The organism is Novipirellula caenicola, from assembly GCF_039545035.1.
GTDB lineage: Bacteria > Planctomycetota > Planctomycetia > Pirellulales > Pirellulaceae > Novipirellula > Novipirellula caenicola.
Map to the genome: position 1 here is coordinate 173,015 of NZ_BAABRO010000008.1, position 115,343 is coordinate 288,357.

A 115,343-nucleotide genomic window follows, 5' to 3' on the forward strand; every position below is an offset into this window, starting at 1 on the left:
CTGCCGGTGACAATCACGCATGGTCGTTCGCTAGACATGTTTATTCTCTGAAATGAAGGTCAATCAATTCCTTGTTAAGACAACTCCTTTGACAAGTCGACGCAACTCTCATGCCAACGATTTGGGGGCATGCGTGGTGAGTCGATGACGGTAAGTGAACTACATTGTGTAGAAGACCGCCAATCCAGCGGCGTACGTTGCCAACACCGCAAACGAATCGACTCCCATTCCCAACACCGTCTTGTCGCGTCGCTCAAGGATTCCCCATAGATACAGGCTGGTGACGACGATTCCCAATGCCGCCAAAAAGGCTGCGGACGGCTGCAACGCGTCAAACAGGTTGCCTTCGCGATAAGCCAATTCCGCGGGCAGAAACAACGCGATCTCGAGGCTGTTGGTCCCCAGGATGTTTGCCGCCGCCATGCTGTACGCTCCAAAACGGACCGCAGAATAGGTCGTACTCAGCTCGGGCAAACTCGTTACCAGTGCGACCAACGTGGCACCGACAAAGCTTTGCCCGATCCCTGTCTGCTCAGCGATCATTTCGCCCGATACGGCGACAAAGTAGCCGCCGATCAAGACAACGGCCGAGGCGATGGCAAAGTAGCCGACCAAGCCGCGGGTGGAGACGTCTTGGTATTGGTGTTGATGTGCATCCTTGATGTCGCGAGCCGATTCGGGCGGCTGGGCAATCTCGCCGCGAGGTTCCCAGCGTGGTTTTCCCTCGTAACGGTAGATCACCCACAATGAGGAAACGTAGGCTGCAAACAATAAGATCGGCCACACTCCGACGCCAGCAATTGAGTACAGCTCGCCACTCGTGACGGCGGCCGATGCGAGCGCAATCAATGCGATTAGCATCACGCCGACCATGATCAATGACGATTGCGGTGAAAAGAGAGTGAGTGGGCGACCACGCAGCACAAACGCGTCAATCAACGCCAATACGGCAACCTGCATCACCACGCCTCCAAGCAGGTTGTTGCCTGCTAACTCGGCCGCTCCCGAGTAGGATGCCGTCAACGTCGTTGCCAACTCAGGCAAGCTGGTGGCACCGCCAAGCAGCAAAGCCCCCGCAAACGCTTTTCCTAGTCCCGTGCGGTCCGCAAATAGGTCCACGTACTTGCTGAGCTTGGTGCCCGCCAACCACACAAATAACGCTGCGACCGCAAAAATACCAAAATTGATCGTCAGCGATTGGGACTGCAAATCAAGCATCGAATTCAGCTCAGTTGTGAGTGCAAATAAGTGAATTTTGTTGCGGCAACCGCTTGCTGGCTTTCAGCTTTCGTAACGATCAAGACGTTGTGGCCCGAGCCGACCGCTGCCGCACCACGCGCCAAACCCACCAAGCAAACATCCCTGCGATCACTGCCATGCTGACCCAGCTCAGCGGGGCAGCGAGATCCTTGTAATGATCGCCGAGCCACCATCCGATGCCGGCAAGCAGTGCCGTCCACAGCACGGTGCCGATCGCCGTGAATAACGAAAATCGGCCAATCGGCATCGCTGCAAACCCGGCCGGAACGCTGATCAAGGTGCGAATCCCAGGAATCATCCGACAGACCAATACCGCGACACTTCCCCATTGATCAAACCAATCATCGACCTGATCCAAGTCTCGCCGGGTGATCGTTAACCAAGCACCGTGGCCGTCGATCCAACGGGCCAATCGCTCCTTGCCGATCCAACGGGCGAGCAGATACCAAGCCAACGCCCCCAGGAACGATCCGATGCTGCCGGCCGTGACGACGGCGATAAAAGACACATTTCCTTGGCTTACCGAGTACCCCGCCCACGGCATGACGATTTCCGATGGTATGGGCGGAAAGATATTTTCAGCCAACATCAGGAGCCCTACTCCTGCAGCGCCAAACTGTTCCAAAAATTCAGTGATCCATTTTTCCATACCCAATCTTCACGGCAACCCGCGTGCCAGTGGCACATCATCTGCATCGCGATCGCGAAATGATCACATGGCTAAAAGAATTGGATCCTGTCTACCAAGCGCTTGCCGCGGGCCTATTTACATGGGGGCTCACTGCGTTGGGGGCCGCATTGGTGTTTGGCTTGTTAAAAGTCAATCGCAAACTGCTCGACGCAATGCTTGGGTTTGCAGGCGGCGTGATGCTGGCGGCAAGCTATTGGAGTCTGCTTGCGCCATCGATCGCAGTCGCCGAAGAACAGGGGTGGCCGAGCTGGTTGCCAGCCGCGATCGGTTTTCTGGCGGGGGGCGCCTTCTTATGGGGACTCGACCAACTGCTTCCCCATCTGCATCGTGGGCTGCCGATCGAATCCGCCGAAGGTCCGCGTACCGCGTGGCAGCGCAGCGTGCTGCTGATCATCGCCATCACGCTGCATAACATCCCCGAGGGATTGGCGGTCGGCGTAGCGCTGGGCAGTGCCGCTAGCGGATTGAAAACGGCCAGCCTGGGCAGTGCCGCCGCATTGGCGATCGGTATCGGCTTGCAAAACGTGCCCGAAGGGGTTGCCGTCGCCGTGCCGCTACGGGGCGAAGGGCTAAGCCGAATGAAGGCTTGGATGATCGGTCAAGCCTCGGCTCTGGTTGAACCGGTGGCCGCCGTCATCGGAGCCGCGGTGGTGGTGTTCGCTGCTCCGGTACTGCCGTTTGCGCTCAGCTTCGCCGCCGGTGCGATGGTGTATGTCGTGGTCGAAGAGCTAGTTCCCGAAACACAGCAGCAGGGCAACGACGATTTGGCGACGCTTTGTCTGATGCTTGGGTTCGCGGTGATGATGATCTTGGACGTTGCGCTTGGATAGTCGCTGGAAACGAGACAATCGCTCGAAACACCTCGCTGCGATGTCATCGAAGGCCGGCCTGTTTTTGAAAAACTGAAATTTTCCAAAAAAAAATTGCCTCACGCGAATTGAAAAAACATTTTCTGGAAATGTTAACTATCGGACGCTTCTTGTAATCGGTCGGTCGGACCGTGCGTCTCGATGAGCGGATGGATGCGATATCAATACCAAAAAGAGAGAACAAGATTTCTGTTCTCCGAAACTCAGTGCGGTGCTGAAAGTCGCATAGAGTCCCGTGTTATTTGACGATCGCCGCAGTTGTTCTTAGCATTCGCCTATGACGAGTGCGGATTGGACTCTCCGCATCCTTCATTGTTTTCACTCTTTTCTTGCCTGTTGCCAAATTGTTGTTTTGGGGGTTTTAGGTCACGTTGTTTCGCCAGGATGGCGGCTGCGAATCACGTCCACGTTGGGTTCGAATCATCTCTGGTCGGCAAAACGCGACGCAATCAAGGTCTCTCTTTGTCTTTTTCTCAAAGGTATTTTTATGAAAACGAATCGCCCTCTATCCCCACGTCTCGGTTTCACCTTGGTGGAGTTGCTGGTTGTCATCGCCATCATCGGGGTGCTCGTCGGTTTGTTGCTACCTGCGGTTCAAGCCGCTCGTGAAGCCGCTCGCCGCATGAGCTGCAGCAACAACTTCAAACAACTTGGTTTGGGGATGCATAACTACCACAGCGCCTACAATGCGTTGCCGATTCAGGGGAGTGGGACCGAAGATGCGACCCTCAGCAATTCGTATTGGTGGTCCAACACCAAGAACGCAAGTCAAAATCAGTTGTCTGCTTTGGTGGGGCTGACCCCGTTCATCGAGCAGCAAGCCATCTGGGAAGTGATCAGCAATCCGAACGACTTTAATAAAGATGGCGCGGTTGATTTCCCGGCGATGGGGCCAAGCCCGCAAAACTGGTTGGATTACGTGCCTTACAGCACTGAAATGCCAACGCTTCGTTGTCCCAGCGATCCGGGGACTGGATTGCCCGCGGCGGGACGTACGAACTATGCCATGTGTGGTGGCGATTCGGGACGCTGGATCAACTTTGGAAATCGCAGCGACAATCCTTGGAAACCACTCAACGCGACTCAAGCCGATGAGCAGCGTGCTGCCGATCGCGGTGTCTTTGCATGTTACAAGCAGATGAAGTTTCGTGACATCCTCGATGGTTTGTCCAACACGATTGCAATGGGAGAAATCGCGACCGACCTAGGTGATAAAGACAAGCGAACGATCTCTTACGATCGTCCAAGCTGGAGTTACCCTGGACCTCGTGACAATCCATCCGAGTGTGGTACAGGTGGTTTGGTCGATCCACAGCGTCCTCAGTTCTGGGCTTCCTCGACGCCAACCGATAGTTCCTCTAGCGGTCGCGGTTATCAGTGGTTCAGCCGATTGCCGCTGTACACGATGGTGACCACAATTTTGCCGCCCAACAAAGAGGTTTGTGGTTATGACCGTGGCGTCGACTTGATTGTCTTGCCGCCGTCAAGTCGTCATCAAGGTGGCGTGCATGTGCTGATGGCCGACGGGGCGGTGAAGTTCATCACCGACTCGATCGAAGCAGGTGATTCGACCGCTCCGATGGTTCACCGCTGGGGTAACGCCGCGAACAAGAACCAGCCCGGTGCGCAAAGTCCCTATGGTTTGTGGGGATCGCTGGGCAGTCGTGCCGCGAAAGAAACGATTTCCGCCGAATTCTAAACGGCAACGAATTGGATTCGCATCGGACCTTCCTAGCAGGAGGTTCGATTCGGAGCAGTCCGAACGAACAGGCTTCGTGTGCCGAGTACGCAAATACCGAATGCGCGAAGCCTTTCATTTTCATGATCGATCATTCCACACCGTTATCTCGAAGACACTGTTACTTCAGGATTCTGTAACCACGAAAGCTAACCATGAAACGACTTGCATGCCTTGCCCTGTTGTCCTGTACGTTCTGCTTGAATCTTGGGTGTGGCGAACCCAAGGCCGCCAGCGTTCTAGACGGTGCCAACGAAGCGGAAATCGCCAAGGTCCGCGCCGCGATTGAAGAAGAACAACGCAAGATGGAGAAAGGATTTGCGCAAGGGAATTACGACCAAAGTAAGCCTTTGCCCAAAGAATAATACGTCTTGCTAGATTCTCAGACTGTCGGGATTCATCTCGTTGCGATGCGACGTTGCAGTCCGCTAGTGCTGCTGGTTCTGTGTTCGGTATTGGGTGGTTGCACAGACGCACCACTAGCGGACGCAGACAAATTTGCCGTCGACCCCGTTGCAACTGCGTCGGCGTACAGCCGTTTTTCGCAAGCGGTATCCGAAGCCAAGTGGGCCGACGCGTCACAGTGGTCCAGCGCCGCTTTGATCGAACGACCTGATGATCCCGACGTCTTATTCATGGCAGCTAAGGTCGCCTACCACAATGGCGATCTGCCGTTGTCGACCGAGCTCATGCTGACCGCTTGCGACGTCACGTCCTATGGCGACGATAACCAGGTCCAGCAGACGGTGGTGGCACTGCTTTCGATGGGGCGGCTTTATGCCGCAATCGAACTACTGGAAAACACCACCGGACGGCGTCCCGAACATCACGTCTTTCGCCGTCAACTCGTCGATTTCTATGCGATGGCTGAGCGGCCTGAATTAGCGGATCCCCATCGACGTGTCCTGATCCAACAACGCAAATTTGATCTCAAGTTGTTGCTGGATCTCGCAGCGAAAGGACCGCGAACGCTCGAAGAAGATTCGGTGCAGTTGTTGGTCGAGCGGAATCCCGACGATTTGCGTCCACTGCTGGCGAAAGCGAAACGCCACTTTGATCAACGTCGTGATGAAGACGCCGCTTCGCTGCTCGGTCGCATCATTGCCCGTCACCCCGACTTCGTTCCCGCTCATTTGCTGGCGATTTCGATCGCCGCGCGATCGGGCGACTTTGATGCGGTGATGCGATTGGCAACCCAAATGCCCGAGGACGTTGACTCCGATGTCCGCTACTGGATCGCACTGGGAGACTGGGCCCGTGATCAAAGTCTCGATGAAGTGGCTGTGCGGTGCTACTGGGAGGGAACACGCCGAGATGCAGACGACAGCGAGTGTTGGTTGAAATTGCAAACGAGTTTGCAACGAGTCGATGAGCAACGATCCACGCCTGAGTTGATTGCGGCAAGTAGCGATGTCCAAACACGGGCCCGATTACTGAATCGTCTCGACCAACAACGACGCGAGTTTTTATCCGCACAAGCCGATTCACAGCGTTTGGCAATCGGGATCGCCCAAACGCTTCAACAGCTTGGCCGTCTCTGGGAATGTGAAGCGTGGGCCGCAATAGCATTGACACTGACGCGAGACCCGATCGAATCGGCAGCCGAATATCGCAATTCCGTCGTTGCCACGCTTCGCCGCGACATGCCATGGCAAGTAGTGCAAGGGCATCCCGAGCTGAAGCTTGATTTCAGTCATATGCCTCTGCCGGCGATCGAGCGAAACGCGAATCCGCAAGACCACGCCCTCCTGGTCACAAGTGCCATCAAGCAGAGCGGGCATGCCGATTCAATTTCGTCGTTAAAACTCGTCAATCAGGCGGCCGAGCGTGGAGTGAAGTTCTTTGGCTACACCCAGGAACACCTCGATCGTCCCGGATTCATGTTGCACCATACGCTCGGCTGTGGTGGCGGTACGTTGGACTACGATCTGGATGGCTGGAGCGATGTTTACTTTGCGGCCGCGGGGGGAACGCCGCGGATCGACGATTCTAACAGCAACGCTCTGTTTCGGAATCTCGGTGGTGACTTCCGCGAAACCACCTCGTTGGCTGGCACCGGGGATACCGGGTTTGGCCAAGGGGTTGCCGTGGGGGATGTCAATGAAGATGGTTTTCCTGACATTCTTGTTCTCAACTTTGGTCGCAACGTGCTGTATCTAAACCAAGGCGATGGAACCTTCGAAGACGGAACGGATCACTGGCTTGGAACAAACACTGAAACCGCGTGGTCCACAAGCGGCGCGATCGTCGATTTTAATACGGATGGGTTGGCGGATTTGGTGTATCTGAATTATTGCAAGGGCGAGCAATTGACGACTCATCGCTGCTTTGCGAAGCAATTGGATGCAGCACCCTCCTGTTCGCCAATGGCATTTCCGGCGGACGCTGACGTGTTTCGGATTGGTGACGCCGCTGGGCATTTTCAACCGCAATCTGAAAACATCGCAGCGGAACCCGACATCATCGGGCGTGGTTTGGGGATCGTTGCCGGTGCGCTGGACGATAACGCAGGCATCGATCTGTTTGTTGCGAATGACATGACGAACAACCACTACTGGTCGACGTCATTCGCTGCCGACACCGACGATCGGCTACGTGATTTTGCGTTGACGCGTGGCTTGGCCGGCGATGCTCGAGGTGCGGCGCAGGGATCCATGGGGATTGCCGTAGGCGACGTCGATCGCGATGGGCGATTCGATCTGTTTGTCACCAATTTCACAGACGAGTCCAACGTGCTGCATCGTGGCACGGGCCATCACGCGTGGGTCGACGATACCCATCGTTTCGGACTCGCATCAAGCTCGTTTCCGTTGGTGGCATTCGGAACGCAGATGGTCGATTTGGACAACGATAGCCGTCATGAAATTGTCGTAACCAACGGACACGTTCAAATCTTGTCTCCGAGTGGTGTTCGCGCCGACTATGAACAACCCTTCCAACTTTACGAGCAGAACGTCAAAGGCCGTTACGAATTGGTTTCTCCGAGGATGCAAGGAGATTATGTGAATTCATTGCATGTGGGACGAGCGTTGTGGACCATCGACGCGGATCGAGACGGGATGACCGATCTATTCGTAACACATCAAACCGAGCCGGTTGCATTGCTGATGAATCATTCTGCAGCAGGCCGGTCGTGGATCGAATTTCAATTGGTGGGGACATCGAGTTCACGGGACGCGATTGGAGCCGTCGTCGAGCTTCAATGTGGCGACGACGTGTGGACACAACCGCTCACCTCGGGCGATGGCTATCTTTGCAGCAACGAACGTCGGTTGCGTTTCGGTTTGAAGGATTCGAAACCATCCGGCTGCTCGGTGACGATCCGTTGGCCAAGCGGCAACGTGGATTCCTACGACGATTTGACTCCCAATCGGCGTTGGTTGATCGCGGAATCGCAAGGGATCACCCAGCTCGACCATTGAGTCGCATCCGAGCGAATCGGCCTACCCATCACTCTTCGCCTGCTACACACCTTCTGGACGTTCGTTTCTTTTCCAGCAAACCACGTTTTCCAATCGTTTTCGCTGGCTTTGGCGGTTTGGTGGTCTGATACGCCATTGCAACGCTACTCGCGGAATGGTTCTCTATAAAGAGTTGTGGACGGGTAGGTTGTATGCACGATCCAATGGTTGAGGTGATTGAGGATGTCGGTTTTGACCGCATTTTTGTAAGGATCTTTGTTAGTGTCCGTCTACGGTTTATCGAGATCCTTCCTGTAAATCCGCCCGTTTACAAATCCAGCCGCTCAATCGTGGTCTCCACCTAAAGTTCAAACCATGGCTGACCAAATCGAACAAAACGAAAACGCTACGAAACCAGCGATGGTCAAGAAAGCGGGGCTGTTTTTGCTCGTCGTCGCAGCGGCGATCATCGGCTACCTCCAGTTTGGGCATTTGCTGAATCTTGATTCGCTCGCTCAACGAGAATCTCAGCTACGGACGTTCCAGGCCGATCATCCCGTATTGGTCTACGGGGTCGCGTTTGGGATTTATGTGCTCGCCACCGGGTTGTCGATTCCCGGGGCGGCGGTGTTGACGCTGGTTTACGGTTGGTACTTTGGTTTTGTTCGCGGATTGGTTTTGATCAGCTTCGCTTCGACCGCCGGCGCCACCGTGGCGTTTCTGCTGAGCCGCTTCTTATTTCGCGATGCAATCCAAAATCGATTTGGTGAGCGATTGAAAAGTTTCAACGAATCGCTCGAAAAGGAAGGTCCGTTCTTTTTATTCACGTTGCGGCTGATCCCTGCGGTCCCGTTTTTTATGATCAATGCGGTGATGGGGCTGACGCCAATTCGCACTCGCACGTTTTGGTGGGTTAGCCAGCTTGGGATGTTGGCGGGGACCGCCGTTTACGTCTACGCGGGCTCAAGTGTTCCCGACCTGCAAACGCTGGCAGATAAAGGCATTGCTGCGGTATTTACATCAAGTCAACTGTGGCAGATTGGCAGCGCGTTTGTGCTGCTCGGGCTCTTTCCGCTGATCGTTCGTTTCACGATGAAGTTCATTCAGCGAAAGCGGCTACAACCCACATGAATTCAGTTTGATATGTTGAGGACAGCCGCACACGCCGACACGGTGGTTTCGGTTGCAGCAAATTAACGTCGTTTTTTTGCGATTAGTTTGTTTTGGGTTGTTCCTCCTTTCAACTAGAGAATCATGATGACCGACTTCTTTACGCGAAGTTTGATTGTTCACGAGCAACTGCGTGGCAAGATCGGGATGCATTCGCGGATGCCGGTCAAGACAGCCGACGATTTGTCGATCGCGTACACGCCTGGGGTGGCACGACCCTGTGAGGTGATCGCGAAAGATCCTGCACGAGCATGGGATTTAACCATCAAAAATAACTCCGTCGCGATCGTTAGTGACGGTTCCGCGGTGCTTGGGCTGGGGAACATTGGTGCCCACGCGGCCATCCCGGTGATGGAGGGCAAAGCACTGCTATTTCGCGAGTTTGCGGGGATCGATGCATGGCCCATTTGCGTGGATACCCAAGACACTCAAGAGATCATCGATACGGTTCGCCGGATTGCTCCGGTTTTTGGTGGCATCAATCTCGAAGACATCGCAGCGCCAAAATGCTTCGAGGTCGAAAACCAATTGCAAGACTTGGGCATTCCCGTTTTCCACGATGACCAACATGGCACGGCCATCGTGCTGTTAGCCGCGTTGATCAATGCCGCGAAAGTGATCGATCGCAAACTGACCGACATGCGAGTGGTGATCAATGGGGCTGGTGCCGCAGGAACGGCAATCGCCCGACTGCTGCGCTGCGTAGGACACGATCCTAACGTCTGCCAACCGGTTCTTGATGTCATCGTCTGTGATTCACGCGGCGCGATTCATCAGGACCGCGAGGGATTGTCACCCGAGAAAACAGAGTTGTTGGCTTATACGAATCGCGAAAATCGACAGGGCAACCTCGCAGATGTGATGGTCGATGCCGACGTCTTTATTGGAGTCAGCAAAGGCAACCTGTTGAAACCAAGCCACATCCAATCGATGTCCGCGAAGCCGATTATCCTCGCGATGGCCAATCCCATTCCCGAGATCATGCCCGCCGATGCGATCGCCGCCGGGGCCGCGATCGTGGGTACCGGCCGTAGCGATTTTCCGAATCAAGTGAATAACGTGCTGGCCTTTCCCGGCATCTTTCGCGGCGCCTTGGATAGCCGCAGCAAGCGAATTAGCGAAGAAATGAAGATCGCTGCCGCTCATGCGTTGGCCGCCTGTGTGCACGAACCGACAGCCGAGATGATTCTGCCCAACCCGCTCGATCAAACCGTCGCTCCCAGTGTGGCGGCGGCAATCCATTCGCTGGCAACCCAGACCGATGCCCCTTGATGTCTATGGCATTGGTTTGGATTCGAACCAGCCCCAATCAATTGACCCGCAAAGAAAAAACGCCTGGCAGGACCAAGGGGCTCACCAGGCGTGTTGTCACTGCGGAAACCGATTTTTGCGTTCGCCGATTACGGTGATTCAACGGTGATCGCCATCACCACAGGTGCCGATCGATCCGGACCTTTGACCAGTTCAATCGTCGAGATCGGCTCGGCCTGTTTGGGGTAAACCGCGAGGTAACGAATCTGGCGTCCGAACAAATCAAAGGCAAATTCGGACTCCGGCACATCCACACGTCGAATGTAATCGGCAAAATGAACTTCGTTTAACAGTTCGTGGTCTTCGGATGTCCCGTCGGCATAATGAATACGCACAATCATGCTGACCGTTTTTGCATTGCTAAAGGGGAAACCCCAGCCGGAAACACCGCCGAGCAGATGAATCGCTTTGGCCGGTCCATTCAGAGGCAATGTGACGGACTTGGGCATTTTCGAAACGATCGGACTGTGGTTGCTGTGCAGCACAACCACGTTTGGCACGCTGCCATCGCGAGGATCGATCAGCTGAAACGGGACGCCTTTGAAGGTCTTGGGGGACCAATCACCAAAGACAAGCCGTTCGACTTCGCCATTGGGATCGATAAACATCCCACGATCACTGGCGGCCGAGGCAACCTTGCTGAGATCCATCGCAACATGTTTGCCGCGTTTGGTCAGGAACTCGAGCAGATCGGTAAGCTCTTCGGGTTTAATCGACTTTTCGAATCCCTCGGGCATGATTGATTTTTGCGACGCGAGAAGTTCTTCGACATCTTCCCGCAACACCGCGTGCTTTTTGCCTTCGGCGTCAAACAATTCGATCGCAGTTTTCGACTCGGACGCCAACATTCCGTTCAGCACTAAACCATCAAGTGTCAGCACCGTGTACACGCGAAAGTTACCTTCGACGTTTCGGCTTGGATCCAAGATATGCGTCAGCAGTTCCTCTTTCGGATGAACCGCCATGCCGGTCAAGTCGGGGCCGACGGCCGAGCCTTCGCCGCTGTGAACATGGCATTTTCCGCAGTGGACTTTGAAAACCTCTTTGCCTTTGACCGCATCGCCCTTTGTGTGGGCGACGAACGACAGCTCTTCGAGTACCTTTTGCCGGTCGGCGTTGGGCAGCGAGCCACCACTTTCGAGTAGCTTCTTGGCTTCTTCGCGAATCGATTTGTCTGGATGCGACGCCAGCGATTGCTTTTGGTCCAAAGCAAGGTCGTTCAGCGAGGCGTCCCCTTTCTTGGCTGCTTCCAGCAGCGATTTTGTCGAGCCGGGCCGTTTCAGCAGCAGCGTTAAACTTGCCGAACGAATCGATGGCGTCATCGTCGCAAGTCGATCAATCAATTGAGGCCCCAGCGACTCGGAATTGCTCTGTTCGAGTGCATCGATAATGCCGTCGGCAAGAGCGGGAGGCGTTCTCGGGTTCAATTGATCCAATAGCGACGAGACGGTTTCCTCGTCGGCGGGATTAAACTCGACCAATTTTCGAGCCGCTTCGATTCGCTTCGCGTCAGGGGTGTCTTCGTCACTGAGCGTTTCCACAAAACCTGCGGTGATCTCTTTGCTGTACTTCTCGAACTTTTGGCTTCCCCACTGAGTCGCCAAGCGAACCATCACGCCTCGGGTTCCCGGGGAACCCTGGTCCAGTAGCGATTCCAGATCAGATTCTAGTTCAGCGGTCAGTTCGATCTTTTGATCTCGTTGCCATCCATTGCTGATTCCCGCAAACACAGCGTCAATGACTTGACGATTGGCATTTTGCAAACTTGCCACCAGCGTTTCCATTTCGCCCGCGTTTTTAGCTCGCGCGTAGTGCTCGGCAACGCGTTGCGTGATTTCGAGCAGCTTCGTTGCGGGATTGACGGTTTGGGTTTTGGCAACTGCTTGCAAGAAACCGATGCTGTTCTGCGCCGCTGCACTGGTAGCAGCATCGGGAATCCAACGATCCGCCAAATTGGCCGGCTCTGACAGAATTTGGGCAATCGCCTCGCCACTGGCGGTGCTTGCCGGCAAATCGGACAAGGCCAGGATCGCCGCAAGTTTGGTGTTGGCGTTGGGATCACGATGAACGCCGGCGGCTAACAAGGCATCGACCGAAGCGGTCGACGATGGCAACACCTTGACCGCGTTCTGACGAACGCCGGCCGAGGGATGACGCAGCGCGGCAAATGCCGCCGAACTTGCCGCGGTGTCATCGGCGTCTAGTTCACCGAGTCCCTTTAGCGTCCACAACGCATGGATCGCACCGACGTTCAGCCCGATTGTGTCAGTCGATTCGTCTTGAATCAACTTGATCAGTTCTTCCGTGACATCGGTTTTACCTCGTTCCACCAGCAAGCGCTGAGCATGTTTGCGTGTCAACATCGTCGGATGATTCAGGGCGGCCACCCATTCGCTTGGCGTCGCCTTGGACAGATCGGGGCTTGGTTTTGCATCAGATCCGTCGAATACCACGCGATAGATGCGTCCATGTTTCTTGTCACGAAGCTTCGTTTCGTAAGCCGCTCCCTTGCCGGTTTCGAATCCTTGCGGTGTTGGATTGTGTTGGACGATGTAGTTGTACCAATCGATGATCCACACTTGGCCGTCGGGCCCAATTTCGGCCATGATCGGCGCGGTCCATTCGTCGTCACTCGCAAGTAAGTTAAACGGACTGGTCGATGTGAATCCGCTGCCATCGTGCTTTAATACAAACGCTCCGGTCAAGTGTCCCGTCGGTCCGTTCACAAAGGCAACTCGGTTCCAATATTCCTGAGGGTATTCGCGAGCCGTGTACAGCGAGTGACCTGCGGCAGCGGTGTAGCCGCCGTGATGATCGACTTGGCGAACCTTGTCCGTGATCGGATGAAAATCGTTGCTGTCCGCGATCGATGAAAGCGTTAGCGATGGCGTCCAGCCGCGGACTCGCTCGTAATAGCGATTGGCGATTGGCATGAAGACACTGGGGTTGCCGTTGGCGGTCGAGCCAAAGATCAATCCTTCTTCGCTGATGCCGAGTCCCCACGTGTTGTTATTGGTCGAGCGGATGAATTCCACTTCGGACCCATCGGGACGCATGCGAAAGAAGCCCATTCGAAAAGCTTGCTGCGGTTTTCCGTCGGCCACGGGTTTGGATTGGTTGTAGCCCTGCATCGCCCAGATCCAATTGTCCAATCCGTACTGGAAATTGCTGACGCCACCGTGGGTGTCGCCGAGCGTCCAATTGGTGACCAGCGTTTTTCGAACGTCGGCTATGTCATCGCCGTCGGTGTCTTTTAGGTAGAGGGTTTCGGTAGCGTTTTGAACGATCGCTCCGCCGTCGTGAAATGTGATGCTGGTCGGGATGCTCAGCTCTTCCGCAAACACGGTGAACTTGTCCGCTTTCCAATCGCCGTCAGTGTCCTCACAGATGCGGATGCGATCACGTCCCTTGCCGGCCGGTTGCAATTCGTTGGGGTAGTCGTAGGTCTCGGCGACCCACAATCGGCCTCGTTCGTCCCATGCCATGCAGATTGGCTTGCCCTGCAAATCCGGCTCCGATGCAAACAGTTCGACATGGAATCCCTTGGGGACAACCAGATGCTTCATCGACTCGGCGGGTTCGAGTGGTTTTTGCATCATGTTCATCGGTTTGCCCTGCACTCCCCATTTATCCGAGGGCGTGTAGTTGGGGATTTCGCTACCGACGTCTTGGTATTCAAACGGTTTGACGTCTTTGGCGATCTTCGTCATCTCGGGAACCGGAAACGCTCGGTCTTGTAGGAAATCGCCCGCTTGTTGCGGATCCCGTTTGGCTGCCCAGCGGATGCCTCGTTCGACAAGGTTTTGAAAGCCAGGGTTGGTCCACGTCCGCGAATCGTGTCCCCACGCGGTATAGAAAACGCGTCCATCCCCTTCGCTGCGGATCCACGTCCACGGTTCGCGGCCTTCGGCGTCGACACGATACTCGAGCACCGTACGGTTTTTTTCGTTGTGCATGTGATGAACGTACGTTTCGTCCCAACTTTCGAACCCGCCAAATCCTTGCATCACTGGGTGATCGGTGTTGGCGATGTCGGTGCGGAACACGCCGGTTCCATGCCGCTGGAATTGGGCTCCCATCAACGCCACGATCCGGTCGTCATTGCGAAAACAATACGTGGCACAGTGCAGCGGTACAAAACCGCCGCCCTGCTTGACGTATTGCAGCAACGCATCGGCTTGCGATTTTTCAATATGGTCGATGTTCGCGTACAGCACCACTGCATCGTATTGCCCGAGCGATTGGGGATTCAGCATCGCCAAATCTTCGCGATAGGTCATCTCGATTCCACGTGCTTTCAAAACGGGTGCGAGCTCGTCGAAGCGTGGTTTGGGTTGATGATGTCCTTGGTCACCGATGAACAGGACGTTCAGCGGATCGGCTGCCGCTGTCGACCCCGATACGATCGATGTGATCACCAACAACAGCAATGCAAGAAAGGAAAGCGAGCGGTGCATAACGAATAAGTCAAAAGAGGATGGGGAGCGGGCGGGACAACGGATGTTGCCTGCGCCAGTGACACAGGCAACGCATCAAACAGCCGGGGCGTTGTTAGGCCGGGGCGTTGTTAAGTCGGGGCGTTGTTAAGTCGTCAAACAAGTTGACAAGTCACGCGACAACGTGAATTCAGGCAAATGGACCACCTGGCCACCCTTCATCGCCGATTCATGGGCACAGATGCCAACGCAAGTCCAGTTGGCGCTCGTGACTGCATCGGGGACGGGACTTCGGTTTTCGAGCACACTGCTGACAAATTCGTTGACAAGATGAGGATGCGATCCGCCGTGCCCGCCGCCTTGCAAGAATGACAAGTGATCGGCGTCGTGAATTTCCTGGGGCAGCGTGAAGCGGCGGATCGGCTCCGGCAGCAGGTGAGCGAAGTCTGGAACTTCGATTTTCTCGGCGATCTCGTGCTCGGGCTTCTTGGCCGTATGAATCACATGTGGCTCGTTTTCAATCAATGTCCATTCGAAACTTTTTTCGGTACCGTAGACATCAAAGCTCTCTCGGTACTGACGTGCGACGTCGTATAAGAATCGCCAGATGTGCGCCGTTAGATCCGTGTCCTTGATCTTGATGTGGCACGTTTCTACCGCGAATGGATTACCCGACTTTTTCGCAATGTCATCACGGACGGTTCCCGATCCAAAGCAGCTAACGTACTCGGCCAACCCTCCGACGAGTCCCAAGCAGGGGCTAACCACGTGCGTCGCGTAGTGCATCGGAATCATCTTTTCCCAATACGAGGGCCACCCATCCATGTCTTGCGGGTGCGAAGCGGCTAGGTACTGGATCTTGCCAAGTTCGCCACTTTCGTAGAGTTGTTTGATAAACAAATATTCGCGGCTATAAACCACCGTTTCGGCCATCATGTACTGCAGTCCGGTGTCGCGTACTTTCTGGACAATTTGCTCGCACTCTTGGACCGTGGTGGCCATCGGTACCGTGCACATGACATGTTTGCCCGCATCGAGGGCCTTGAGTGACATCCACGCATGATCAGGGATGGGCGAATTGATATGCACTGCATCCACGTTGGGATCGGCAAGCAGGTCCTCGTATGAGGTGTAGCGGCCGCCAATGTCAAATTGGTCCCCACACTTATCGAGCCCAGCTTGGTCGCGTCGGCAGATCGCGGCGACTTCGGCGTTCGGATGAGCCTGGTAAATGGGAATAAACTCGGCTCCGAAACCAAGCCCTACCATCCCTAAACGCAACTTCTTTGAGGTTTCTGACATGATCGGTTCTCTCCGTGAGGGACTTCGAAATGAGAAGGAGGTAGATTAAGAGGGCAGGCAGATTGCAGTAAAACGAACGAGCTTAGCGACGACATGAAGAAACTCATCACGATTTCGTGGTTGCATTGTCGGTCACAGCAGGGACTGCGTCGATGAGATGCTACGCGAAATGTTTGAGAAATTTTACGTCGGTTTGGTGCGGCGTTTTGAGGGCTTCTCTCGTATAATGTTCAGCGCAATTCTGCTCCCTTTGTTCCCATTATAGAGTTTTTGCGATGATTCGACGTCGGTCTGTCGCACTGCTAATCGAAACTTCCAACGCCTACGCGCGAGGCTTGTTGTCAGGGATCGTCGATTACATCCATTCGCATGACGCATGGTCGATCTATCTGCCCGAACAAGAACGTGCCGCACCGCCGCCGGAATGGCTTCGGCGTTGGAAGGGCGACGGAATCATTGCCCGGATTGAAACCAAAGAGATTGCCGAGTCGATCCAGCGGACCGGGATTCCGGTGGTGGACGTCAGTGCCGCGCGTCACTACCCCGGCGTGCCTTGGGTGGAAACGAATGATGAAGAGATTGCATCGCTTGCAGCGGAGCACCTTTTGCAGCGAGGATTCAAGCATCTTGGTTTTTGTGGCGATGCGGAATTCAATTGGTCCACGTGGCGACGAAATTATTTCCGCGATTTGGTCGAAAAGTCTGGCTGCGACTTCCACTGCTACGAAACGGCGATCAATGAAAAGAGTTCGTCCTCGTTCGAAAGTGAGCGTCAGCGGATTGCCCAGTGGTTGAAGGATCTGCCGAAGCCGATCGGCGTATTTGCCTCCTATGACATCAAGGCGCAATTGGTTCTGGACGTTTGCCGTGAGCTGGAAATCGCGGTGCCCGAAGAGATTGCTGTCCTAGGCGTCGACAACGATGAATTACTGTGCAGTCTTGCCGACCCGCCGCTATCCAGCGTTGTTCCCAATTCACGCAAGACCGGGTTTGAAGCGGCGCGGTTGCTTGACGCAATGATGAATGGAGAAGAGGTGTCCGAGGAAGGGCGGTTGATCGAACCGCTAGGAGTTGAAACACGTCAGTCCACCGACATTCTAGCGATCGATGACACCGACGTTGCTGCGGCGCTTCAGTTCATTCGCCAACATGCGTATGCCGGTATCAATGTCAACGATATCGTCCGACATGTGAATATTTCGCGGCGGGTCCTGGAGACACGATTTCGAAACGTCATCGGCCGGACGCCGCACGAAGAAATCCTGCGGCAACGAATCATGCGGGTCAAAAAACTGTTGGCCGAAACCGATATGACGCTTCGCCAAATTGCGACCCGCACCGGATTCGAGCACACCGAATACTTGACCGTTGCATTCAAACGCGAAACCAAGCAAACGCCGACTCAGTTTCGCAAGAAAGTTACCAACAAATGACCGTTGGCGTTTATCGCATCAGTTGCAAGCCTGCTTCGGTGATGGTGTAAGGCACGATCGATTCATCGCACGCACTGCCGCGATGTTTGGCGACATGCAACGCGCGTCCCATCTTGTTTCCGTCTCGCGTCTTGCCCATCAAGATGATCGTGTTCGCATTGGACAGCACATCGCCGCTTTGAATCGGACGGACCAACAAATCATCCAGCATCACTTCGTGGCTGGTATACAGCAGCGTGCACCCGATGTCACGATGGTCGTAAGCGTGTGATTCCACTCGTTCCTGATTCTGGCGGAACGCCACTCGAAACAAATCGCGGGCGACCCAATCGTGCTCTTTACGCAAGATTTGATGATAGATGTATTCGAACATCTCGAATTGGATCGAATCGGCTGCCTTGTCGGTCGGTTCCACTCCATCGATCACACAGCGGCGAACCCCATGAACAAAGTTGCCGTAGAAAAACGCGATGGCTTGATCGAGTTTTTTGGACTGCTCGTATTTCCATTCACGCCAACTGTCCGAATCGAGATCGTTGGCGGTAACGCGGCGTCCCGAGTGCTGGAAAATGTGCATGTAATCGCGTCGCGAGTAATCGGCGTCCCAGACCTTGGCAGCGTCCCATTGGCCGTTTGGCTCAAACTCACTCAAACGCCAATCGTGTAACCGTTCGGCATACGCGGTGTGATTTTGCGAGTCGCCACGCGAAGTCAAATCGAACAGGATGCCCGACTGGCCTTCTTGTTCGATCCCCGCATTGGCAAATCCGACGCCCAATTGGGTTTTGCCGATCCCGGATGCCCCCATCACGACGGTCAGAGTGCCTGGGATCAATCCGCCTCCGAGGAGGTCGTCGAGTTCGGGAATGCCGGTTTTCAGTCGGTGCGACATGGTGGACGAATGGGTTAGGGGAGCAAACGTGTGGAGTTGCGTCATGGCGGTCATCGAGATGACACTTCGCTCTGCGAGGGAGGTTCACGCGGTGCGAATCGAGTAATTTAAAAGGCCAAACGAAAAGGTGCTAGTGAGTGAGTCGATCCCCCCGGGGATCGTGTGTTTTTTTCCAATCGATTGGGTGTGGAAACGCCCTGCTTTTACCGCCTTGTTTCGGGGACGTTTGGGCCTGGGAAATGGCTCCGCCCTGACTTCGGCCCGACTCCACATCGCAAACGCTCGCTTGCGTGCGGTATGCTGTGCAGCAATTAATTGGCGGACTCGCTGCATCAGGATGCCTCGGGCACGCGGGCATCCCTGTCGTTTGCCGAAAACCCGAGCGTTTGCAGAGAAACCGAGAAAGCGAAACCGAGAAAACGTATGCGAAAGAAAATCAACGAATCCGTAGGCTTCCTCCGCAGCACGGCGATTGGGGGTATCTTTTTCTTGTTGCCCTTGGCGGTCATTGCCGGATTGTTAGGCCAGGTCTACGGGGTTGTCTCGGCGGTCGCGGTTCCGCTGCAGCAGTGGATTCCGGGGAATCAGCCGTTTAGTATCGCGATCCTGTTTTCGGCGGCGGTAGCGATTTTGATCATGATGTGTTTTGCTGCGGGCGTGATCGCAAGACGAGCAATCGGCAAAAAGTTCTCGTCCACGGTCGAGAAGCAGTTGATCACCGTGTTTCCCAAATATGCCATCTACAAAGACTTGTTGGCGGGGAATTTGAAGCATGACAGCGACGGGCCGACGTTGTCGCCGGTGTTGGTGGCCTGTCCCGAAGGCTACCGGATCGCAATGGAAGCGGACCGTTTGCCCAGCGGGTTGGTCGTGGTCTATTTCCCTGGTGCTCCCGACACCTGGATTGGTTCGGTCGTGTTGGTGCCCGAGTCACGCGTGTTTGCCACCAAGTTGGACTTTAACGAAACGCTCGGCGTGTTCGAGCGACTCGGTCGCGATTCAAGTCAATTCCTGGCGCCCATCGAAAGCTTGGCCAACACGACGCCCGTTCCGTCCACCGAGCACAACTGAGATCCCGTAGCGAAAGTCGCCAAGACTTTCGGCCATTCCCCCATCGACTCAAGGCGAGATCAGATCCACTAGGCGGTAAGACGCCGAGACTTGCGTTTCGCTAATCGGTTCGGGATTTAGTTTCGCAGGCAACTGTCCCGCCTTGAGGATCTGGACGATAAAGTCGGTTTCGGCGCGAGTGAAATCTCCCGTAATCCGTGCTTCGCTACGGATCGGCTGCAATATCTTTGGAGCCGTCAGCAGCTGGTCATCCAGCACAATGCCAAGTTGCGTTTGCGTGGTGCCGACGTGCGCATTGGCGGTTGTCAAAGCGAGCATCTTGGCGGCGCCGGCATCGGTGAAGTTGATCGCAACGGCGGGATTGCCATTTCGGTCAAAGGTGGCCGCAGCAAACGCCAAGTCCTCACCCCCGACCGCGTGTTCACTTTCAACGACCGCCAGAACATCGATGGATGGGATATTTTGCGAGTTCATCCAGCGAGCGATTTTGACTTCGCTGTCATTCCCAAGCACACTGCTTGGCATCTGCAGGACTTCGCCGGTCTGAGCATCACGCACCGTGAGCGAATTCAATTGCACGGTTAGCGGAGTCACATCGTCGACTGTTGTTGCTGCGGCGTCTCTTCCCACAGTGACCCACCTTCCCACCACGCTTCCGTTCTCGTCAAGCACATCACGACTTGCGGTAGGCGTTTGGGAGGATGCTTTCACCAAATTCAGAAGATTGGCATGATGAGTTTGATTGGCGATCGGTAGGAAACGCAGCACGCCAGCGGTGCGAAGCAAGCGTTTGGCAAGGGCAAGTTCGACCGGATCCCGAGTCGGCACGATGATTTCGACTTGGTTCTCGTCCAAGGCGTGCACGGCAAGTCCAGCAGCAAAAAGGTGGCGAAGTCGTTGCCGAAGTGGCTCGACCATTTCGTCGCTTGTGACTGCGTCTGAGTGAATGTCTGAACGCTGGACCGAATACACCAAACGTGTACCCGGCACCGAGCCCTGATACAACCAAGCAAACGCCACCCCCGTTGCCAACGCCAGCAACAAAACCACCCCCACCGCAATCAAAACGGCCGGAAACTTCTTGGTATTGGTTTCAATTCGGTCCGGCGGATCCGAGAAACCGTTGTCTGAGTGGGGCATCAGGATCGATTTTACCTTTTTAACTACTGGTGAACGGACGTTTCGAAACGGCGTTTCGATTTTGTGCGGTACGGAGTTGCGACAGGCCGAAAGCGGATGAGTTTGAAGCGATCGTGGGTGGAACGCTATGGGGGGCAAACAGGACGTTATTCAAGCATGTAGCAGCAGGTTTGACGCCGTCCCATTTTGATTGGCGATAGGTCTTGAATTGCCGTTTGCGTTCCATTTGCCGTCAGTTATCATTACCTCTCGCGAGGGGCGAGGTGTCGCGGATGACAGTCGTGACCAAGGTCAAATTTCAAAGGAATTTGTAATTGATGTACCCCAGCGAGAATGCAACGCGAATGCAGTTTAATGGAGTTCGATCAAGCTCGCGCCCGTGCGATGTTGCGCAAATGCAGCGGGGTGATTTGCTGAATCGGCGTCTTTCTGGCTTCACGCTCACTCAAGTCGCAGCGTGGGTCTTCGTTCTCGTGCCATGCCTGTGTCGCCAGGCAAACGCCGCAATCGTGGTTACCTTTGAGCTAACCGTAAACAATACCTCCGGTTCATCTGGTGACATTTTGGCGTTCGCGGCGCCGGGCAGCGATTCCCTTGGTTCTTTCCATTCGGTCTTAAAAATTAGTTCGGAAGCTCCCAATCTTGTTTTTACAGACGGTAATGGAGTGGGCGTTAACCAGGGAGGGGACATTATTGATGGCTATTTGCTCTCGTTCGCAACGCCTGAGGTGTTGGATGCTGTTGGTGGTCCCTATCGGTTCACTGGATTCAAAACGTTGACGTTGACGAGCTACCAAACAGTAAATCATGGATTCACCCTTACCGATGCCATTTCGCCAAGCGTTAGTTCAGCGAATATTGGTTCCACAACCACTGCAGGTGATCCATCATTGGTGCATTTTGATTTAGCGAGTGCTCCCTTTACATCGCCGGTGACCCGTTTCAGCTTGATAGGTGATATGGATCGAAAGATTGACTCTGGGTTCCAGGTGCGATCGATTACTGCCGAGTTTGTGCGTGACGCGTCCGCAGTTCCTGAGCCTACATCCGTAGCGGGTTTGGCCGTTTGTGGAGGAGTATTTCTGGTTGATCGTGTTTACCGCCGCAGAAAACGTCGTGGCCAACAAAATGGAAGCACGATGTGAGGTTGTTCGTGGCTAGTCACCAATGCATCATGGAGAGTACGTGATCGTGTCGATCTCTGTAATTTGACCTGCTGTTATTCCGTTGTCGGCAGCTAGCTCTGATTTATTGGCTGCCCCTAAAACCGTCAGGCCTGCATTTTTCTTATTGTCCAGGACGATCGTGCCATTGCCGTCATCGAGCGTATTGCCTTCGATGCGGATCGCCATGTTGCGTCCCGTCAACGCGGAACTGGCAAGAATCTCATCGGTTTGATGCGATGTGATTGAACTGTTTCGAATGGTAGCTTGCGCATCCATTTCAATACGCAGCGCATAGGCATCGATACCCCAAGTGGTTACAGAGCTTCCACGCTCACTCCAAAGCTTGCCATTGTTTTGTGCCCGCACTCCATAGGCCAGTCTACCTTCGGTCAGGATGTCGCAGGCGTTATCAAGAGTCGCCTTGGCGTCATGCAGTAGAAGAATTCCATAGCCTCCCTCGTTGGTCGTATGAATTGTGCTCCCCCCATCGAAATAAATCGTACTTCTTTCAAGAGCTGTCACCGCGTGTGAATTGACGCCATGAGTGCGGATGAGACTCGCGTTGTTGAAGTGGATGCTTGTGTCGCCGAGAGCGTGAAGCCCATAGCCCCCCAAACCGTTCGTCGTAATCGTGCTGGCGTGGTCAAACAGAATCTGGGCATTCTCCGTAGCGTATATACCGGTTCCCAGCCGCCCGTGGGTCGTAATGCTGCTGGCATTGTCAAATTGGATATTCGTTGTGCCTGACGCTGCAATTCCATAGCCATTTCGTCCGCTCGTTGTAATGCGGCTGCCGTTGTCGAAAAGCAGCGATGCAGTATCTTGTGCAACCACGCCGTAGGCCCATCCACCGGTAGTGGTGAGCAGACTTTGGTCCATCGTAACGCTAGATGAATCTGACGCGAAAATACCGTAGGCGTCGTAGCCGCTGGTGGTGATACTGCTGTTGATCATGCGAACGTCCGACGCTCCGCCAAGTGCCAGCCCGTAGAGGTCGTCCGCGTTGGTGGTAATCGAGGTGTTCACGATACGGGCTCCGACGACGTCGATGCCAGAGATGCCCGCGTCTTCAAATGGATCGAGGATCGACAGGTTGTCAAGCATCGTGTTGTTTGCAAGCCGGATTGCAGTGTGTGTCGAATTCATGATCACCGGCCTAGCACCGTCGATGCCGCGAACGTTGGGCAATTCGATCAAACCGAGTTGCAATGTATCAATGTAGTGCGTGTAGTGATCGCCTTCGCCAAGGAGCCGCTGACCCGCTTGTAGTGTGAGTGTCTGTTGGCCGTCAAAGACGCTATCCGAATAGAGATAGACGATGTCGCCTGATTGCGACGAGGAATGGACATCCCCGACGTTATTCAGCGGGTTTTCGAACGTGCCGTCGCCGTTCCTTGCGCGAGTTCCGTCTACATGGACAACGCGTATGTCTGTGCCGTCAGGGTTTTTGAGCCGCTCGCCAACGAAGGTAGGCGGGGCACCGATCGCTCCGCGAGCAATCATCATGGCTGAGCGTCGCTTGACAGGATCGTTCATGCGACTTTCGACAGCGTTCGGTGAACGACGCGAACGTTTGCTTAGAAGGTCCGAGTAAAGCGTCAGTCCCACGGTGGCCTGAGTGCCAAAGTAGTTGTCGGTTTGAACGCCAACATCGACTTCGAAACTATCTTGAAATTTGGCATTCAGCCGAGCTGAAACTCCGCAGATATCATCCAGCTCGGGATTGTCAAATGCATAAATACCGCCGTATCCGCTGACGGCCACCCCTTCGATGAAACCATCCATCAACCTCAGTCGGCTGCCAAGTTCGAGGTCCATTCCACACAGGGACTGTTCGATTTGCGTTTGCTGGTTGTAAATGTATCCGTACTGTAAATAGTTTTGTTCGAACACAAACAACCTCTCGCCTGCTTCGGCAACGCTCGATGGTGCCGTTGACAAAATGCTGCGTCGATCGCCAAACGGAAAGTAGTAATTGTTACGCACTTCGAGCCGGCTGCCTAAGAACTCAAAGCCAAATCCAACCTGATTGTATTTGGCGTAGGGCGTGCCACGTTGGTCCGTGAACAAGTTGATGCCCCAGATTGCATCGGACTCGTCAAGGTAACCTCGCAGTCCGAGGCCGAGATTGAAGCCTACGTCCGACGAGCGGTGGCCGTGAAGCAGACGCCCGTCGATGAAAAACATGCTCTCGCGAGTGCCCCTTGGGATAAAGGCTCGCAGGTCCGAGTAGCCTTCCGCGACACCGTTCTCCAGCGACTGAGTGTGGACACCCAGTCGGCTCGAAAAGCTCTGTGCACACGAAACCGATTTTCCGCACAGCGAAAAGAGCAGAATCGTGAGACACGATGCAAATCGATAATGGGGGCAAGGCGTGAGCAAGAAACACATCCCTCATGATGCCGCTCGACGAGCGAGCGCCGTTTTGGGCCCCACGCTAGGGATCGTGCAAAGACGACCTGAACTGAAGCGACCCGACTTCGGATTGAGCCAAAACCAACAGAGGGGTGTCGTTGTTGATGGTTATGCTTGTATTACTCAGCAGCGGTTCCGGCCAGGATGGTGAACGTTTGCTTTCAGCGGCAAGCCGCATTCGCCGAAGCCCTGTTGGCGTGGAAAAGCCGGTCCGTCGAGTGGAATCAGTGATAACGATCATTCGGTCCGCTTGGCGGAGTGATCTGCTGTTGGTATCCGCGTAAATTTGTTCGGGATTTGACGAATGTCATGTCGTCGATTGGGGCTTTTTGATCGATCATGGCAGTTGCTTTGGCGGGGCGTCGGTACGCTGAGTGTGACGCTGCGCTCGTTTGCCGATGGGATCACGAAGGCGAGTGGGCTGTTTACGCTGCGTTGATGGGCGACGAGATCGTGCAAATCGAGGTTCAGCGGGGGCGATCCCCCGGCGTTTCGCTTGCGGCCCTGGCCCATGGCTGACCATTCGAGGGGGGATGCATTCTGCCGATTCTGAGGGATGGAAGAAGCCATGGTCGTTCGTGCCGTCGCACGGTCGTGCACAGTGGCAAGAGAACGCGGCGGGGGTGATGCGTCGCGTTTAAAAAAATCTTGAATTGACTTCCTCTGGACGATTTCGCTTACGTTCGTTCCACTCTTGGCATGACGCTTATATCGATTGATAACCTGACGATTGGCTTTCGCGGCCCTTCCCTGCTCGACTCGGTTTCCGCCAAGATCGAGATGGGGCAACGTATTGGACTTCTTGGTCGCAACGGCGCGGGAAAAACCACGCTAATGCGTATTTTGACCGGCGACGTTGTGCCTGACAGCGGTTCGGTCACGCTCCGCTCGGGCGCTCGCGTGGCAAGGCTCTCGCAAGAGGTGCCTCGCGATTGGAAAGGGACCATCAAGTCGATCGTGCTGGGTGAAAGCGAAGCTGAAAAGACCGGCGCGGATGCACTGGATTACGAAGAGGCGTGGAAGATCGAGCATGCCGCCGATTCCACACTGTCGCGAATGCAGTTGGATCCTGACGCCGATTTTCAAACGCTGTCCAGTGGACTGAAGCGTCGTGTGTTGTTGGCGCGGGCCATCTCGCGAAGTCCAGATGTGTTGTTGCTCGATGAGCCGACGAACCATTTGGACATCGCTTCGATCCTCTGGCTCGAGGATTTTTTGAGCCGCTGGGAAAAAACGCTGATCTTCGTCACCCACGACCGCTCCTTCCTGCAGAATCTCGCCACGCGAATTTGGGAGATCGATCGTGGCCGGTTGTTCGATTGGTCCTGCGACTACCAGACCTTTCTGCAGCGCAAAGAGCAGGCCTTGGCAGCGGAAGAAAAACAGAACGCGCTGTTCGATAAGAAATTGGCCGAAGAAGAAGCTTGGATCCGCCAAGGCATCAAGGCACGTCGAACGCGAAACGAAGGTCGCGTCCGTGCACTCAAAGCAATGCGTCAAAACCGTAGTGAGCGACGGACCGGAGAAGGCAAGGCGAAGCTGAATCTGCAAGAGGCTCAGCGTAGCGGGGCGCTGGTTGCGCAGCTCAAGGACGTTTCGTTTTCGTACGAAGACAAGCCCATTTTGAACCAGTTTTCGACGACGATCATGCGTGGTGACAAGCTCGGGATCATCGGTCGCAACGGGGCTGGGAAAACGACGCTTCTGAAATTGTTGCTTGGACAACTCGATCCTCAGCAAGGCAACGTCCGGCTTGGTACCAATCTGAAAATTGCCTACTTCGATCAATTGCGAGACACGCTTGATCCGGAAAAGACCGTGCAAGAGTGTGTTGGTGACGGCGGCAATCAGATTCAGGTTGGCGACAAGACCAAGCATATTGTCGGCTACTTGCAGGATTTTCTCTTTACCCCCGAGCGTGCTCGTACCCAAATCAAGTTTTTGTCTGGTGGCGAACGCAATCGTGCCCTGTTGGCTCGATTGATGACCCAGCCGGCCAACGTCATCGTGTTAGACGAACCGACGAATGACCTCGATTCGGAAACGCTCGAAATGCTTGAAGAGCAACTCGTCGAATTCGCGGGAACGGTGTTGATGGTCAGCCACGATCGAACGTTCTTGAATAACGTGGTGACCAGCACGATTGTGTTCGAAGACGATGGCGTCAACGAATACGTCGGTGGTTACGACGATTGGCAAGCGGCTGTGGCGCGGCGCCGCGAGAGCGAGAAACAGATCGTCGATTCCGCGAAAAGCGAGAGTAAGAGCGAGGTCAAAAAAGAGTCGTCCGGATCGAAACCGGCCAAGCCTGCGGCGAAAAAGTTGTCGTTCAAGGACAAACACGAGCTCGAGCAGTTGCCCGGCCGCATCGAAAAGCTTGAAGCCGAAATTGCCGTGTACCACGAGCGGATGGCCGATCCAACGTTCTATCAAAAAGGCGGAGCCGAGATCGCAAAGGTCAGCGGCGAGTTGGCCGAGCTGGAACAACAGCTCGCTACCGCGTTTGAGCGATGGGAAGAACTGGAAGGCTAGTGATCCGAAGTACCAAGGTAGCCCGCAACTCGCTGTGAGCCTGCGATCGATCCAGTCATATCGGGTTTGGCCTTGGCGTTTTATTCGTACGATGGACTTCCTAGTCCGTCGAATGCGGTATTGACGGACTAGAAAGTCCATCATACACCCCTTGCCGCAGGAAACTTCATTGAATCAACAAGCCGTCAAGACTTTCGGCAGCATGGCATAACCCATTGGGAATTCGAAATTCTTCACGAATTCCGCTACCAAGTTTCCGCCTCGGATACGTTCTCAGACAGTGCCTAGCCGGGTGGTTTTCTTAGAGGCGCGGCGTGGGGCCTCACCCGGTCAAAATCGAACGCTTTGCTCGCTGTAACCGGACGGGCCCCGCGCCGCGAACGCTACCCAAAGTAGATGGCATTGAGCTGCCGCCCGGCGGTTGGCCCCGGAACGCGATTGCTAGGACTGCGGCCTCCGCTGTTTTTTGAAGCGTTCGTCATGCGACAGATGGGGATCGATCGTCACGCGGATGGGGATCTGTTTGGCCGTCAAATGGTGCCGACAATGCCGCCGTACGGCCTGGGTTAATTCTTTTGCAGAAGGCTCGTGTCCAACAACCAGTTTGACGCGAGCGCAGACGATCATTCCCATGATCGCATTGTCTTCGCCGTAAACGGTTGCCGTATCGACTTGCGGCATCATTTCGATCACCGCTTCGACTTCGGCGGGATAGACTTTTTCGCCTCCCACGTTAATGATCTCGCCACCTCGCCCGAGCACTTTGAAGTACTCACCATCGACCTGGACCGCATCTCCGGTAATGAACCAACCGTCGTCGCTGAACGGAGATGCCGCATTGAGATAGCCGAGCATCGTGGAATGTGATTTGATTTGCAGGACGTTATCCACCACACGTGTTTCAACTCCATCGCCGCCAAGCTTCATCCACAGCGACGATGAGTCTTTGGATTTGGATCTCAAAATGCCGACTTCGGACAACCCGTAGGTTTGTTTGAATTGCACGTGCGGAAGTTTTTCGTTCAGCACGGCTAGGATGTGTGGCGACATCGGTTCGGTGCCATAGGTAATCATTTGCAGCGAACGGAGGTCGTATTCCTGCCACGCTGAACGCATCAATAGCAGTTTCAGGAATGTGGGTGAGGTGGGAAGCAGCTGAACAGCGAAGTCTTGGATCGCCGATAGCACCGCTTCGGCAGACCGATTGGAAGGGACCACGACGCATCCGCCGCTGCCCAGCGTATGCAGGATCGTATTCAGACCGCCGATGTGATCAAAAAGCAAGAAGGCCAGCGTTCGAAGTGGTCGTCCAGCGATGCGAAATTTATCGAGCAGCCGAGTGAAGTCGTGGACCGCCGCTTTAGGCTCGCCGGTCGACCCCGATGAAAACAAAACCAGCCCCGGATGCGAGACGGACTTCAATTTGGCGTACAGCGGATGCTCGGTCGCCGCCGTGCTGTGGAGCTTATGGATCGAGATTGATTCGTCACGAGTGATCTCGATTGCAACCTCGCAGCGGGCGAGTTGTTCATAGGTGTGGCGTTTGTTTCGCAGCGATTCCGACATCGGGACGATGATGGCACCACGCTGGATCAACGCGAGCAGCGCGGCGACGCCGTGTGGTGAAAAATCGGCGACCAGGGTGGTTGCGGTTCCTGCGTGAACGGCCTGTTCACTGAGTCGAGTGTCCCACTGGCCAATGGCGTCGAGCAACCAAGCATACGAGAACGATTGTCCCTGCCAAACGATGGCGTCATTGTCCGAGACTTGGCGAAAACGTTCTTGTAGAAAGCGTGTCGGCATTGGGGGGGTGGCAGGCTTACACGCCGCCTAGGTAGATGATTTGTCCAGTGATGAAATCGCTTTCCGGGCGAAGGAAAAATTCGACAACGTTGTAAACATCCTCGGCGGTCCCGAGTCGCTTGATGGCTTGGCGGTCGATCAATTGGTCAACTTTTTTCGCAGGCACACCACGTATCAAATCGGTTTCGATTGGCGACGGGCCTACGGCATTGACGGTGATTCCGGAACTGGCAAATTCGCGAGCGAGGACTTCGGTCAGGCTGACCACGGCGGCCTTGGACGCTGCGTAGGCCGATTCGCCCTCGAGCTTCAGCGGTGCTGCCACACTTGCCATGTTGACGATGCGGCCGCTGCGATTGGCAAGCATCAGTTTGGCGGCTTCCTGGCAAAACAAAAAGGTGCCGATCACGTTGGTTTCAAAAACCGATCGCACGGATTCAATCGGCGTTAGCAGGCTGTGGTTCATCGATGCGATCCCCGCATTGTTGATCAGCGCGTCCAGCCGGCCATGTTGCTGTTTGATCTCGTGAAACAGTTGGCGAACCGCCGATTCATCGGACACGTCCACGCGGTGGTGGGTGTAGCGATGAGAGGAGTCGGCGGCAATTCCTTCGGGCATCGCGGCACTGCGGCTGCAGCCAATCACGATGTCACCGCCGGACAAGAATCGCTCGGCCAGATGACGTCCGATGCCTCGGCTTGTCCCGGTGATCAGGACGATGCGTTCATTTTGCGGGGGCGCTGGGTTAGTCATCGGTGGATGTTTCAACGACTTTGGTCGCGAAAGCGACAAGCGTGGCGACGTTCTTGAACGGGCTGCGTGTTTCGGACATCGCTTTTTCGTCGGACAAACGGATCGGCCGGCCGAAGGATTCCGACAGCGAGGTTTCCAGATTCACCAACAGCGTCACCATCTCGATGGAATCGAGTGAGCTTCGCGAACCAACCAGCGGCGTGCCAGGATCAAAATCCAGCTGCTGTTCCTCCGGCCGTTCGTCGTTGAGGTCCTGAAAAACAGCGGCAAAGATTTCGGTAATTTTCTCGCTGGAATTCATGACTCGGTGGATCGGCAACAAAACAAGAAGGGGGGCACCCTTTAGCTAAAGGAACAAACGCGGTGAGGAAGTTCCACGCCGCGCCCCTCAGTCTAGTTGTATCCGCCTCAGCTTGAAATTGGGGGCCGAGTAGGCCGCTCAGTCTTCTCGCCGGCATTCATAAACGCGTCCGGTCCACCGTTTCCGACGGGGGAGTGCTTCCTCGCTGCGAATGCTGTGTTGCAGCTTCGGGGTTTGGGCCCGCGAAGGGGGGCGTCGCAAGGCATCAGGGGAAGAAGTAGCGGATCCAGTTTCTCACGCCTTGCCCTGGTACATAGGCGACCGGTTGGCCCCACAATCCTTGGCCGACTTGGACGAGGTTTCGCTCTTGTCCCAGGGTGAACAGCGATCCGATCGGTGCCGCTGAACCAGGTGTGATCGGAGTCCCGTAGACCGCAGACGGGGCGACCGCCATCGACGGAGCCGGGGCAAAAGTCGGAGCGGGAGCGATTGTCGTCGGTAGGGTCGCCGGAACGGCGCACGGGTCCGCGGCGTAGTAGCTGACGGGCATGTAGGGTGATGCGCAGGCGGCAGTGTAGCTGCTCGGAGCGCTGATGCACGGAGAATTGCTCATCGTTGCGAACTCGGTTTGCAGTTCAGGCTGAGCCAACGGCGTTAAATCACTGCTGCTGTTGGGGGAATAGGGAAGCGTGTTTTGGCCGCTGGAACCGGACGCCAGCGGCGGTGGCGCGGGCGAAAATCCGTTCGAGTTTCCAGGAAACGAAGATGGCGGATTGGTCGAAGCCGGGGGCGACGGCATCGTCGACGGTGGCAGCGATGGTGCCACCGGTTGCGTGGTGGGCGGTGGCGTGAAGCTGCTCGGAGGCGGCGTGTTGCTTGACGGGTTGGGGGGAACCGCAAAGCTGTTGGGCGGCAACCCCATCCCGCCACCGCTCGGCGATGAGTCCGGCGGCAATTGCGGTGCGGTCACCGTTTGTTGCATCATCGCTTGGCGAATTTGCGAGCGTTCGTAATCGGAATTGGCGGCCGCGTTGTGGGAAACTCGCGACGATTGGAATGCGTTGCCACTGGTTTGGTACGCGGTTTCACGAAGCGAGGTGCGGGAATCGCTGGACCGGTAGCGATCGACGGCGCTGGGCGAGCCGATGGGGCGAAGGCGAGTTTGAGGGGTGTCAATCGATGCGGCAGCGCTGTTTGGGAATGAAGCGGTTTGCCCCTGGACACTCGCCGGTAGAGCGGCGGCAATCGCCAGAGGAACGAGCATCCATAATGTGTGTCGAAGCATCCGTGTACCTTGTCCAGAGTTAGCATCATCGTTGACGCTCGATTGTTATTCTTTTTCTCCCATCCAATGCAAGACTGATGCCGGAACAAGAATTTTGCTCAAGTCCAGCAAAAATGACGTTTTAGCGCCGAAAGCCCCACCCGTTTTTACAATTGCGTTTGTAGGACTTTCAAAATCAACGTGGAAAAGGCTTCCGGCTCTGTCATCCCAATTCGGTCAATGGAATGACGTAGCGGGACTTGTCAACGGCTTGTTTATTTAGTCGTACGATGGACTTCCTAGTCCGTCGAATGCGCCATTGACGGACTAGAAAGTTCACCATACACCCCTTGCCGCAGGAGACTTCATTAAATCAACAAGCCGTCAACGACTTGTTGATTTATTGAGCCGTGACGCGTCAGCGGCCGGGTCCCACGCGATACCCGGTGCCTTACGGCCCACGGCTCACCATTGCAATTCGGATTTGGACTAAATCAACAAGCGGTCAAGACTTTCGGCAGCATGGCATAGCCCATTCGAAGTTCGAAATTCTTCACGAATTCCGCTACCAAGTTTCCGCCTCGGATGCTTTTTTAGACAGTGCCTAGCACGGTGAGCGATTGTCAGGCTGCAAATGACAGCGTGTGTGTTTCGTAGTTACGCTCGCCAAAGCGTGGATCGTTAGCGCGGAAATGCGACTCACCACCTTCTGGCAAAGGTCGCTACTGGAAAATCATTCACGGCGTTGGATGCTTGCCAACGAACCGCACGATGACCGCAAGTGCGACGGTCCCCATGATCAGACAAATCCAAGGCGAAACCCCCAGGACTGCGGGAATTGAGCCCATCGCGACACAGACCAACGCGACGGTAATCGCATAAGGCATCTGCGTGCGGACGTGTTGCAGGTGGTCACACCCACAGGCTCGACTAGACAGGACAGTGGTGTCCGAGATCGGAGAGCAGTGGTCGCCGAAGATCGCGCCGGCCAAGACCGACCCGGTCGTTGCCAAACAGATCGCGCCACCGGGGCCGCCGCTCGGGGCGAGGTCCAGCGAAAGCGTGACTGACAGTGGCGTCAGGATGGCCATCGTCCCCCAGCTGGTACCGGTTGAAAAGGCGACAAAGCCAGCGAGTGCGAAAACCACGGTGGGAAGGGCGCGAGGGTCGAGTCGATCCGAGAGTAGACTCGATAGATAGTCGCCCGTTTGAAGTGCGTCTTCCCCCGTCATCCCGCTCAACGCCCAGGCGAGCCAGAGGATGATCATCGCTGGCATCATTTGCCATCCGCCTCGCAGCGTTCCCATGGCAAGCGTCTTGAGATCGCAATTGCCAAAGATCGCGTGGGTCAGCCAAGCGGTCGCCAGCCCCACGGCGCCACCGAGGATTAAGGCAAGGTAAGACTTACCATTACCGAGGATTTCGATCGTATCCTGCAGCACGCCATTGGATGTGGTGCTTGGCTCCGCCGGCCATCCGGTCACCACCAGGGTTGTTCCAAGTGCCGCGACACAAGCCACGATCGACAACACCGCCGCAAGCCACAGACGGGGTGGGTACGTCGTGGTGGTTTCCTTACTTGCCGCGGCCGAGTCGGCAGCAAGCTCGCGAGGTGTTTCTTCGGCTCGTTTCATCGACGCGAAATCGCGACCGGTGATCGAGATCAAAAACACCATCACGATTGCCAGGATCGGATAGAAACGATAGGGAATCGATTGGATGAACAACGTGAAACCCGCTGACGGTGTCGTGATTCCTGCGTCGGCGAGCCCTTCGCTCATGTAGCTGATTTCGATCGCCGCCCAGGTGCTGACGAGTGAAAGTCCTGCGACAGGCGCGGCGGTGCTATCGACAAGGTAGGCGAGTTTGGCTCGAGAAAGTCCGTAGCGATCCGCGGTGGACCGCATTGTTCCACCGATCAGCAGCGTGTTGGCGTAATCGTCAAAAAAAATCGCCAGCCCGCTTAGCGAGATCATCGCTTGGGCACTTCGTCGCGACCGAATCCATCGAGAAAGCTTCGCGATCAACGCCGCGATCCCACCGCCCATCTCCATCACGCCGACCATCGCGCCAAGCAGCAGCGTGAACGCGAGTGTTTGCAGGTGATCAAAATCGCGAAGGCTGCTGTCGATCGCGCCGGCAAAGATGGCAAACGAATCGAGGAGCGATTTTTCTGGATTGGCGCGCGCAAGCAGCACCGCGCCGGCGAAGACGCCCGCTGCAAGAGGGAAGACAACTTGACGCGTTGCAATGGCCAGAAGGATTGCAACCAATGGTGGCACCAGGCTCTCGAATCCGTGCTGAATCGGATCGGCCAAGTCCAGCATGCTTAGTTTTTCGCTCCGGCGGTGCCGAGAACGGGAGGAACTAAGAAGCAGTCATCGTCGCGTGCCGGAGCGTTTTGCAGAGCTTGGTCGTTGGTCAAGCTTGGCTGCAATTCATCGGCGCGCCAGCGATTGTCGACGTCCAGCGCCGTTGTCATCGGTTCGATGTCCTCGGTATCGAGTTCAGACAATTGCTCAACGAACCCCAAGATCTTAGTGATCTGGGGGCCGATCGCATTGACTTCGTCGTCGGAAAGCTCAAGGCGAGCCAGCATCGCTAGTCGCCGAACATCATCCGCAGAGAGGGCCATCGATTTTCCTCGTCATTGGGGTTAACCGCCCGTCGTACGGCGATGACGCCTTATTTCTTGGCGCCACTGACGTCAAACGGCTTGGTCTTTACCGTCTTGCGGACTGCGCCACTGCGGATGCACTGGACGCAAATTCGCATTGTCTTGTTTTGGCCATTAGGCATGGTGACATGCACTTTCTGGAGGTTCGGGACGAATTTCCGGCGTGTACATCCGGTGATCTTCGTACCAACACCACCAAGGTATTTGGCCTTACCACGTGTTTCGATTCGGTTGCCCATTTGGACGCTCTTACCGCACGTTTCACATTGCCGTGCCATCGATCTTCTCCGCCACTTAGCGTGGTAAAAAGCAAAATTTCAAGTTCTGGGAAGCCCGGCACTATAGCGATCGATGGTCCCCACGTGAAGCAGGAAACAGCATTTCTTGACCGGTTCTTCAGCGAATTTTATGACTTTTCGGTTTTTAATGATGTTTTGCCTCCGAAATGTCGATGGGATGGTTTATCTGACCTAACCGGCAAACTTTAACAATCGACCCCCTGCAAGCGAGACATTTCATGTGCCCATCCCCCAAAGGCGGTTGCTGCGTGGGCTTGGACCTACCCTCTTCGGCGAGTTTGCCCTTCGCCCTGGTCCTCAGCATTTTGCTGATTGGGTCGAGCGTGGGATGTTCCGCATTCAATTTGCCGGGATTTAGCCCCGGCGAACCGGGGGCCAACTATGTCGCAGCCGGGATCGCAGGCGGATACCGCGGGCTCGACGAAACGATGGATGCCGACGTGTATCAAAAAGTTCGCCAAGCTCAGGCAGAAAACTCGATCGTCCTGCAAGTTGCGGTCGACAGGGACGAACCCGTTCGCGTGCTGCCATTGCCGCCGGAATCGAGTGGCCGGTCGGTGTTTGTCAGCAACCTGCTGAAACAAACCGGCGTGTTACAGAAATTCGGAGCCGTCAATGCGGTGCTCTATCGAAGCTCGCCGCAAGCGATCGGAGGAATTCGAATGGAAGTTCGCATGAACGAAAGTCACACGGTGGTTCTTCCCGAGTCGGACTACGCACTTAAACCGGGTGACCGTCTCTACGTGACGAAGTCCGAGATTTCGCCGATCCAAACGTTGGTCTCTCAAGCATTGGGGATCTAGGTTTCGTCGTCGTGCATGGTCGCACGGATCTCCAAGCCGTTAACGTGGTTCGTATTGAATAGACGCGGGCGATTTTCACTCTCGTTTGATGTGGCAGCGTCCAGTGTCGCCATGTTCAATGTCGCCACGTTCGATCTCACCCGTTTGCGACACTGTCCGCTGCTTGCACACCGCGTTCTCCGTGACGGTTGCCACTTGAAAAGCTGGCCGATCATGGTTTTGATTGCCGCTTGAAAAGCATCCTCAACACGATCCGCTGCGAATAGGACTTCGTTTATCGTAACTCCGCAGCATGGTTTTGTTGGAAAACTTGCCGGCAAAAAACTGGTAATGGAGTGTGGGTCGCGTTACAACAAGGGTACTTTTGTTCTAGTTTCTCATCACCCTACTCACTCAGCTTGCAACCCCGGGGGCAGCGGATGAGTCTTCTGCGACGTGTCTCACTCTCGCACTTTTCTTTTTTCGCCCAGCCAAAGCGTGGGGCGTCGTTGGCGGTCCTTCGCGTAGGGCTTCTCTTCTTGGCGGTTTCCGGCACGCTCTGTCTTGCAACCGGTTGTGGGGAATCGCGTGACGGCGTGGTCAAAGAAAGTGACGAGTATTCTTACGACGAGATCATGGCTCAGGCGGCTGAAGAAGAATTGGCGTCTGAGGCAGAACGCGAACCGTAAGGAAGCCACCACGACGTTGCGGCTTGTTACAAAACTCCTGTTGGCAGATTGGCTATCTCGGTTCCGGCGCCTTCGCGTGGGTAACAAAGTCGGTCAAGCATCGCGAGGTTAACCGACATCGCGAGGTTGGATTTGAGCGGGATCCTGTGGAAAGATCCGCTATGGCGTCACAACATTCTTCTCGCTTCACACTCGGCTTTACGTTGGTCGAACTGCTGGTCGTCATCTCAATCATTGGCGTATTGGTTGGATTGTTGTTGCCAGCGGTCCAGGCGGCTCGCGAAGCGGCGCGGCGAATGAGTTGCAGCAACAACGTTAAACAAATTGGCTTGGGGCTGCATAATTATCATTCCACCCATCATCAATTGCCGATTCACGGAGTCGGCCCCACCAACGAAAACACCAATAGCACCTCGCTTGCGGATAAGAAAGATGGTTCCGCGTTTACGCGTCTCGAGCTGACCTATTTGGTCGGGCTCTTGCCGTTTATCGAGCAACAGGCATTGTGGGAACAGATGAGCGAACCGATGCAGGAATCCGATGGTGACATTTGGCCTGCGTTTGGACCACGGCCGTGGAATGGAAACTATCCACCATGGGCGACCGAGATTTCGACGTTTCGCTGCCCGAGCGATCCTGGCCGTGGGGTTCCCGCTTTGGGCCGCACCAACTATGCCGCCTGTACCGGCGATGGTTTCTATGACGCCGAACATGGAGTCACGGTGTGGAATGGATCACGTTGGTTGTACAACCGCGACCCGACCGCAAAGAAACGTGCCCGCTGTGGTTTACGAGGTGCATTTGTGCCACGAAAAAGTCTCAAGTTTCGCGACTTCCTGGATGGTTTGTCCAATACGATCGCCGTGGGTGAGATCATGACGGGGTTGGGGGATCGGGATAAACGATCCGTCGGCTTCTCCAACGCCAAGGGTGGTTTCTTCAAGGTGGCGAACAATCCCAAGCGATGTTTCGAGCTCGGTTATATCGACGTCGCTCGGCCTCAATTTTGGACCAGCAGTGCAAAGGTGTACGGCGCCGTTTCGGAGCGAGGCTATCGCTGGGCCGACTTTCACACCCTGCAATCGCAATTCAATACGATCCTTGCGCCCAATTCGGAAATCTGTTTGGTCGGGCACTCGGATACCTATGGGATTGCTCCGGCGAGCAGTCGGCATCAAGGGGGCGTTCATGTTTTGATGGCTGACGGCGCGGTGAAGTTCATCACCGATTCGATCGAAGCAGGGAACTCGAATTCCCCGTGCGTGTATTGCAGAGCACTGAGCAGCGGAACCAATAGCGTGGTTCCCGAAGGATCGAAGAGCCCCTACGGATTGTGGGGAGCCTTGGGGACTCGCGCTTCGCGAGAAAGTGTGTCCACGGATTTTTAATTTCCCGCGTTCGCACGCCTTTTCCCCTGCTCGTTCCACCGCCCTTTCGCTCTGAACCTTTTTGCCGCAAAACACCGTTTTTGGTCGCACGACATCGCGATGCCGGGTGTCAGTGTGCCGCCCACGGCGTGGCTTGGCCATTGGCGTCCTTCGGATACTCGGGGAATCTGTCGACGGTGGAAACGGCGGCAAAACGCAGGAAAAAGGACTCTATGGAGTAGTCGGTGCCCGTAAATTTGGCCGTTTTGGGCAGTCTGGTGGGGGATGAGTGTTGCCTTTGCGGATTAGGCGATTTAGTCTGCCTCGCCAACGAGACGTTGCTTTTCAAATTTTCCATTTCTTTTCGGAGAGATCGCCATGAAACGAATCATGGTTGGGTCCAATCCCATGATGGGTTTGGCAGTTGCATTGGTTGCAATCATGACAGTGGTCTGTCAGGCAAGGAACGCCGCGGCGGAGATGCCGACATTGACAAGGGTGTCCCCGTTTGGGCAGGTGGCAAAGCCTCGCGTGACATGGCACCGAACGCTGCGTTCGGGATGGCAAGAAGCACGTCGACGCAACGTTCCCATGGTGATCTATATCACGACCGATCACTGCGTTTATTGTGATGCGATGAAACGCGATACGTGGTGCGATGAAACGGTCGAGCAGCGTGTTTCGAAAGACTTCGTTGCCATCCTACTGACGCCCCAAGAGAACGAAGCGACGCTGGGACGCATCGATGTCGCGGCCTATCCCACAACGCTGATCGGCGTTCCCGAAGGCAAGATTGTCGGACATCGCACAGGCTATCAACCGGCCGCGGCGCTTCACCAGTTTTTGAACGAAGCCTCGAAGCGATAACGGATCGGGTGCAATGACTTGCTTTACCCTCCCAGCCTGCGTCGGGAGGGTCGAAAACCGAGCTTTCAGCGAGTTTTTCGGGGAGGGTGGTGAATTCTTGCTGCACGGTCCACTTCTAACACCACGAGCCCCACCGGTGAGCCGGCTACCGCCGACTCTGACCTCCCCAAAGGGGAGGTGAAATTCAATCACCCTCCCAGCTTGCGTCGGGAGGGTCGAAAAACGAGCCTTCAGCGAGTTTTGCGGGGAGGGTGGTGAATTCTTGCTGGCACGGTCCACTTCTAACACTCCGAGCCCCACCGGTGAGCCGGCTACCGCCGACTCTGACCTCCCCAAAAGGGAGGTAAAACTCGATCACCCTCCCAGCTTGCGTCGGGAGGGTCGAAAAACGAGCCTTCAGCGAGTTTTGCGGGGAGGGTTGGTGAATTCTTGCAGGCACGGTCCACTTCTAACACCACGAGCCCCACCCAGAGTCGGCTACCGCCGACTCTGACCTCCCCAAAGGGGAGGTAAAACTCGATCACCCTCCCAGCTTGCGTCGGGAGGGTCGAAAAACGAGCCTTTAGCGAGTTTTTCGGGGAGGGTGGTGAATTCTTACTGGCACGGTCCACTTCTAACACTCCGAGCCCCACCCAGAGCCGGCTACCGCCGACTCTGACCTCCCCACAGGGGAGATGAATTTCGATCACCCTCCCAGCTTGCGTCGGGAGGGTCGAAAAACGAGCCTTCAGCGAGTTTTTCGGGGAGGGTGGTGAATTCTTGCTGGCACGGTCCACTTCTAACACCACGAGCCCCACCGGTGAGCCGGCTACCGCCGACTCTGATCTCCCCACAGGGGAGGTGAATTTCGATCACCCTCTCAGCTTGCGCCGGGAGGCTTCAATCACCGACTATTTAAAACCGGCACCCGAGGGGCGTTTGGATAGGGCACCACGGACGCCTAACTCGCGAGGGTCGCGTGCAATTTTGTCACTAAAGATGCGGACGTCATCGAGGATCGGCCGGATGCGTGCCGAGGCCTGTTCGATGTTTTCGATCGTGCGGCGAACTTGCCAATAGATTTCATCGTCTTCGAGGAATCGTTTGAACGATCCGTCGCTGTTGTTGACCGCTCGGCCCAACGTTTCAAGTTCTGCCAGGGCAACGTCGGCGCTGGCCAACGTTCGCAGCACCTGTTCGACCAGTTCACCGCCACGCTGACCGAGAGGTTCGGTGAATTTTTCGACATTCTGCATCGTGCGATCAAAACTTGCCACCGATCGCTGCGCCGTCGCGATGGTTTCTTCCGCGGTGGCGCCCACTCGTTCAAATCGATCGCCAACCCGACGGAAACTCTCGAACGTTTCTCGGGTGCTGTCGAGTGTTTTTTGTGCATTCATCAACAGTTGCGGCAACTGGGCCATCGAACGTTCAATGTTCTCTTGAATTAACGGGTTGCCTACGGTTTTTCGCACATCGCGGATCGCGCCTTGGAATTCTTCGAGTGTTTCGACCGCTTCCTGAGCCAGTCGGTCCATGTTTTGATCGGCCCCTCCTACCGTGTCTTTGACTTCGACGGCAAGTAGGTTCACGTTCTCGCCGGCCAGCGCAATCGAATCGCCCGCCTTGCGGATCGACTCCATCGTTTCCAACATCTGCCCTTCCATGCTGAACAGCACGTTATACGGGTTTTTGGATTTTTGGCCGTAGTCCAGGTAATCTTCGTGGGCAAAGCGAGTGCTCACCAATTCCATTTTGCCGCCCAATGCTTTTTCTAGCTCTTCTTCGGTCGCTCGCACGAACTCAATCGCAGCGTCACCGGTCACTAGCGAGCTATTTCCGATCGTGGGGATGTAGTGGCGGTCAATTGGCTTGGTGCTGTCCATCGCCAATGAAACCAAAACGCCTCCTTCGGGAAGCAGCGAGATCTCGTCCACCCGCCCGATCCGTACTCCGTCGCGAAGCACCGGGGTGTTGGGGCTGACCCCTTCGGCCGATGGAAACTCGACCAACAGCGTATAGTCTTGATTCAGTACGTTGGGGAATGCGCCGAACAAGAACGTCAAAATGATGCCGATGCCGATCGCGGAAACGACGAGCACCCCGACGCCGAACCGTAGTTTATTATCATCCATGATTTTTTCTTAGCCTTCGCTTTGCAGCGACATCTCCTTCAACCGTTCACCCGCTTCACCACGAACAAATTGGCGAACGCGTCGATCATCGGCGTGTTCAAGGTCACTGGGCGATCCATCGAATAACACTTGCGATTCGTGCGGACTCAAGCGTCGTCGCGGGTAAAACATCAACACACGATCGGAGACTTTGCGAGCGGTGTGCATGTCATGCGTGACCACGATGCTGGTCACCGGATAACGTCGCCGTGTCTCGAGGATCAATTCGTTGATCACGTCGCTCATGATCGGATCGAGTCCCGTGGTCGGTTCGTCGTACACGACCAACTCCGGTTCCAAAATTAACGCACGCGCCAAACCGACCCGTTTCCGCATCCCGCCGGATAACTCGGCGGGATACTTTCGTGCGACTTCGCTTGGCAACCCGACTTCCATTAGATGCTGCATCACTCGGTCGCGTACTTCGGACTCTGCGACCACCTCGTTTTGCCGCAGCGGAAACGCGACATTTTCGAAGATTGACATGCTGTCGAACAACGCTGCGTTTTGAAATACAAACCCAAAACGTTTGCGAGTTCGTGTGAGTTCGGTCATGCTCATTTCGTCGAAACGGCGACCGTCAAACGAGATCGACCCTTGCGTCGGTTGGATCAAACCGACCAACGTTTTCATGAAAACGGTTTTGCCACACCCGCTTTCGCCAATCACCGCGATGGTTTGGCCTCGCAAGATCGAAACGTTGATGTCTTGCAGGATCGTTTGCTTTTGAAACACCACGCTCAGATCATCGACCACGATCAGTGATTCCGAGGCGTCGCCTGGTTTGGGTTCAGGATCAAGTTCGTATTCGTAATCGTTATCGGAGCTCATAGGATCGATGCTCCTTCGGGATAAAGTTTGAAGTACAACGCGTCCAAGAAAATGTTTAGCGCCAAGTCGATCGCCAGGATCAAGACAAACGAGTAGACGAACGCCGCGGTGGCAGCTTTGCCAACCCCTTCGGCACCGGCTTGGCAATTGAATCCTCGGTAGCAACTGACAATTGCAATCACACCGCCAAAGAAGAAGCTTTTGAAGATGCCATTGAAAAGGTCAAAACCGCGTACCCCTTCACGCGAATGATTCAGGTAGGCGGCGTGATCGATTCCAAGGATCACCACGCTGTAAAAATAGCCACCGACAATCCCCATGAAATCGGCCATGATCGTCAGTGCCGGGATTAGCAAAATGCAGGCCAAGAATCGGGGCACAACCAAGTAATGGATCGGATCAGCACCCATCGTGGTGAGTGCATCGATTTGTTCGGTCACTCGCATCGTTCCCAAGACCGCCGCCATGGCGCTGCCGACGCGGCCGGCCAACATCGTGGCGGCAAGAACGGGACCCAGCTCGCGGACCAGCGAGGTGTTGATGACGACCCCCAATCGGTTCTCGAGCCCAAAGGCGTGGAATTGGTAGTAGCTGTTCACCGCTAGCACCATCCCGATGAACGTGCCGGTTAACGCGACGACAGGCAAACTGAGCACACCGACCTGATAGAAATTCGGCAGAATCGTGCCGCGACGAGGGAGCCGAGTGAACAACCAAACAAACATCTTCCAAGCGAAGATGGCAATGTCGCCCACGGTGGTCACGCCATCGACGACTGCCGATCCCCATTCCATCACCCAGCGCACGAAGGGGCCTTCGCTTGGCGTGGGATCATTCATTGCCCCGCCTCGATGTGGCGACGGCAGTGCAGCGGTACCCTGCTCAGCCACGTTTGCTTTTCTCCCCATGCCGAAATGACGCGAATTTGCGAATCGTCCGGCGGTGAGTGTGGGGATCTCCGCAATTGTGACCCGTCGCGCTGCTCTGCAGCGCTATCACTCGGGTCGCGCATCCACCATCACCGCATACGTGATTGTATCGGTCAGGTGGACCTTGAGGATTAGCGAAAGAAAACGGATCGTGGTTGCTAGCTATTGTGGATCGAGCGTTGTCCCCAATTCACGGCGTTTCTATTCCGCGACACACGGGTTACTCAAGGTGCCAATGCCATCAATTTCGACTTTGCAGACATCGCCTGGTTTTAAGAAAACGGGCGGCTTTCGGGCGACACCGACCCCGGGGGGAGTGCCAGTGAAAATCAGGTCACCGGGATGGAGTGTCATGATTTTAGTGAGATGCGCAATCAATTCGCCAATGTTAAAAATCAGCTGAGCGGTGGTGCTGTTTTGGACAACTTCGTCATTGAGATGCATTTTTACCCGCACGTCGCTGGGGTCGGTCATTTCGCCAGTGGTCACGACACAGGGGCCGACGGGAGCGAACGTGTCAAAGCTCTTGCCCAGCAACCATTGGCCCGCCGGGCGTCCTTTTTGCCAATCGCGAGCCGAGACATCATGCCCGCAGGTGTATCCGTAGACGCAATCCATCGCGTCGTCGGCCGAGACGTGCTTGGCCGTTTTGCCGATCACGACCACCAATTCGGCTTCGTAATCGACTTGCTCTGAAACTCGCGGCAAGCGAATCGCATCGCCATGCCCGACAATGGCTGTATTGAATTTGCTGAACACGACGGGTTCCGAGGGGATTTCAGAACCGGTTTCGATCGCGTGGTCGCGGTAATTCAGGCCGATGCAAATCACTTTCTCCGGCGTGTCGATCGGAGGCAGCAGCTTGTCAGGAGCCGGTTGCCACTGCGATTCGCTTGGCTTGGGCAGGTCCGCGAGCCACTTCGCACCTCCCGCCAATAGTTCCGCTTGAGTCACCGGAGCATCGGTCAGCGAAGAGAGCGGACAGATCCGCGAGCCCTCGTAAATCGCAAACTGCGGGTTCCCCTCAGCGTCGCTGAATCGGCAAATGGGCATCACTCTATATCCTTTGGGAATCGATCAAGTCGGTTGGTAATTTGCTGGATCACTTTTTCATGATCTACCACAGTGTAGCACTCTTGCTTGACTTTTTATGCCACCCCAAACCGAACCACCGATGCGGTTCGGTTATACTGGGCGACACGCGGCGCCGACAAACGTTCGCTCCCCTGCCCTACCCCGCCCTCCCCTGCCCCCTTGCCTGACAATACAACGAGGTATTCCCTGCCAATGAATTTTGCATCTTCAAGACGAACGGCGTTAAAAACAATTGCTTCGGCCACCGCATTGGCCTCCGTCGGCCCAGTGGCAAGTGCTGCAGAGCAGGCGAATTCTGGCTTGGCGGAATCGTTTCCCCCGGTGCGGCAAATCACTCGGGGGCCCCTGAATCATTGGTTTGGCTACTACGATAAACTTGAATTCGATCCGACCAATCGTTTTGTCCTCTCAGGCGAAGTGCCGTTTGAACATCGCACGCCGCGTGCGGACGACACGATCCGTGTGGGCATGGTCGACACCGCGGATAATGACAAATGGATCCCGCTCGGTAAAAGCAGTGCGTGGGGATGGCAGCAAGGTTGCATGTTACAGTGGCGACCGCAGTCCGATTCCGAAGTGGTTTGGAACGATCGTCAAGGCGACCAACATGTTTGCCGCGTGATGGACGTGAAGACTAAAAAACTTCGCACGTTGCCGCGGCCCATCTATGCACTCAGTGGCGATGGGAAATGGGCGATCACCGCCGATTTTTCGCGGATCCAGCGGATGCGGCCGGGCTACGGGTACGTCGGATTGACCGATCCTTGTTCGCAACTTCGAGCACCTGAGGACTCGGGCGTCTGGAAAATGAACATGGAAACGGGCGAGTCCGAGTTGATCTTTTCGCTCGCCGCAGCGGCTCGGATCGATTACAAAGGCAAATCGTTAGCCGACAAATGGAACTACTTTAATCATCTGTTGGTCAGCCCCGATAGCTCGCGATTCATCGTTTTGCATCGCTGGCGTGAAAGTACGGGCGACGGGCCGGATGCCGAACCGGCAGGACGTTTCACGACGCGAATGTTTACCGTCGGCATGGACGGTCGCGACCCCTACATCCTCGATCCGTCGGGAGAAACATCGCACTTCATTTGGCGAGATCCGTCGCATGTTTGTGCATGGACGAAACCGACGGGCAAGTCGTCAGGTTTTTATTTGTTTCGCGATCAAAGCGACGAAGTTCAAACGGTGGGCGAAGGAGTGATGACGCAAAACGGGCACAACACGTATGTGCCCAATACCGATAACGAGTGGATTCTCAATGACACCTATCCGCAAAAAGGGACTCGCACGCAGAATCCCTATCTGTACCATGTGCCGTCCAATCGAGTGGTTCCGCTCGGTCATTTCTACTCGCCGCCGGAATACACTGGCGAGTGGCGGTGTGACACGCATCCGCGAAATAGTAACGACGGAAAATCGGTCGTGATCGATTCGCCTCACCACGAAGGCCGGCAATTGCATTTGATCGACATCCGCGAAATCGTGGCGTAACACGCACGTCGTAGTCCGCCATTCGCATTTTCCCGTAGCGAAACTCGCCAAGAGTTTCGGTGGTAGATGCTCCGACAGGCTGGAAGCCTATCCCACAGAAGACACTGCTACTCTGACGTGGCGCCTTGAAACTGCAGCGGGCGTGGTCACCACCAGCGTCACGTTGGTCGGTGACCGAGACGAAACACGTGTTTGCGTCTATCGGTAGTGGACGAGACAACGAGTCCTTTGCGGTGGTGGTTGTTTTCGGTGAGGGACTCGTAGCCTCGTCCACTACGAGGATTGCAATGTCATTGAAACTGCAGCGGCGTGGTCACCATTGCGTCACGCTCGTCGGTGACCGAAACGAACCAAGTGTTGGCGTCTTGGGGTGGAGCGGCGATGATCGCCGCATCGGTGATTTTGCCAGGAATGCTTTTCCATGTGCGTTCGGATCGCAGTCCCGTGTCAGTCGTGTAGTGCAGCGTTGCCGATTTGAGCGGCGTCTGGCTTTTATATTGAACGTGCACCTCGTTTTCTTGCACGACCGGAGTTTCAAGCGTCGCCAGCGGCACGCCGCCGCGACAATGGGAATCGATAAAAAGGCCGATCTCTTGCGGTGCCCATCCGGCGGGATGGCCGTGCGGCATGTTGACTTCGATTCGCATCTGCTTTTCACCTGGAACGGCATCAAAGCTCTTTTGATAACTGTCCAGCGGATAATGTTTGTCGTTGGTTCCATTGACAAACAAGATCGGAACGCGGCACTGAGTCAGCACGCTCGAAGGATCGTAGGCTTGGATCCATGCATTGCGACGTTCGCCAAGTTGGTCAATTGATGGTTTTTGAACCGATTCGCCTTCGAATAGAAACCCGCAACCATAGACGGGAACGGCGGCGTTGAAGCGATCGTCAAGCGACGCAGCCAGACACGTTGTGTAGCCACCCCAGCTGATTCCGGTGACCGCGGTTTGTTCGGCATCGACTTCGTCAAACGAGCGGATCAGTGAATGAGCGCGAAGCACGCTGGATGCGGCGTGAAAGGGCCAGTCATCAGAAACATCGGCACCAATCGAATCAAACTTGGTGTCGTGTCCTTGGTCTGGTCCACCGAGCGGCAATCGCGTTCTGGTTTCGCGGCGTGCGGTTTGATTGCGAATTGGCTCTCCCGTCTTTGAATCGTATACCGGATCGATCGGACGTGATCCCGCTAAATCCATCGCGATGGCGGCATATCCGCGTTTGGCCCACAACCAAGCCCACTCGGCAAACGCCGTCCCACCGCCGCCGTGAATCAGTACGACCGCGGGGTACTTTGTTTTGTTGGTCTGGTTTGCAGCCGTCGTGTTTTCACCAAGCGTGCTCGGCGATGCGTAGAACGCGAACACTTCGGTCGGATGCCCTTGAAACGATTCTCCCTCGTAAATCAATTGATGCACTGGTCCTGATCGGTCTTCCCAACGCATCGTTGGAACTTGTTTTGCTGCATCGACCATCGAGTGCAGTGGGCTGGCTGCGGCGGATGTTGCCGGATCTGTCGCGGGCTCTTTTGCGGACAGCGGTGCGGATAGCAGCAGCAAGGCTGTAAACACGAGGTGAGTGGGTTTCATCGGATGGAGGCGAGTTTAGGGGGAATCTTAGGGGGAATTGGATAAGAACGTGTCGATGGTTTCACGGCATTCATTCCACGCCCATGGTGGCGTCGGATCGTTGTGTCCCATCGCATCAATCTCGACGAAATGCTTGGGGGAACAGCCTGACTCGTCATACAAGCGTTTGCCATGCTGGATCGGAATCAACCGGTCGTCATCGCCATGCATCTGCACAAGCGGCCCCGAGTAATTTTGAATTCGTGCGATCGAATCGTAGCGATTTCGCATCAAGAATTTGACGGGGATGAATTGGTATTTGTCGGCAGCCACGTCAACCATCCGATCAAACGTGCGATCCAGTACGAGCAGTTTCGCACCGCCCTGGGCTGCCACCGCGACGGCGCAACCACCGCCCAGCGATTGACCGTACAGAATCAAGTCGGTCGGTTGGATCGAAAACCGTTGACATGCAAAATCGCGACCGGCCACGGCGTCGGCGATCACGCCTGCTTCGTCGGGGGAACCCGGCATGCCGTCAAAACCACGGTATTCGGGGACGAAGACATTGGCTTTGAGTTGATTGCCGAGCCAAGCGGCAGTCGTGCTCTCACGGGCCGCTGTGATGCCATTGCCGTGGAAATAGACAAGCGTGTGTGCGGCGTTTGGATGTTCGTAGAGTTGTCCGGTCAACGTTGTGCCATCGGCTGATTCGTAGTCGACCGAGACGACTCCTGGGGCGGAGTCCGGCGGAATGTTCATGAACGCGCCGGGGTACACCAAGCGAGTTTCCATGGCGACCATGAAGACCAAGATCGTTGCGTACCCGATGACGGTAATCCGCATCGCTGCACCAACAACGCGTTTGAGTCGGCTTTGGTGGGGTTTTATCAAACGTGTTTCAGACATCGGTTTGGTGTGAAGAGAGGCTTGCGTCACTGCGATCAATCGAGAAGTTTTGACTATTGTAATCGCTGCTGCCGCCGAGCCTCACCCGATTCCGTCGACGGAGCCTAACGCCGGAATCGGCTGCGAGCGTAATCAATCAGCATCCACTGCAATACGACCAGGACAAGCGGCATCGTAAACAAGATGAACTGGGACGCCTCGGCATTTTTGGCCCAAATGGGAAATTTGGATTCGACGGCGGTCAAAAGCGCCATCACAAACGAGGCGTTAAAGAACAGCAGGATGCACGTCACGACAACGGACCCAAGCGTGGCGGCACAGCCGAGCCACCTGGGGCTTGTCACGCGTTCAGCCGAATCCAGTGGATTCTCGGCAGAAGGATTTTCGGGGGGTGGCGACGGCACGCTCACAAACTGGCTCGCAATGGAAGGACTTGGCTTAACAATAGCGTGGCCAACAAACCCACGAGCGACAACACCGCCAATAGGGGCGTCCAACTACGTAGCGATTCGCCTTCGGTCAGTCCGCCCATTTTGGTGAACACCCAAAACCCGCTGTCGTTCATCCAGCTGCCCATCAGGGATCCGGCTCCCACGGCGGTCGCGACGTAGACCATGTTGAAATCGGGTTTCGCGTCGCCAATGATCGCGGACATCATTCCGGCGCCGATGATCATTGCCACGGTGCTGCTGCCTTGCGCAATTTTCAGTACTGCAGCGATTGTCCATCCCAGCACAAGCAGCGCCAGCCCTGCTCCGCCCTGATCTTGGAACGCTTGCTGGATCGTGTCGCTGATGTTCGTATCGGTCAGCATCGATCCAAACGCGCCGCCCGCGGCGGTGATCAGAATAATCACCCCACCGCTCATCAGCGATTCTTCGACATCCACGGCAAGATCACGCCAGCTTAATTGACGCACGACCTTTAGCGTCAACATCGCGCAGATTGCTGCCAACAACAACGCAAAGTTCGGGTTGCTCCATAACGACAATGATTCGGCGAGTTCACGATTGGGAGAATTCCATTGATGCGCTGCAATCAGATCGGGGAACGCGTCTTCAAGCAGGGCGCGGTTCATCCGCCGGCGGTCGACCGGTTTCATTCGCAATTGATTTGCATTGATCTTTGACTTGGAAACGTCCGACAACGCGACCCCCAAAAAAGCTTCCTCAGCGTACAGTTCTGGGTCAAGCAGTACTTCGTTGAGCACCGCCACCACTTCGCTCTTTGCAGCGTCACTAGAGGCGGGCTTTTTTAGCAGTGTCACCTCGTTTTCGTTCAACGCACTGCTTGCCATCACACGGCCCGCAGGCGAATTGGGCGTCGCAGCGGCGAGTTGGCCGGCCAATGCATCAAAGTCCTTGATGTCCGCAACACTCAACATCGCACGGTCTTCGCGATCCGCCACGGTGGTGGCAAGCGTACCAGCACCAATCAACACGACTGGCAATATCACCGGCAGTAATGCGATCCAGAACGAAGGCAATTGATTATCAAGCAGTGGTTGGTGTTTGTTTTCATTGGCGCCGAGTGGACGCATTTCGACAGGACTTTTGTTGTCGATCAAGATTGAGAAAATCAAGCCAACAATCGCAGCCGGCAACGCGACCAAGGTGCCTACCAACATCATCATGCCAATGTCGACTCCGAGGATCGACGAGACCAACAGCGGACCTGGTGTGGGAGGAACCAACGTGTGGGTGATTGCACCGCCGGTGGCGATTGCCATCAGGTAACGAAGATAGTTTTTGTTGGTTCGACGATGCAGACTTCGAGCCAGCGGGACGAGCAAGTAAAAGACGGTGTCGAAAAACACCGGCACCGCGAGCACAAAGCCGCTGACCATCAAGCCGACTGACGCCTTCTTTTCTCCGGTGATGTTGACGGCACTGCGGACGATGCGGTCGGCCGCTCCGCTGTCGAGCATACATTTGCCGATGATGGCTGCCATCGCGATCACGATACCGATGCTGCCGGCCGAACTGCCAAAGGCCGTGACAACCGCATCCATTCGAGCTCCCGCCGTTCCTCCTTGCGTCAGCCCCACCAACAAACTGACGATCAACGCCGAAACGATCAACGCGAGAAACGCGTTCAGTTTCAGGGCGATGATCATCCCCAGCACACAAAAAATGCCAACCGCCAAAATCAGCACCGAGGTTTGATTCAGCGGATGGCTGGTGACGGTCACGTCCGCGGTAGTACCGGGGATCATTTCGGCAGCCAAAGCATCTGCGGATGCCGGGGCCGATTGAGCGATGACGCCGCTGGGGATGACGCACAAGACGAGGGTAAGGAGCAATAAAACAAGAAAAAACGATCTGGGACGCATCATGCGGTGGCCGTAAAGAAAGAGGGGGATGAGGTGGGGAGGGAGCAAATCAACCGCCAATTCTAAACACTTTCTCAACGGCCGTGGTGGGGGGAGGTGGGGATGTCAAACAGGATGCAAGGAATCGCGGGGCTTTGGGCGATCGGAACGGCGACGCTGTAGCCGCCTCGTCAAAACGTCCTTCGGCGCTTTATGATGGCGGCCTTAGCGAACGTTTTTGAAACCCGCAATCGACGAAGTGAAACCGATGACCCAGTACCGCACCGAACATGATTCCATGGGCGACGTTCAAGTGCCCGCCGAGGCTTATTACGGAGCCCAAACTCAGCGAGCTGTTGAAAACTTTCCGATCAGCGGTTGGGAATTGATGCCGTCAATGATCTCGGCGATGGGATTGGTCAAATTTGCCTGTGGCGTCGCGAATCGCGATCTGCAGAAATTGACTGGATCCGGCAAAAATCCGCTGACGGACGCTCAAGTCGAAGCAATGCTGCAAGCGGCCCAAGAAGTCGCCGACGGCAAGCTTGCCGACCAGTTCCCGATCGATGTTTTCCAAACAGGCTCGGGAACCAGCAGCAACATGAATATCAACGAGGTGATCAGCAATCGTGCGATCGAGATCGCTGGCGGTGATCGCTTGGGACTGGAAAAGCCGATTCATCCCAACGACCATGTGAACATGGGGCAGAGTACCAACGATACCTTCCCGACAGCGATTCATGTGGCCACGGCGATTCAAATCCAAACCAAGCTGCTGCCAGCGCTTCGCAAAATGCACGCGTCGCTGGCTGACAAGGCGAAACAGTGGGACAAGATCATCAAGATCGGACGCACTCACTTGATGGACGCGACGCCGCTGCGGTTAGGCCAAGAATTTGGTGGGTTTGCCCGGCAACTCGAATTGTCGATTTCGCGAGCCGAGGCCGCTCGGGATGCGGTTTTGGAGTTGGCTGTCGGTGGTACCGCCGTGGGCAGCGGCATCAACACGCACCCTGAATTTGGTGCTCGTGTTGCCAAAGAACTGGCCAACAAAACCGGGATTGCGTTTGTCGAAGCGGCGAATCATTTCGAAGCCAATGCAACGCGAGACGCGTTGGTGCAATCGCACGGAGAACTTAAATGTGTCGCACAGACATTGTTTAACGTTTCCAACAGCATTCGATGGCTCGGCAGCGGTCCGCGTTGTGGTTTCTTTGAAATTCAATTGCCAAGCCGCCAACCGGGCAGCTCGATCATGCCTGGCAAGGTCAACCCGGTGATGTGCGAATCGATGATGCAGTTGACCGCTCGTGTGATGGGCAACGACACCTGCATCACCGTTAGCGGTGCGGCGGGAGGAAATTTCCAGCTGAACATCATGATGCCCGTGATGGGGCATACGATTCTCGAGTCGATTCACTTGTTATCAAACGGTTGCGATGCGTTTGTCGAATTTTGTCTCGAGGGAATGGAGGCAAACGAGCAGGCGTGTGAAGCATCGGTCGAAAAAAGCTTGTCGATGTGCACCAGTCTGAATCCGCTGATCGGTTACGAGCAAGCTGCGAAATTGGCCAAGGAGGCGTTTGCATCGGGACAAACGATTCGCGAACTGTGTCGTGAAAAGGGAATTTTGCCCGAGGACACCCTCACCGAAGCACTTGATCCTTGGAAAATGACCGAGCCCCAGGCGTGATCGTTCATTTGGTATCCTGGTGAAACGAAACGCCTTTTCCAAACCTCTGCTGCGGTCGACATTCGAATGCTTCAAGTCCGTTCGCTCGTTAAAACTTTTTCGCTCGACGACGGCGAAGTCCGCGCGGTGGACGACTTGTCGCTGACGGTGCCGCAGGAAGAGGTGTATGGATTGTTGGGCCCCAACGGAGCGGGAAAGACAACCACGCTGCGAATTATTCTCGGGTTGCTTGAACCCGACAGCGGCTACACGGCGGTCGACGGGATTCATACCACGGTCGATCCTATCGCAGTCAAGTCGCGATTGGGATTTGTGTCATCCAACGATGGCGTTTATCCGTGGCTGAGTGTTCGCGAGATGTTGTTGTATTTCGGCGATCTGTATGGCGTCGATCCTGATCTTGCAGCGACCCGCGCCGAAGAGCTGTCAAAGCTGATGGGAATCGAGCATTTGCTCGATCGACGGGCTGGGACGCTCAGCACCGGTCAACGCCAACGCGTGACGCTCGTGCGCGGTTTGATTCACGATCCGCCGGTGATGTTGTTGGACGAACCGACGCGTGGTTTGGACGTCGTCGGCGTGCAAACGATTTTTGAATACATCGGTCATTTGCGGCAAGCCGGAAAGGCCGTGGTGGTGTGCACGCACCGACTCGATGAAGCCGAGCGATTGTGTGATCGATTTGGCTTGTTGCATCAAGGCCGATTGGAATACGAAGGCGACATGAGTGAACTGCGGCAAGCCACCGGTCGCGAACACCTTGTTGATATGTTTGTCGACTTGATGAACGGCGAGGCGGCAGCATGAGCGGACACGTGATGAAAGGGCGAATCTTACGGCTCTGTCAAAAAGAACTGCGGGAAACGATCCGTGATCGACGGACTGTGATGACGTTGTTGATCATGCCGCTGTTGTTGTATCCGCTGTTGAGCATGGCGCTGAATCGTTTTTTGTTGACCTCCGGCGCCCGGCCCACCAACGTCTACTTGGTCGGAGTGGCAAGCGAACGCGAAGGCGAACTGCTGCGTTCTTATTTGGATGATCCCCAGAGTGCGCCGCCCGATTCGGTCGCAAAATCGAGCGGCGGAGGGATTGCCGAATTCGATATTCGTTTGAGCGAAGACATTGATCCGGTCGATGCACTGCACGCCAACCAGATCGATCTGGCTGTCAAAATCAAGTTTGAAGACCCACCGCAAGTCATCATCACGGCGTTTCGAGGTGATGGCGGCAGCCAGAACGCGCGTCGCATCTTGGTGGAACGTTTGCAGTGGTTGCGATCCAATTTTGCCCAGCATGTCGCCAAGATGTTGGCGCCCGATTACCGGCCACCGGCGGACATTGTCGTGGACGAAATCGGCCAAGAGGACGAGCTGCCGCTGTTGGCCACGATCGTGCCATTGGTGTTGGTGTTGATGACGATCACCGGAGCGGTCTATCCCGCTATCGACTTGACCGCCGGAGAACGTGAACGCGGCACGATGGAATCGTTGATGGCATCTCCGGTGCCGCGATTTTACGTGCTGTTCGCCAAGTACATCGCGGTCGTGATCGTGGCGTTGTTGACGGCGATGATCAATTTGTTGGCGATGTTCACGACGCTTTGGGTGTCCGGAATGATGCGGTTTTTAACCGGCGACGACGCTTTTCCGCTGATTGCCGTGCTGCAAATTTTGGGGTTGTTGGTGCTGTTTAGCGGTTTCTTTTCGGCACTGCTGTTGTGTTTGACGAGTTTTGCGAAATCGTTCAAAGAGGCCCAGGCGTATTTGATTCCGGTGATGCTGCTGGCGCTTGCACCAGGGATGTTGTCGCTAATGCCAGGCGTCGAGTTGAGTGGTCCTTTGGCGATCGCGCCGCTGATCAGCATCGTGCTGCTCGCTCGCGATCTGCTTGCTGGCGTGTTCCATCCGGTCGGTGCGTTGGCGGCCATTGTCAGCACGATTGGTTACGCCTCGGCTGCGTTGGCGGTGGCATCCCGATTGTTCGGTACCGACGCGGTGACGCGAACGAGCGAACAGTCGATTGGATCGTTCTTTCATCGGCCTCCGAAAGTGACGCCAGTTCCGAGTGTCGAGTCGGCGGCGTTGATGTTGTCGTTGTTGGTGCCGATCTATTTTGTCGGTTCCAACGGATTGATGCGGTTCTTGCAAACCTTTGGTGATTCGGTTTCGTTGTCGGCTACGTTTTGGTTGAACATCCTGACGCTATTGTTGACGTTTGGATTGGTGCCGTTGGCGGCCACGTACTTGGGACGCCATCGATTCCGCAGCACGTTTCGTTTGCAGAGGCCACCGCTGCTCAGTTTTGTCGGTGTCGTGCTGATCGGCATGGGAGCTTGGACGCTTGCCCACGAGGCGTTTGTGGTCGCCGAAGCGATTGGAATCGGTGGGCTCAGTGAAGAACGGATCGAACAGGCGTTGGGGCAATTGGCGGCCTGGAAACAAGTTCCACCGTGGCTGTTGCTATTGACGTTTGCAGTCGCTCCGGCGGTGATCGAAGAGTTGTGTTTTCGTGGATTCTTGTTCTCGGCGTTCTTGCGAGTGATGTCACCGGCACGCACGATACTGTTGACGGCGGTCTTGTTTGGTTTGTTCCATGTGTTTACCGGCAACGCCCTGCTGATCGAACGCTTTATCCCGACGACGCTACTTGGAGTCATCTTGGGCTGGATCGCGTATCGCACGGGTAGTGTGCTGCCTGGCATGTTGATGCATCTGGTGCATAACGGGTTATTGGAAATGGTGGGCCGTTATCACGAGCACTTCCAGTTTTTCGGAAGTGACTTGGACGATCAAGCTCATTTGCCGGTGATGTGGTTGATCGGCGCTAGCGCGATCGCATTGGTGGGAGCGGGGATCGTGTGGGCAAGCACTCGAGATACGGAAGTGGTTCATAGCAAGTAGGGCGTATGAATTTCACGGTCACTTTTGCATCGATGATTGATTGCGACGCACGCTGACGGCTTGGAAAGCCGAGCGACGATGGAGTGAACCGGCAGTGGAGCTACCGTTACTTTCGCATCGATGATTGACTGTGACGCACGCTAACGGCTTGGAAAGCCGAGCGACTATGGAGTGAACCGGCAGTGGAGCTACCGTTACTTTCGCATCGATGATCGATTGTGACGCACGCTGACGGCTTGGAAAGCCGAGCGACGATGATGTGAATCGGCAGTGGGTTTACCGTCGCTTTCGCATCGATGATTGATTGCGACGCACGCTAACGGCTTGGAAAGCCGAGCGACGATGGAGTGAATCGGCAGTGGAGCTACCGTTACTTTCGCATCGATGATTGATTGTGACGCACGCTAACGGCTTGGAAAGCCGAGCGACAATGGAGTGAATCGGCAGTGGAGCTACCGTTACTTTCGCATCGATGATTGATTTTGATGCACGCTGACGGTTTGGAAAGCCGAGCGACAATGGAGTGAATCGGCAGTGGATTCGGCGTCGCTTTGAGCGGCTTGCGCCGGCCTGCTTGCTGCGAAACGCTTTGATCGCGGAGCGATCAGCGACTAGGGTTTGATCACGCCGACGCGGATGTCGCATACGTTGGTGCCGGTGGGGCCGCACAGGATCAGGCCATCGGTTTGTTTGAAAAAGTGATAGGCATCGTTGCGTCGCAAGAAGTCCGCGATGTCGAGTTGTTTTTCGCAGGCGATTTGATGCACACTCGCGTCGAGGATTGCACCGGCGGCATCGGTGGGGCCGTCTTCGCCATCGGTGCCGCCTGAGAGCACCGCAATTCGATTCCACTCGTCATCACTCAGGCCGCAGTCGAGTAGGTATTGATAGGCGGCAAGCACGAGTTGCTGATTGCGGCCGCCGAGTCCTCGGATCTCTGCGGGAGCGAGCGTGACGACGGGCTCGCCGCCGGTGATCAAACAATTCGATCGATGATCGTCGCCGCTGCGGAGCATTGCGACCAGCATCCTGGCGAATTCGCATCCGACCTGTTCGGCCGACGGCTCGCAGGCGGTTGCCGAATGCATGATGTGGTTGTAACCAAGCCGTTCGGCAACGATTCCCGCCTCATCAACCGCCAAGGCATTGTTTCCGATGATGCAAGTCGTGGCGATGGTCGTGGGCTTTACCGCCGTGGCGGGAGCCGATTTCAAGGCGTCGTAAACGGACGCGGGCAATTTTTGCTGAGGGTCAAATTTCGCCAGCACTTCGAGTGCGTCGGTTTTGCTAGAGGTGTCTTCGATGGTCGGGCCCGAAGCGATCAAATCGACGGGGTCACCCAGCACGTCGGACAAAATCAACGTGATCAGCTGGCCGGCGCGGCAGGCACGCAACAAACCGCCTCCTTTGACCGCGCTAAGGTGTTTACGAACGGTGTTTAGTTCGGTGATGTCCGCACCGCTGCCGCTCAAATGCCGAATCACTGCGAGTTTATCCTCTAGCGTGATGCCGGGGACCGGCGCGGGCAATAGTGCACTGCCGCCGCCGGAGATCAACGCGATGCAGAGATCACGCGAGGTCGCCTCACCAACAAGCCGCAGGATTTGTTTGGTGCCCTCGACGCCTTCCGCGGTCGGTTCATTGACTCCGGCTGGCCGAGCGGGATGAACATGAATGTGACGAAGCACTTCGGATCCCTCTGCGGGAACGGTGCCTTCGGGTACATTGATCCAACCTTCGATCGGCAATCGATCGCCCACCGCTGCGACCAGCCCGGTTGCCATCGCGGTGGCCGCTTTGCCAGCGCCGACAACCAGAATGCGGTCGAAATCCGCGAGCGGAAAAAAATGATCTGCGACGCAGAGTTGATCCGCTTCGACTTGGATCTGAGAAAGGACTCGTTCGTGGGCACGAACCGAATCGACGCCGGCGTTCCAGATTGAAAGAGCATCTTGGCGTGGGCTTGGCATCGTTTCTTGTCTCCCTAGGTCCATTGTTCTGCGATGACTGTTACAACTTGTAGACTATGACGCAACCAACCGAAAATCCCGACCGTGACGTTTTGGCTTCGGAATACTTTGATCTGATTCCGTTCCAACCGTATCCCGTCCAAGAAGAGGCCTTGCTGGCGTATTTTACAAATGAGCAAGGAGTGCTGGTGTGTGCCCCCACCGGGACGGGGAAAACGCTGATTGCCGAAGCGGCGGTCTACGAGGCGCTGCGGACCGGCAAACGAATGTACTACACCACGCCGCTGATCGCATTGACGGACCAAAAATTGGTCGAACTTCGCGAGTCGGCTGTTCGCTGGGGATTTTCCGCAGACCAGGTCGGATTGGTGACCGGGAATCGCACGGCCAACCCCGATGCCCCCGTGTTGGTCGTGGTCGCCGAAATTTTGCTCAATCGGCTGCTGAACCCCGAGTCGTTTGATTTTTCGAATGTTTCATCGGTGGTGATGGACGAGTTTCATTACTTCAACGATCCCGAACGCGGCATCGTGTGGGAGTTAACGCTAGGGTTGTTGCCGCCGCATGTGCGAACAATGCTGCTGAGTGCGACGGTCGGTAACGCGTTGGATTTCACGTCGTGGTTGTATCGATCGCATCAGCGGCGGTTGCAATTGGTGTCGGGCAGCGAACGCAAAGTGCCGCTGCAATTCGAGTGGATCGAAGACGACATTTTGGCCGACTTTGCCGAAAAAATTGCCGCCGGCGACGAGGTCACACGGCGGACGCCGGCGCTGTTGTTCTGTTTCAGTCGTGCTCAGTGCTGGACGACGGCGGAACTGCTCAAGGGCAAAAGTCTGATCGATAAAGCCCGGCAAGCTGAATTGGCGGACTATTTGAACGCGGCCGACATGAGCGAGGGAGCGGGGCCGAAGTTGAAGGCGATCTTGATGCGTGGTGTCGGCGTGCATCATGCCGGCGTCCTGCCACGCTATCGCCGGATCGTCGAAGAATTGTTCCAGCGAAAATTGTTGAGTTTCTGTGTCTGTACCGAAACGCTCGCCGCCGGAATCAATCTGCCCGCGCGAAGTGTGGTATTACCTAGTTTGCTGAAAGGCCCGAAGGACAAAAAGAAGCTCGTCGATCCATCGTCGGCACAACAGATTTTTGGGCGAGCCGGGCGGCCTCAGTTTGACGATCGAGGCTACGTGTTCTCGCTGGCTCACGAAGACGACGTCAAAATCAATCGCTGGCGAGAAAAATACGATTCGATCCCCGAGGACACCAAGGACCCGGGATTGATGAAGGCCAAAAAACAGCTCAAGAAAAAAATGCCCAAGCGGCGGAGCGGCGAATCCTATTGGACCGTGTCGCAGTTTGAACAACTGCAACAAGCTGCGGCCGCGAATTTGTCCAGCCGAGGACGATTGCCGTGGCGGTTACTGGCTTATCTGTTAGGCGAAAATGCCGAGGTCCAACCGATTCGCGATTTGGTCGGACGTCGACTGTTGCCGCCCAATGGAATCGATGAAGCTCAGCGTGATTTGAATCGGATGCTGATCACGCTGTGGACAGCCGGTTACATCGAACTGGATCCCAAACCGCGTGCGGCATCGCCCAAACCGATCAAAAAATCTAAAGACGACGCGCCAGAGGTCAAAGCGACTGAAGGTTTGTTTGGCAACTTGCTAGATCAAATGCGAGGCGATGATGAGACCCAAAAGGCGAACGAAGAAGAGGACAACCAAGATCCGGCATTGATCGAAAGTCGTGGCTACGAGGTCGATGATTATCGTCCGACGCTGGCAACGCCCACGGATCGATTGGAGCGTCTGGTGCATTTGAAAAGCATCAATCCGTTGTTCGGCGTTTACTTGGCGGACCAATTGGCGATCGCCGATCCGCAAGAACGGATCGCCGCACTGGAAAGCGTCCTAGAGGTGCCTGGATCGGTCGCCCGTTACGTTCGGATGCCTTCGTACGATGACATGCCTCCCGGCACCCTGGCAACAACGCGGTTGGATTCGCAATTGCTGACCATGGGGTTGGCGACGGCCGAGGAACTTGGTGCCAAGGGAGATGACGAAGAGGAAGAGGTGCGTGATCGCGGCTTTGGCCGAGTGATGTTTGATGAACCACGAGTGTGGCCGCTGACGATCGGCGAAAAACTATTGCGGCTATTTCGCGAAGAGTTTCCTCGTGTGCAAAATGTAAACGTGCGTCCGGTTTGGATTGTCGGCGAGTTGCTCGAATTCGGCGGCGATTTTAATAAGTACGTCACCGCGCGGAAGCTGCAAAAGGAAGAGGGAATTCTGTTCCGCCATTGCTTGCGAATGATTCTGTTGTTGGATGAAATGGCCAACGTGCCTCCGCTTGAATCGACCGTCGAGACCTGGGAAGATCCGCTCGATGATCTTGCGGACTTGTTAACCGAATCGTGTCGCAAGATCGACCCGCAGAGCACCGACGAAATTCTTTCGGACAGCAAGGAACCGGTCGACGATCTGGTCGGACTCGGACGACGCAACGCCTAGCGGCGTCCACCATTTGCCTCTCACGCGACTACAGCGGATGCCACTGCATTGGCTCAGAATTTTATGGACTATCGATCGATTATGAACGGCGGGCGGAAAGGTCCGTTGGCGGCTGCGATGCGAGGTGGATTGTGGCTCGCCAGTCGCGGGTACGCCGTTGGCGTTTGGAAACGCAATCGCGGCTACGATTCAGGCCAAGGCGTCCTGCGATGCGAGGTGCCGGTGATCAGTGTCGGCAACTTGACCACCGGGGGAACCGGAAAAACGCCCGTGGTTTGTTTTTTGGCAAAGTGGTTTCGCCAAAAAGGCATTCGTGTGGGCATCGTCAGCCGTGGATATGGACGTGGCGATGCCGATGCCAATGACGAGGCATTAGAGTTGTATGCTCGGCTTCCCGATGTGCCGCATGTGCAAGATCCCGACCGTGTTGCCGCCGCATCGATCGCGGTCGATGAGTTGGACGTTCAGTTGATCTTGATGGACGACGGGTTCCAACACCGCCGTTTGCATCGTGATCTGGATTTGGTCGTGATTGATGCGACCAATCCGTTTGGGTTTGGGCACCTATTGCCGCGAGGGTTGTTGCGAGAACCGGTCTCCAGTCTGGCACGCGCCGATTTGGTTATCATCAGCCGCTGCGATGCGGTCGATGAAGATCGGCTTCGCGGAATCGAACAGCAGATTCACAATGCGAATGCGACGCTGCCGATCGTGCGAAGTCAGCACGTCCCGACATCGCTGTTAGAGTATCCGAATCAGCAAGTCTCACTCGAGCAGCTCGATGGATGCCGCATCGCGGTCGTTTCGGCGATTGGGAATCCCGATGCCTTTCGCGAAACGTTGATCAAATGTGGTGCCACGGTCGTGGCATCGCGCGAACTGCCCGATCACGATCCCTATGCCCCGGAAACGGTCGAGTCGCTACGAACGTGGATTCGATCGCTTGGCGATTCGATCTCGCGAGTCGTATGCACGCACAAGGACCTCGTCAAACTTTGCACGGATTCACTCGGCGGTGTTCTGGTGTCCGCGTTGATCGTCGAGCTGCGTTTAAGCGGTGGAGAAGATCTCGAGTCATCGGAATCGGCTGAGGCAAAGCTGCATGCTTTGCTCGCGAAAGTCGCCGACCAGGTGACCGCCGAAGAGGATTACTAGCGGCTTTGGCGAGCGTGGTGAAACCCTCGGAGCCAGCCGACTACGGCATTGGCGTTCGGCAACTACGCTTGCCAGAGCGTGGATGGTTGGCAGGCGGATTCGCGTCACCACCTTCTGGCGAAGGTAGCTACGACTTCCTTTACAGCGACATGCCTCGATACTTCGTAGCCAAGGTCCACGCTTTCACGCTTGCGGCAAAAAAAAACGTCTCTCCGCTGTGGAGAGACGTCTTCGTATGGAAGTCGCGTTTCAGGAGCGAACTCCTGAGGCGATGATTTCTTCGCTTCTTACCTAGCAGCTGGGTTTCTTACTCAGCAGCTGGGGTTTCTGCAGCAGTGGTGGTGTTGCTTGGAGTTTCCACTGCGGCAGTGGTGTTCGAACCACCTTCTACTTCAGCGCTGTCTGTGTCGATGTTGATCTCTGGCGGGGCAGGAGGCTTGCAACCGACAGCAACAACCATCAATGCAGCAGCAACCAAAGAGGTGGGGATCATCATTCGGAAAGTGGACACGGAAAGAATCCTCGAACTAAGAAAGGGGTGGAATTGTTTTACGGGAAAACAGAGACGCAAAGGATTGATTTCCCAAAACCCGAGAACCGTCAACGACTCTCGTTCCTACATAGTGGACTCAGTTTTCTTCAAATTTGAAGGGGGACGACCCCAATAATCCGTCAATTCGACCTCAAAAATCAATGACTCGGGACAGTTTTAACGGTGAGGCTGAATTCATTCTGCCGCGAACTCCGATTTCTCAAAGGAGCCCTGGATGGGTTCGTCCCACCCGCCTGACCTCTGAAAATAGTGAAGTGATTTATGCGTATTTGTCACATCCTGCCACTCTCGCTCGTTATGGCCGTTTTCCTCAGCGTTAACGCTCGGCCCACCGCGGCCCAAGATTCTGAGGACATGACGTTTAGTGAACAAGTGTCGCTGTTCGATTCGTTGGATTCGCCGTCACGAGCGACTCAGCCGACCAGTCAGGCTTTGTCACCCAAGACGCCGGCCGAACTTCGTCAAGCTCGTGCCTTGTACCGGTCCCAGCAGCGGATTGCACGGCAAGAATACAATTTGTGGATGGGACGCGAACCTTTGCGACCGAGTTGGAATGCGATTCCGATGACCTCGAGCCGCTACGCGCCGCGACACACCTATTACGTTCCGGTTTACATCCAAAAGTAAACGTGTGGGGTTGCGGCGATTCGTCGCATTGTCGGCGGATGCCATTTTTTTTCCTGATTTCCCTCATCTTCGACGCGAAGATCGGTCGATGACATCGGTGGGAGCGGAGTGACAGGGTGCGCCATCGATGCGCCGAGAAATGTCGTGAAACTCGCTCCCCTATGCTCGTTCCTGCTGCTGACGATCGCCGCGATCAATTCGCTCGGTTGCTCGTTGGTTCCGGACACCCGCCAGCGTGAATCGCTGCACAATCCGTTTCCGCAAATGAAACGGGTCGCGGTGCTGCCGTTCTTTAATCAAAGCAGCGAGCCGACGCTTGATACCGAATTGGTCTCGGAAAGCTACTACGCTGCCCTGCAAGCCATTCCCGGATTCGAAGTCATGCCGGTGGGCGTCACCAAGGCGCAGTGGCTGCAATATTCGGCGGCCCATGGCGAGCCGACTACGGGAGCGGATTTTCAACGTCTAGCAAAGATGATGGATGTCGAGGCGATTGTCGTCGGCTCGGTGACCGATTTTCAGGCCTACTATCCGCCGCGAATGGCAATGACCGTGCACTGGTACGCTGCCAACGAAGGGTTCCATCCAATCCCCGCCGGCTATGGTTTGCCGTGGGGTACCGACAAAGAGAAAGAGATCCCGCGGCGAATCGTTCGCGAAGCCGAATTTGAACTGGCTCGCAGCCAATTGGAAACCCAATCGCCGCTATCGGCAGACGAGCCGGCCGCGGTTTCCCAACGGCATCTGCACCGTGTTTCAGCCGAAACGCCGCTCGACGGAAATCAGCTCCGTCCGCCAAACATCAACCATGATACGCAAATGGGCGGGATCCAACCCGAGACGACGCCGTCGATCGATAGCGACCGGTATGCCGAAAACCAAGCGTTGGCTCATGATCCCCATGGACACGGCGATCCGCTTGCACCGACCGCGGAAGAGGTGGGCTTGGGCTTGTTTCGAGATCAATTGCCCGAAGCTCCATTGCCAGCAAATTGGCCCGAACCAACCGACTTGATCCCCGATCCGCCCTCGCCCGTACGCCCCGCGACGATCGTAAACCACGATCCGGTTTTAAGTCACACGCGAATCTACCGCGGTGATGACTCTTATTTCACAAATCGTCTCGCCGACTACGTTGAAACGGGCGATGATGCGCGTTCGGGAGGATGGCAGGGTTATTTAAAACGTAGCGATGATTTCATTCGTTTCTGTTGTCACGTCCACATCACAGAAATGCTCGAATCACGAGGTGGAAGTGACGCAAGGGACCTCATCTTGCGATGGCCACTGAGCCGATACTGAAAGCCAGGTAAGTCGGGTAACCCCGGCTGTTTGGCATCGGCGTTGTGACTAGCAAATGGACACTTGCATCAATGGATCAGGAAATCAATGTTTTAGCGCTGGTCAAAGGCGAAGAGAAGTTCATCTTCATGTTCGATGATCAAAATCGGGATGAGACGCTGCGTCAATTGGCGCGATTCGCAGCGGACCCTGATCTTGAATTCTCGTGGTATGACGCAGCTATGTTAAGCCGCAAAATTCGTGATGCGGTACCGAGCGAAGACGACATGCTCGCCAGCGAAGAATTCGACAGTTTGTCGATCGACGACTTCTACTAAGACTCTCGTCGCAAGGTGGTCCGAGCGAGAAAATCGTCGAGCGAGTCTCGCGAGGTGACGCCGCAATGGTTGAACGTCAACGACCCCCGGTCATGACGACTTTCACTTCGCACGCTCCTCCCACTGCTGTTTTATGCAAAGCGCGATCACTCAATTCTTGCGGTACTTGGCGACCGAACGCAATGCGTCGGATCTGACGATCAAAGCGTACCGCGAAGATCTTTTTGCCATGGTCGAATGGTTTCGCGCCACTCGCGGCGAGGTCCCAAAACCACAGTCGCTTTCGCCACAAGAACTGCGTACGTTTCAAGCCGCGTTGCAAGAAGCCGGTTACGCGCGGACCACGATCGCCCGCAAACTTGCCTCGCTCCGCAGTTTCTATCGGTTTGCGATGCGGCAAGGGATCGCCGACAGCAATCCTGCGAAACCGCTTCGCAATCCACGGCGGCAACGCAAATTGCCGCACGTGTTGAGTAACGACGAGGTCGGCCGGTTGCTGCTTGCCCCGCCGGGCGGCGACACCGCGGGACTTCGAGACCGAGCCATTTTGGAAACCATGTACTCGGCCGGGCTGCGTGTCAGCGAATTGGTCGCGCTGCGTGATCGCGATTTGGATTTTGAGCAACAGATCTTGCGAGTTCGCGGTAAAGGACGCAAAGAGCGAATCAGCCCGCTTGGATCGTTCGCGATCAAAGCGATCAAGAAATATGAGCAGCGTCGAATTCGCGATCCCAAGACGGAACAACTTGGCCGCGATGCGCCGGTTTTCGTCAATCGGTTTGGCAACATTTTGACCACTCGCAGTGTCGGACGAATGCTCGACAAACATATCGCCGTGGTGGGGCTCGATTCACGCACCAGTCCTCATACGCTGCGGCACAGTTTCGCGACGCATCTACTTGATCGCGGCGCCGACATTCGTAGCGTGCAAGAGTTGTTGGGTCACAAAAGCCTTGCGACGACTCAAATCTACACGCACGTCAGTGCTGCGAATCTGCTGTCGGTTTACGAAAAGGCGCATCCGCGAGCAAACTGATCCTGGTTTGATTGCGAAACGAAGCGGCGACGCTGCCAGTTGCCGGCTCAAACGCGGGATTTTCGAAGCTTTCGTGATCCGTTTTTCAGCTGCCACCACAGACAATGCAGCCGATGGGTTCGCCAGGCGATGTCATTCATGCTCGGCACGCTGTCAAGATTCGGTGAGCGGGATGTCGCAGGAGATCCCTGTCGTTTTTTCAGTTCTCTGAAGATCACATCGAACAAAACCACCGGGACCCAGCTAAAGTTCAGCGTGATCATGCGGACCGCTTCACCGGTGGTGGCGTTGCGACCATAGAACCCACCCTCTGCGGAACAATAGATCTTTTTGATCTCGCGGCCATTGAACAATCGTTCCATTTGCATGCCATGTTCATGGCAGATGCAATCGTCAAACGTGGTCCCATCAATGATGCTGCTCAGCGGGATCGAGCGGACTTGCTCGTCTTGCTTCAAACATTCGTACGCTGACATCTCGGTGAATGCCCAATTGGGATGCAGCGATTCGAGTTCCTGTTGTTTCGCTTCTAGAAAACGGGTGTCTTCAAAGATCGAATTGATCTTTTGCAGGTATCGCGAAACAAAGGCCGATCCCGAGACGTATCCATTGACGCATTGTCCATTGCACTGCTCGGTACACTCGTACGATTCGAACTTGGCTTCGTGGTCCGCCAACGATTCCAAGATCATCGTGTCCGAATCAAAGTGCCAAAACGAATCGAATTGGTGAGCAACGAGGAAGTTGTGGACAAAGAACCAGCGTTTGAATACGAACTTTAACCAATCCTCGCCCCCTTTGATGTGGTGATGCTGAGGGCCTTGGATCGGACGATAACAGCGATCAAAACGATCGATGGCGTCACCGTAATCGAAGTCACGGAACTGCCGATGCGTGATTCCTTTTTGTTTGCCAATCCAACGATTCTTTTCATCGCCCAGCAGAACCACTTCCTTGTCAGGATTCGTCAGCCGAGCCGTCTCGAGAACATAGGGCAAGTAGCGACTGTTGCCGTAATGCGTGAAGATGATAGGCGGATTTGCCAATGAACTTTCCTAGCGGTAAAGCGGGGCTGCAATCAGGATTCGGGATGCTAATTTAACCGACAAACGGGTTGCCGGGATCCCCGCATGCCTCGCGTGCGACGAATCCCCGCGTGCAACGAATCCCCGTGTGAAAAGGAAGCCTGTATGCCAAGGAAGCCCGCGTGATAAGGAAGCCCGGGGCACGATGGACGCTAGCGATACCGCTTTGCCAATTGCCGCGGGGACGCTCCGAAACGGTAACGGCATTGCAGATTCCAATTCTGCAGCGTCTGTCCAACGATGCCGCGTTGTTCCCAGCGTCTCGCACTGATCGTCACCGGCCCGGGTAGCAAGACGGGTTTGGCGATCGCCCGCATGGTACGAGAAAAAGCAACGTCTTCCATCAATTCGATCTCTTCGAAACCGCCCACCTTTTTGTAGGTGTCTCGGCGGACAAAGATCGCTTGATCGCCAAACGCCATGCCGCGAAAACGCACTCGCGCGGCGTTTCCTTTTTCAATCAATCGGTAGGCGAATCGGGAATGATCGATGCGCTGCATGAAGGCACCCCAAACCACATCAGGGACTTCGCATATTTGCTGCAAGCACGATGGGCCGAGCCGGTTGTCGGCATGCAAAAACAGCACGACTTCGCGGCTGGCGAACACGGCACCTGCGTTTAGTTGGATGCCACGCCCAGGGACCGAACGGATGATCTTTGATGCGCCGGCATCCGTGGCCATCTCGATCGTTTGATCCACGCTTCCGCCATCGCAGACAATGATCTCGGCCGCGCCGGCATCGATCGCCGAGCCGACCGCATTTTTGATCGTGGCCGCTTCATTGAGCGTCGGAATGACGACCGAAATGTCCGCAGGATTCATTCGGTCTGCACTTCTCGAAAACGGACGTAGGCGATCGGTCCAAGCACCAACAGCGGCACCCAGGCCGCCATCGCCGGTGACAACAAATAACCGCTGCCGCCCATCGCACCGGAAAGCGTTTTGATGGCGAAGAAAAACAGCACGGTGCCGATGGCCACGGCAATCATCAAGAATAAATTGCGACCACGTCGATTGACCACGATTGGTAGCCCCAACAACACCAACGCGTAATCCAGTGGCGGACGAACCATCCGTTCGTGCAGTAACACTTGAACGCTTAAACTGCTGTGCACGGCGGGGTTTTTGACGCGTGAGGCGATTTCGGAAATCGAAACAAAACGAGATGTCGATTGGTCGGTTTGTAAGAACTCGGAATTGATCGTCGTCGCGATAAAACACTCGTTCGGTTTCAACCACGGGTGGTCATGAGGCGTCAAAATCACGGGCCGGTGTTCCGTTCCGACCGAGGCGAGCGAGGCGATATTCTCTGGACGTTTGATCCCGCTAACCAAGTAGCCTTCGGCATGATCCTCGGTCGCTTCGCTCCACTGTGCCGATTTCGCGGTAATCAAATCACCGAATCCCTCAAAGTCACCATCGAGACGAAAACTGGGGTAATTGATTCGTTTGCTGCGAGGCAGCAGCGAAGCTCCCTCGATCAAAATTTGGTTGGTCAAATCGTAGCAAGGAAGAATCGGTTGCTCGGATTCCTGTTCCAACTCTTTGGCCTTCATCGCCAACGCGTCGCGGTAATGAGGCAACAAGCATTCGCGGTTGGCCAATTGAAGACTGATGATGAAAAAGGACGCGATCAACATCGGACGCAGAATGCGGCCATGCGAGATGCCGGCGGACAATGTTGCGGTCAATTCGCCCGTCCGGCGGAGCCAACCGACCGTAAACAGCAGTGACATCAATACGATGATCGCGCCGGTCCAATCAAACAGCAACAGCATGTAGGGGCCGTAATACCGCAGCATCACCGCCGCTAAACCGCCCTCGGTGCGACCGAGGTGCACCAGATCATCCAGGCTGGTGAAAGCGTGGAAAACAATGAAAATGCCCGCGATCGAGCAAAAACATACCACCACCGTGCGGATAAAAAGAATCAGGATGTATCGATCAATCTTGGTCACGATCTATCCGGCATTTTCTGAAAAAGAGGTGCGGTGAGAGGGGAAATGGCAACACAGCGGAACACCGATGTGCGACCGATTGTCTAGCCAATGAGCGAATCAAGTTGATTCCTTCACGGGGTCACTATCCAAATTCAAGCCTGACAAGACAAGACCAGTGCGTTGATGGCGATCACCGCGTTGCGGATTGGGGTGGCAAGGCTCCGATCCGATCACTGGCGGATAACGGATCGTAAATCGCCGCGATCGGATCGATCGAATGTTCCATTTGTGCAAAGCCGAGTGTCGTGGTTGCCGATTCGTCACCATACAAGTAGCGGTATCGGCGACTCTGCCAAACCAATCGATCGGTCGGTTGGCCGACGATTTCGATCGCAAATTCGCTTAGTTGATCGTTGGCATTGGGGCTGCAAGCATCACTTGCCACGACGACCTGCTGATTGCCGCGAGCCAGGATTTTGAGCAGCGATTCGCTATCGACCAAGTGACGTTGGTCCATCGAAATGACCAGCGAGTGAGGAAATTGAAGTTTCAAATTTCCGGCACTGTGCATATGAGGCGTGATGATGATCGCCGGTGTCGATCCGACTTCATCTTGAATCGTTTGAGCGAACTGCGGATAGGGAATGTTCAACCAGATGAACCGGTTGCGTTTTTGCGAAAACATGGGGCGGGCGACGATCGCGACCAAAACGACCGCCATCAACGTCACCGCACTGATGCAAACGCGGTTCATCGCTACGCGGTCAAGGTAGGCGTATCGACCCACGCGGAGCATCAAGTAGGCGGGAAACAAACACGCAAACGGTTGAATCCAGCGGTTTTTGAACTCCAGTGCATTGCCGGACAATACAAGCATCATCAGTGCGAGTCCGACAATCAAAAAGAATCGTTCAATCAACAACGTGGTTGGGTCGGTCGCATCGCGATTGGATTTCCATTGCAACAGGATGCTTTTTAGCGAGTCACGAAAGGCAACCAAAAAGATCGCCAGCGTTAACAAGCAACATGCAAGCGTGGAAGTCACCAGGGCGTAAGCCCCGTGCGAAACATTGCTGCTCCACGAATCCGTTTGTTCGGTGGTCAACGTCGAAATGGTTTTGGATGACGCCAGCTGAAGATGATCGATCGCCCAATAGGTATGAGGTGCAACCAGCACGGCGGCGACGACAACCGAAAGGATCAAACGACGATCAAGCAACCAGCGGCGATAACTTGGCACCGAAATCGCCGCAGCGGCCACCGCCACGATCACAATCGCAAAGTTGTATTTACTCAGTAAGCCAAAGCCACAGGTCAAACCGATCGCAACGTACCATTTCCAGTGCGGTTGGTGACGCAGCGAAACCACGCAGTACACCAATAAACTAACGGCAAACGTGACCGCCACGGTGTGCGACAGATCGCGATGGCTTTCCCAGGAAATTTGCGGGATCGTCATCATCGCAAGCGAAGCGACCAACGCCATCGCGGCATTCCCGGTGGCTTTATGGACGGTGCCAAAGACACAGAGGTACGTCAGTGCCAACAACACGTTTTTCAGCAAGGCGAGCGGCATCACGCCGTAGCCAAAGACATGGAACATGGCTGTTTGCATCCACGTGTACAGCGGTGGTTGGCTGTTGTAGCCAAGCGAAAACCACTGAGACAAAAACGCTTGTTCGGATTCGTCAAAATCGAGCGAACCGGAAATGCAGACACGCACGATGACGTGCAAACCGAAGTAGGCGAGCAAAACCGCTGCAAATCGATAGCGTTTTTCTAGGATCCAATCAAGCATTGGCTTAGCCAGCTCGTCTTTCTCGAGGAGTCTCGGATGGGCTGTGTGGAAGCGGCAATAAATAATCTCGGGGGACCGACACCGATCCGGACGCATCGCCACGGCCGGACGCCACATTGGCTGCGTGGGCGTTGGCTGCGAGGGTCGTGTGATGATGACGCGTGAAGTAACCGGGTTGGCTGGAGGATTGGTAGTAGATCCGCGACAGCATTTCCGCCATCACACCAAAGCAGATCAGCTGCAGCGAGGAAAGCGTGGCGATCGTGCCAATCAACAACATGGGGCGGGTTCCGATGTCTTGACCAAAGGCAAACTTGGCAACCCCGAGACTGCCCAGCATCAGCATTCCGATCGCGCCGACAAAGAGGCCAACGCTGCCAAAAAAGTGCCCTGGACGCGCTCGGTATTTCATAAAGAACAACACCGACAACAAATCCAACACCACGCGGATGGTTCGAGAGATGCCATACTTTGAACTGCCATATTGGCGAGCCTGGTGACGGACTTCGATCTCGGAAATTCGCGATGGATGTGTCACCGCGGCAACCCATGCTGGGATAAAGCGGTGCATCTCGCCGATCAGCTTGACTTGTTTGATCACCGAGGCTCGATAGATCTTGAGGCTACATCCGTAGTCGCGGATCTGCACTCCGGTGACCTTGGCGATCAATCGGTTGGCGATCCATGACGGCACCAATCGCAGCAGAAAGCCGTCTTGGCGTTTTTTACGGCGACCCACCAACAGATCCAATTGGTTGGCTTCCAAGTGGGCGACCATTTTCGGGATGTCGGCGGGATCGTTCTGCAGATCTCCGTCCAACGTCGCGATCAACCGGCCTTGGGCTGCATCAATCCCTGCTTGCATCGCCGCGGTTTGACCGAAATTGCGGTATAGCGAGACGATATGAATGGGCAAACCTGACGCATCGGCGGCCGCCGTGGCGTTGGAGTAGGTTTGGTCGATACTGCCGTCGTCGACCAAGATGATCTCTAGCCTCGATGGTTCCTCTGCGAATGTTTCTTTCAGCGCAGCGATCAACGGCCCTACCGATTCCTCTTCGTTGTACAACGGAATTACGATGGAGAGTTGGATTGCGTCAGGTTCGGATCCATCCTGAGGTGATGCGTTCATCATGAGGTTTTTGTCGTCGTTCTTGCTACGCTGCCGCAGCAAAGGCGTTTCGGATTCATGACTGTCCCCGCGAATTCCGTTCGCTGGGATGGTCGTTCTTTCGGGGTATACTCAAGAGATGAACGTGCCGTCCAGAGATAAATTGAATTCACCGATCGCCCCGACCGTTGCCGGGGAAGGAACGCTGCTTGATAGCGTGATGGCCGATTTCATCGAGCGACAGGAAAAAGGACTCTCCCCCGACCCCAACCAATATCTGATCGCGTACCCCCAATTTGCTGGCGAACTGAAAAGTTTTTTTCGCAATCATCACTGGCTCGCGGGCGATGCAAGTTCGGTTTCGGTCGCTCCCACGTTAGCGGGCACCAGGATCGGGCCCTATCGGATCGAGTGTGAGATTGCTCGCGGCGGCATGGGGGTCGTGTACCGAGCGATCCAAGACAATCTTGGGCGTCCCGTCGCGTTGAAATTGATCAGCAGTGGCGTTTTGGCCTGCGAAGAAGAACGGCGACGGTTTCGGATCGAAGCCGAAGCGGCGGCCGGGTTGCATCACCCCGGTATCATTGCGATTCACGATATCGGGACATGGGGAGGTTATGAATACTTTTCGATGACCTTGGTCGAAGGGCCGACGCTGCAGCAAAAAGTCGACGCCCGAAATTCGGACAACCGGTGTTGGGATGATGCCGAAGCGGCCACGATCGTTCGCGACGTGGCGTGTGCGGTCGCCTACGCCCACCGTGCCGGCATCGTGCATCGGGATCTGAAGCCCGAAAATATTCTGATTTCAAGCGACGGACGCCCGTTGGTCGCCGATTTTGGGTTAGCCAAATGGCACCGTGACGGGGCGCTGGTCACACGCACCGGACAAGTTTTGGGAACCCCTCATTATATGAGTCCCGAGCAGGCCGCCGGGGGACGTGACGTCAACGAAACGTCGGACATCTATTCGCTCGGTGCGATCCTGTATGCGTTGCTGACCGGGCATCCGCCCCATCAAGGCCAATCGGCGGCCGACATTCTACGCTCGGTACTGCACGACGACCCAATCTCGCCGCGTCTGATTCGCCACACGATCCCCACCGATTTGGAAGCAATTTGTTTGAAAGCAATGCACTACGAAGCCGAGTGTCGCTACCGCTCGGCCGAGGCGTTGGCGGAGGACCTGGATCGCTATCTCGCGGGCGAGGAAGTTGCAGCATCGAGCAGCGGGATTCTGGATCGAGTCGCTCGCGAAATTCGTCGTGACCAGCATCAGAACTATTTTGCCGCCTGGGGAAACACCCTGGTCGGCATCGGAATGATCATCTTCATTGCCCATGTGGCAATGTTTTGGCTTGATCGGTTCTATTCGCTGCCGCACGGGATCGCTTACTGGGGGCCGCGAATCACAATGCTGTCATTCATATTTTCATGGATCTACTGGGCGCGGCGGGGGCAATTTTTACCGCGAACCGTCGCCGAACGTCCCGTCTGGTCGATCTGGATCGGCTACTTAGCCACGCTGCTGACAATGAACTTGTTGTTGACGTTCGGCTCGCTGGATCATCGGGTGTTATTTCCGATCGCCGCAGCGCTCAGCGGGTTCGGTTTCATTGCGATGGGAGGCCACGTGTGGGGCGGCGCGGCGATTCTAGGCGTTTTGTTTCTCGTGGGGTCGCTCGTTTCGATCGTTTGGTTGCCTTATGCCTCGTTGATTTTTGGATCGATTTGGCTGCTGAATCTGTCCATATTGGGGTGGCATTATCGATCGCGGTCCCAGCCGGAAAATTAGCGATGCCCGCATTTTCCGAATAATCGTTGCGTGAGTGAATCGTCGTCACGATCGATGCCGACTGCACAAGGTAGCGACGGATGTCGTTGTCGACAAAATCGTTATGACAACCATTGCAATGACGTCAAGCATCTTCCGACCTTTGATTCCCGCTGCAAACGGCAAAGTTATGTCACGAATTTTTCTTGCCCTTACGATCGCCTGTTTCGCCGTCACGGCAGATGCACATCACCCCGATCGCGAAAACCAACCGGTTTATCCGCGAATTGATGTGATTGGACCGCTGGGAAACCGGTTGCCCGAGTCCTATCGCCGAAAATACAACCGTCCAACCTACGTCGGTGGCAAGATCGCCTATTGCATCGCACCGTCGAGCCGCGAGGCGATGGCGTGGCACAACGCCGAACATCGTGGCAGCTACGAGAAAAAGGGATGCCGGACGGTCACGACCTATTTTTACCCAAAACCATGGGAAGCATTGAAAATCGGGCCTCGTCCATCATCGGCGTCCCAGCAGGACGGATTGGTCCAAGCGGTCGAGGACATTGCGGATCCATCGGTCTTGCCGGACCAAGTCACCGATTATCTCAAGGTCGATTCGGTTCACCCGGCCCCCGGTGAAGCTCCCGCACCAAAGCTGCAACTCGCCGACCCGCTCGATTTGATCGAAGAGTAGAAGTGTTCTCGTTCGCGCCGCATCGCTACCCAAAGTAGATGGCATTGAGATGGCGGCGGGGGCGCAACGAGGCAAATGTCCGTGAATTGCACGGCGAATTGCACCTAAAACCGGCACTTCAGCACAAATTTGCTTCGACTTCAAGAAAATTCTCAGAAGCGTCAAAGTTTACCTAACCGGACTCCGATAACTACTTTCGGACGAGGAGGTCTCGAGTTGCTACGTGGCAGCTTCGGGACCTCACGGAGGGGGGCTTCCACACTCGGCCCGATCGAAATGCGCTCGTCGTCTTCATGGCGATACCGTTAAAGCGTGTTTCACGGCGGCACCGCCCAGGAAGCCTTGAGCATGAACCGCTCGCTGTTACGATTTACTGCGTATCTTCAGCTTGGGATTACCATCCTATTCGCGTGTGGATGCGCACCGACACAACCGTTTTTTCTGAATGAGTCCCCGGACCTTCAGTTCTATCTCAATCAAGCGACGGCGATCGAGTATCCCGACGTCGAGGTTGAGCATTTGGCTGAAACCACCGGTGCACTTCCTCCGTTGACCGTTGGTAATCACGATTACCAATTCTGGGATCTGACGTTGGAAGAGTGCGTATCGATCGCGCTTCAGAACTCGAAGTTCTTCATTACCACCAACGGTAACGCTGAGTTCCGCCAAAACATCGCGACTCAGTTCACCAGTGGAAATGCGGACCAGTTCGGCAGCATCTACGACATCGCCATTCAGCAATCGACCACCCAATCGGTTCCGTTGACCGTCGACAGCGACGGCAACCGCACCCTGCCTCGTGGCGTTTTGCGGGCCAACCAGGTCGGCGGTGTGGAAGACGCCTTGGCCGAGTTTGATGCTCAAGCCAGCGGTTTCGTTAACTACGGTACCACCGATCGCACCCGTAACGTTGGTTTCGCGAATAGCATCAACCCGCAAATCGCGAAAGCGACCGACACTACGCAGCAAGCGGCAATCAGCAAGCGATTTGCCACCGGTGGCGTCGCAACGCTTCGTCAACAAGTCATCTATTCGCGAAGCAACGCTGAAATCAGTTCCGTTTCACGAGCCGTCCCAAGCGACTGGACCGCACTGATCGAAGCTCAAGTGCAGCACCCGTTGATGCGAAACCGTGGCACGTTGATCAACCGCATTCCAGTGGTCTTGGCAAGTTTGAACGAAGACCTTTCGATCGCGGATTTCGAAGCTCAGGTGCGTAACCTGGTCCGTGACGTCGAGAACACTTACTGGGACCTGTACGTGTCCTACCGAAATGTCGCGACGTCGATCATCGGTCGTAACAGTGCGATCGCGACCGCTCAATTCGCTCGTTTGAATTTGGAAAACGGCACCGGCACTCGCCAAGAATTGGCTCAAGCAGTCGAGCAGTACTACCAATTCCGTGGCATTTTGGAATCGGCCATCGCCGGTTCGAATGTTCCCGGTGCGGACCGTTTCGGAGTCTACGGCAACGAACGCCGCATGCGTGAATTGCTCGGCATCGCCGCGACCGATGGACGTCTGATTCGTCCGATTGACGAGCCTTCATTGGCCCGCGTTGAATTCGACTGGAACGAATCAGTTGCACAAATGTTGTACCTCAGCCCTGAGATTCGCCGTAACAAAACTCGGCTCAAACAGGCTGAGTTGGAGTTGATCTCTGCCAAGAACCAAATTTTGCCCGAAGTCAATCTATCGCTGCTTTACCGCTGGGTCGGCCAAGGCGACACGCTGGGCCCACCACAGCGACGTGACGTCGATGGACCAAACCCCGGCAGCAGTGCGTTGGCGGAACTTACGAGCGGCGATTACCAAGAAGGTGCAATTCGATTGGACATCACGCCTCCGGCAATCGGAGCACGTCGTGAACTGGCACGCATCCGTGGTGCTAAGTGGCGAGTGGTTCGTGAAAAGTCGTTCTTGCAAGAACAAGAGCGTTTGCAGGTCAGTCTGTTGAGTGATGCCACCGCGAAAGTGGCGACTCACTACCAACTCGTACAAACCAATGCACAACGATGGCAAGCGGCTGAGCAAGAAGTGGAAGCTCGATTGGCCGAATTCAAGGGCGGTCGAAGCCCCGTGAATGTCGTGCTGCAAAGTCAACAACGTCGTGCTCAAGCACAAATCGATTACTACCGAGCCCTTGGTGAATACAACAAATCGATCAACTACGTCGACTTCCTCAAAGGCACCCTACTGGCTAACAGCAACATTACGTTGGCCGAAGGACCTTGGAATAAGAAAGCGTACTGGGATGCACTGGAACGAGCACGTGAGCGAAGTGCTGGAAAGCAAGTCAAGTACGGCGTGACACGACCCGAGGTCGTTCGCACCGGACCCGTGCAAGATGCGGATTCCGCCGCCAACATGATGGGCGGATCGGCAGGGCACGGCGGAGCAATGATCATCGGTGATCCTAACGATCCGCTGAACATGAACCTGTCGCCTTACCGTGACACGATCGAAGTGGACGATGTTCCGCTGAGCGAGATGGGGACTCCGCAGCAAATGTTTTCACCCGGCGTCTCGCCTGAGCAATTTGCACCCACGAATCCGACCACCCCGCGAGCTCGTGAATCGGTTCCGCCGATGCCAACGATCGACAGCTTGCCAGATTCGGGATCACTACAACCGCTGGACATTCCAATCGGCAGTGCCGTCGCACCGATGAACTACGAAACGCCCGCCGCCTCGGCCCACATTTCGGACGACGTCGACGTCAGCTACACACCGATCCCGGTCGCACGTCGACCCTTACCGTCTCGTTAACTCACGAGACGCCCACCAATTTTCCTTCGGGCGGAGGCATACGAGGGTTGCCCGCATAACGCGTCGGGAACGACAACCCTCGTAAAACGAAAGTTCGAGAGCGCCGCAAGGCGCCTCGAACTTTTCGTCGTTATCGGTAGCACAGGTTGCCAGTCTGTGATCCATGTGGAATTGGCTGCTAGCCTGTGATCTTCAGTGGACGTAGCGAAAGTCGCCAAGACTTTCGGTGTTTGGGAAGGTGGGATCAATAAAAGTTGTAGATCGCTCCGCGTTGCATCGTTCCGATCCCGAGCGATCAGCAACGATCCGCCAGCATGGACCGAAACTCTTGGCGAGTATCGCTACGGGGGAGGTAAGGACCAAAACTCTTGGCGAGTATCGCTACGGGGAAATTTTTGGCCTCCTCCCTGCGTAAAACTTCGGCGAAGCGGCGTCATTTTGGGCTTGGATTCTGCCCGCAACTGGCAGTGGGATACCAAGGATCGCTCGCCGAAATTATGTTGATCCTTTGAGTCGCTAACGCTCCCCGGGTTCAAAATACGCGGGTATCTGTCATCCAGCGACATTCAGAGGCAAACTAGATCCACCCTCTTTCGGGCCCCATCGGAACATGTCCACAAGCACCAATCAGCCATCGCTCTGCTCGTCCACCGCTACGAACGCCATCGATTTCGTCGACGGTTTTGCGAGGCGTCACATTGGATCGTCGGAAACCGAACTCGCTGAGATGTTAGGTACGCTCGGTTTCGATTCGCTGGACGCGCTGTCGGACGCCACCGTGCCAGCGGATATTCGGTTGGATGCACCACTGGACATCCCCGATCCGCGTGGCGAACGGGAATGTTTGCAGGGGCTGAAGGCGATCGCCAGCAAGAACAAAATCTACCGCTCGTGTATTGGGATGGGGTACACCGGGACCGTTACCCCGCCCGTGATTTTGCGGAACGTGCTCGAGAATCCCGGTTGGTACACGCAGTACACGCCCTACCAGGCCGAGATTTCGCAAGGACGGCTCGAGGCGCTGCTGAATTTCCAAACCGTGATCGCCGATCTCACTGGATTGCCATTGGCCGGGGCGAGTCTGCTGGACGAAGCGACCGCGGCGGCCGAAGCGATGGGGATGTGCATCGCCATTGCCAATCACAAGAAAACGGGTTTCTGGGCGTCCGATGATTGCCATCCCCAAACGATCGCACTGCTGAAAACGCGTGCGGCCGGTTTAGGCGTTGATTTGAAGGTCGGGCCGATCAGCGAGATCGATTTCGAACATGGCCAAGGGGGGCTGTGTGGCGTCTTGGTCCAATACCCCACCACCGATGGCCAAATTCATGACTACAACGAATTGGCGGCAACCGCCAAGAGCCACAAGTGTTTGACGGTGGCCGCAGCCGATTTGTTGGCACTGACGCTGATCACGCCTCCGGGGCAATGGGGAGCTGATATCTGCATCGGCAGCGCTCAGCGATTCGGAGTCCCGATGGGGTTGGGAGGACCGCATGCTGCCTACATCTCGACTCGCGACGAGTATGCTCGAAAACTGCCTGGTCGGATCATCGGTGTTTCCAAAGACAGCCACGGCAATCGTGCGCTGCGTATGGCGATTCAAACTCGCGAGCAACATATTCGCCGTGACAAAGCCACCAGCAACATTTGCACCGCTCAAGCGCTGCTTGCGATCATCAACTCGTTCTACGCGGTCTACCATGGCCCCGAAGGATTGACCAACATCGCCCGCCGAGTGCAAGGGTTCACCGCGGCGCTAGCCAAAGGACTCGAACGCCTCGGGCACAAGACGACTCACGATGGTCCCGTCTTTGACACGATTCGCATCCGCTTGGGCAAAGGACGCACGCATGCCGCCCGCCAAGTGGCCGACGCGGCACGTGAACGCCAAATCAACTTGCGTGAATACGACGATGGCACGTTGGGCGTGACCCTAGATGAAACCAGCGATCGTGGGTTGGTGGCGGATCTTTTGGCAGCGTTCAATTTTGGGCACTACACCGGTTTCGATATCGACGAACTGCTGGCCGAAGCGGAAGCCGATGGACGATGCGATCTAACGGGTTTTGCGCGTACCACTGATTTTCTGACGCACCCCGTGTTCCATTCGTATCGCAGCGAAACCAAGTTGCTGCGGTACATTTTCAAGTTGATGGGCCGCGATCTGTCGCTCGCACACAGTATGATTCCGCTCGGCTCGTGTACGATGAAATTGAACGGCACCAGCGAGATGATTCCCGTCACGTGGCCCGAGTTCGCCAATATCCACCCCTTCGCCCCCGACACTCAGTGGCGTGGTTACACGTACATGTTCCGCGAACTCGAGGCGTGGTTGTGCAGCGTGACCGGGTTTGCGGCGGTCAGTTTGCAGCCCAACGCGGGCGCCCAGGGCGAGTACGCTGGTCTGCTGGTGATTCGTGCCTACCACGAGCATCAAGCGGCCAAGGCGGGCAAGAAAAACGAACGTGATGTCTGTTTGATTCCGACATCCGCACACGGAACCAATCCCGCATCCGCCGTGATGGCGGGGATGAAAGTCGTGCCGATCAAGTGCAACGAACGCGGCGATATCGACATGGACGATTTGAAGGCCAAGGCGGTCCAGCACAGTGAGAAACTTTCCTGTTTGATGATCACCTATCCATCGACTCACGGCGTTTTCGAAAGCACCGTGCGAGGCGTTTGCGATTTGATTCACGAACATGGCGGGCAAGTCTACATGGACGGGGCGAACATGAACGCTCAAGTCGGGCTGACCAGCCCCGGTAAGATCGGTGCGGACGTTTGTCACTTGAATCTGCACAAAACGTTCTGTATTCCTCACGGCGGTGGCGGTCCTGGGATGGGACCGATTGGAGTGGCACCGCAGTTGGCTCCGTTTTTGCCCGAGCATCCAGTGGAACGTCCCGACACCGCAGGCGAATTCGCCATCGGGCCTGTCTCGGCAGCACCCTACGGAAGTCCCAGCATCTTGACGATCAGCTACGTCTACATCGCGCTGATGGGTGCGTCAGGGCTGAAAAAGGCAACGCAGGTCGCGATTCTGAATGCCAATTACATGGCCAAACGCCTGAGTCAGCATTACGACATCTTGTACACCGACACCAACGGTTTTGTCGCGCACGAATTCATTGTGGATTGTCGCAAGTTCGAAAAATCCGCGGGCGTGAAAATCGAAGACATCGCCAAACGGTTGATGGATTACGGATTCCATGGGCCGACGATGTCGTGGCCGGTGCCGGGAACGTTGATGATCGAGCCGACCGAAAGCGAAAGCAAAGATGAGCTGGATCGATTCTGTGACGCCATGATTGCGATTCGTGCCGAGATTCAGAGCATCGAAGATGGCAAAATGGATGCCAATGATAACCCGCTGAAGCACGCTCCGCATACGATGGGCGCGATCGGCAGCGACGATTGGCAGCATCCTTACACTCGCGAGCAAGCGGCATGGCCGATGGCATGGCTGCGAGACGCTAAGTTCTGGCCCACCGTCGGCCGGATCGACAGTGCCTACGGTGACCGCAACCTCGTTTGCAGCTGCCCGCCGATGGACGATTATTCGTAACGGTATTCGCTTGGAAAGCGGGGCGACAATGTCGCTCGGTTCTCCGAACCGTTAGCGTCGAAGCGGAGAGGAAGGTTGTCCTCGCGTCGCCCCGTTCACGATCGGTTGATCGTTTGGTTCGTCGCTACCAGCTTGGAAAGCTGGGCGACAATGTCGCTCGGGTCTCCGAACCGTTAGCGTTGAAGCGGAGAGGAAGGTTGTCCTCGCACTGCCCCGTTCATGATCGGTTGATTGTTCGGTTTAGCGCTGCCAGCTTGGAAAGCGGGGCGACATTGTCGCTCGGTTCTCCGAACCGTTGGCGTTGATGCGGTGAGGAGGTCGTCCTCGCACCGCCCCGTTCACGATTGGTTGATCGTTCGGTTCGTCGCTACCAGCTTGGAAAGCTGGGCGACAATGTCGCTCGGTTCTCCGAACCGTTAGCGTTGAAGCGGTGAGGAAGGTTGTCCTCGCGTCGCCCCGTTCACGATTGGTTGATCGTTCGGTTCATCGCTACCAGCTTGGAAAGCTGGGCGACAATGTCGCTCGGTTCTCCGAACCGTTAGCGTGGAAGCGGAGAAGAAGGTTGTCCTCGTACCGCCCCGTTCACGATCGGTTGATCGTTCGGTTCATCGCTACCAGCTTGGAAAGCTGGGCGACATTGTCGCTCGGTTCTCCGAACCGTTAGCGTGGAAGCGGAGTGAAAGGTTGTCCTCGTGCCGCACCGTTCACGATCAGTTGATCGTTCGGTTTCTCGCTACCCGCTTGGAAAGCTGGGCGACAATGTCGCTCGGTTCTCCGAACCGTTAGCGTGGAAGCGGAGAGGAAGGTTGTCCTCACGCTGCCCCGTTCACGTTCGTTTGATCATTCGGTTTATCGCTACCAGCTTGGAAAGCTGGGGGACAATGTCGCTCGGTTCTCCGAACCGTTAGCGTTGAAGCGGAGAGGAGGTTGTCCTCACGCCGCCCCGTTCACGATTGGTTGATCGTTCGGTTTCGCGCTGCCAGCTTATAAAGCTGGGCGACAATGTCGCTCGGTTCTCCGAACCGTTAGCGTGGAAGCGGAGAGGAGGGTTGTCCTCGCGTCGCCCCGTTCACGATTGGTTGATCGTTCGGTTTAGCGTTACCAGCTTGGAAAGCGGGGCGACAATGTCGCTCGGTTCTCCGAACCGTTAGCGTGGAAGCGGAGAGGAGGGTTGTCCTCGCGCCGCCCCGTTCAGGATCGGTTGATCGTTCGGTTCATCGCTACCCGCTTGGAAAGCGGGGCGACATTGTCGCACGGTTCTCCGAACCGTTAGCGTGGAAGCGGAGAGGAAGGTTGTTCTCGCACTGACCCGTTCACGTTCGGTTGATCGTTCGGTTTAACGCTACCCGTTTGGAAAGCGGGGCGACAATGTCGCTCGGTTCTCCGAACCGTTAGCGTCGAAGCGGAGTGGAGGGTTGTCCTCGCGTCGCCCCGTTCACGATCGGTTTGTCGTTCGGTTTATCGCTACCCGCTTGGAAAGCTGGGCGACAATGTCGCTCGGTTCTCCGAACCGTTAGCGTCGAAGCGGAGAGGAGGGGGGGCCTCACGCTGCCCCGTTCACGATTGGTTTGTCGTTCGGTTTATCGCTACCAGCTTGGAAAGCTGGGCGACATTGTCGCACGGTTCTCCGAACCGTTGGCGTTGAAGTGGAGTAGAAGGTTGTCCTCGCACCGCCCCGTTCATGTTCGGTTGATCGTTCGGTTCAGCGCTACCAGCTTGGAAAGCTGGGCGACATTGTCGCTCGGTTCTCCGAACCGTTAGCGTGGAAGCGGTGAGGAAGGTTGTCCTCGCGTCGCCTCGTTCACGATCGGTTTGTCGTTTGGTTCATCGCTACCCGCTTGGAAAGCTGGGGGACATTGTCGCACGGTTCTCCGAACCGTTGGCGTTGAAGCGGAGAGGAAGGTTGTCCTCACGTCGCCTTGTTCACGATTGGTTGATCGTTCGGTTTCGCGCTACCCGCTTGGAAAGCGTGGCGACAATGTCGCACGGTTCTCCGAACCGTTAGCGTGGAAACGGAGAGGAAGGTTGTCCTCACGCTGCCCCGTTCACGTTCGGTTGATCGTTCGGTTCATCGCTACCCGCTTGGAAAGCTGGGCGACAATGTCGCTCGGTTCTCCGAACCGTTGGCGTTGAAGCGGAGAGGAAGGTTGTCCTCACGTCGCCTTGTTCACGATTGGTTGATCGTTCGGTTTCGCGCTACCCGCTTGGAAAGCTGGGCGACATTGTCGCTCGGTTCTCCGAACCGTTAGCGTTGAAGCGGAGAGGAAGGTTGTCCTCACGCTGCCCCGTTCACGATTGATTTGTCGTTCGGTTTCTCGCTACCCGCTTGGAAAGCTGGGCGACAATGTCGCTCGGTTCTCCAAACCGTTAGCGTTGAAGCGGAGAGGAAGGTTGTCCTCGCACTGACCCGTTCACGTTCGGTTGATCGTTCGGTTTAACGCTACCAGCTTGGAAAGCTGGGCGACAATGTCGCTCGGTTCTCCGAACCGTTGGCGTTGAAGCGGAGTGGAGGGTTGTCCTAGTACGGCCCCGTTGCCGATCGGTTTGTCGTTCGGTTTATCGCTACCCGCTTGGAAAGCGGGGCGACATTGTCGCTCGGTTCTCCGAACCGTTAGCGTTGAAGCGGTGAGGAAGGTTGTCCTCGCACTGCCCCGTTCACGATTGATTTGTCGTTCGGTTTATCGCTGCCAGCTTGGAAAGCTGGGCGACAATGTCGCTCGGTTCTCCGAACCGTTAGCGTCGAAGCGGAGAGGAAGGTTGTCCTCGCGTCGCCTTGTTCACGATTGGTTTATCGCTACCCGCTTGGAAAGCGGGGCGACAATGTCGCTCGGTTCTCCGAACCGTTAGCGTTGAAGCGAAGTGGAGGGTTGTCCTCGTACCGCCCCGTTCACGATTGGTTTGTCGTTCGGTTTCTCGCTACCCGCTTGGAAAGCGGGGCGACAATGTCGCTCGGTTCTCCGAACCGTTAGCGTGGAAGCGGAGTGGAGGGGTGTCCTCACGTCGCCCCGTTCACGATCGATTTGTCGTTCGGTTGATCGCTACCCGCTTGGAAAGCGGGGCGACATTGTCGCATCAGCGACCGGTTGCAGCGACGTTTGCGGCGTTTTGTAGATTGCGTTCGGACGTTTCGCGGAACAGATCAGCGATTACATCTTCCAGCGGTGGATCCTCTACCGCGACGTCTTCGATCGGATTGTCTCGCAATGTTTCGGCGAGCACTCGTGGCACATCCGCTCGATTGACTCGGACTCGGACCTTGGGCCAATTTTCGTCCAAGACTTCGCCAAACGTTGACATCGACGGACGATGTCCTTCGGCGAACTGCAACGTGATGATTTTGGAACCCGAGAACTTGTCGATGATCCCCGACAGCGAGCCGTCGTACTCGATGCGACCATCGGCAACAATCACGACCCGTTTGCACAATGCCGCGATGTCCTTCATGTAGTGACTGGTCAACAGGATCGTGATCTTGCGTTTCTCTTGGTAGTACCGCAAAAACTTCTGGATGTTGTGTTGCGCGATCACATCCAGTCCGATCGTTGGTTCGTCCAAGAACAGGACCTCGGGGCTGTGCAGCAGCGCCGCGATCAGTTCCATCTTCATACGCTCGCCGAGCGACAATTCACGCACTGGTTGGCTGAGCAGTCGGCCGACATCCAGCAGATCGGTCAATTCGGCGAGTGTCGTCTTGAACCGGTCCGCGTCGATCCCATAAATCTGCTGGTGCAATCGGTATGACTCTTGGGCAGGAAGGTCCCACCAAAGTTGATTTTTTTGGCCCATCACCAAGGCAAAGCGGCGGCGATAATCGTTTTTTCGCTGCCAGGGGACGTATCCCATCACCGACGCCGTGCCGCTGGTTGGATTGATCACGCCGCTCAGCAGTTTCAGCGTCGTCGTTTTGCCAGCACCATTAGGGCCAAGAAAGGCCACGAATTCACCCTGCTGGACATCCAAATCGATCCCGCGAACCGCTTCGACTTCGCTGTATTCGCGATGGAACAGTCCTCGGATACTGTCGGAAAGACCCTCACGTTTCTTGTAGACACGGTAGGACTTGGTTAATTGACGGACTTCGATAATGGACATGAATACGGCTGACTCGAGCAAAGGTCGGTACATCGCGCGGAGGCTACGGTCGGTTATTGTAGGGTGCAAGCGCAAAGACTGTAGATCCCCCGTGCCGACGTTCTATTCAGCCCCGCATCTTTAAGCTTGCAATGTTTTTTGGCGGCGAACATCCGCTAAATCAGCGTGCCGGACCTGGGGGATATCGCGACTTTGCCCCGTTTTCGGCTCATTTTTTTCCTCTATTGTCGATCTCCCCCACCATCCCCTCTCTGGAGTTTTTCCCACATGAGCACACCGATTCCTGCGATTCGTATTGGATTGGGGTACGATTCCCACCGTCTTGGAAATGGAGGGCCGCTGCGGATCGGCGCGATGGATATTCCGGCCGAAGTGCATGCGATCGGCCATAGCGATGCCGATGTATTGCTGCATGCGATCACGGACGCGTTATTGGGTTCGGTTGCCGAGCCGGACATTGGGCGTTTGTTTCCCGACAATGCCGAGGAGAATCGGGACCGCGACAGCAGCGATTTCCTGCACGAGGCGCTCCGCCGGGTCCGTCATTATGGCATGGAGATCGTCAATCTCGACTGCGTGATCTTGGCAGAACGCCCCAAAATGGCACCTCATTTGGACGAGATGCGGGAAACGATCGCCCAGTTGTTGGATATCTCGGTCGACCGGGTGGGGATCAAAGCCAAGACCGGCGAAGGGATCGGCGCGATCGGCGGATCGACGGCGATCGCAGCCCGTGTCGTCGTGCTGGTGTACAGCACACGGGAATCATAAATCGCCCTCTACTTGATCGGCATCTGTCTCTATAATTCCCCGATTCCACGAAGTTCGATTCTGCGTCGGAATCGTTTGCACCCCTGAAAGTCATTTTCCCAGAACTATTTCGATGAGCACTGCTACCGCATCCACCAGCGTAACGGGAGCTTCGGAGACGAAGCCACCGATCAAAATTTACAATACGCTGAGCAAAACCAAGGAAATCTTTCAGCCAATCAACCCTCCCAAGGTCGGCATCTATTTGTGTGGCCCAACGGTGTATGCCGAGTCACATATCGGCCACATGGTCGGCCCCGTCATTTTTGACACGGTCAAACGCTACCTACGCTACAGCGGCTATGACGTCACTTGGGTCGTCAATATCACCGACGTTGACGACAAATTGATCGCGAAAAGCCGCGAGCGAGGGATCCCGATGAGCCAAATCGCGGTCGAAATGACCGCCGATTACTTGTCGAATCTGCGTGAGTTGGGCGTCAACCAGATCGACTATCTGCCGCGGGCGACCGACCACATGCCGCAAATCATTCGCTTCATCGAAGCGTTGATCGCCAAAGGGCACGCCTATGAAGTCGATGGCGATGTCTTCTTTGACGTGATGAAGGACCCGAACTACGGCCAACTTTCCAATCGCAGCGTCGATGCCCAACAAGGCGAAGGGGGCGAAGCGGCGGCGAAGAAAAAATCGTCAGGCGATTTTGCTCTTTGGAAAAACGCCAAAGGCCAATCGATCGCTTGGGACAGCCCCTGGGGCAAAGGGCGACCCGGGTGGCATATCGAATGCTCGGCGATGAGCCACGAGATCCTCGGCGATACCTTCGACATCCACGGCGGTGGCTTGGATTTGATGTTCCCGCATCACGAAAACGAACGGGCACAAAGCGGATGCTGCCACGATGCACCCATGGTCAAGTATTGGATGCACAATGGGCTGATGCGAGCCGGTGAAAAAGGCAAAGTCGGCGGCAAGAGCGATCGCGAAGAATCAAATGAAGATGCCGCGGCGGGCAAGATCAGCCGCAGCAAGGGAGCGGGCGGATTGTCGGATCTGATTCGCCGTCACACCGGGGAACGCATCCGGTTCTTTCTGCTCCGCACCCATTATCGTTCGACCATCGTGTATGGCGAAGAAGGCCTGCAAGAAGCCGGCACGTCGCTCGAAGCGTTCTATCGATTCTTTGATCGTTTCGCCGAGATCAGCGGCCAATCGGTTTACGATTTGCAGCCGCCGGCATCACGGGCCGAAGGTGAATTTGATCCTGGCAAAGACGCATTGCTTGTCGAAATGCACGGCGTGCGGCAAAAGTTTTTGGCCGCGATGGATGACGATTTCAATACTGGTGCCGCGATCAGCGTGTTGTTTGATACGCTGCGTTTGATGAATCGTTTCATCGACGAAAACAAACTTGATGCGAACAGTGACAAGGAATCACCGGCCGTCGCTTCGCTGGTCGCTGCCGTCAAAATCGTTCGCGAATTGACCGCCGTGCTTGGCATTTTTGTCAAAGCGCCGCCACAATCCGGTGGCAACGAAGGTGACGAGGCGCTGCTGGACAGCGTGATTCGCTTGTTGATCGATTTGCGAAAAGAAGCACGCGAGCGGAAGGACTATGCCACCGGCGATGCGATTCGTGATCGACTAAGCGAGCTTGGTGTCGCGCTGCTGGACAAGAAGGAAGGCACCAGCTGGGAACGCAGCTCGTGATCAAAGGCGGCGTATCAGGACGGCGGATTCTAGGCATTGACCCCGGTTTGAATACCACTGGGTATGGGGTGATCGAGGTTCATGGCACGACGATCAAGTTGTGCGAAGCCGGGGTCATCCGTAGCCGTGCCAAGGATCCGTTGCAGATGCGTCTGCAAGAGCTTTACACCGGCGTCAAAGAAGTGATCGAGGCGTTGAGCCCCGAGATGATGGCGCTTGAGCAGTTGTTTTCGCATTACGAGCGACCGCGAACGGCAATCTTGATGGGACACGCTCGCGGCGTGATCTGTTTGGCGGCCGGCGAAGCAGGAATTCCGGTGGGACACTTTGAACCCACGCGGGTAAAGAAGGTGTTGACCGGAAACGGTCGAGCGCCAAAGCACCAAATGCAATTGGCGGTGAAGTTGCAGCTGCGGTTAGCGAACTTGCCTGAGCCGGCGGACGTCGCCGACGCATTGGCGATCGCGTTATGTGGCCATCACCTGGGCATCAACACGCCACTCGACAAGTTGGTGAAGTAGAAGAACAAGCGGAAGCGTAGTGGATCTTGCTAAAGATCCCAATCCATGTAGTGGATCTTGTTAAAGATCCCTGAATCCACGCAGCAGGTCTTGCTAAAGAGCCCGGCGGTGAGGGAGGTTTAGCAACCTCCACTACATGTTCGATCCCACTTTTTAATAACACGTATTTGTAGGATGCAGTCTGTTGATCGTCACGATTACAGGAAAATTGGTTCGCGTCGGCGAGGCCTCGGTGGTGATTGAATCGGCCCCGTTTGAATACGAGGTCTTTGTTGCCGATTTCACTCGGCGTCAATTGCAAGGCAAGATCGGTGACGAGGCGCGACTGCATACGCTGCAGTACATCGAGGGCAACGCGGCCCAAGGCGGACGTTTGACACCACGCTTGATCGGGTTTCTGTCGGAACCGGAACGCCAATTTTTTGACCTGTTTTGCAGTGTCGACGGAGTGGGCGTCAAGAAAGCGTTACGGGCGATGGTGCGTCCGGTCAAGGAATTGGCAGTGCTGATTGAACAACAAGACGCCAAGTCGCTCTCAGCACTTCCTGGCGTAGGTCCGGCAACGAGCGAGCGAATCATTGCCAAGCTTCGCCGCAAGATGCCTCGCTTTGCCTTGATGGTCGATCCAGGGTCGATCGGTGAAACGCCTGAAGCGGGCAGCGAAGTGATCAGCGAGACGTTTGATGCCCTGATCACGCTGGGGCACACCGAAGCCGATGCACGGCGATTGATCGACGAAGCAATCGCGGGCAAGAAGAAGTTCAAAGACACCGAGTCGCTGTTAACGGCGATCTACCAGCGGTCGACCTAAGGATTGACCGTAGCGAAAGTCGTCAAGACTTTCGTTGCAGAATGGCCTTTTCGCAAACGAGACACACCAAGGTTTTCGGGGGGATATGGTGGACGAAAGTCTTCGCGACTTTCGCTACTGGAATCCTATCCCACAAACAAGCTTGGCAGTGCCGCGTCGAATTGGCCTCGTGTCATCACCGTCGACACGCCAGCCGCGCGGGCCGCGTTGAGCTGGTTGACTTGGACATGAGGCCCGTAGGCAATGACCTTTGCCGCAGGGCAGCGGGACGCAATCTCCGCCACCACGTCGGGAATCAACTTGCTACGCGTTGACAAGTCGATGATCACGTAGGCCACCGAATCGAGATCGCCAGCGGGCAAATTTCCGCTGAACTTAAATTGCAACTCGGCGTTGGCTGCCGCACCACGCACGCGGGATGCGAACATCAAATCGCCGGACAGGAACAGCACGAGATCAGCGGAGGCGTTGCTCATCGGATTACTTGCGTTTCTCGACTTCGGTCTTCATGAATTTTAAGCCTTCCGTGGCCAAGGTGATTTCATCCTTGAACATGCGTCGCCAAATCTTGGTGGCGGCAGCAATTTCGGGAAGGGCCAATCCGAACGCTTCGATGACCATCCAGCCGTCGTAGCCCATTTCAGCGATCGCGTCAAAGTTATCGTCCCAGTGAACATGACCATCGCCAGGGGTGCCACGATCGTTTTCGCTGATGTGGATGTGGAACAGTTTGTCGCCACCGACCTTGACCGCGTCCTTGATCCCCTTTTCTTCGATGTTGCTGTGGAACGTGTCGTACATCATGCCGCAAGCGGGATGGTCGACTTCGCGAACAAAACGAGCCGAGTCGGCATGGCAGTTAAGGAAATAACATTCAAAACGGTTCAGCGCCTCGACGCCCAATTTCACGCCAACGTTGCCTGCATGTTCGGCGACCGCACGCATGCTTTCGACGCCCCACTTCCATTCGTCTTCGGTAGGACCAGCGCCGCTGAACACGCCGATCGCCGAGTGGTAGGGGCCGACCAACGTTTCCACGCCTGCCGCTGCACAGCAGTCCAGCGTCTTCTTCGTCAACTCGATGCCTTTGGCACGCACGCTGGCGTCGGGTGAAATCGGGTTGTCCTCTTCACCGCGAATCGTGACGGCAGTGCGAGCCAAACCGATGTCGTCCAACTTTTTGCCGATCGCTGCATAGTCGAGGTCGATGTTGAACATCGGTAGCTCGACGCCGTCGTAGCCAGCCGCTTTGAGTTGTTCGCAAACAGGCATCAGTTCGTCGGTGACTTCACCGGACCACAAAAGGAGGTTCATGCCGTATTTCATTGTTTGCCTATCGAGTTAGAGGTTTGAAGCGTGGGGAAAGGGGACTCGCCTGTCGGTGGTGTCAATAATTGTGTTCGTCGCGACTCGACCAACGTGGACGCTTGCGAGAGCCATCGGCCAACTTGCGGGGGTAAAGCCGCAAGTCCAACACGGCTCATCACTTGATTCAGCCGAAACAAGAGTTTGTCATTGTCGAGGTAGTCGTACAAGAACCGCAATTCGATAAATCGATCGATCGCCGATGCCAATTGTTCGGTGGGTTTGCCAGTGATTTTGTTGACACAGGCCTGGATTTTCTCGGACGACAGATCGCTTAGCAAGCCATAGTAGCGGTCAACGATGGTGGGATCGTCACGAATCCAAAAGGAATCAAGCAGAATTTCAATCAAAATATGGCCGACAAACGTCGGCCGAAATCCGGCGTCGCCCGGTAGCAGATCGCGTAGTTGGATCGCCAGCGTCATGTTGGTTTCGACAAACGCTTGGGTCGCGTGAAACCATTGGTCATCGTCGACATGCTGAACGATCCCCCGCGCAACGTCGCGGACATCGGGATCCTCGTCTGCGGTCCACAACATGGCATGCCGCCGCCGTGCCCGAATCTTGCGATCCACCACACTCAACCAATCTGGAACCGCCGTCCCGGCTGCCTTCAGTGGCTGGTCAAAGTAGGGCAATGCGTGGCTAAGGAAATTCATGCCGCGTAGCCTACCAAGAATTCAAGCGAGGTGGCAGGTCAGCGGAAAAGTCGCGGCAAATTCAGTGATTCTGAATTCGTTGCACGCATTCGGCGGGGGCGGGTTCGGTGGCCCCATTCCGCAGTTTGCCCATTCCGCAATTGGCCCTTTCGGCGATCCGTCCGTGCCGTCGGGTTAGGACCACATCGTTGCCGGGCGACCGAATTTTGCGGCAAGCGGTTCGATGCCTTCGACGATCCATCGTTTGATCTTCGGGCTGACCAGGATCACCGTGCAAACGCTCGCGACCGCCACCACCGGTCCCAGCATCAGGCTGGCGGGCAGAAGACTGATCGAGATCAACGTCAAATCAAACTCGAATCCGCACCACGCCATCGCCATCCCGATTCCAATCATCACGGTGGCGTGCGCACACAGCGTCGCGATCACAGCGCCTTGCAACCCCAATATCGGCAACAACGTCGCATTGAGGATCAGATTCAGCGTCAAGCCGACGGCGATCGCGATGCCGACTAATCTGCCTCGCTCGGCTACCCACAAATAGTCTTGCCCGATCATCACGAGCGATGCCCAGATATAAAACACAAACGCCATCGGCATCAGCGCCAGCCCGTCTGCGTAGCGATTTTGCAGCAGATTGGCAAACAACCATGGAGCGATCCATAGCGTCGCTGCCGCACCGAGTGTAAAGACAATCGACAGCGCCGCGAGGACTTTGCGGATTCGATCGACCACCGCTTCACGACGACCCGATTCCCAGTCGGCGGCAAGGTATGGCATCAGAACACCCGCAATCATGCTGGCCAAACTCATCAACAACACGGGAAAAATACGGCCACTGTGGTACTGCCCCACGGCGGCTTGTCCCATTTGTTCGCCTCCGCTGGTGAAGTGCAAAATCATGTAGCGATCGGACATCTCAAAAAGATTGCTCAATAAGTTCATCACCCACAACGCGATCGCATACGGCAGCAAACGTCGCCACATCGATGGAGCGTCAAAGCGAGTTTCGCTGCGTGGTAATCCCCGCCATCCTTTGGCCAGCGTCCAACCACCAGGCAGAATCGCGATCAGTGACGCGGCGGCAAAACTGAGGATCAGTCCCGCTAATCCGCCGCCGCGGATAAGCCATCCCACTCCGATCAATGTGAATGCAACACTCTGCACGAACTGCATCATCGATGCCACGCGAACTTGGCGAAGCGAGGAAACCAATTGATGAACAAAGTTGAATGCGATGATCGAGATCACGCCGACGGCAACGCTGTACGTCAATTGGCTATTGTCGGACTCTAGAAAGATCAGCCATCCAAACCAATCCGGTGCCACAGTCAAACCGACCATAAAGATCCCCGTGCACGCGACAGTCGCGATCAGCAGTCGCCGCACCAGTGAACGTAGATGTCCCTGTTGCCGATACGTTTCCACATACCTTGGCAGCGATCCGGGCATACCAAACAACATCACCGGCGTTGCCATCGTGATGAAATCGAATGCCATTGCCCATTGGCCGACGACAGCATCGTCCATCAATCGGCAGAACCAGATACTTCGGAGAAATCCGAGTGACCGCTGAATGATCGTCATCGCTAGCACGACCAACATTCCAATCGCAAGCGAATCGGCTGCAAAGCTAGCGGGAGTTTCGGGCTTGGTCGATGTCACAGCTTGTGGATCGTTCAATGGGGGAAGCGTCGACGTTGGGCAGAAGGATCTCATGGTTGGTTCCTGCGTTGGTGTCGTCGCAGGCGAATGAGATGAGTTCGATGAAATGTGGGATGCAGGCAGCATGAACGCCCAGCGAACTTTCCCTCCAACTCGAGATTGTCGTCAAATTTTGCCGGATGCAGCGGTGGTGCCGGTTGTAGTGTGTCGGAGTGATGTCACTTCTGCGTCGTGCGGGGAGGGCAACCAAGGGGAGTCTGGTTTCCTGGATTCGGAAAGCCGAAGGATTCCGTGGGGAAATCCCTCAGTTCGGGCGATCGATTTTGCCGCAGCTAGCGAGGGCGTCTGTCGGTGAGGTTTGCCGGGGCACGCGGCATTCCCCCGATGGTTCGGAGGGCGCGTCCCGAGTGAGGGGAAGCGGTTTTTCTTCGTCTTTATTGAGGATTTGGCAAAGGTGGAAGTCAGCGATTTTGTTTGGCTTTGCTCCGTTTCCTAACCTATGTTTCAACTCGCAGCGATCTTGTTCTCTCGACCTGACGGTTTCACCGCATGAACCAGCCCCTCTCTGTATCTGCATCTGTTGACCCTGCCGCGGCTCCGGTGACGGCAGTCGAGCCATTGGATTTGGCCAGCAAGAATCAACAGCTCGAACAGCTGCTTGCCAGTTTGCAGGAGGCATCGCCGATCAGTGACGAGCGGCGTGTGTCGCCGTCGATCGAGGACAAGTTCGAGAGCCAATTGGCGATGGTCCGGCTGGGGATCGCTAGTTCATTATTCTTTTCGCTGCGGGCGAAACATGTCGCCACCGCGGCGCATTCGCTGCGAGTCGCGTTGTCGTGTTTGGCATGGGCCCACCGCTTGGGACTCGATGACTCGCTACGAGACCGTATCGAAGTGGCTGCACTGCTGCATGATCTGGGCAAAATTGGCATTCCCGATCGCGTGCTGCGAAAACCTGGCAAGTTGACAGTCGAAGAACAATTGACGATGGATTGTTGCCCGCGTTTGGGGGTCGAGATCTTACGCGGCTGCACCCACGACAACGAATTGCTTGACATCGTGTTGCATGCCAATACGTGGTTTGACGGTCGGCGTCATGATGACGGTCTACGCGGTGACGCGTTGCCGCTCGGATCACGCATGTTGGCGATCGCAGATGCATTCGATGCGATGACGACCGATCACGTTTATCGCAGTGCGCTCAGCCGCGAACGCGCGATCCAAGAATTGGCCAAAGCCAGTGGCACCCAATTTGATCCCGAATTGGTGCTTGATTTCAGCAACATGCTCGAAGACCGGCCCGAACTACTACAAGGCGTGGTGGTGGATCGTTGGCTCAAGCAACTACAAAACGACTCGGAGTTATCCATTTGGAATTCCGGTTCCAACCACAAGCATGCGGGAGTCGTCACCGCGGCAGGCCAAGACGAACTGTTTTTGAATTCACTCGTCGGCAGACTCAAAGACGGAGTGGTGTTTACTGACAGCGAAGGGACGATCACCCGTTGGAATGATGCCATGCAGCATCTGACGGGAATCTCCTGTGACGCGATCCAAGGCAAACAGTGGAGCAACGAAATTGTTCGTTTGCGCGAGAGCGATTCGTCGCGTCAGCAAGGCGCCTGTATCGTCACGCAATGTCTTCGATCGTCGAGTTCCATCCAGCGAAAAATGGTCATCGAACAACCCGGCGGCATCTCGACGCCTGTGCATGTTCATGTGGCGCCGGTGACCGGGACCGAGCCGGGGTGTTTGGGAACGGTGATCGTAATTCGCGATGTCTCAAACGAAGCCGACATGCTCGAAAAGCTTGATTCGCTTCACCAACAAGTCACTCGTGATCCTTTGACCGGGATTGCCAATCGAGCCTATTTCGACGAACAACTCGCGTCATTGACGTCGCGGGCCAAGGCGGGCGGTCCAACATTCAGTTTGATCATCTGTGACATTGATCACTTCAAACGAGTCAACGACGTGCATGGCCATCCGGCAGGCGATGAAGCGTTAATCCGTTTCGCCGAGATTTTGGAAAGTCATTCACGTGATGGCGATTTGGTGGCCCGTTATGGTGGCGAAGAATTTTTGTTGATCGCGAATAATTGTGACAACGCGACCACCACCAAACGTGCCGAAGTGATTCGCGCGGCGCTCGAGCAGACGCCGCTGCCAAGTCTTGGCAACGAAGCAGTCACCGCTAGTTTTGGCGTGACGGAATATCAGGCAGGCGATACCGCCGAAACGATCTTGGCGCGATCCGATCGGGCGCTTTTGAAAGCCAAGGACAATGGACGCAATCGAGTGATTCAGCTTGGTTCGGGTAACCGAGCCGACGAGTCGCCGGAAACGACCAAGCGGGGTTGGTTCGCGTGGTTCGATACCAGTGAGCTTGAGAAGAACAGCGAGTTCGACATTCTGACGCCGGTTCCAACCGCGTTGGCCATCGAAAAGCTTCGCGGCTTTATCGCCGATCACGATGCCGAAGTGATTCATGTCACCGAAAATCAAGTTTCGATCAAAGTCAATGCGGTCTGTACCACCGGGGGCCGGCGACGAGTTGATCATCAGATGGTGCTGAATGCCCAGCTGACCCTCAGCGAACAAAAACGAAGCGATTCGGTGATCCCTGCGGTGCGAAATTGGGGCGGAACAAAGGTCCACGTGACGATCCGGCCTATCCGGAATCGTGACCGCCGTAACCGAGCACTGAAACCGTGTATCGTCCAGCTCGTTTCGAGCTTGAAAAGCTATTTGATGGGCGAAATCGTTTCAGATCCCGATGGATCGTAATTCGCTGCGTTTCGGTTTATCGAATCAAGGGGTTATTTCCCTCACTTGGCTCGGGCGTTATCGTTTCAGGGTAGCGAGAAGTCTATTATTTCGACCCTAAAACGGAGCAAATTTGGCCATGGCTTACACATTGCCTGCACTGCCTTACGCGTACGATGCACTGACGCCTCATATCGACGCGAAGACGATGGAAATCCATCACACCAAGCATCACCAGGCCTACATCACGAAGGTGAACGATGCGATCGCGGGTACCGATTTGGAAAGCAAGTCGATCGAAGATTTGATTTCGGATCTCTCCGCTGTTCCCGAGGCCAAGCGGGGCGCGGTTCGCAACAACGGTGGCGGACACGCAAATCACTCGTTGTTCTGGACCGTGATGGGACCAAACAAGGGTGGCAACCCGTCGGGCGATTTGGCCACGGCGATCGACAAGGCCTTCGGTTCGTTCGATGCAATGAAAGAACAGTTCGGCAACGCGGCAGCAACGCGTTTCGGTAGCGGATGGGCTTGGCTTTACGTCGAAGGTGGCGAGCTAAAGATCGGCAGCACCGCGAACCAAGACAACCCGTTGATGGGCCAATCGGTTGCCGGAATCGGCGGCACGCCCATCCTTGGATTGGACGTTTGGGAGCATGCATATTACCTGAACTACCAAAACCGTCGCCCCGACTACATTTCCGCATTCTGGAACGTTGTCGATTGGGACGCCGTTGCCGATCGTTACGCTGCTGCAAAGTAAATAGACGTTACGAAACGTTTGGTTTCGAGTCCCTCGGTTGCTCGCTTTGAAGTTGTGCGTTCTTCACAACCCAAAGCGTAAGCGAGGGAATCTCGATCATGACTCGGTCCCTCGCTCACGCGTCGGATTATGATTTGCTAGAGAAAATGCAGTAGCTCGGCTTCAAGGCTTACGCTTGGAGTGATGATTTCTCCGAACGAAACGAAAGGGCGTTGCCACCAAGTGGCAACGTCTTTTTTCGTGTCAACTCCATTGAGAAATGGCGAGGGCGCATAAAAAAACGGCGGACTCGAAAGTCCGCCGTTTGTCTTGTTGTTCACCGCAAGCGGTCGAGAGCTTACTCTTCGTTGCTTGGTGGGAAGAGAGGACCGGCACTGCCTAGACCACCCTTCAGCTCGCCTTCGACCGACGACGCAGGGACTTGGTTCTCGGCTGCTTCGGCAGCGGCCGCAGCACGCTCTTGCTCTTCGCCCCATTCGACTCGTTTGAGCGACAGACCGATCTTGCGTTCGTCGGTGTCGACTCGCAGGACCTTGACTTCGATGTCGTCGCCGACCTTGACCACTTCTTCGGGATCTTCGACCTTTTGCTCAGCCAATTCGCTGATGTGCAGCAGGCCTTCGAGTCCGTCTTCGAGGCTGATGAAGACGCCGAAGTTGGTGATCTTGGTGACCTTACCCTTGACCAATTGGCCTGGTTGGTACTTGTCAGGAATGTCGCCATCCCATGGGTCGTTATCGAGCTGTTTCAGTCCCAGTGCGATACGGCGACGCTCTTCGTCGACGCTCAAGACGCGGCAAGCAATCTCTTGGCCCTTCTCGAGCATTTCGCTCGGGTGACCGATCTTGCGAGTCCACGACATGTCGCTGACGTGAAGCAGACCGTCGATGCCTTCTTCCAGCTCGATGAACGCACCGTAGTTGGTCAAGTTACGCACCTTACCGGTGACATCGGTTCCCTCAGGATAACGCTCGAGCACTTCGTCCCAAGGATTCTTCTGAGTTTGCTTCATACCGAGCGACAACTGTTGGCCGGCGGGGTCGACACCCAAGATCTTGACATCGATTTCGTCGCCGATGTTGACCAATTCGCTTGGATGATTGACTCGCTTGGTCCAGCTCATTTCGCTGATGTGCACCAAGCCTTCGATGCCGGGTTCGAGTTTGACGAACGCACCGTAGCTCATCACGTTGACGACTTCGCCCTTGTGATCGCTGTTGACCGGGTACTTCTCTTCGATGTTTTCCCACGGGTTGCGGTCCTTCTGCTTCAAACCGAGAGCAATCTTTTGCTTTTCGCGGTCGATGTGCAGCACCTTGACTTCGATTTCTTGGTCGATCGAAACCATTTCGGTGGGGTGACCAATTCGCTCCCAAGCCATGTCGGTGATGTGAAGCAAACCGTCGATACCGCCCAGGTCGACGAACGCACCGAAGTCGGCGATGTTCTTGACAACCCCTTTGCGGATCTGGCCGACTTCGAGTTCTTTCATCAAGTACGCGCGATCTTCTTCGCGTTGACGTTCGATCAACGAACGACGGCTGATCACGATGTTGCGACGCATGTCGTCGATCTTCAGCACTTCGGCTTGGATCACGCGGCCAATGAAATCGCCGATGTCGCCAGGGCGTCGGATGTCGACTTGGCTGCCTGGCAGGAAGACGTGGATCACGCCCAACTCGACCAACAAACCACCCTTGATCTTGCGAACAACGGTACCGGTGACCACTTGGCCCTCGGCAACCTTGTCCATCATGTCTTCCCACTCGATAATCTTTTCCGCTTTGCGCTTGCTCAGCGAGATCATGCCGTAAGGATCGTCGGCCGCCCCGAGTTCGTCCTCCATCTCTTCGATGAGAACCTTGACGGTGTCCCCCACCTTGGGTGGCTCTTCATCGCCGCCCCACTCATCGAGACTGACGGTGCCTTCGCTCTTGAATCCGACGTCGATCAACGCCCATTCATCGTTGATTTCAACGATTCGGCCGTCGACAAGTTTTCCCTGGGCATAATCTTGTTGTTCCGCTGCCAGGGCTTCAAAAAGCAATTCTTCGGCTTGGTCTGCAGGGACTAGCAGAGCCAATTCGGCTAGAATGTCGTCGTCTTCGAGATTGCGGATGAGGTTACGGTTGACCATGAAAATTGATACCAATTGAGCCTTGGACCTGCGGTGCGAGACATGCACCCGTCCAAAGTTCGGGGGGGGTTAGAGTGGTTAATTTGTCTCTTAGCTTGACACATCGTCAAGCGCCTAGTCGCGTAACCTAACAAAGCGACAAAAACGTCACAACAGCTTTACCCGTAGTTTCACGATGAAAAATGCTGATCCGTTGCCATTTTGGCTTCCCCACGGTATCAAATGGCCTGTTCAAAGCATCGAGATGGCCTGCTGAAAGCATCGAGAATGCTCGTTTCGAGATCGTCAATTCTGAAATCAAATGACTGAATCACTCCCTCTGCGAGTCGCCATTGGTGGCGATCACGCTGGTTTTCCCCTGAAAAAGATGATCGTCGAGCGTTTTGGCGACCAGGTCACCGCGTTGATCGATTGTGGCACCAACAGCGAAGCGAGCTGTGATTACCCCGATTTCGCGATCGCCGTGGCCAAAGAAATCCTCGCCGGCCGAGCCGACAAAGGGATCATGGTCTGTGGCAGCGGAGTGGGCGTCAGCGTCGCAGCCAACAAGATTCACGGAATTCGAGCGTCGATCTGCCACGATACCTACTCGGCCCACCAAGGCGTCGAGCACGATGATATGAACGTGCTCTGTATCGGCGGCCGGATCATTGGCTCGGAATTGGCCTTCGAGATCGTCCAGGCGTTCCTGGCCGCTCAATACGAGCCCGAAGATCGACACGCTCGACGCTTGGCCAAAGTCTTAAAAATCGAAAAAGAAGGTATCTAGTACCGGTCGGCAGCCCTTTTTTCGGGTAGCTACCTTCGCCAGAAGGTGGTGGATCATACGCGACGGCAGCTATCGGCCGTCTGGCGAGCGTAGCTGCAGAACGCAAATTCCATGCTGCAGAACGCAGACTTTGTCATTTGCTAGCAGCAAACGCTTCGCAGCCTTCGCCCACGCGGCTAGCGGGATTTCACCCAACAATTCCTGCCTGCCGGCTTCGTCCGCGTGTTCTTATTTTTCGTACCCGTTTGGATGGGCTTGGTGCCATTTCCAAGCGGTTTCGACGATCGATTTGACGTCCATGTATTTGGGTTGCCAGCCGAGTTTTTCTTTGGCTAGGCGGGCGTCAGCGATCAGCTCCGAAGGGTCTCCGGTGCGGCGTGGTCCCATCTTTTCGGGAATCGGATGCCCCGTGACTTCACGACATGCCTCGATGATCTCGCGAACACTCGTCCCACGACCGGTGCCCAAGTTCACACACAAACCTTTGCCAAGTTCGATTTTGTCGAGTGCTAGCAAATGTGCGGCCCCGAGATCGTCAACGTGGATGTAGTCACGCACACAGGTGCCATCGGCGGTCGCATAATCGTCGCCAAAAATGGTGATCGCATCGCGTTGTCCCAAGGCGACCTGTAGCACGATTGGAATCAGGTGGGTTTCCGGATCGTGATCCTCACCGATCGAACCGTCGGGACGTGCTCCGGCGGCATTGAAGTAGCGAAGTGCCGCATAGCCGAAGCCGTACGCTGCCGCATAATCCGCCAACGCATGTTCGAACACCATTTTGGTGAATCCATAGGGATTGATCGGATTCTGAGGCGTCGTTTCCGGGATCGGGACGGTGTCGGGTTCTCCGTACGTCGCGGTGGTGCTGCTGAACACAATTTTCTTCACATCGGCTTCACGCATGGCATCGAGCAGTTCGACCGCGTCGATCACATTGTTGCGGTAGTAGAGTGCCGGATCGTTGACCGATTCGTTGACCAACGCGAAGGCGGCAAAGTGCATCACCGCGTCGATTTTTTTCTCGCGAAGCGTCTGCACGACTTTGGTTCGGTCGGACAATTCTCCTTGGACCAACATGCCCTCGGGGACCGAGGCGGCGTGGCCTCGCGAGAGATTGTCATACACGGTGACCGTGTGACCGGCATCTAGCAGCAACCGCACCGCGTGAGAACCGATATATCCCGCGCCACCTACCACCATAACATTCATGGCAATCGTACTTTCTAAAACAGTTGGAATGGTCGGACGTACAGCAAGGCAAATTCGAGCAAGATTACCAGCGGTGTCCAAGAGCGACCGTGTCGTGTGTCGAATCAGGATAAGGGTAATTTGTAGATTCTGCCAATGCCATAGCTGTGGGAGAGGCTTCGATAGGTGGGATAGGCTTCCAGCCTGTCATCGGTCCATCCCGTCACCCAAAAATCGACTTTCACATTTCATTCGCAGAACCAGCCGGGCTGCCGGTCGTGAGCCCCGTCATGACGACAACCTAAAAGCCGATTTTTCGCCTAATCACCTTCGAGAGAATGCCTTGGCAAAACGACCTACCAAGCTCGAGTTGCTACAGAAGGCGGGGCCGCCGCCCAAGTCGAATCGGGCAACCGAAACGGTTTGCAACGAGTTTCTTGACTACCTGCGTAGCGAATGTCACTTGGCGGCCAACACAATCGCCGCTTACGGTCGCGACATCCAGCGATTTGCGACTTGGCTTGGCACCGGAGCGCTGAACCAAATTTCGATTAGCGATTTGTCGTCCTACATCGGTGAACTTCACGAAGCCGAACTCGCTCCGGCTTCGATCGCCCGTAACGTGGTAGCCGTTCGGACTTTCTTCAAGTACTTGCAGCTTGAAGGGATCGTGCAGAGCAATCCCGCCGAATTAATTGTCACTCAGAAGATGTGGCAACGGATTCCCGGCGTTTTGTCGGCTCAGCAAGTCGAACGATTTTTGTCGTCACCGCGGAAAGCGGATGTTTATTGGCAGCGTGACGTGGCGATGTTGGAAGTCCTGTACGCGACCGGATGTCGTGCTTCGGAAGTCTGTTCGATCCGTGTGCGGGACATGTCGCTCGGTGAAAAGTTCTTGAAGTGCGAAGGAAAAGGGGGCAAGCAACGCGTCGTGCCAATCGGTTCGCGAGCGATCGCGGCGATCACTCGCTACTGCGAAGAATTGCGAGGCAAGTTAGCGGAGAAGAGTCCGCATCCGCCGGAGGAACTTTTTCTCTCACGCAGTGGCCGAGCACTGGACCGCATCCAGTTGTGGCGGCTTGTCAAATTTTATGCCAAGCGAGTCGGCATCGATCCGTCGATCAGCCCCCACAGTTTGCGGCATAGCTTCGCCACTCATCTGTTGGCCGGAGGCGCCGATTTGCGTTTGGTTCAAGAGATGTTAGGCCACGCCAGCATCCAGACCACTCAAATCTATACGCACGTAGAACACTCGCGATTAAAGAAGGTTCACCAAGCGTTTCACCCGAGAGCGTGAGCGGTTGGCAGGTCACGAGTTTGGGGCGGCGAGCGATGTTGATGTTGTCGATCGCGACAACTGCTTGATCCGACCGGCAGCCGATTTTTTCTAAGCAGCCTGTTGCGTCGCGAGTCGGCGATGGTTCAACGCGAGTCGGTCGGTGTCACCGTGAGTTGACGGTGTGCTGCGGCGTTGTTTGAATCAGTTGGGCCAATCGGGGTCCGCGATCTTGCGTCCCATGGTTGCCAATTTGGCTTGGGCATCCAACAGTCGTTGCCAAGCGGCGAACGACAACACGACCTCGTCGTTGCTTTCGTTTGTCTTGGCTGCGTCAATCAACTTGTGAAGTCGTGATTGAAGGTAATCAAGGATCTCACAGAGTTGTGCTTTTTGGCCTGGCGACAATCCATCGGGAATCGAAGGGACTTCGAGGATTTGCACCAACTCGGCAGGATAAGGCGATTTGGGTTCTTGATTCAACTCCAGTGCAATCGAACTTTCCGACGACGCCATGTCGCGGCTGACGGTTGGGTTGTCGCCGCCCATGGCAGCCAACCGCGCGGCGATCTGTTCTTCGGAACCGACCAAGATCAAACTGCGCCCCAACGCAATCAGGTCGCCGTGTCGCAAGATCTTCAGTTGGCACTCGGTGCCGTTGACTTTCGTTCCGTTGGTGCTGTCCAAATCGGTCAACACCAAGCGTTCGTTGTCACGTTGGACCTTGAAGTGACAGCGGCTGACTCGCTCGTCATTGAGCTGGATGTCGTTGCCTTCTTCGCGACCGACCGTCAGCGGTGGGTGCAAGTTTTCATACACCTTTCCGCGATCGGCGCCGTGCAGAATCTTGAGGGTCACGCCCGACATGGGGCACTCCGACGGGAGGGAATAAGGGAGACAAGAATCATAGGTCTAAGGGGGATAAGTATAAACGTTGTTTACGGTTGCGTCACCGCAGTTCCCACAGTTTAGCGAGATCTTTCCATTGTTTAACAATTCCCTTCAAACGGCGGATTCATTGTCCGTGAAAGTGAGCCAGCTATCTCTATACGCGAGATTTCTACTGAACCTCTGCAATTATACATTTTAAATAATCGCTTTCCGGACACGAAATAGCACAAGGGTGGTCCGGGGCTGGCCCGCGGTTTTCCAGGACGATCAAATCGCGGCGTTTTCGTCGTCCGACATCCAGTAGCATATTGAGAAATTCGGACCGAGAAACACGCCCGCTACAGCTGCATGTGACCAGAATTCCTCCGGGGGACAGCAGGTCTACGGCGAGTGAATTGAGCCGCCGATAGGCGCGGAGTGCGGTGTCGACTTGATGTCGACTGCCCGCAAAACGAGGGGGATCGAGTATCACAGCGTCAAAGCGATGCCCTTCGTCGGCAAGCCGTTTCAGTTCGTCAAAACAATCGCCCTGAGTAAAGCTGATTCTAGAGCCCGAGTCACCATTTTCCGAGTCCTGATCCAGCCCGTTGCGGGTAACCGCCTTTTGTGCCTGGTCGAGTGCCGCTTGGCTCGAATCGATGCCCAGCACCGATTTGGCGCCCTGTTTCAGGGCGACCAACCCAAACCCGCCGTTGTAGCAACAGACATCCAACACACTGCGGCCTTTCAGATATTGGGCGGCCGCAAGGTGATTGAGACGTTGGTCGAGATAGCCTCCGGTTTTTTGCCCGGCATGCAAATCGACCGCCAATTGCAGCCCGTTCTCGCTATAGAGTACTGGTTCTTGTTGCTCGACCCCTTCGAACCACTCGTTTTGAGGCTCGATGCCTTCGTGTTTGGCGGTTTTTTCGTCCACGCGGACCATGATCGCTCGCGCCGACAACGCCGATTTGAGGTGCTCGAGGATGGGCTGCTGCCAACGCAACAATGCTCCGGCGGTGAATTGCACTCCCAAACAATCGGCGTAGCGGTCGACGATCAGACCGCTGAGCAGGTCGGATTCACTGAACACGATTCGTTCGCCCGCCTGCGGGTCCACCGGGCCGGTCAATCGCCGACGAGCGATCGCGGCGTCGATTCGCGACCTCCAATGCTGCTCGCCGATTTCGATGTTGGCATCAAAAGCGTACAGCCGGACACGCAACCGGCTGCCTGGATTGACGACGCCACGCGCGACCCAATTTCCGTCGAAATCAAGCAGATCGACGACCTGCCCCGATTTTAAATTGTGCCCCGTTTCCGCCAACGCATGAGCGTGGACCCATGGATGGCGAGCCAGAAAGGGGAATTGGCGTGACGGTTTTAAGCGAAGCGGGACAGGGGTATCGGAATAGGTCACGCGTGATTGGTCCTGAATGGAAATGGAATCGCAAACAATGGAGGATCGGTCGGGCATGGGCCCTTTTGCCGGCCGCCTTTTTATCGTCGGGGCCGACCTTGGTCGTTAAGCCCCCTTTTTTATCGTTGGGAGCTCAATTTTATCCTCGAGACCGCTTTTGGGGTCACGGGGGACGACGTCATCGGGAAAAGCATCCTGCGAAACGACGGGGGCCGGAAAGACGCCACAAAACGGAAATCTGCTCACAGCTTGTCATCCGCATCAAAAAACGCAAGCTGGCAGCGATTAGTCTGGCGAAAAACATCGCAGAATCGCGTCTACGACAGCGTTCAGGCGTGGCATGGGATGACTTTCAAACGGTCATCCGAATGCTGGATTCCAGTGGAAATCAAAATGCCCGCTCGCCAGCGAGTAGCAAACTGGGCACAATGGAGTCGGTTAAACTGGAGCGACTGGGGTGTCCGGTCGATAAACACCGAAGACGGATCGGCACGCGGAGGGTGCGTGGCGATCGTACGCGAAATTGCTTCAAAGAAAGGTCATCTACCATGACACATGTTGTTTGCGAACCATGCTCAGGGTGCAAATACACCGATTGTGTTGTTGTTTGTCCAGTAGAGTGCTTCTACGAGGGCGATCAAATGTTGTATATCCACCCCGAAGAATGCATCGACTGTGAAGCGTGCGTTCCGGAATGTCCCGTCGAAGCGATCTTCCACGAAGACAATGTCCCCGAGGAATGGAAGAGCTACATCGAACTGAACGCCGAGCGTGCCGAGTCGGATGAGTGCGATGTCATCACGGAAAAGAAAGAACCGCTCGCCGACAAGTAAGTCGACTTGCTATGTATGACGACTCATCAGTGAGGCGTCTTGCTACACTTGCGACGGCGGCGATGCAGCGATCCAACGTACAAAATTGAAAAAGTACGAAATTGAAAAACCCTTCGTGAGACAGCTCACGAAGGGTTTTTTTGTGTCAATGCGAGATGGAATCGATCCCGCGAACTCGCCTCGGATCAACGGCTATCCGCTCAGCTCACCGCCGGCAGAAACGTTTTCCAGCATTCGTAGCGAGGGTCTTCCATCGATTGCGCCAACATCGGATTGAAACGCGGTTTGACTGGGCGATTCAGCAATTGCATGCGTGCTTGCTGTGGTGTCCGTCCCCCTTTGCGGCTGTTGCATTTCAAACAGCAGCAAACGATGTTCTCCCACGTCGTCGGCCCGCCATGCGAGCGTGGAATGACGTGGTCCAAACTCAGCTTGTTGGTCGGTTCTTTCCGGCCGCAATATTGACACTGGTTCTCGTCGCGGGCGAACAGATTGCGGCGGTTGAATCGCACCGTCTGTACCGGCATGCGGTCAAACCGTGTCAGACGAACAATCCGAGGGACTCGTAGTTCAAAACCCACTGCTCGGATGTAGTCTTCACCAGGTTGTTTTTCTAAAGAGGTAATCTGGCTGAGCTCGCACCAGCTTTCGAAGTCGTAGCTGACGTATTGATCGTCGTCATGGCAGATCACTTCCGCACATTCGCGGTACAACAACGTGAAGGTCCGTCGTACGTTGACCACGCGGATCGCCATGTAGAAACGATTCAGCACTAACACATTCGTGTCGAGAACACTTTGCGACATAAGCAATTCGATCCTTCCGTTGTCTCGCTAAAAAGGCACTTCGTGGGACGAATTCATTCCATCAAGCTTTTCGCGGAAAAACCTAGCGGAATTGTTTTCATCAGTTTAATGGACTGGCTTTGCATTCACTACAAGCTTGTACGGGGATAAGCTACGCTTTCTGCGACACGGAAAGTCGGAATTGGGGTTCGCAGGGCTTCGGCAGCATTTCTTTCCCATCATTGTAGGGTCTGGGCGATTCATCGCCATCAAATTGCCGCAGGGGTTCATCGCAATTTCATCGAAGATTCACGGTCAAAAGCGTGATTTTTCGCGATTTTTCTCGCTCACAATTTCTCGCTCACAAACGGTTTTATCCACCTTGATGCTCGTCGCCGATTCACTGACACCTATTTTTTTACTGTCGATTGATACCGAGCGTTGGTTCGGTTGGCTCGGACCGACCGGAGCCGTTTTCGCAGCGATTCTGCTGGTGGTTTTCTGCATCGTGGCCTGGGGATTGAACCTGATCACGCTGCCTGGGAATTGGATCTCCGTCGCCGCGATGGCACTGTACGCGTGGTTAGGCCCCAGCGAGGGCCGAATTGCGATCGGGGCTGCCACGCTTACCGCCGCGTTTTTGTTCGCATTGCTGGGGGAAATCATCGAGTTTGCTGCCGGCGCGATGGGGGCTCAAAAAGCGGGAGCGAGTCGCCGATCGACGGTGTTGGCGGTGGTCGGTTCGATGGTCGGAGCCCTGATCGGCGCGTTTGTCGGGATCCCGGTTCCCGTGGTCGGCCCGATCTTGGCCGCGATCCTGTTCGGTGGCGTCGGGGCCACCGCCGGGGCGATCTACGGCGAATGGACCGACGGGCGATCATGGCGAGAAAGTTGGAATGTCGGTCACGCCGCCTTTTGGGGCCGCACCTTTGGCACGCTGGGCAAGTTCGCGGCTGGTTTGGCCGTCGTGATCGCGGCGCTGTTGGGGGTGTTGCTTTAAGCTGCGTCCGACACAGTGACGTTCGCCGCTCGAGCGAATGCTAGCTAATGAAGATTGATCGCTCGATTGGTGGGTCGCATTGACTTTGGATGCCGCAATTTCCTACGCTCGCCGCGGCGGAAACTCTTCCACGAAAACATCATGGCCAAGGTTGCATGACCCACGCGCGGCGCACGATCGACCGTCGGCGGCGAGTTCTTTATTCGACTCAGCAAGCCGACCTGACTTCATCCACGGCGGCGAGTCGTCGTACCGCCGAACAGTGGCGCGAGGCGCGGCGGCCAACCGCAACCTATGCCGCCCGTGTGCATCGGCGTCTTCGCGGACGTTGGTTCTCGCTCGTTCCCGTTAAACGACGAACGTTGACGAGTGTGGCTGCGGTGCTGTGGGGCATCGCGGTGCTACTGTCCGCGGCTCATTATGCATCGGTCGCATGGCCTTCGATCGTCAACCATCCCGAGATTGCTCGGCCGCTACGACTTGATCGTCCCGACAGCCTTGGACGCTGGGTCATCTGCGTCTTGTTGGCGGGATCCGCCGGAGCGTCGCTGTTGATTTATCAGGTTCGTCGCTATCGAGTGGACGACTACACCGGGCAATACCGTTTATGGCGTCTGGTGTTGATCGCGATGTTCATCGCCAGCATCAATTCGCTCGTTTCGCTCGTTGATTGGGCAGGCGCGTTGCTCGATTTGGCCATCGGCGAACGCGTGGCGTTGTCCGGCAGCGATTGGCTTTCCATTGTGATCACGATCGGCGGCGCCGTGTTGGCGCTGCGTTTGACCGCCGAAGTGCGTCGATCGCGTTGGGCGTTGACGACAATGATCGTCGCGTGGACGTTGATCGCCATTCCGGTGGCCGCAAAGTGGAATATCTTTGCGGTTGATTCGATCGGCAAATGGTCGCTCGTAACGACCGCACCGCTGTTGGCGTACACGACCTTGTTCATCTCGCTCGGCGGTTATTTGCGACTGTTGTATCGCCAAGTCCGCAATCTTGATGAAAACGACTCGCTGGCCGAGCGATTCCAAGAGTGGAAGGTGCGGTATTTGACTCGCCTGCGGCACACGGACGACGAGGGTGAGCATTCGGGCGAAGCCGAGTCGAAATCCGCTGCGGCGACGAAGCCCGCGGCCAAACCCAAGGCAGCACCCCCAAGCAAATCACAGCCGAAACCTCAGCGGGCACGCACCACCGAGGATACCGAGTCGGATCAGGACGAGGATTCGGCGGCCTCGGAATCCTCCACCTCGGATCGCGGCAAACGTCGGTGGTGGTCGCTGCGTCGTAGCAAGAAAAACACCGCCAACGTCGATGACACGAACGACGATGAGGGCGACGATCTCGAAGAGCCCGCGGTCGCAGATGACGAGGCCAACGTCGATCCCAAGCCTTGCCGGAAGCGTCGATGGTTAGGACTCAGAGCGGCAAAAGCCGAGACGTCGGACCAAGACGAATTAGACGAAGACGAATCGGAGCAACAGGACGTGAATTCGGCGAGTGATCCGGCCGACGAGGATGCCGCCAGCGACGCGCCGCCGAAGAAACGAGGGCGATTTTCATTCGGATTAGGACGTCGCAAAAAGTCGGAATCTGATCCAGACGACGAATCCGCCGACAGCGCGGCGGCCGAGGCCGACGATCCGCCAACCAACGAGAGTGATCCGCCCGCTAAGAAACGAGGACTTGGCGGTTGGTTGAGTCGTGGGGCCAAGAAAAAGGAGCAAGCCGCCGACGACGACACCGACGGCGATCATGATGACCTCAGCGACAATGACGCCGATGCCGACAACGCCGCAGACGATCAAGATTGGCAAGATCCCGATTCGATTGACTGGGATTCGCTCAGCAAAACGGAACGTCGCAAGCTTCGCAAGCAGCTCAAACGCCAAGGCCGTGCCGCCTAGAAGCTCGCCCGTTCTCGTAGCGAACGCCGACAACTACTCGTAGCGAAAGTCGCCAAGACTTTCGGGCCGCTCGGCGCTGAGGTCCCTACCGTTTCCCAAAACCATCGAACGCCTGCTTGGCACGATGGTGACACGGATTTGCCCGAGTCGCGGCGGTGGGCTTCTATGACCCGAACCCCTTCTTCGGGTATCTTCTCCCAGAGCTTGTTCGCCCTTCGCGATTTTTCTCCGTTTCCCACTCCCCTGCTCGATCCGATCCATGATTCGAACACGATTTGCTCCTAGCCCGACCGGTTACCTTCACATTGGTGGTGTGCGCACCGCTCTTTTTAATTGGTTGGTCGCGCGAAAAATGGGCGGTCAATTCATCCTTCGCATCGATGACACCGACGCCGGGCGGAACGTGAACGAGGCGATCCAGCCTATTTTGGATGGTTTCCGGTGGCTGGGAATGACATGGGACGAGGGGCCTGAAGTGGGCGGCCCTCATGAACCCTATTTCCAATCGCAACGTGCCGATCGTCATGTGGCGGCCGCCAAGTCGCTATTGGAAAGCGGTCATGCCTATCGCGATTACTCACGCCCCGAAGAGTTTGCGGCGTTGCGAGAGGAAGCACAAAAAGCGGGCAAGCAGTTCATCTACGACCGCCGCTGGATGGCCGAAGACGATGCTGCCGCGGCGGCGTTTGAAGCCGAGGGACGCACCGCCGTCGTGCGTTTGAAGATGCCTCGCGAAGGCGAATGCGTGATCTCGGACTTGGTACGCGGCGAAGTGCGAGTCGCTTGGGGGGCGGAGCAAGACCATGTGATTCAACGTGCCGATGGCAGTTGTTTGTATCACTTGGCCAGCGTGGTGGATGACCACGACTACGAGATCACCCACGTGATTCGTTCGGAAGAGCATCTGTCGAACACACCGCGTCAGATCTTTATCCTTGAATCGCTCGGTTACCAACGCCCCGCCTATGCCCACCTGCCGTACGTTGCCGAACCAGGCGGGCATGCCAAACTTAGCAAGCGGAAACTTGCTAAGTACGAGAAGAACAAGGATTTTGCGGAACTGCTTGCCCGGGGACGTCGGATCGCCGACCGCTGTGGGATTCAAACCGAAGCCGACACGTTCAATCCCGTGATCATCGACTTTTATCGTGAAATTGGTTTCACGGTCGAAGCGATCTTGAACTACTTGCTGCTGTTGGGGTGGTCGCTCGATGGTGAGCGTGAAAAATTTACGGTTCCCGAAATGACCGAATTGTTTTCGCTCGAGCGAGTGACGAAGGCGCCGGCATCATTTGACCCGCAAAAGTTGCTGTCGTTTCAAGGGGACGCATTTGCCGCATTGCCGCTCGAAGAACGGATCACGCGAGTCAAACCGTTCGCCGAGCGAGCAGGATTACTCAGTGAAGCAGGGTCCGAGGCGAAGCTAAGCGAAGTCGTGGAAGGTGCTGGAGACCGGTTGAAGATCGCCGGCGACATCCTTGATTTTGACTACTGCTTCCTTGATGAGTTTGCGGTCGATGCCAAAGCCTATTCCAAACGAATCGATGGCGATCCAGCAGCGAAAGATTTGCTCAAAAAATTGCGAGCGAACTTTGCCGATGCCGATCCATGGACGATCGAATCGATCGAATCGGTGGTCAAAGGATTTTGCGAGGCGGAAGGGATCAAGCTAGGCAACATCATTCATGCCTTGCGTGTGGCGACCACAGGGACTGCAGCTGGATTTGGCATGTTTGAAACACTGGCGGTGATCGGTAAAGAGCGAGTGTTGGCACGAATCGACAAGGTGGTCCAAGCGTAACGCTTGATGTTGCGGCGTTCTTCACAACCCGAAGCGTAAGCGAGGGAATCTTTATCCTGACACGGTCCCTCGCTGACGCGTCGGGTTGGGATGTGCCAGGAAAACAAAAATAGTGCAACGCGGAAAGGCGAAATGCCGGTTCCGCAGCCGCACACGGCTGTTTGCCCCGCAAAACCGCGACAATCTGTGCCCATGCAGAATCCGAGCCATTTCGGGTAAACTGTACGATGGATATTTCGTCACCCTTTTTTGTTCCATTGCGAGTGTTAGCCATGCAACGTTTCCGTTTTTCATCTCCTGTCGCGATTGCGGTATGCGTGGCGGTTTGCGTATTCGCCGTAGGCTGCAAACGCGAAGAGAGACCGGTGACGTTCGAGCCGAACTTTGTCCACGCGATGAAGTACCAAATCAAAGACAACGTCTCGATGGATCAAGCGTCCAAAGACTCGATGTGGGTCGTGACAAAAATGTTCGGTACGCCGGACGAGCCTAAGCTGCCGGACTTCGTGGCCGAGGAAGAGGATTTTGCCGATCTGTTGGACCTCGAACGGCTCGTGCGTGCCTCGGGCCCCGCCGATGCCGAAGGCCGTGGCTTGTACCGCAAACATTGTGCGCTGTGCCATGGCGTGACCGGCAACGGCCGCGGTACCACGGCGGCGATCTTGAACCCGTATCCACGCGACTACCGCATGGGCGTGTTCAAGTTCAAATCGACCCCGCTTAGTTACAAACCGACGCGTGAAGACATCGCTCGTTCGATTCGCAATGGAATCCCCGGCACCGCGATGGTGAAGATTCCTGAACTGACCGAAGAAGATGTGCAAGCGCTGACCGACTACGTGATCTATCTGTCGTGGCGTGGTGAAACCGAGCGAGCTTTGATCGACGATGCCGTGATGGAAGGTGTCGATTTCGAAGGGGGCGAACGCATCATCAATCCCGAATTTGCGAACAGTCCCGACGAAGAAGAGCAGGAACTGTACGAAGAGCAATGGGAAATCTCGGAAGAGATCGCGATGGGCGTCGCCGAATCGTGGCTTGAAGCGGAAGACGAAGTCGTCGAAGTCCCTGAGCCGCCGAGCGACATTCCGGTTGCCAATTCACGCAAAGAATTCGTCGAGCTGAGCCAGGGCGACCAAGCCGATGCGTTGGCAAAATCGGTCGAGCGAGGCCGCGAATTGTTCCTTGGCAAAGTGGCGTCGTGCAGCAAATGTCATGGTGAGAAAGGCCTCGGTAACGGCCAAACCACCGACTATGACGAATGGACCAAAGACTGGACCGCACGGATCGGAATCAAACCCGAGGACCGCGAGGCGTTGATCCCACTGCTTGCCCGCGGAGCCCTTCCGCCCATCAATGCGGTGCCTCGAAACTTTGCCGAAGGATTGTTCCACGGAGGCTCGGATTCAAGCGATCTGTACCGCCGAATCACCCAAGGGATTGATGGCAGCCCCATGCCCGCAGCAACGTTCGTCGAAGGCCAATTCGAAGAGCAGGATGTTTGGCATCTGATCAACTTCATTCGCTCGCTGCAAACCGCCGATGCCGAAGACGCTGCGGACGCGGCGTCGAGCGAAGCCGTCGGTGCCGAGCCCGAAGCCAGCCCTGCGATCTAGCGAAGTCCGAAAGCTTTGGTGACTTTCGCGAGTTGCGACGTTGCCCTTTCCATTCATCTATCTACTTAGTCAAAGCGATTATGAGCGAGCAAGAAGCGAAGCGCGAAAGCAAGCACTTTATTCAACAGGCAATTGAGGCCGATTTGGCGGCGGGGCGTTTTTCAGGCGTGTTCACGCGATTCCCGCCTGAGCCCAACGGCTATCTGCATATCGGGCATGCTAAAAGCATCTGTTTAAACTTTGGTTTGGCCAAGGAATACGGCGGCACCTGCAATCTGCGGTTTGACGATACCAATCCGACTAAAGAAGAAACCGAGTACGTCGAATCGATCCAAGAAGACATTCGTTGGTTGGGGTTCCAGTGGGACAGCCTGCACTACGCCAGCGATTACTTTGACCAACTGTACCAATGGGCTGAAAAGCTGATCGGCGAAGGTCACGCGTACGTGTGTGATTTGACCGCCGACCAGATTCGCGAGTACCGGGGGACCTTGACCGAACCCGGCAAAAACAGTCCCTTCCGCGACCGTACGGCCGAAGAGAACCTGGATCTGTTTCGGCGGATGCGTGCCGGAGAATTCCCCGATGGCTCACGTGTGTTGCGCGCCAAAATCGATATGGCGTCGCCAAATATCAATCTGCGCGACCCCGTGATGTATCGCATTCTGCGAGCGACACATCATCGCACTGGGGACGCGTGGTGCATCTATCCCACGTACGACTGGACGCACGGGCAAAGCGATTCGATCGAAGGGATTTCCTTTTCAATCTGTACGCTCGAATTCGAAAATCATCGTCCGCTGTACGATTGGTACTGTGAAAAGCTCGGCATCCATCACCCACGCCAAATTGAGTTCGCCAAGCTGAAACTCAGCACGTTGTTGATGGGCAAACGCTACATGCTGCGAATGGTCAAAGAGGGCTACGTCAACGGTTGGGATGATCCGCGGATGCCGACGATCTCGGGGTACCGCCGACGAGGTTACACGCCCGAATCGATTCGCAACTTCTGTGCGGATGCAGGGGTCGCGAAATTCAACAGCACGATTGACGTCATTCGGCTTGAAAACGCCGTTCGTGAACATCTCAATGCGGTTGCGCTGCGGCGAATGGCCGTGCTGGATCCGGTCAAGTTGACTATCACCAATTGGCCTGAGGGCAAGGTCGAAATGACCGAGGCGATCAATAATCCCGAAGACCCTTCGGCGGGCAAACGCGAAATCCCGTTCTCGGGAAGTCTGTGGATTGAACAAGACGATTTCCGCGAAGAAGCCCCCCGCAAGTTCTTTCGTTTGAAGAAAGGTGGCGCCGTGCGTCTGCGGGCCGGCTACATCGTCGATTGCCACGATGTGGTCAAAGACGATGCGGGTAACGTGATCGAGATCCTTTGCACCTATGACCCGGAAACCAAAAGTGGATCGGATTCCTCCGGCCGCAAAGTCAAAGGAACGATTCACTGGGTCAGCGCCGAGCATGCGGTCGAGGCCGAAGTCCGTTTGTACGACCGCTTGTTCACCGTCGAAAACCCCGGTGATCCCGAAGAAGGCAAGACGTTTCTTGATTACCTGAACCCCGATTCGCTCAAGGTGATCACGGGCTATCTCGAGCCGGCGTTGGCGGAAGCCAAGGTGGGCGATCGCATTCAATTCGAGCGACTGGGCTACTTCGTCGTCGACCCTGACACCACGCCACAGAAAAGTGTGTTCAACCGCATCGTTTCGCTGCGTGACACGTGGGGCAAGATGGAAGCCAAGGGCAAAGCGGACTGAAGCCGCGAAGGATAAGGTTCGAAGTCGCGTTATTTGCTCTCCCAGAGCAACCATTTTCGATCGTCTCGGACTTTCATCCGAGGACTTTTCTTTATTCCACAAAAAAACAGGGCACAGCAAACCGTGCCCTGTTCGTTGGTTGTTTCGAATCAGCTGAATCGAACTAGCTGTTGTTGACGTTCGCGACTTCCTCTTCGTCCGCGGTTTCGTCGAGTTCTTCGACGGGGGCAGCGTAGCCTCCGGCAGCAAGGACTTGCTGCTTGATCTCGTCTGCAACGTCCTTGTTTTCGATCAAGAAGTTACGTGCCTTCTCTTTGCCTTGACCCAAATACGTTTCACCGTATTTGAACCAAGCACCGCTGCGGTTGACGATGTTGTGAGTCGTACCGAGATCCAACAAGTCGCCTTCGTAGCTGATCCCGTTGCTGTGCATCATGTCGAACTCGGCGACACGGAACGGTGGGGCTACCTTGTTCTTGACGATCTTTGCCTTGACTCGTTGGCCGACCTGTTCTTCACCATCCTTCAACGCTCCGATTCGACGTACATCGATACGGCACGATGCGTAGAACTTCAGGGCTCGACCACCAGGCGTGGTTTCCGGACTGCCAAACATCACGCCGACCTTTTCACGGATCTGGTTGATGAAGATCACACTACACTTGCTCTTGGAAATCGCTCCGGTCAACTTTCGCATCGCCTGGCTCATCAATCGAGCTTGCAGACCGACATGGCTATCGCCAATTTCGCCTTCAAGTTCTTTCTTCGGAACCAACGCTGCTACCGAGTCGACGATGATCACATCGACCGCGTTGCTCTTGACCAGCATTTCGCAAATCTGCATCGCTTCTTCACCGCTGCTTGGTTGGCTGACCAGCAGTGTGTCGAGTTCGACGCCAAGCTTTTTCGCCCAGCTGGGGTCGAATGCATGCTCGGCGTCGATGATTGCCGCGATGCCACCAAGCTTTTGTGCTTCGGCACCGATGTGTAGCGCCAAAGTCGTCTTACCGCTCGACTCGGGGCCGTACACCTCGATGATACGACCGCGTGGCACCCCGGCGCCACCCAAGGCCATGTCTAGTCCCAAACTGCCTGTCGGGATGCCGTCGATTTTGAACGATTGATTCGCTCCCAAAGGCATGATCGAACCTTCGCCGAAGGTCTTTTCGATCTGCTGAAGCGTGGTTTTCAGTCCTGGCTCACGGGAAAGGATTTCCTTCAAGTTAGGATCGACTTTCGCGCCCCGAGTCGCTGCTGATTTTGCTGCTTTCTTAGCCACTGTATTATTCCCTTTCAGAAAAATCCCGTGAAAGTTCCCGCACGTTGGATTAGTCAATCGCCTGCGTGAGGTGAACGTGTTTATCGTACCGGTGTAAAGCGGGACTGCCAAGCATTGCGTTTGGTTTCGCAGTGACTTGGTTGGGGAAACCGTGGGTCTCCGTCCGATTTACTTGCCACACCCTAAGTATCCGCGCTGGTCCAGACACGTCTGGTCAATGCCCAAACGGTTTTCTGAAAAATTTTTATCCGCACCACTCCGCAAAGCAAAATGCATCGCTGCGATGTGAGGATTGCCGGTTTTCAGTATTGGCCATTTGAAGCCAGCTACGGTGCTAGTTTTCAACCGTCGCCCGCAGCCCAACGCAACACCATAAAGCACTGGAAAACAGCGGGTTTTCGGCATTTGCGTTCCGTGATCGGATCACAACTGCTCTTCGTAGCCAAGCTCGCCAGAGCGTGGATGGTGCCCCTACGTTACGAGTCACCACCGTTTGGCGAAGCTAGCTGCCTGATGATGCCTCGACGCGTTATCTCTAAAACGCCAACGCGACTGCACACCGTGAATCATGCTAACCCGCATAATCCATATTGCTAGCATCCTTTGGCTCATCAGCAAACTCGGTTGTGAAGCGGGTTTCGGTGCGGGGATCCGCAGCAAGAAAATACCGCAGCACGTTACAAACCCGATGGCATCGGCAACCGCTTTGGCCAGTCACCGCCGTGAGAAGTTGCCGTGTTTAGACGCTGCCGTGTTTAGAAGTCGCGACGTGAAAAGTAAACGCAGCTGGTCGTCAACAGTACCGCGATAAACAGCGTACAAGAGAGCACGGGTTCCAAGATCTTGTAACGGACCAATTCCACGGGGCCCACCTCGTCGCGGTTGATTTCAAAAGACGATTCGCCGCTGACGATCGCAGCGATCGTGCCACCCAATTCGCTCGTCTGCGGCGTGATGCTGCGAAGCGGGCCGATCACGAAGCGATCGATTTGACGCCATGTGGAAAGCCGGGGGCGTAGAGTGCGGCGCAGCTTCAACGTCTCGGCATCGAGCAAGTCCACTTGGTCCACATCATGAGCAATCATCAGCGTAGACGAACGATCGTCCATCGCGATCGACTCGATGTCCGTTTGCGGCAACGGATCTCGCAACGTCCACTGTTTTGAATCGGCTTCCTGGATCAACAGTCGGCAACGTTGGTCGCTGGTCAACACGGCGAAACGCGATTCATCGCCGATCGCGATCGAGGAAACGACCGACAAACGATCTGGTAGTGGCACGGTTGCTGTTGGTTGCAGAGAATCCAGATCGAAAACCTGTAACTGTTCGGCATCGGTTGCCACCAGCACCGATTTACCACTGATCGCAAGAAAAGCGAATCGAGGCAGTTCTTCGCCTACGGTTTGAGTCGCGACCAGATGCCATGCTTCGCCGGAGGTAGGTTCGGATGTTTGCGGTGATCGGTTCGAACTTAGTAGCGACAGCTGTTTGCCACCGAGTAGTACGATGGTGTCACCGGTGGCGTTGATCCCGACGCTTCGTGGTGGGGTGAGCAGAACGTCGCTCGGCAATATGTCTTGGAACCCTGCGGTGGCAGCCCCCATCATACTGGCGAGCTTTTGCAACCAGCTGTTTGGTTGGTTAGCCGATGACCGCTCGCTCGAGGATCCACTTGCGGACTCGGAATCACCGGAATCCTCGTCCGCCGATTCGTTGTCGATCGGTTCGCCCATCGCCTCGCGGACTTGTTGTTTCGAAGTGACGGCAATCCCGCTCGAATTGATTGCGAACACCCCATTCTCGGAAGCCGCGAGTTGCTGGGTTGCCGTGGGCAATCGCAAACTGGGTTGAGCACGCCACTGATTCGCTTCGTCGAGCACCAGTAGATCAAAGCCACCAAGTCCAAACGGATTGAAGCGACCGCCACGGACGACGGCTGTCACGATGGTCGAATCATCGATCGCCACGGGCGAAAGCACTCGGTTGCGTCCGAGGGCGTCGGATTCATAGATTTCGTTCCACTGATCGGTTTTCGCATCCCACCGCATCAAACCCTCACCCCGCGTCGTGGCGAACACTTGATCGCCCGCGATCGTCATTTGGTGAATCGTGCTAGGGCGTGTGACAAAGCCATCAAAGAAACCTCCGATCATGCTGACGACGACCAAGTAGGCGCCGAACATGCACGTGATTCCGATTGCCAAAATGGGCGACCGGAAGCGGAGTCCTGCCAGTGTCGAGACGCTGTAGAACACGGCGAACACAAACACGGACACAGGGATGCAAAGCAGCAGACGGGCGTTCCAAACATCCAGCCGCAGTCCCGCGATCAAGTACAGTCCGACGATCAGTTGAATCACGCACAGAAACACAAACGCGCATCCGCCAACAAATTTGCTCAACAACAGCAGCCATCGCGAGACGGGTTTGCTGAGCAGCAGGTGCAGCGAACCGGGCTGCAGCATGTCGGGAATGATCGACGCCGTGACAAGGATGCCGAGAAACACCAGGATGAATCCGAGCAGCCAGTTGATGATGGTCGGCACGACAATCTGGTTCAGCAAAATCAGGAATTGAGTTTTATCGACAGCAAATCGCGCAGGGAAATCCATCCCCATGTACGTCAGCATGATCGAACGTGCCGAACGTGATTCAAACACGCCCGGAATCGCCGCTTCGATCCGCAGTCGGGCTCGGCGTTTGCGCAGCGTTTCGTCGATTTCGTCGGGACCAAGTTCGTCGAGCTCGCGAAGCTCTCGCAACCGGGCGGTCGACTTCCACACTTCGGCGTCGTACCACGATTCTTCCTCGATCAAGGAATTCAGCGAATCGGCAAGCGTGGTAAAGTAGAACCGTACGTCTTCGCCTTGACCGACTTTACGCAATTCGCGTTTGACATCGTCGGGCAGCGCATTTGCGATTTTGCCGACCGGTGTGTTTGCTTTACTCGGATCGGCGATCCCTGCCGCCAACATCGCTTTGAGTCTGCCGCCATTGTCGATATCGCGATCACGAAAGGTGGTGGTGAAATCTTCGCGGTAGCCAATCGGTGCGAGTGCACCTAGGAGCACCCAAATCGCGATAAACGCCACCCATAAAATCCGTGACGATAACGCGGCGTGAAACGAGTCGCGAATGATCGCGATGTAAGGCCACAAGCGTCTCACGATGACTCCTTCGATCTCGAGACTTCTCGCATAAACGTCTCTTCAAAGGACTCGCGTTTTAACTTTAGCCCACGGAGCGAAAAATGGTGACGTCGCAACGCATCCACCACTTCATCGACCTCGGTTTGTGATGACAGCGGCAGCGTGAATTCCAGCGGCAGCGTATGAGGCACCTCGTGGTTGGCAGCGGCATGCGTGACATCAGGATGCGTGAAGTTAGGATGTGGGACGCCGGCAAATTGGATCGCAGGAAAGTTCTCTCGCAGCCACTCGGTAGGGGCCTGGGCGGCGGAGCCCTCGACGGGCATCGCGACCTCGAATGCGACCTCTTCGAAACGATCAAACTGAGTCAATTCGTCGATCCGGCCTGCAACGCAAATCTTGCCGTGCGACATGATCGCAACTCGCGAGCAGATCAGCTCGACTTCTTGCAAGATATGGCTATTCAAGAAAATCGTTTTCCCTGATTCTCGCAATCGATCGATGACCTTGCGAACTTCGTTGCGACCGACCGGATCAAGTCCATCGGTGGGCTCATCCAGGACCAGCAGATCGGGATCATGCATCAACGCTTGGGCCAATCCGAGACGCTGGTACATGCCCTTGCTGAATTGGCGAACCGATTCTCGGTCGCGTCCTCGCAGCCCGACGAGTTCGAGCAGTTCG

Annotated in this window: 86 protein-coding genes (2 of these 86 running past the window's edge); 43 read left to right on the forward strand and 43 right to left on the reverse strand. The window is 55.6% G+C overall.

The features are described from left to right. The 3 genes from ABEA92_RS16830 to ABEA92_RS16840 all read right to left on the reverse strand — a co-directional run. Window positions 1-38 carry the 5' end (the start) of an NAD-dependent epimerase/dehydratase family protein gene (locus ABEA92_RS16830; protein ID WP_345685002.1) on the reverse strand. The gene continues 1,021 nt to the left of window position 1, outside the view, so 38 of the gene's 1,059 nt are visible here — the first part of the coding sequence; the start codon lies at window positions 36-38; the stop codon falls past the left edge of the window. A gap of 121 nt (window positions 39-159) precedes the next feature. Then, window positions 160-1,218 carry a sodium:calcium antiporter gene (locus ABEA92_RS16835; RefSeq protein WP_345685003.1) on the reverse strand — a complete coding sequence of 353 codons (1,059 nt, stop codon included), beginning with the start codon at window positions 1,216-1,218 and terminating at the stop codon, window positions 160-162. A 79-nt stretch (window positions 1,219-1,297) separates the two neighbouring features. Then, on the reverse strand, window positions 1,298-1,849 hold the full coding sequence (locus ABEA92_RS16840) for a DedA family protein (RefSeq protein WP_425572452.1): 552 nt from the start codon (window positions 1,847-1,849) through the stop codon (window positions 1,298-1,300). A 119-nt stretch (window positions 1,850-1,968) separates the two neighbouring features. Between ABEA92_RS16840 and ABEA92_RS16845 the strand changes: the two genes are divergently transcribed. The 6 genes from ABEA92_RS16845 (at window position 1,969) to ABEA92_RS16870 (ending at window position 10,401) form a co-directional block, all read left to right on the forward strand. After that, window positions 1,969-2,781, forward strand: coding sequence for a ZIP family metal transporter (locus ABEA92_RS16845; RefSeq protein ID WP_345685005.1), 813 nt, complete (start codon window positions 1,969-1,971; stop codon window positions 2,779-2,781). Between the two features lie 526 nt (window positions 2,782-3,307). Beyond that, window positions 3,308-4,519 (forward strand): DUF1559 family PulG-like putative transporter, encoded by a 1,212-nt coding sequence (locus ABEA92_RS16850; protein WP_345685006.1) that lies wholly within the window; start codon window positions 3,308-3,310, stop codon window positions 4,517-4,519. A gap of 194 nt (window positions 4,520-4,713) precedes the next feature. Continuing rightward, complete coding sequence (locus ABEA92_RS16855; protein WP_345685007.1) at window positions 4,714-4,923, forward strand: hypothetical protein; 210 nt, start codon at window positions 4,714-4,716, stop codon at window positions 4,921-4,923. A 6-nt stretch (window positions 4,924-4,929) separates the two neighbouring features. Continuing rightward, window positions 4,930-7,980, forward strand: coding sequence for a CRTAC1 family protein (locus ABEA92_RS16860; RefSeq protein ID WP_345685008.1), 3,051 nt, complete (start codon window positions 4,930-4,932; stop codon window positions 7,978-7,980). A gap of 354 nt (window positions 7,981-8,334) precedes the next feature. Beyond that, entirely contained in the window at window positions 8,335-9,090 is a 756-nt protein-coding gene (locus ABEA92_RS16865; protein WP_345685009.1) for a TVP38/TMEM64 family protein, read from the forward strand. A gap of 123 nt (window positions 9,091-9,213) precedes the next feature. Next, window positions 9,214-10,401: an NAD(P)-dependent malic enzyme gene (locus ABEA92_RS16870; protein WP_345685010.1), complete on the forward strand. Its 1,188-nt coding sequence runs from the start codon at window positions 9,214-9,216 to the stop codon at window positions 10,399-10,401. A gap of 128 nt (window positions 10,402-10,529) precedes the next feature. Here ABEA92_RS16870 and ABEA92_RS16875 read toward each other — a convergent pair whose 3' ends face one another. Next, window positions 10,530-14,897 (reverse strand): PVC-type heme-binding CxxCH protein, encoded by a 4,368-nt coding sequence (locus ABEA92_RS16875; protein WP_345685011.1) that lies wholly within the window; start codon window positions 14,895-14,897, stop codon window positions 10,530-10,532. A 126-nt stretch (window positions 14,898-15,023) separates the two neighbouring features. After that, window positions 15,024-16,178 (reverse strand): Gfo/Idh/MocA family protein, encoded by a 1,155-nt coding sequence (locus ABEA92_RS16880; RefSeq protein ID WP_345685012.1) that lies wholly within the window; start codon window positions 16,176-16,178, stop codon window positions 15,024-15,026. Between the two features lie 275 nt (window positions 16,179-16,453). Between ABEA92_RS16880 and ABEA92_RS16885 the strand changes: the two genes are divergently transcribed. Continuing rightward, window positions 16,454-17,611, forward strand: coding sequence for an AraC family transcriptional regulator (locus tag ABEA92_RS16885; RefSeq protein ID WP_345685013.1), 1,158 nt, complete (start codon window positions 16,454-16,456; stop codon window positions 17,609-17,611). Between the two features lie 10 nt (window positions 17,612-17,621). Here the strand turns inward: ABEA92_RS16885 and ABEA92_RS16890 are convergent, their stop codons facing one another. Further along, window positions 17,622-18,503, reverse strand: coding sequence for an RAD55 family ATPase (locus ABEA92_RS16890; protein ID WP_345685014.1), 882 nt, complete (start codon window positions 18,501-18,503; stop codon window positions 17,622-17,624). Between the two features lie 423 nt (window positions 18,504-18,926). On the opposite strand from ABEA92_RS16890, the gene ABEA92_RS16895 reads away from it, so the two are divergent. Continuing rightward, the gene (locus ABEA92_RS16895; RefSeq protein WP_345685015.1) at window positions 18,927-19,574 is read left to right on the forward strand and encodes a DUF502 domain-containing protein; all 648 of its coding nucleotides are present in this window, start codon (window positions 18,927-18,929) and stop codon (window positions 19,572-19,574) included. Window positions 19,575-19,622: 48 nt separating this feature from the next. Here ABEA92_RS16895 and ABEA92_RS16900 read toward each other — a convergent pair whose 3' ends face one another. Further along, on the reverse strand, window positions 19,623-20,714 hold the full coding sequence (locus ABEA92_RS16900; RefSeq protein ID WP_345685016.1) for a SecDF P1 head subdomain-containing protein: 1,092 nt from the start codon (window positions 20,712-20,714) through the stop codon (window positions 19,623-19,625). 314 nt (window positions 20,715-21,028) lie between these two features. Between ABEA92_RS16900 and ABEA92_RS16905 the strand changes: the two genes are divergently transcribed. Beyond that, window positions 21,029-21,859 (forward strand): hypothetical protein, encoded by an 831-nt coding sequence (locus ABEA92_RS16905; RefSeq protein WP_345685017.1) that lies wholly within the window; start codon window positions 21,029-21,031, stop codon window positions 21,857-21,859. Between the two features lie 27 nt (window positions 21,860-21,886). Here the strand turns inward: ABEA92_RS16905 and ABEA92_RS16910 are convergent, their stop codons facing one another. Next, window positions 21,887-24,271, reverse strand: coding sequence for an inverse autotransporter beta domain-containing protein (locus ABEA92_RS16910; RefSeq protein WP_345685018.1), 2,385 nt, complete (start codon window positions 24,269-24,271; stop codon window positions 21,887-21,889). A 363-nt stretch (window positions 24,272-24,634) separates the two neighbouring features. Here ABEA92_RS16910 and ABEA92_RS16915 point away from each other — a divergent pair, with 363 nt between their 5' ends. Together ABEA92_RS16915 and ABEA92_RS16920 are read left to right on the forward strand one after the other, a co-directional pair. Next, on the forward strand, window positions 24,635-24,814 hold the full coding sequence (locus tag ABEA92_RS16915) for a hypothetical protein (RefSeq protein WP_345685019.1): 180 nt from the start codon (window positions 24,635-24,637) through the stop codon (window positions 24,812-24,814). Between the two features lie 180 nt (window positions 24,815-24,994). Then, window positions 24,995-26,827, forward strand: coding sequence for an ATP-binding cassette domain-containing protein (locus ABEA92_RS16920; protein ID WP_345685020.1), 1,833 nt, complete (start codon window positions 24,995-24,997; stop codon window positions 26,825-26,827). A gap of 441 nt (window positions 26,828-27,268) precedes the next feature. On the opposite strand, the gene ABEA92_RS16925 is transcribed toward ABEA92_RS16920, so the two are convergent. The 7 genes from ABEA92_RS16925 to rpmB form a co-directional block, all read right to left on the reverse strand. Then, window positions 27,269-28,630 carry a class I adenylate-forming enzyme family protein gene (locus ABEA92_RS16925; protein WP_345685021.1) on the reverse strand — a complete coding sequence of 454 codons (1,362 nt, stop codon included), beginning with the start codon at window positions 28,628-28,630 and terminating at the stop codon, window positions 27,269-27,271. A gap of 16 nt (window positions 28,631-28,646) precedes the next feature. Continuing rightward, a complete protein-coding gene (locus ABEA92_RS16930) occupies window positions 28,647-29,384 on the reverse strand; it encodes an SDR family NAD(P)-dependent oxidoreductase (protein ID WP_345685022.1) in 738 nt (245 codons plus the stop codon). Further along, window positions 29,377-29,685, reverse strand: a complete 309-nt coding sequence (locus tag ABEA92_RS16935) for a hypothetical protein (RefSeq protein ID WP_345685023.1) — start codon at window positions 29,683-29,685, stop codon at window positions 29,377-29,379. Before ABEA92_RS16935 ends, ABEA92_RS16930 begins: the two co-directional genes overlap by 8 nt. Before the next feature lie 265 nt (window positions 29,686-29,950). Next, window positions 29,951-30,970: a hypothetical protein gene (locus ABEA92_RS16940; protein ID WP_345685024.1), complete on the reverse strand. Its 1,020-nt coding sequence runs from the start codon at window positions 30,968-30,970 to the stop codon at window positions 29,951-29,953. Window positions 30,971-31,686: 716 nt separating this feature from the next. Continuing rightward, window positions 31,687-33,276 (reverse strand): Na+/H+ antiporter NhaC family protein, encoded by a 1,590-nt coding sequence (locus ABEA92_RS16945; RefSeq protein WP_345685025.1) that lies wholly within the window; start codon window positions 33,274-33,276, stop codon window positions 31,687-31,689. Window positions 33,277-33,278: 2 nt separating this feature from the next. Next, window positions 33,279-33,584 carry an Asp-tRNA(Asn)/Glu-tRNA(Gln) amidotransferase subunit GatC gene (gene gatC / locus ABEA92_RS16950; RefSeq protein ID WP_345685026.1) on the reverse strand — a complete coding sequence of 102 codons (306 nt, stop codon included), beginning with the start codon at window positions 33,582-33,584 and terminating at the stop codon, window positions 33,279-33,281. A 50-nt stretch (window positions 33,585-33,634) separates the two neighbouring features. Then, window positions 33,635-33,904, reverse strand: a complete 270-nt coding sequence (rpmB, locus tag ABEA92_RS16955; protein WP_008689692.1) for a 50S ribosomal protein L28 — start codon at window positions 33,902-33,904, stop codon at window positions 33,635-33,637. A gap of 239 nt (window positions 33,905-34,143) precedes the next feature. Between rpmB and ABEA92_RS16960 the strand changes: the two genes are divergently transcribed. The 4 genes from ABEA92_RS16960 (at window position 34,144) to ABEA92_RS16975 (ending at window position 37,630) form a co-directional block, all read left to right on the forward strand. Next, window positions 34,144-34,728 (forward strand): hypothetical protein, encoded by a 585-nt coding sequence (locus ABEA92_RS16960; RefSeq protein WP_345685027.1) that lies wholly within the window; start codon window positions 34,144-34,146, stop codon window positions 34,726-34,728. A gap of 419 nt (window positions 34,729-35,147) precedes the next feature. After that, window positions 35,148-35,396 carry a hypothetical protein gene (locus tag ABEA92_RS16965; RefSeq protein ID WP_345685028.1) on the forward strand — a complete coding sequence of 83 codons (249 nt, stop codon included), beginning with the start codon at window positions 35,148-35,150 and terminating at the stop codon, window positions 35,394-35,396. Window positions 35,397-35,557: 161 nt separating this feature from the next. Continuing rightward, a complete protein-coding gene (locus ABEA92_RS16970; RefSeq protein ID WP_345685029.1) occupies window positions 35,558-36,784 on the forward strand; it encodes a DUF1559 domain-containing protein in 1,227 nt (408 codons plus the stop codon). Window positions 36,785-37,141: 357 nt separating this feature from the next. Then, window positions 37,142-37,630: a thioredoxin family protein gene (locus ABEA92_RS16975; protein ID WP_345685030.1), complete on the forward strand. Its 489-nt coding sequence runs from the start codon at window positions 37,142-37,144 to the stop codon at window positions 37,628-37,630. 890 nt (window positions 37,631-38,520) lie between these two features. On the opposite strand, the gene ABEA92_RS16980 is transcribed toward ABEA92_RS16975, so the two are convergent. From ABEA92_RS16980 to ABEA92_RS16995, 4 genes are all read right to left on the reverse strand, one after another. After that, the gene (locus ABEA92_RS16980; RefSeq protein WP_345685031.1) at window positions 38,521-39,744 is read right to left on the reverse strand and encodes an MlaD family protein; all 1,224 of its coding nucleotides are present in this window, start codon (window positions 39,742-39,744) and stop codon (window positions 38,521-38,523) included. Window positions 39,745-39,753: 9 nt separating this feature from the next. After that, entirely contained in the window at window positions 39,754-40,614 is an 861-nt protein-coding gene (locus ABEA92_RS16985) for an ABC transporter ATP-binding protein (RefSeq protein WP_345685032.1), read from the reverse strand. Continuing rightward, complete coding sequence (locus ABEA92_RS16990) at window positions 40,611-41,453, reverse strand: MlaE family ABC transporter permease (protein ID WP_345685033.1); 843 nt, start codon at window positions 41,451-41,453, stop codon at window positions 40,611-40,613. Before ABEA92_RS16990 ends, ABEA92_RS16985 begins: the two co-directional genes overlap by 4 nt. 291 nt (window positions 41,454-41,744) lie before the next feature. After that, window positions 41,745-42,596: a fumarylacetoacetate hydrolase family protein gene (locus ABEA92_RS16995; protein ID WP_345685034.1), complete on the reverse strand. Its 852-nt coding sequence runs from the start codon at window positions 42,594-42,596 to the stop codon at window positions 41,745-41,747. Between the two features lie 234 nt (window positions 42,597-42,830). Here ABEA92_RS16995 and ABEA92_RS17000 point away from each other — a divergent pair, with 234 nt between their 5' ends. After that, complete coding sequence (locus ABEA92_RS17000) at window positions 42,831-44,132, forward strand: hypothetical protein (RefSeq protein WP_345685035.1); 1,302 nt, start codon at window positions 42,831-42,833, stop codon at window positions 44,130-44,132. A 290-nt stretch (window positions 44,133-44,422) separates the two neighbouring features. Here ABEA92_RS17000 and ABEA92_RS17005 read toward each other — a convergent pair whose 3' ends face one another. The 4 genes from ABEA92_RS17005 to ABEA92_RS17020 form a co-directional block, all read right to left on the reverse strand. Then, window positions 44,423-45,721: an alpha/beta hydrolase family protein gene (locus ABEA92_RS17005; RefSeq protein ID WP_345685036.1), complete on the reverse strand. Its 1,299-nt coding sequence runs from the start codon at window positions 45,719-45,721 to the stop codon at window positions 44,423-44,425. 27 nt (window positions 45,722-45,748) lie between these two features. Further along, window positions 45,749-46,609, reverse strand: a complete 861-nt coding sequence (locus ABEA92_RS17010; RefSeq protein ID WP_345685037.1) for an alpha/beta hydrolase — start codon at window positions 46,607-46,609, stop codon at window positions 45,749-45,751. A 104-nt stretch (window positions 46,610-46,713) separates the two neighbouring features. After that, the gene (locus tag ABEA92_RS17015; protein WP_345685038.1) at window positions 46,714-46,953 is read right to left on the reverse strand and encodes a hypothetical protein; all 240 of its coding nucleotides are present in this window, start codon (window positions 46,951-46,953) and stop codon (window positions 46,714-46,716) included. 62 nt (window positions 46,954-47,015) lie between these two features. Beyond that, the gene (locus ABEA92_RS17020; RefSeq protein ID WP_425572453.1) at window positions 47,016-48,944 is read right to left on the reverse strand and encodes a GntP family permease; all 1,929 of its coding nucleotides are present in this window, start codon (window positions 48,942-48,944) and stop codon (window positions 47,016-47,018) included. Between the two features lie 244 nt (window positions 48,945-49,188). Here ABEA92_RS17020 and ABEA92_RS17025 point away from each other — a divergent pair, with 244 nt between their 5' ends. The 3 genes from ABEA92_RS17025 (at window position 49,189) to ABEA92_RS17035 (ending at window position 53,516) form a co-directional block, all read left to right on the forward strand. Next, window positions 49,189-50,613 (forward strand): class II fumarate hydratase, encoded by a 1,425-nt coding sequence (locus ABEA92_RS17025; RefSeq protein ID WP_345685110.1) that lies wholly within the window; start codon window positions 49,189-49,191, stop codon window positions 50,611-50,613. A 66-nt stretch (window positions 50,614-50,679) separates the two neighbouring features. After that, window positions 50,680-51,420: an ATP-binding cassette domain-containing protein gene (locus ABEA92_RS17030; RefSeq protein ID WP_345685039.1), complete on the forward strand. Its 741-nt coding sequence runs from the start codon at window positions 50,680-50,682 to the stop codon at window positions 51,418-51,420. A gap of 11 nt (window positions 51,421-51,431) precedes the next feature. Then, entirely contained in the window at window positions 51,432-53,516 is a 2,085-nt protein-coding gene (locus tag ABEA92_RS17035; RefSeq protein WP_345685040.1) for an ABC transporter permease subunit/CPBP intramembrane protease, read from the forward strand. Window positions 53,517-54,127: 611 nt separating this feature from the next. Here ABEA92_RS17035 and ABEA92_RS17040 read toward each other — a convergent pair. After that, on the reverse strand, window positions 54,128-55,486 hold the full coding sequence (locus tag ABEA92_RS17040) for a glycerate kinase type-2 family protein (protein ID WP_345685041.1): 1,359 nt from the start codon (window positions 55,484-55,486) through the stop codon (window positions 54,128-54,130). A gap of 56 nt (window positions 55,487-55,542) precedes the next feature. On the opposite strand from ABEA92_RS17040, the gene ABEA92_RS17045 reads away from it, so the two are divergent. Both ABEA92_RS17045 and lpxK read left to right on the forward strand, forming a co-directional pair. Continuing rightward, window positions 55,543-57,999, forward strand: coding sequence for a DUF3516 domain-containing protein (locus tag ABEA92_RS17045; RefSeq protein ID WP_345685042.1), 2,457 nt, complete (start codon window positions 55,543-55,545; stop codon window positions 57,997-57,999). Window positions 58,000-58,047: 48 nt separating this feature from the next. Continuing rightward, window positions 58,048-59,154: a tetraacyldisaccharide 4'-kinase gene (gene lpxK / locus ABEA92_RS17050; RefSeq protein ID WP_345685043.1), complete on the forward strand. Its 1,107-nt coding sequence runs from the start codon at window positions 58,048-58,050 to the stop codon at window positions 59,152-59,154. 307 nt (window positions 59,155-59,461) lie between these two features. Here lpxK and ABEA92_RS17055 read toward each other — a convergent pair whose 3' ends face one another. Further along, on the reverse strand, window positions 59,462-59,650 hold the full coding sequence (locus tag ABEA92_RS17055; RefSeq protein ID WP_345685044.1) for a hypothetical protein: 189 nt from the start codon (window positions 59,648-59,650) through the stop codon (window positions 59,462-59,464). A 318-nt stretch (window positions 59,651-59,968) separates the two neighbouring features. Between ABEA92_RS17055 and ABEA92_RS17060 the strand changes: the two genes are divergently transcribed. From ABEA92_RS17060 to xerC, 4 genes are all read left to right on the forward strand, one after another. Next, window positions 59,969-60,334 (forward strand): hypothetical protein, encoded by a 366-nt coding sequence (locus ABEA92_RS17060; protein ID WP_345685045.1) that lies wholly within the window; start codon window positions 59,969-59,971, stop codon window positions 60,332-60,334. Between the two features lie 144 nt (window positions 60,335-60,478). Next, the gene (locus tag ABEA92_RS17065) at window positions 60,479-61,636 is read left to right on the forward strand and encodes a hypothetical protein (RefSeq protein WP_345685046.1); all 1,158 of its coding nucleotides are present in this window, start codon (window positions 60,479-60,481) and stop codon (window positions 61,634-61,636) included. 71 nt (window positions 61,637-61,707) lie between these two features. Beyond that, window positions 61,708-61,953, forward strand: coding sequence for a hypothetical protein (locus ABEA92_RS17070; RefSeq protein WP_008692404.1), 246 nt, complete (start codon window positions 61,708-61,710; stop codon window positions 61,951-61,953). A 133-nt stretch (window positions 61,954-62,086) separates the two neighbouring features. Continuing rightward, window positions 62,087-62,989: a tyrosine recombinase XerC gene (gene xerC / locus ABEA92_RS17075; RefSeq protein WP_345685047.1), complete on the forward strand. Its 903-nt coding sequence runs from the start codon at window positions 62,087-62,089 to the stop codon at window positions 62,987-62,989. Between the two features lie 47 nt (window positions 62,990-63,036). Here xerC and ABEA92_RS17080 read toward each other — a convergent pair whose 3' ends face one another. The 5 genes from ABEA92_RS17080 to ABEA92_RS17100 form a co-directional block, all read right to left on the reverse strand. After that, on the reverse strand, window positions 63,037-64,035 hold the full coding sequence (locus ABEA92_RS17080; protein ID WP_345685048.1) for a hypothetical protein: 999 nt from the start codon (window positions 64,033-64,035) through the stop codon (window positions 63,037-63,039). A gap of 191 nt (window positions 64,036-64,226) precedes the next feature. Then, window positions 64,227-64,898, reverse strand: a complete 672-nt coding sequence (locus ABEA92_RS17085; protein WP_345685049.1) for a TIGR04283 family arsenosugar biosynthesis glycosyltransferase — start codon at window positions 64,896-64,898, stop codon at window positions 64,227-64,229. Then, window positions 64,895-66,034 (reverse strand): LptF/LptG family permease, encoded by a 1,140-nt coding sequence (locus ABEA92_RS17090; protein ID WP_345685050.1) that lies wholly within the window; start codon window positions 66,032-66,034, stop codon window positions 64,895-64,897. The genes ABEA92_RS17085 and ABEA92_RS17090 overlap by 4 nt, the downstream gene beginning before the upstream one ends. A 172-nt stretch (window positions 66,035-66,206) precedes the next feature. Beyond that, window positions 66,207-67,814 (reverse strand): ArnT family glycosyltransferase, encoded by a 1,608-nt coding sequence (locus ABEA92_RS17095; RefSeq protein ID WP_345685051.1) that lies wholly within the window; start codon window positions 67,812-67,814, stop codon window positions 66,207-66,209. Between the two features lie 4 nt (window positions 67,815-67,818). Beyond that, the gene (locus tag ABEA92_RS17100; protein WP_345685052.1) at window positions 67,819-68,949 is read right to left on the reverse strand and encodes a glycosyltransferase family 2 protein; all 1,131 of its coding nucleotides are present in this window, start codon (window positions 68,947-68,949) and stop codon (window positions 67,819-67,821) included. A gap of 121 nt (window positions 68,950-69,070) precedes the next feature. Here ABEA92_RS17100 and ABEA92_RS17105 point away from each other — a divergent pair, with 121 nt between their 5' ends. The 4 genes from ABEA92_RS17105 (at window position 69,071) to gcvP (ending at window position 77,736) form a co-directional block, all read left to right on the forward strand. Beyond that, window positions 69,071-70,720 (forward strand): serine/threonine protein kinase, encoded by a 1,650-nt coding sequence (locus ABEA92_RS17105; RefSeq protein WP_345685053.1) that lies wholly within the window; start codon window positions 69,071-69,073, stop codon window positions 70,718-70,720. Window positions 70,721-70,889: 169 nt separating this feature from the next. After that, window positions 70,890-71,396 (forward strand): hypothetical protein, encoded by a 507-nt coding sequence (locus ABEA92_RS17110; RefSeq protein ID WP_345685054.1) that lies wholly within the window; start codon window positions 70,890-70,892, stop codon window positions 71,394-71,396. A gap of 348 nt (window positions 71,397-71,744) precedes the next feature. Beyond that, window positions 71,745-74,165 carry a TolC family protein gene (locus tag ABEA92_RS17115; RefSeq protein WP_345685055.1) on the forward strand — a complete coding sequence of 807 codons (2,421 nt, stop codon included), beginning with the start codon at window positions 71,745-71,747 and terminating at the stop codon, window positions 74,163-74,165. Window positions 74,166-74,775: 610 nt separating this feature from the next. Then, on the forward strand, window positions 74,776-77,736 hold the full coding sequence (gcvP, locus tag ABEA92_RS17120; protein ID WP_345685056.1) for an aminomethyl-transferring glycine dehydrogenase: 2,961 nt from the start codon (window positions 74,776-74,778) through the stop codon (window positions 77,734-77,736). 3,072 nt (window positions 77,737-80,808) lie between these two features. Here the strand turns inward: gcvP and ABEA92_RS17125 are convergent. Then, window positions 80,809-81,828: an ABC transporter ATP-binding protein gene (locus ABEA92_RS17125; protein WP_345685057.1), complete on the reverse strand. Its 1,020-nt coding sequence runs from the start codon at window positions 81,826-81,828 to the stop codon at window positions 80,809-80,811. A 267-nt stretch (window positions 81,829-82,095) separates the two neighbouring features. Here ABEA92_RS17125 and ispF point away from each other — a divergent pair, with 267 nt between their 5' ends. From ispF to ruvA, 4 genes are all read left to right on the forward strand, one after another. After that, entirely contained in the window at window positions 82,096-82,599 is a 504-nt protein-coding gene (gene ispF, locus ABEA92_RS17130; RefSeq protein WP_345685058.1) for a 2-C-methyl-D-erythritol 2,4-cyclodiphosphate synthase, read from the forward strand. Between the two features lie 112 nt (window positions 82,600-82,711). Beyond that, the gene (gene cysS, locus ABEA92_RS17135) at window positions 82,712-84,307 is read left to right on the forward strand and encodes a cysteine--tRNA ligase (protein WP_345685059.1); all 1,596 of its coding nucleotides are present in this window, start codon (window positions 82,712-82,714) and stop codon (window positions 84,305-84,307) included. After that, a complete protein-coding gene (gene ruvC / locus ABEA92_RS17140) occupies window positions 84,304-84,828 on the forward strand; it encodes a crossover junction endodeoxyribonuclease RuvC (RefSeq protein WP_345685060.1) in 525 nt (174 codons plus the stop codon). The genes cysS and ruvC overlap by 4 nt, the downstream gene beginning before the upstream one ends. Before the next feature lie 184 nt (window positions 84,829-85,012). Further along, on the forward strand, window positions 85,013-85,639 hold the full coding sequence (ruvA, locus tag ABEA92_RS17145) for a Holliday junction branch migration protein RuvA (protein ID WP_345685061.1): 627 nt from the start codon (window positions 85,013-85,015) through the stop codon (window positions 85,637-85,639). Between the two features lie 125 nt (window positions 85,640-85,764). Here the strand turns inward: ruvA and ABEA92_RS17150 are convergent, their stop codons facing one another. The 4 genes from ABEA92_RS17150 to ABEA92_RS17165 form a co-directional block, all read right to left on the reverse strand. Then, window positions 85,765-86,115, reverse strand: coding sequence for a histidine kinase (locus ABEA92_RS17150; protein WP_345685062.1), 351 nt, complete (start codon window positions 86,113-86,115; stop codon window positions 85,765-85,767). Window positions 86,116-86,119: 4 nt separating this feature from the next. Next, entirely contained in the window at window positions 86,120-86,965 is an 846-nt protein-coding gene (locus ABEA92_RS17155) for a sugar phosphate isomerase/epimerase family protein (protein WP_345685063.1), read from the reverse strand. Then, a complete protein-coding gene (locus ABEA92_RS17160; protein WP_345685064.1) occupies window positions 86,962-87,663 on the reverse strand; it encodes a hypothetical protein in 702 nt (233 codons plus the stop codon). Before ABEA92_RS17160 ends, ABEA92_RS17155 begins: the two co-directional genes overlap by 4 nt. A 174-nt stretch (window positions 87,664-87,837) precedes the next feature. Then, a complete protein-coding gene (locus ABEA92_RS17165) occupies window positions 87,838-89,382 on the reverse strand; it encodes a lipopolysaccharide biosynthesis protein (protein WP_345685065.1) in 1,545 nt (514 codons plus the stop codon). Between the two features lie 495 nt (window positions 89,383-89,877). Here ABEA92_RS17165 and ABEA92_RS17170 point away from each other — a divergent pair, with 495 nt between their 5' ends. Together ABEA92_RS17170 and ABEA92_RS17175 are read left to right on the forward strand one after the other, a co-directional pair. Beyond that, window positions 89,878-92,115, forward strand: a complete 2,238-nt coding sequence (locus ABEA92_RS17170) for a sensor domain-containing diguanylate cyclase/phosphohydrolase (protein WP_345685066.1) — start codon at window positions 89,878-89,880, stop codon at window positions 92,113-92,115. Window positions 92,116-92,233: 118 nt separating this feature from the next. Continuing rightward, complete coding sequence (locus ABEA92_RS17175; RefSeq protein ID WP_345685067.1) at window positions 92,234-92,857, forward strand: superoxide dismutase; 624 nt, start codon at window positions 92,234-92,236, stop codon at window positions 92,855-92,857. 337 nt (window positions 92,858-93,194) lie between these two features. Here the strand turns inward: ABEA92_RS17175 and ABEA92_RS17180 are convergent, their stop codons facing one another. Beyond that, the gene (locus tag ABEA92_RS17180; protein ID WP_008709486.1) at window positions 93,195-94,994 is read right to left on the reverse strand and encodes a 30S ribosomal protein S1; all 1,800 of its coding nucleotides are present in this window, start codon (window positions 94,992-94,994) and stop codon (window positions 93,195-93,197) included. 301 nt (window positions 94,995-95,295) lie between these two features. Between ABEA92_RS17180 and rpiB the strand changes: the two genes are divergently transcribed. Further along, window positions 95,296-95,763: a ribose 5-phosphate isomerase B gene (rpiB, locus tag ABEA92_RS17185; RefSeq protein WP_345685068.1), complete on the forward strand. Its 468-nt coding sequence runs from the start codon at window positions 95,296-95,298 to the stop codon at window positions 95,761-95,763. Between the two features lie 228 nt (window positions 95,764-95,991). On the opposite strand, the gene galE is transcribed toward rpiB, so the two are convergent. Then, window positions 95,992-96,975, reverse strand: a complete 984-nt coding sequence (gene galE / locus ABEA92_RS17190; RefSeq protein WP_345685069.1) for a UDP-glucose 4-epimerase GalE — start codon at window positions 96,973-96,975, stop codon at window positions 95,992-95,994. A 322-nt stretch (window positions 96,976-97,297) separates the two neighbouring features. Here galE and xerD point away from each other — a divergent pair, with 322 nt between their 5' ends. Continuing rightward, on the forward strand, window positions 97,298-98,251 hold the full coding sequence (xerD, locus tag ABEA92_RS17195) for a site-specific tyrosine recombinase XerD (RefSeq protein WP_345685070.1): 954 nt from the start codon (window positions 97,298-97,300) through the stop codon (window positions 98,249-98,251). A 183-nt stretch (window positions 98,252-98,434) separates the two neighbouring features. Here xerD and ABEA92_RS17200 read toward each other — a convergent pair whose 3' ends face one another. Both ABEA92_RS17200 and ABEA92_RS17205 read right to left on the reverse strand, forming a co-directional pair. Further along, window positions 98,435-99,097, reverse strand: coding sequence for an FHA domain-containing protein (locus ABEA92_RS17200; RefSeq protein ID WP_345685071.1), 663 nt, complete (start codon window positions 99,095-99,097; stop codon window positions 98,435-98,437). A gap of 193 nt (window positions 99,098-99,290) precedes the next feature. Then, on the reverse strand, window positions 99,291-100,577 hold the full coding sequence (locus ABEA92_RS17205; protein ID WP_345685072.1) for a class I SAM-dependent rRNA methyltransferase: 1,287 nt from the start codon (window positions 100,575-100,577) through the stop codon (window positions 99,291-99,293). A gap of 491 nt (window positions 100,578-101,068) precedes the next feature. Between ABEA92_RS17205 and ABEA92_RS17210 the strand changes: the two genes are divergently transcribed. Beyond that, window positions 101,069-101,353 (forward strand): ferredoxin family protein, encoded by a 285-nt coding sequence (locus ABEA92_RS17210; protein ID WP_040766172.1) that lies wholly within the window; start codon window positions 101,069-101,071, stop codon window positions 101,351-101,353. Between the two features lie 200 nt (window positions 101,354-101,553). On the opposite strand, the gene ABEA92_RS17215 is transcribed toward ABEA92_RS17210, so the two are convergent. Further along, complete coding sequence (locus tag ABEA92_RS17215; protein WP_345685073.1) at window positions 101,554-102,159, reverse strand: HNH endonuclease; 606 nt, start codon at window positions 102,157-102,159, stop codon at window positions 101,554-101,556. 364 nt (window positions 102,160-102,523) lie between these two features. Between ABEA92_RS17215 and ABEA92_RS17220 the strand changes: the two genes are divergently transcribed. The 5 genes from ABEA92_RS17220 to ABEA92_RS17240 all read left to right on the forward strand — a co-directional run bounded on the left by ABEA92_RS17220 (window position 102,524) and on the right by ABEA92_RS17240 (window position 110,231). Continuing rightward, window positions 102,524-103,138, forward strand: a complete 615-nt coding sequence (locus ABEA92_RS17220) for a DUF456 family protein (RefSeq protein ID WP_345685111.1) — start codon at window positions 102,524-102,526, stop codon at window positions 103,136-103,138. A gap of 89 nt (window positions 103,139-103,227) precedes the next feature. Beyond that, entirely contained in the window at window positions 103,228-105,045 is a 1,818-nt protein-coding gene (locus ABEA92_RS17225) for a hypothetical protein (protein WP_345685074.1), read from the forward strand. Window positions 105,046-105,304: 259 nt separating this feature from the next. Further along, a complete protein-coding gene (gltX, locus tag ABEA92_RS17230) occupies window positions 105,305-106,846 on the forward strand; it encodes a glutamate--tRNA ligase (RefSeq protein ID WP_345685075.1) in 1,542 nt (513 codons plus the stop codon). A 272-nt stretch (window positions 106,847-107,118) separates the two neighbouring features. Beyond that, entirely contained in the window at window positions 107,119-108,462 is a 1,344-nt protein-coding gene (locus ABEA92_RS17235) for a cytochrome c (RefSeq protein WP_345685076.1), read from the forward strand. 80 nt (window positions 108,463-108,542) lie between these two features. Beyond that, complete coding sequence (locus tag ABEA92_RS17240) at window positions 108,543-110,231, forward strand: glutamine--tRNA ligase/YqeY domain fusion protein (RefSeq protein ID WP_345685077.1); 1,689 nt, start codon at window positions 108,543-108,545, stop codon at window positions 110,229-110,231. 163 nt (window positions 110,232-110,394) lie between these two features. Here ABEA92_RS17240 and recA read toward each other — a convergent pair whose 3' ends face one another. From recA to ABEA92_RS17255, 3 genes are all read right to left on the reverse strand, one after another. Next, entirely contained in the window at window positions 110,395-111,510 is a 1,116-nt protein-coding gene (gene recA, locus ABEA92_RS17245; RefSeq protein WP_425572454.1) for a recombinase RecA, read from the reverse strand. Between the two features lie 755 nt (window positions 111,511-112,265). Beyond that, the gene (locus ABEA92_RS17250; protein ID WP_345685078.1) at window positions 112,266-114,677 is read right to left on the reverse strand and encodes an ABC transporter permease; all 2,412 of its coding nucleotides are present in this window, start codon (window positions 114,675-114,677) and stop codon (window positions 112,266-112,268) included. Beyond that, on the reverse strand, window positions 114,674-115,343 hold the 3' portion of the coding sequence (locus tag ABEA92_RS17255) for an ABC transporter ATP-binding protein (protein ID WP_345685079.1). Its footprint extends 470 nt past the window's final position; 670 of the gene's 1,140 nt are visible here — the last part of the coding sequence; the start codon falls outside the window, past its right edge; its stop codon occupies window positions 114,674-114,676. The genes ABEA92_RS17250 and ABEA92_RS17255 overlap by 4 nt, the downstream gene beginning before the upstream one ends.

What these genes read in the sequence shown, in the direction of transcription:
- ABEA92_RS17060 (WP_345685045.1), top strand. Translation starts at nt 59,969, where the DNA reads ATGCGTATTTGTCACATCCTGCCACTCTCGCTCGTTATGGCCGTTTTC.
- ABEA92_RS16885 (WP_345685013.1), top strand. Translation starts at nt 16,454, where the DNA reads ATGATTCGACGTCGGTCTGTCGCACTGCTAATCGAAACTTCCAACGCC.
- ABEA92_RS17240 (WP_345685077.1), top strand. Translation starts at nt 108,543, where the DNA reads ATGAGCGAGCAAGAAGCGAAGCGCGAAAGCAAGCACTTTATTCAACAG.
- ABEA92_RS17155 (WP_345685063.1), bottom strand. Translation starts at nt 86,965, where the DNA reads ATGAAATACGGCATGAACCTCCTTTTGTGGTCCGGTGAAGTCACCGAC.
- ABEA92_RS17210 (WP_040766172.1), top strand. Translation starts at nt 101,069, where the DNA reads ATGACACATGTTGTTTGCGAACCATGCTCAGGGTGCAAATACACCGAT.
- ABEA92_RS17165 (WP_345685065.1), bottom strand. Translation starts at nt 89,382, where the DNA reads ATGAGATCCTTCTGCCCAACGTCGACGCTTCCCCCATTGAACGATCCA.
- ABEA92_RS16935 (WP_345685023.1), bottom strand. Translation starts at nt 29,685, where the DNA reads ATGAATTCCAGCGAGAAAATTACCGAAATCTTTGCCGCTGTTTTTCAG.
- ABEA92_RS17020 (WP_425572453.1), bottom strand. Translation starts at nt 48,944, where the DNA reads ATGATGCGTCCCAGATCGTTTTTTCTTGTTTTATTGCTCCTTACCCTC.
- ABEA92_RS16995 (WP_345685034.1), bottom strand. Translation starts at nt 42,596, where the DNA reads ATGCCCATTTGCCGATTCAGCGACGCTGAGGGGAACCCGCAGTTTGCG.
- ABEA92_RS16970 (WP_345685029.1), top strand. Translation starts at nt 35,558, where the DNA reads ATGGCGTCACAACATTCTTCTCGCTTCACACTCGGCTTTACGTTGGTC.
- ABEA92_RS16965 (WP_345685028.1), top strand. Translation starts at nt 35,148, where the DNA reads ATGAGTCTTCTGCGACGTGTCTCACTCTCGCACTTTTCTTTTTTCGCC.
- ABEA92_RS17170 (WP_345685066.1), top strand. Translation starts at nt 89,878, where the DNA reads ATGAACCAGCCCCTCTCTGTATCTGCATCTGTTGACCCTGCCGCGGCT.
- ABEA92_RS16915 (WP_345685019.1), top strand. Translation starts at nt 24,635, where the DNA reads ATGGCAGTTGCTTTGGCGGGGCGTCGGTACGCTGAGTGTGACGCTGCG.
- gcvP (WP_345685056.1), top strand. Translation starts at nt 74,776, where the DNA reads ATGTCCACAAGCACCAATCAGCCATCGCTCTGCTCGTCCACCGCTACG.
- ABEA92_RS16855 (WP_345685007.1), top strand. Translation starts at nt 4,714, where the DNA reads ATGAAACGACTTGCATGCCTTGCCCTGTTGTCCTGTACGTTCTGCTTG.
- ABEA92_RS16870 (WP_345685010.1), top strand. Translation starts at nt 9,214, where the DNA reads ATGATGACCGACTTCTTTACGCGAAGTTTGATTGTTCACGAGCAACTG.
- ABEA92_RS17025 (WP_345685110.1), top strand. Translation starts at nt 49,189, where the DNA reads ATGACCCAGTACCGCACCGAACATGATTCCATGGGCGACGTTCAAGTG.
- ABEA92_RS16940 (WP_345685024.1), bottom strand. Translation starts at nt 30,970, where the DNA reads ATGCTTCGACACACATTATGGATGCTCGTTCCTCTGGCGATTGCCGCC.
- ABEA92_RS16925 (WP_345685021.1), bottom strand. Translation starts at nt 28,630, where the DNA reads ATGCCGACACGCTTTCTACAAGAACGTTTTCGCCAAGTCTCGGACAAT.
- ABEA92_RS17125 (WP_345685057.1), bottom strand. Translation starts at nt 81,828, where the DNA reads ATGTCCATTATCGAAGTCCGTCAATTAACCAAGTCCTACCGTGTCTAC.
- ABEA92_RS16910 (WP_345685018.1), bottom strand. Translation starts at nt 24,271, where the DNA reads ATGTGTTTCTTGCTCACGCCTTGCCCCCATTATCGATTTGCATCGTGT.
- rpiB (WP_345685068.1), top strand. Translation starts at nt 95,296, where the DNA reads ATGACTGAATCACTCCCTCTGCGAGTCGCCATTGGTGGCGATCACGCT.
- cysS (WP_345685059.1), top strand. Translation starts at nt 82,712, where the DNA reads ATGAGCACTGCTACCGCATCCACCAGCGTAACGGGAGCTTCGGAGACG.
- ABEA92_RS16900 (WP_345685016.1), bottom strand. Translation starts at nt 20,714, where the DNA reads ATGCCCCACTCAGACAACGGTTTCTCGGATCCGCCGGACCGAATTGAA.
- ABEA92_RS16840 (WP_425572452.1), bottom strand. Translation starts at nt 1,849, where the DNA reads ATGTTGGCTGAAAATATCTTTCCGCCCATACCATCGGAAATCGTCATG.
- ABEA92_RS16980 (WP_345685031.1), bottom strand. Translation starts at nt 39,744, where the DNA reads ATGGATGATAATAAACTACGGTTCGGCGTCGGGGTGCTCGTCGTTTCC.
- ABEA92_RS16850 (WP_345685006.1), top strand. Translation starts at nt 3,308, where the DNA reads ATGAAAACGAATCGCCCTCTATCCCCACGTCTCGGTTTCACCTTGGTG.
- ABEA92_RS17200 (WP_345685071.1), bottom strand. Translation starts at nt 99,097, where the DNA reads ATGTCGGGCGTGACCCTCAAGATTCTGCACGGCGCCGATCGCGGAAAG.
- ABEA92_RS17035 (WP_345685040.1), top strand. Translation starts at nt 51,432, where the DNA reads ATGAAAGGGCGAATCTTACGGCTCTGTCAAAAAGAACTGCGGGAAACG.
- ABEA92_RS17205 (WP_345685072.1), bottom strand. Translation starts at nt 100,577, where the DNA reads ATGCCCGACCGATCCTCCATTGTTTGCGATTCCATTTCCATTCAGGAC.
- ABEA92_RS17070 (WP_008692404.1), top strand. Translation starts at nt 61,708, where the DNA reads ATGGATCAGGAAATCAATGTTTTAGCGCTGGTCAAAGGCGAAGAGAAG.
- ABEA92_RS17100 (WP_345685052.1), bottom strand. Translation starts at nt 68,949, where the DNA reads ATGATGAACGCATCACCTCAGGATGGATCCGAACCTGACGCAATCCAA.
- ABEA92_RS17160 (WP_345685064.1), bottom strand. Translation starts at nt 87,663, where the DNA reads ATGAATTTCCTTAGCCACGCATTGCCCTACTTTGACCAGCCACTGAAG.
- ABEA92_RS16835 (WP_345685003.1), bottom strand. Translation starts at nt 1,218, where the DNA reads ATGCTTGATTTGCAGTCCCAATCGCTGACGATCAATTTTGGTATTTTT.
- ABEA92_RS16890 (WP_345685014.1), bottom strand. Translation starts at nt 18,503, where the DNA reads ATGTCGCACCGACTGAAAACCGGCATTCCCGAACTCGACGACCTCCTC.
- ABEA92_RS17000 (WP_345685035.1), top strand. Translation starts at nt 42,831, where the DNA reads ATGAATTTTGCATCTTCAAGACGAACGGCGTTAAAAACAATTGCTTCG.
- galE (WP_345685069.1), bottom strand. Translation starts at nt 96,975, where the DNA reads ATGAATGTTATGGTGGTAGGTGGCGCGGGATATATCGGTTCTCACGCG.
- gltX (WP_345685075.1), top strand. Translation starts at nt 105,305, where the DNA reads ATGATTCGAACACGATTTGCTCCTAGCCCGACCGGTTACCTTCACATT.
- ABEA92_RS16960 (WP_345685027.1), top strand. Translation starts at nt 34,144, where the DNA reads ATGTGCCCATCCCCCAAAGGCGGTTGCTGCGTGGGCTTGGACCTACCC.
- ABEA92_RS17215 (WP_345685073.1), bottom strand. Translation starts at nt 102,159, where the DNA reads ATGTCGCAAAGTGTTCTCGACACGAATGTGTTAGTGCTGAATCGTTTC.
- ABEA92_RS17180 (WP_008709486.1), bottom strand. Translation starts at nt 94,994, where the DNA reads ATGGTCAACCGTAACCTCATCCGCAATCTCGAAGACGACGACATTCTA.
- ABEA92_RS17175 (WP_345685067.1), top strand. Translation starts at nt 92,234, where the DNA reads ATGGCTTACACATTGCCTGCACTGCCTTACGCGTACGATGCACTGACG.
- ABEA92_RS16985 (WP_345685032.1), bottom strand. Translation starts at nt 40,614, where the DNA reads ATGAGCTCCGATAACGATTACGAATACGAACTTGATCCTGAACCCAAA.
- ABEA92_RS17045 (WP_345685042.1), top strand. Translation starts at nt 55,543, where the DNA reads ATGACGCAACCAACCGAAAATCCCGACCGTGACGTTTTGGCTTCGGAA.
- ABEA92_RS16880 (WP_345685012.1), bottom strand. Translation starts at nt 16,178, where the DNA reads ATGTCAGAAACCTCAAAGAAGTTGCGTTTAGGGATGGTAGGGCTTGGT.
- ABEA92_RS17225 (WP_345685074.1), top strand. Translation starts at nt 103,228, where the DNA reads ATGCCGCAATTTCCTACGCTCGCCGCGGCGGAAACTCTTCCACGAAAA.
- ABEA92_RS16875 (WP_345685011.1), bottom strand. Translation starts at nt 14,897, where the DNA reads ATGCACCGCTCGCTTTCCTTTCTTGCATTGCTGTTGTTGGTGATCACA.
- ABEA92_RS16895 (WP_345685015.1), top strand. Translation starts at nt 18,927, where the DNA reads ATGCGAAAGAAAATCAACGAATCCGTAGGCTTCCTCCGCAGCACGGCG.
- ABEA92_RS16930 (WP_345685022.1), bottom strand. Translation starts at nt 29,384, where the DNA reads ATGACTAACCCAGCGCCCCCGCAAAATGAACGCATCGTCCTGATCACC.
- ispF (WP_345685058.1), top strand. Translation starts at nt 82,096, where the DNA reads ATGAGCACACCGATTCCTGCGATTCGTATTGGATTGGGGTACGATTCC.
- ABEA92_RS17030 (WP_345685039.1), top strand. Translation starts at nt 50,680, where the DNA reads ATGCTTCAAGTCCGTTCGCTCGTTAAAACTTTTTCGCTCGACGACGGC.
- ABEA92_RS16975 (WP_345685030.1), top strand. Translation starts at nt 37,142, where the DNA reads ATGAAACGAATCATGGTTGGGTCCAATCCCATGATGGGTTTGGCAGTT.
- ABEA92_RS17235 (WP_345685076.1), top strand. Translation starts at nt 107,119, where the DNA reads ATGCAACGTTTCCGTTTTTCATCTCCTGTCGCGATTGCGGTATGCGTG.
- ABEA92_RS16945 (WP_345685025.1), bottom strand. Translation starts at nt 33,276, where the DNA reads ATGCTGGACTTGGCCGATCCGATTCAGCACGGATTCGAGAGCCTGGTG.
- ABEA92_RS16990 (WP_345685033.1), bottom strand. Translation starts at nt 41,453, where the DNA reads ATGAATGATCCCACGCCAAGCGAAGGCCCCTTCGTGCGCTGGGTGATG.
- ABEA92_RS17095 (WP_345685051.1), bottom strand. Translation starts at nt 67,814, where the DNA reads ATGCTTGATTGGATCCTAGAAAAACGCTATCGATTTGCAGCGGTTTTG.
- ABEA92_RS17110 (WP_345685054.1), top strand. Translation starts at nt 70,890, where the DNA reads ATGTCACGAATTTTTCTTGCCCTTACGATCGCCTGTTTCGCCGTCACG.
- ABEA92_RS17005 (WP_345685036.1), bottom strand. Translation starts at nt 45,721, where the DNA reads ATGAAACCCACTCACCTCGTGTTTACAGCCTTGCTGCTGCTATCCGCA.
- ABEA92_RS17085 (WP_345685049.1), bottom strand. Translation starts at nt 64,898, where the DNA reads ATGAATCCTGCGGACATTTCGGTCGTCATTCCGACGCTCAATGAAGCG.
- ABEA92_RS16920 (WP_345685020.1), top strand. Translation starts at nt 24,995, where the DNA reads ATGACGCTTATATCGATTGATAACCTGACGATTGGCTTTCGCGGCCCT.
- ABEA92_RS17115 (WP_345685055.1), top strand. Translation starts at nt 71,745, where the DNA reads ATGAACCGCTCGCTGTTACGATTTACTGCGTATCTTCAGCTTGGGATT.
- gatC (WP_345685026.1), bottom strand. Translation starts at nt 33,584, where the DNA reads ATGGCCCTCTCTGCGGATGATGTTCGGCGACTAGCGATGCTGGCTCGC.
- ABEA92_RS17040 (WP_345685041.1), bottom strand. Translation starts at nt 55,486, where the DNA reads ATGCCAAGCCCACGCCAAGATGCTCTTTCAATCTGGAACGCCGGCGTC.
- xerC (WP_345685047.1), top strand. Translation starts at nt 62,087, where the DNA reads ATGCAAAGCGCGATCACTCAATTCTTGCGGTACTTGGCGACCGAACGC.
- ABEA92_RS17150 (WP_345685062.1), bottom strand. Translation starts at nt 86,115, where the DNA reads ATGAGCAACGCCTCCGCTGATCTCGTGCTGTTCCTGTCCGGCGATTTG.
- ABEA92_RS17055 (WP_345685044.1), bottom strand. Translation starts at nt 59,650, where the DNA reads ATGATGATCCCCACCTCTTTGGTTGCTGCTGCATTGATGGTTGTTGCT.
- ABEA92_RS16845 (WP_345685005.1), top strand. Translation starts at nt 1,969, where the DNA reads ATGATCACATGGCTAAAAGAATTGGATCCTGTCTACCAAGCGCTTGCC.
- ABEA92_RS17220 (WP_345685111.1), top strand. Translation starts at nt 102,524, where the DNA reads ATGCTCGTCGCCGATTCACTGACACCTATTTTTTTACTGTCGATTGAT.
- ABEA92_RS17010 (WP_345685037.1), bottom strand. Translation starts at nt 46,609, where the DNA reads ATGTCTGAAACACGTTTGATAAAACCCCACCAAAGCCGACTCAAACGC.
- ABEA92_RS16865 (WP_345685009.1), top strand. Translation starts at nt 8,335, where the DNA reads ATGGCTGACCAAATCGAACAAAACGAAAACGCTACGAAACCAGCGATG.
- rpmB (WP_008689692.1), bottom strand. Translation starts at nt 33,904, where the DNA reads ATGGCACGGCAATGTGAAACGTGCGGTAAGAGCGTCCAAATGGGCAAC.